The organism is Vibrio sp. D54 (assembly GCF_021728075.1).
In the GTDB taxonomy this organism is placed as follows: Bacteria; Pseudomonadota; Gammaproteobacteria; order Enterobacterales; family Vibrionaceae; genus Vibrio; species Vibrio alginolyticus.
Genome location: NZ_JAKKCS010000004.1, coordinates 1 through 115343, shown reverse-complemented (window position 1 = coordinate 115343; position 115343 = coordinate 1). Strand labels below are relative to the sequence as shown.

The window sequence follows — 115343 nt, the reverse complement described above, 5'->3', positions numbered from 1 at the left end:
TGTCGATGTCTGTCGCGTTAGCAAGCAACATGTCCTGCGTAATAAGAATGGTGGTATCTTCGGTGCCAGCAATATTCACTGGCGTTGATTGCGGCGCATCGTTAATTGGGTTCACCGTTAGGTCGACGCCCACTTCCACGCTCGCACCATCGTTATCAATCAAGTCGAAACTTAGGTCGATATCGCCATTGAAGTTCGCGTCAGGCGTAATCGTAAAGCTACCATCTTGGTTCTCAACAACGGTTGCATTGGCTACCGCGGTTAAGTTCACCGCTTCTAGATTATCGCTGTCGACGTCACCCGCTTGAGCCAGTAACTGCTCTTGACTCAATGTGATTGAACCGTCTTCATCGACGCTGTAAGCCAAATCGCCAGATACCGGAGCATCGTTGACTGGCAATACATCAATGTTCGCGTTGGTTGTCGCAGTTGCACCGTCTTCATCAGCCACTACTACGTCAAGACTTACGCCACCGTTGAAGTTTTCATTTGGCGCGAAGCTGTAAGTGCCATCGTCATTCGCCGTTAGAATACCGTCGCTACCACTGTAAGAGACGCTTTCTAGGCTCACGTCACCTTCCACATCGCTTGACTGCGCTAGCAGTTGCTCTTCCGTGAAGATAATGACTTCGTCTTCATTGACAGAGTAACTTGTTGTGCCTGCGATTGGTGGATCGTTCACCTCAAGTACTGTAATACCTGCTGTGGTTGAGTCCGTCGCACCGTCTTCATCTACCACGACAACATCTAGGCTGACTTCACCATTGAAGTTCTCGTTTGGCGAGAAGGTGTAAGTACCATCTCCATTGTCTTGGAACACGCCATCTGCGCCACTGTAGCTGACACTATCAATCGCGACTTCGCCTTCAATATCTGACGAGTTCGCTAGTAATTGCTCATCGCTGATAGTGATCGAGTTGTCTTCGTGTACGGTGTAAGACGTGCTACCTGCCACCGGTGGATCGTTCTCTGGCGTCACGCTTACATCGATATTCGCCGTCACGGTATCTGTGCCATCGGAAACATCGAAGGTAAAGTTCACGTCGCCATTGAAGTTCTCGTTTGGCGCGAAGCTGTAAGTGCCGTCACCATTGTCGGTTAGGACACCATCAGCACCTGTGTAGGTCACACCTTCTACCGATAGGTCATCGCCATCGATATCCGTTGCGCCATCAAGCAGATCTTCATCAGTGAACAACAAGACGCCATCTTCGCCAATGGTGAACGCTTGATCTTCTGGCTGTGGTAGGTCGTTAACTGGATTAACAGTTAGATCTGCCGTTGCGACCAAGGTGTCAGAACCATCACTGATATCAAACGTGATATCAATGTCACCGTTAAAGTTCGCATCTGGTGTGATGGTGAAGCTGCCATCGTCGTTAGCAGTCACTGTCGCATTACCATCCACAAGCAAGTTTTCAGCAACAAGGTCATCACCGTCCACATCGCTCGCTTGAGACAACAATTGCTCTTGGCTCAATGTAATGGTGTTATCTTCATCTATGTTGTAAGCCAAGTTACCCGATACTGGTGCGTCGTTGATTGGCAGAACATCAATGTTTGCCGTCGTCGAAGCGGTCGCACCATCTTCGTCCACGACTACAACATCAAGGTTCACTTCACCATTGAAGTTTTGGTTTGGTGCAAAGCTGAACGTACCATCACCATTGTCGGTAAAGATACCTTCGCTGCCACTGTAGCTCACGCTATCTAGTGCTACCTCACCTTCAATATCGGAAGAGTTTGCCAACAACTGTTCTGCACTGATGGTGATGACTTCATCTTCATCAATGGTGTAACTGGTTGTGCCTGCGATTGGTGGATCGTTCACCTCAAGAACGGTAATACCCGCTGTTGTTGTATCAACCGCGCCGTCCTCGTCAACCACGACAACATCTAAGCTAACATCGCCTGTAAAGTTTTCGTTTGGTGAGAAGGTGTAAGTACCATCGCCATTAATTTCTAGCACACCGTCGTTACCGCTGTAGCTCACGCTGCTGATCGCAACATCACCCTCGATATCAGACGAATTAGCCAGTAGTTGCTCGTCACTGATGGTGATCGAGTTGTCTTCATGTACTGTGTAAGACGTGCTGCCCGCCACCGGAGGATCGTTCTCTGGCGTCACGCTTACATCGATATTTGCGGTCACGGTATCCGTGCCATCAGAAACATCAAAGGTGAAGTTCACGTCGCCATTGAAGTTTTCGTTTGGCGCGAAGCTGTACGTGCCATCACCATTGTCGGTTAGGACACCATCTGCGCCAGTGTAAGACACACCTTCAACCGATAGGTCATCGCCATCGATATCCGTTGCGCCATCAAGCAGATCTTCATCAGTGAACAGCAAGACGCCATCTTCACCAATGGTGAACGCTTGATCTTCTGGCTGTGGTAGGTCGTTAACTGGATTAACCGTTAGATCTGCCGTCGCGACCAAGGTGTCAGAACCATCACTGATATCAAACGTGATATCAATGTCACCATTGAAGTTCGCATCAGGCGTAATGGTAAAGCTGCCATCATCGTTTGCAGTAACCGTTGCATCACCGTCAACCACTAGGTTGGAAGCAGTTAGTGCATCACCTTCTACATCCGTTGCTTGTGCCAACAATTGTTCTTGGCTTAGCGTGATTGAGTTGTCTTCGTCGACACTGTAAGCCAAGTCACCCGATACTGGAGCATCATTGATTGGCAGAACATCAATGTTTGCCGTCGTCGAAGCGGTCGCACCATCTTCGTCCACGACTACAACATCAAGATTCACTTCACCATTGAAGTTTTGATTTGGTGCAAAGCTGAACGTACCATCACCATTGTCGGTAAAGATACCTTCGCTGCCACTGTAGCTCACGCTATCTAGTGCTACCTCACCTTCAATATCAGAAGCATTCGCCAATAGCTGCTCAGAGCTAATGGTGATGACTTCGTCTTCGTTAACGGAGTAGCTAGTCGCGCCTGCGATTGGTGGGTCGTTCACCTCAAGAACAGTAATGCCAGCGGTAGTTGAATCCGTCGCCCCGTCTTCATCGACTACGACAACATCTAGGCTGACTTCACCATTGAAGTTCTCGTTTGGCGAGAAGGTGTACGTACCGTCACCATTGTCTTGGAACACGCCATCTGCGCCACTGTAGCTCACACTATCAACCGAAACATCGCCTTCAATATCTGACGAATTCGCTAGTAATTGCTCATCGCTGATTGTGATCGAGTTGTCTTCGTGTACGGTGTAAGACGTGCTACCTGCCACGGGTGGATCGTTCTCTGGCGTCACACTTACATCGATATTTGCGGTCACGGTATCCGTGCCATCAGAAACATCGAAGGTAAAGTTCACATCTCCATTGAAGTTCTCGTTTGGCGCGAAGCTGTAAGTGCCATCACCATTGTCGGTTAGGACACCATCTGCGCCTGTGTAGCTCACGCCTTCAACCGATAGGTCATCGCCATCGATATCTGTTGCGCCATCAAGCAGATCTTCATCAGTGAACAACAAGACGCCATCTTCACCAATGGTGAACGCTTGATCTTCTGGCTGTGGTAGGTCGTTAACTGGATTAACCGTTAGATCTGCCGTTGCGACCAAGGTGTCAGAACCATCACTGATATCAAACGTGATATCAATGTCACCATTGAAGTTCGCATCTGGCGTGATGGTGAAGCTGCCATCGTCGTTAGCAGTCACTGTCGCATTACCATCTACAAGCAAGTTTTCAGCAACAAGGTCATCGCCGTCCACATCGCTCGCTTGAGACAACAATTGCTCTTGGCTCAATGTAATCGTGTTATCTTCATCTACGTTGTAAGCCAAGTTACCCGATACTGGTGCGTCGTTGATTGGCAATACATCCACAGTGATATAGGTGTCGACTTCTGCGCCATCTTCATCACGAATAGTCACGTCCAGCGATACTTGACCATTGAAGTTCTCATTCGGTGCGAAGCTACAAGTGCCATCGCCATTTATTGAGAAGATGCCATCTGGACCGTCGTAGCTGATGCTTACAAGCTCAACATCCCCTTCGACATCCGAAGCATTCAGAAGCACTTGTGATTCACTGAACGTTAGAACTTGGTCTTCATCGATGGTGTACGCAGTTGGACCTGCGATTGGCGGATCGTTCACCTCAAGTACCGTGATACCTGCGGTAGTTGAATCCGTCGCACCATCTTCATCGACCACGACAACATCTAGGCTAACCTCGCCATTGAAGTTCTCGTTTGGCGAGAAGGTGTACGTGCCATCACCGTTGATTTCTAGCACACCATCGTTACCGCTGTAGCTCACGCTATCAATCGATACATCACCTTCAATATCCGATGAGTTAGCTAGTAACTGTTCATCACTGATGGTGATCGAATTATCTTCATGCACCGTGTAAGACGTGCTGCCTGCCACCGGTGGATCGTTCTCTGGCGTAATACTCACATCGATATTCGCGGTCACAGTATCCGTGCCATCGGAAACATCGAAAGTGAAGTTCACGTCGCCATTGAAGTTCTCATTCGGTGCGAAGCTGTACGTGCCATCGCCATTGTTGGTTAGGACACCGTCCGCGCCAGTGTAAGTCACGCCTTCAACTGTTAGGTTGTCACCTTCTACATCCGTCGCGCCTGTTAACAAGTCTGCATCTGTGAAGGTAAGAAGACCGTCCTCACCCACAGTGAACACTTGATCTTGTGGCTCTGGTGCGTCATTCACTGGTGTTACTGTTAGATCGAGACCAGCCGCAACCACTTCTTCACCATCCGTGACATCGTAACTAAACTCGATATCACCGTAGAAGTTCTCGCTTGGAGTAATGGTGAAGCTGCCATCCTCGTTCATTTCAACCGTCGCATTTTCATCATTGGTGCTTAGGTTGATTGCACTTAAATCATCGCCATCGATATCAACAGCGTGCTCCAGTAACTGTTCTTGAGTCAACGTGATGCTGTTGTCTTCGGCGGTGACTGCCGTGATATCGCCCGTGACTTCTGGTGCGTCATTGGTCGGCGAGATATGAATCGTCACATCTTGCGTCGCTGTCGCTGTGGTTCCGGTATCAACATCTGTAGAGGTTGCATTCACGGTTAACGTCACATCGCCGTTGAAGTCCGCAGAAGGGATAAACTCTAGTCCTTCTAGCTCGCCTGGTTGTAGTGACCAAGTACCATCACCATTATCAACACCCGCTGATAATGAGCTGCCTTCTGGCACATCTTCAATCAAGATAGCGAGGTTTTCTGAACCATCGGTATCGGTCAATGCTGCATCGATATCAAGCGGCACTGGTGTATCTTCGGTACCAATGATTTGGTAATCCGCGTCCGCTACCGTGATTTCGATGTTGTCGATACCAAACGATTCATCCCAAACGTCTTGATTCAAGGTTGAACCGAAGCCAAGTTGTAGTTCGCCATCCTCGACAGGAACCGTCAGATTGATTTGGTGAGCTTGGTCATTCCAGCCACTGAAGCCTTCACGTTGAGAAGCTCCGTGGATCACTTCACCCACTTCATTACCATCTGAGTCGTAAAGCGTTGTCGTACCATCTTGAGTACGGAACGCGGAGTTCTCCAAGGTGGTTAGCTGTTCGCCACCCACAAAGATTTGGAACGACTCGCCATCCCAAGAATCGATTTCGTAGAAGCTAAACGAGATATTCACTTCATTGACATCGCTTGGGATATCGTAGGTTTTGCTGACCGCTTCATCACCGCCAGTGCCACCAATACGACCCAGCATATCGCCCGTTTCGAAGCCTTGTGAACTTTCAGTATTCGCGTTCCAACCGTTCGAGCCAGACTCGAAGTTGTCTGAAGCAATCACCAAGTCCGAAGCAATCGACAGCTCTGGCATATCAACCACAGATTGAACATCAATGTTCGCTTCTGCTGGTACGGTTGCAGTGCCATCGTTGACGTCAAACGTCACGTTCACGTTGCCATCGAAGTTTTCGTTTGGCGCGAAGGTGTACGTGCCGTCACCGTTATCGACTAACGTACCACTGTCAGAAGCAACGTTTTCTACGGTTAGGTTATCACCATCGATATCACCTGCATTTTGCAGCAATTGCTCTTCGGTGAAGGTGAAGCTGGTGTCTTCTTGCGTAACAAACTGTGGCTGACCAACCGTTGGTAGGTCGTTCACTGGGTTCACAGTCAGATCGGCAGTCGCTTGAATGGTCGCATCGCCGTCCGTAATGTCGAAGCTCAGATCAATGTCGCCATTGAAGTCTGCATCCGGTGTGATTGTGAAGCTGCCGTCATCGTTTGCAACAACGGTCGCATTGCCGTCAACAGTCAGGTTGGATGCAGTTAGGTCATCACCATCCACGTCGCCTGCTTGTGCAAGAAGTTGCTCTTGGCTGAGAGTGATAGAACCATCTTCATCCACGCTGTAAGCCAAATCACCTGATACCGGAGCATCATTGACTGGCAATACATCAATGTTCGCGTTGGTTGTCGCAGTTGCGCCATCTTCATCGGTCACGACAACATCTAGGCTGACATCACCGTTGAAGTTTTCGTTTGGTGCGAAGCTGAATGTGCCATCGCCGTTGTCAGTAAAGATACCGTCGGAGCCGCTGTAGCTGACGCTATCAATCGCCACCTCACCTTCAACATCAGAAGCATTCGCCAATAGCTGCTCAGAGCTAATGGTGATGACTTCATCTTCGTTAACGGAGTAGCTGGTCGCGCCTGCGATTGGTGGGTCGTTCACCTCAAGAACAGTAATGCCAGCGGTGGTTGAGTCCGTCGCACCGTCTTCATCTACCACGACAACATCTAGGCTCACTTCACCATTGAAGTTCTCGTTTGGCGAGAAGGTGTAAGTGCCGTCACCATTGTCTTGGAACACGCCATCTGCGCCGCTGTAGCTGACACTATCAATCGCGACTTCGCCTTCGACGTCAGATGAGTTAGCCAATAACTGCTCGTTACTGATGGTGATCGAATTGTCTTCATGCACCGTGTAAGACGTGCTACCTGCTACCGGTGGATCGTTCTCTGGCGTCACGCTTACATCGATATTTGCGGTCACGGTATCCGTGCCATCGGAAACATCGAAGGTAAAGTTCACGTCGCCATTGAAGTTTTCGTTTGGCGCGAAGCTGTAAGTGCCATCACCATTGTCGGTTAGAACACCATCAGCGCCTGTGTAGCTCACGCCTTCAACCGATAGGTCATCGCCATCGATATCTGTTGCGCCATCAAGCAGATCTTCATCAGTGAACAACAAGACGCCATCTTCACCAATGGTGAACGCTTGATCTTCTGGCTGTGGTAGGTCGTTAACTGGATTAACCGTCAGGTCAGCTGTTGCAACAATAGCGTCGGTGCCGTCGTTGATGTCGAACGTGATACCAATGTCGCCATTGAAGTTCGCATCAGGCGTGATGGTGAAGCTGCCATCATCGTTTGCCGTGACCGTTGCATCACCGTCAACCACTAGGTTAGTCGCGGTTAGCGCGTCGCCTTCTACATCCGATGCTTGAGCAAGAAGCTGTTCTTGGCTTAGCGTAATTGAATTGTCTTCATCGACACTGTAAGCCAAGTTGCCCGATACTGGCGTATCGTTGATTGGCAATACATCGATGTTTGCGTTAGTTGCCGCAGTTGCACCGTCTTCATCAACAACCACAACATCTAGGCTGACATCGCCATCGAAGTTGGCGTTTGGTGCGAAGCTGAATGTACCGTCACCGTTATCGGTAAAGATACCGTCGGAGCCGCTGTAGCTGACGCTATCAATCGCAACTTCACCTTCAACATCAGAAGCGTTCGCCAATAGCTGTTCAGAGCTAATGGTGATGACTTCGTCTTCGTTCACTGAGTAGCTAGTCGCACCTGCGATTGGTGGATCGTTCACCTCAAGTACCGTGATACCTGCGGTGGTTGAATCCGTCGCACCGTCTTCATCGACAACCACAACGTCAAGGCTCACTTCACCATTGAAGTTCTCGTTTGGCGAGAAGGTGTAAGTGCCGTCACCATTGTCTTGGAACACACCATCTGTGCCGCTGTAGCTCACGCTATCAATCGCCACTTCGCCTTCTATATCAGACGAGTTAGCCAACAGCTGTTCGTTACTAATGGTGATCGAGTTGTCTTCATGCACTGTGTAAGATGTGCTACCTGCCACTGGTGGATCGTTCTCTGGTGTGACTGTCACATCGATATTCGCAGTCACGGTGTCCGTGCCATCGGAAACATCGAAGGTGAAGTTCACATCACCATTGAAGTTCTCATTCGGTGCGAAGCTATATGTACCATCGCCATTGTCAGTTAGGACACCGTCCGCGCCTGTGTAAGTGACACCTTCTACCGATAGATCATCGCCATCGATGTCCGTTGCACCATCCAACAGGTCTTGATCAGTGAAGGTCAACACACCATCTTCACCAATGGTGAACGCTTGATCTTCCGGCTGCGGCAAGTCATTAACTGGGTTAACGGTTAGGTCCGCCGTTGCAACAATAGTGTCGCTGCCGTCGTTGATATCGAACGTGATATCAATGTCGCCATTGAAGTTCGCATCTGGCGTGATAGTGAAGCTACCATCGTCGTTTGCCGTAACCGTTGCATCACCGTCAACCACTAGGTTAGACGCAGTCAGCGCATCACCTTCCACATCCGATGCTTGAGCAAGAAGCTGCTCTTGGCTCAACGTGATTGAGTTGTCTTCGTCAACGCTGTACGCCAAGTTACCAGATACAGGTGCATCATTGATTGGTAAGACATCGACTGTGATGTAAGTATCAACCTCTGCACCATCTTCATCGCGAATGGTTACATCCAACTGCACTTGACCGTTGAAGTTTTCATTCGGTGCAAAGCTACATGTGCCATCGCCATTTACTGAGAAGATGCCATCTGGACCGTCGTAGCTGATGCCTACTAGCTCGACATCCCCTTCAACATCCGAAGCATTCAGTAGCACTTGCGATTCACTGAAGGTTAGAACTTGGTCTTCATCGATAGTGTATGCGGTAGGACCTGCGATTGGTGGGTCATTTACCTCAATCACAGTAATGCCTGCAGTGGTCGAGTCCGTTGCACCATCTTCATCGACAACGACAACATCTAGGCTCACCTCGCCGCTGAAATTTTCGTTTGGTGAGAAGGTGTAAGTACCATCACCGTTGATTTCTAACACACCATCGTTACCGCTGTAGCTCACGCTCTCAATCGCCACTTCGCCTTCTATATCAGACGAGTTCGCCAACAGCTGTTCGTTACTAATGGTGATCGAATTGTCTTCATGAACGGTGTAAGCCGTGCTGCCTGCAACCGGTGGATCGTTCTCCGGCGTCACGCTTACGTCGATATTCGCCGTCACGGTATCCGTGCCATCGGAAACATCGAAAGTGAAGTTCACGTCGCCATTAAAGTTCTCGTTTGGTGCGAAGCTATATGTGCCATCACCATTGTCAGTAAGAACACCGTCCGCGCCTGTGTAAGTGACGCCCTCAACAGATAAGTCATCCCCTTCAATATCGGTAGCGCCTGTTAGGAGATCCGCATCAGTAAAGGTCAGCACACCATCTTCACCAATGGTGAACGCTTGATCTTGTGGTTCAGGCGCATCGTTAACTGGTGACACCAATAACTCAAGGTTGGTTGAGACAACATCATCGCCGTCAGACACATCGAACGTAAAGGTGATGTCACCATTAAAGTCCGCATCTGGCGTTAAGGTGTAAGTACCGTCACCATTGTCTGTGATGGTGATGTTTTCATCATCCGTTGCCAAGTTCAGTGCTGTCAGTTGGTCTCCATCCAAGTCACGCGCATTAGCGAGCAAATCTTCTTGCGTGATTAGGATTGAACCATCTTCTTCAACCACAGCAGAAACAGGCAATGCTTCAGGCGTATGTTCAATGTGAGCACCCGTTGCATTGACGTAGATGGTTTGAGAAACGGTTTCAGAATCATTATTTGATAGCTCTGTCGCCGTTGCCGTTACATTGATTTCTAGCTGTTGGTTAAAGTCTTCTGGCAATTGAATCTGTAGCTCTTGTTCAATTGCTGTGGTTGGAAGCGTTACAGAACCATCTGGACCGACTGTTACTTCACCGCTGTAGATCTGGCTGTTCACTTCACCTACATCAATGGTGAAGTTGAAGTCACTATAATCGGCATCGCCGCCACCGTAGAGATCTTCAAAGCCGTAGACCAGTTCACCGTCTTCGTTCACAGTAGTTCGAGTATGTTCAATGCCATCTTGGTTGAGCTCTGAGCTTGTGCCGCCATGGAAGACTGCATCACCAAATTGGCTTTGAATCACGGTTTCAGAACCATCAGCACCCACAAACACGAGTTGTGGGTCGACCGTATCCATGTTCGCAGGAGAGCCATCTGCCGCACGGAACTCATACTGACCATCTTGCATGGACGCAAAGTCATTGAAGTTATGACCGTTAGGAATCAAGAATAGGTTGAAGCTTTCCCCTTCCGAGATTTGGAAGCTGAACTGATCTTGTCCCGGAATGAGGTCACCGCCTCCGCCAACTTGAGAGGCGTTTTCGTACACCACTTCAACGCCCGTGATATTGCCGTCTTCATCAACTTTGTAATAGCCAGCTGCGTTTTGGTAACCCGCGGTTTCACCTTCAAAGGTAACCGTGATTTCAGTATCGTTAAAACTGGTGATACCGTTGTCTTGATCGTTAAGTACCCCTTCGTTGTCGTAGCTGATCACCGAACCTTCTGGAACGCCATCAACGGTCACAGTCAGCGTTTCTGACAAGTCTTGGTCAACCAATGCTGCGGCGATGTTCACTTCAACAATACCGCCTGGCTCAACCAAGATCGCTTGGTCATCCACGTTTCGACCGTCGCCATCAGTGATGACTAGGTCTGGCGCATCTGCCACGGCTTCGATATGGACATTAATGTCTTGCTCAACTTCATCCGTACCGTCAGAAACCGTAAAGCTGAATTGCAAGTCACCACTGAAGTGCTCTTTTGGTACGAAGCTAAACGTACCGTCACCGTTGTCCGTTACAGTACCTTCATCACCCGAGTAGTTAATGCTGGTAACGGTGAGGTCATCACCATCAATATCAATCGCACCGCTTAGAAGATCTTCTTGCGTGAACAGGATGCTGCCATCCTCTTCAATTTGGTACATGCCAGGCGCAACAATTGGAATGTCATTGACTGGATTCACCGTCAATGTCATTTCATTAGCAACACTTAGTTCACCGTCACTCACTTCATAAGTGAATGCAATGTCACCATTGAAGTTTTCCGACGGTGTCACCGTGAAGGTGCCGTCGCCGTTATCCACGATAGAGGCATTCGGATCATTGGTTTCTAGTGCCGTTGCGTATAGGTCATCACCATCTTGGTCGCTGGCGTTTTCAAGTAGCATTTCTTGTGTCACGAGGATAGATCCATCCTCGTCCACGTCTGCCACGATTGGTGCTGCTTCTGGTGCGTCGTTGACGAACTCAACTTTCAAGTCGATGTTTGCCGCCACCACATCGGTGCCATCACTTACATCAAACGTGAGGTCAACATTACCAAAGAAGCCCTGCTCTGGCGTTAACGTGTATGTGCCATCGCCATTGTCTGTCACTTGAACCGTATCGCTTAAACTCGTCACGTTCACAACAGATAAGTCATCGCCTTCGATGTCCGTCGCTTGAGCCAGCAGCTCTGCTTCAGTAATCGTGATGGCTTCGCCGTCTTCTGTGGTGAAGGACAAATCAGGCACATCTGGCAGGTCGTTCACTGGGTTAACGGTGAGGTTTAGATCCGCAGCGACGGTTTCAATCGCGTCCGTTACGTCATAAGTAAATTCGATTTCACCAAAGAAGTTTTCGCTCGGTGTAATCGTGAAGCTACCATCAGCGTTCTCAACGATGGTTGCATTAGGATCGTTGGTCGACAGGTTCACCGCTTCAAGGTTGTCACCATCCACGTCCGTCGCGTTCGCTAACAAGTCTTCTTGAGTGATGGTAATTGAGCCATCTTCATCGACGACCGCATCAACAGGACCGCTGACCTCTGGACCTTCGTTAACGATCTCAACATCGATCTTCGCTGTGCTTGGTGCACTAGCTTGACCATCGCTGATGTCGAAGGTCAGGTTCACTTCACCGTAGAAGTTCGAAGTTGGTTCGAAGGTAAAGGTGTTGTCGCCGTTATCTGTCAACGTACCTTGTGACTGGTCGACAAGCAGTAGATTCTCGATATGCAGAATGTCGCCATCCACATCGGTCGCACCTGATAACAGGTCTTTTGCTTCGATGACGATGGTGCCGTTTTCTAACATTTGAGTATGCAGCGGTGCACCAGGAACTGGCACATCGTTGACCGGAATAACGGTCAGATCTAGATGGGTATCGACTTCATCGGTGCCATCGAAGACTTTGTAATCGATGTCGACTTCACCATTGAAGTTTTCATTCGGCATAAAGGTGTAAGTGCCGTCGCCATTGTCGACAAGCTCACCGTTATCACCGCTGTAAGAGATATCAGAGATAGACAGCGCATCGCCTTCCACGTCACTTGCATTGGCAAGCAAATCATCCGCGCTAAACGTAATGCCCACATCCTCATCAGTAGACAACACAATCGGACCAGAAACGATTGGCGCATCGTTTACTGCTTCGAAGTTGATGTTGATGATGTTGTCGTCAGTGAGTTCACCATCTGTAACTTGGTAACCAAGCTCAATCTCACCGTAGAAGTTCTCATCTGGTGTGACTGTCCATGTACCATCGCCGTTGTCGGTTAACGTAGCGTGCTCCGCGTTATCCCCCACCAGCTCTAGGTTTTGAATATCAAGAACATCGCTATCGATATCACTCGCTTGTGCTAAAAGCTGTTCTTCTGTGATAACCACAGATGCAAACTGCGTAGAACCTTCGGTATCGATGGTCACATTTGGCAGGTCAGCGGTCAGTTCGATTTCACTGTCACCTTCTCGGATATTCAGTTCTACCGTTTCAGTGATTTCCGTGCCGTCCACGCCAATAGATGTGAACACCGCTTCATCATGACAAGTTTGCGAAACCGTCATGTTTTGAACCACGTAAGTACCGTTACCTTGAATCGTACCTAGCTCAAAGTAAGATACCGGCTCGTTCACCGTTAGGGTGTAATCCGTCTCATAACTACCACGATCTTCTTTGTGGTAAGTCATCGAGTCGATCAAGTCACCATCAGAGTTGAAGGCGCGAATTTCGACTTCGGTAAAGTGGCGAGACTCTTCCATAAACCAGCCGCCTAGACCATCTAGGTGGAAGCTGATTTCGTTGATGTCTTGACCTTCAACGGTCACAGTCAGTTTTTCATCACCACTCAAGCCTTGACGGTCAGTATCACCAATACCGTGACCGATGTGTGTTTTACCATTCCACGCACCGAGTGGGTCATCATTACTTTGAACAGTAACTTTCAAATCGCCATCGACAAACTCACGTGTGTAAGGGTCAACAGCTGTACCCCAATCATCAAGGCTGGCGTTGTCGTCAAAGGTACCAATTTGACTCGTGTGCGTACCGTTCGCCAATGCATCATCATTTGGAATGAAGCGCACTTCCGTGTCTGCAGGAACCTCCTGCCCGACTTCTAGCTGTACCCATTCGTCATTTAGATTTGCTTCAATGATACCGTTTTCAGGGGCTTGGTCGAGACGTAACGCAGGCTCTTCACGCAGAGAAACACCCACTGTTTGGTCTTCTTCTGCTTGAATAAAGATCTCGTCGCCCGCTTCTGGCGCATCGTTGACAGGGTTAACGGTCAGATCCAGCGTGGTCAGAACATCATTTTCGCCATCGCTGATGTTGTAAGTGAAGTCCAACTCACCGTTAAAGTTTTCGGTGTGCGTAATGGTGAAAGAACCATCGTCGTTGGCTACGATCGTCGCATCTGGGTCATTGGTTTGTAGATTGCTGGCAACAAGGTCATCACCTTCAATGTCTGTCGCATTCGCAAGCAACTGTTCTTGCGTGATGGTGATTGCATTATCTTCATCCACCTCAGCTTGAATGCCTGACGTTTCTGGTGCGTCGTTCACCGCGATAACATCGATGCCTGCAGTTGTCGTATCCGTTGCACCATCTTGGTCAATGACCGTAACGTCGAGAGAAATGTTACCGTCAAAGTTCTCATTTGGCGTAAAGGTATATGTGCCGTCGCCATTGTCCACGAAGCTACCGTCGTTACCAGAGTAGCTAACATTCGCCAAGGCTACATCGCCTTCCACATCAGAAGAGTTGGCTAACAACTGCTCGTCACTAATGGTGATTTGACCGTCTTCTTGAACCGTGTAAGACGTAGAACCTGCAACCGGTGGATCGTTCACTGGTGTCACGCTGACATCAATGAATGCTGGTGTTGAACCTGTGCCGTCAGACACATCGAATGTGAACTGGACGTCACCGTTGAAGTTCTCATTCGGCGCAAAGCTGTAAGTGCCATCGCCATTGTCGGTAAGTACACCATCCGCACCTGTGTAGAGAACGTTTTCGATAGACAGATCATCGCCATCAATATCCGATGCACCTTCCAATAGGTCTGCATCCGTGAACAGCAGGGTGCCATCTTCTTCTACCGTGAACTGTTGATCTTGCGCTTGTGGCAAGTCATTCACAGGATTAACCGTAATATCCAGACCAACTTGTACCGAGCCGCCATCGTTATCAATGATATCGAAGGTCAGATCTAGGTCACCGTTGTAGTTTTCATCCGGTGTGATGGTGTAGCTGCCATCATCGTTGTATTGAATCGTCGCGTTGTCATCTGTCGATAGATTGATGGCTTCAAGGTTCTCGCTATCAATATCGCCCGCTTTGGCAAGCAGCTGCTCTTGGCTTAGCGTGATTGAGCTGTCTTCGTTGATGGTGTAAGCCAAATCACCCGATACTGGTGGATCGTTGATTGGCAATACGTCGACATTGATGTGCGTATCAACGGTTGCCCCATTTTCATCTTGAATGGTCACATCCAACTGAACTTGACCATTGAAGTTCTCGTTTGGTGCAAAGCTGCAAGTACCATCGCCATTGACGGTAAAGATACCATCCGAGCCTTCATAACTGATGCCAACAAGCTCTACATCGCCCTCGATATCAGACGCGTTGGCAAGAATTTGTGACTCACTGAATGTCAGTACTGAATCTTCATCAATCGTGTAAGACGTTGGACCGGCAACTGGAGGGTCATTCACTTCAATGACGGTAATGCCTGCGGTCGTTTCGTCAATCGCACCTTGCTCATCCGCCACAATCACATCAAGGCTGATATCACCACTGAAGTTCTCATTCGGCATGAAGGTGTAAGTGCCGTCACCGTTGTCTTGGAATACGCCATCGGTGCCTGAATAGGTCACGCTATCGATGGACACTGCGCCTTCCACATCTGAAGAGTTAGCCAGAAGCTGCTCGTCGGAAATGGTAATCGCGTTGTCTTCATCAACCATGTAAGACGTTGCACCCGCAACCGGAGGATCGTTGACTGGAGTGACGCTCACGTCCACATTTGCTGGTACGGTCTCAGTGCCGTCAGAAACACCAAAGCTAAAGCTGACATCACCGTTGAAGTTTTCATTTGGTGCAAAGGTGTAAGTACCATCACCGTGGTCAGTCAGCACACCATCGCTGCCTGTGTAGCTAATGCCGTCAACCGTTAAGTTATCGCCATCGATGTCGGTCGCGCCAGCAAGCAAGTCTGCATCGGTAAACTGAAGCGTGCCGTCTTCTTCAACACTAAACTGCTGGTCTTGAGGAACAGGAAGATCGTTAACCGGATTAACCGTTAGATCCGCCGTTGCTTGGATAGTGTCTGTGCCGTCCGTAATGTTGAATTGGATATCAATGTCACCATTAAAGTCCGCATCTGGTGTAATCGTGAAGCTGCCATCATCGTTCGCTGTAACGGTTGCGTTTCCATCGACAGTCAAATCGCTAGCAGTCAGGTCATCGCCCTCAATATCAGACGCTTGAGAAAGAAGCTGCTCTTGGCTGAGTGTAATCGCACCGTCTTCATCAACGCTATAAGCCAAATCACCCGATACTGGCGCATCATTGATTGGCAATATATTCACATTGATGACGGTATCAACTTCAGCTCCATCTTCATCTCGAATGGTCACATCAAGTTGAACTTGTCCGTTAAAGTTCTCGTTTGGCGCGAAACTGCATGTGCCATCATCGTTAACGGTGAAAATGCCATCCGGACCATCGTAGCTAATACCAACAAGCTCTACGTCGCCTTCCACATCAGAGGCATTCAGCAGCACTTGCGACTCACTAAAGGTCAGAACAGAATCTTCATCAATGGTGTAAGAAGTTGGTCCTGCGACTGGTGGATCGTTCACTTCCAGCACCGTAATGCCAGCAGTGGTGACATCCGTTGCGCCTTCTTCATCAGCGACGACAACATCAAGCGTCACTTCACCATTAAAGTTTTCATTTGGAGAGAAGGTGTACGTACCGTCACCATTGACTTGCAACACACCATCGCTGCCAGAGTAACTCACGCTATCTATCGAGACATCCCCTTCTAAGTCTGAAGAATTTGCCAACAGTTGCGCGTCAGAAATAGTAATAGAATTGTCTTCGTGAACTGTGTAAGACGTTGAACCAGCGACCGGAGGATCATTCACCGGCGTAACGCTCACATCTACATTCGCTGAAACTGTATCTGTGCCATCAGACACGTCGAAGCTGAAGTTTACATCACCGTTGAAGTTCTCATTTGGCGCAAAGCTATACGTGCCATCGCCATTGTCAGTTAGAACGCCGTCGGTTCCTTCGTAGCTGATTCCCGTTACAGAAAGGTCATCGCCTTCAATGTCGGTCGCACCTGCAAGCAGATCCGCATCGGTAAATTGTAGCGTGCCGTCCTCTTCCACACTGAATTGTTGGTCTTGAGGAACAGGCAGATCGTTGATTGGATTAACGGTTAGGTCAGCGGTTGCTTGAACGGTATTCGTGCCATCTGAGATATCGAAGCTGATGTCGATATCACCATTAAAATCTGCGTCCGGCGTGATGGTGAAGCTACCATCGTCATTTTGAGTCACCGTCGCGTTGCCATCTACCGAAAGATTAGATGCCGTCAGTGCATCGCCTTCCACATCGGAAGCTTGCGACAACAACTGTTCTTGGCTCAAACGAATCGAGCCATCTTCATCCACTGAGTAAGCAAGATTGCCAGATACTGGCGCATCATCAACTGGCGTAACGTTAACATCAATGTTGGCAGAAACCGTATCTGTGCCATCGGACACATCAAAGCTAAAGTTCACATCGCCATTGAAGTTTTCATTTGGCGCAAAAGTGTAGGTCCCATTACCGTTGTCGGTCAGGATGCCGTCACCACCGTCGTAGCTTACGCCCTCAACCGTTAGGTTATCGCCTTCAATATCCGTTGCACCACTGAGCAGGTCTGCGTCCGTAAAGATCAGCGTGCCATCTTCTTCCACGCTGAACTGCTGGTCTTGAGGAACAGGCAAATCGTTGATTGGATTAACGGTTAGATCAGCGGTTGCTTGAACGGTATTCGTGCCATCTGAAATATCGAAGCTGATGTCGATGTCACCGTTGAAATCTGCGTCCGGTGTGATGGTGAAGCTGCCATCGTCATTTTGAGTCACCGTCGCATTGCCATCTACCGAAAGATTAGATGCCGTCAGTGCATCGCCTTCCACGTCAGAAGCTTGCGACAACAACTGCTCTTGGCTCAAACGAATCGAGCCATCTTCGTCCACCGAGTAAGCAAGATTGCCAGACACTGGCGCATCATCGACTGGTGTGACGCTTACATCAATGTTGGCAGAAACCGTATCTGTGCCATCGGATACATCAAAGCTGAAGTTCACATCACCATTGAAATTTTCATTTGGCGCAAAAGTGTAAGTCCCATTGCCGTTGTCGGTCAGGATGCCGTCGCCACCATCGTAACTTACACCTTCAACTGTGAGGTTATCGCCTTCAATATCCGTTGCGCCAGCAAGCAGGTCAGCATCGGTGAAGATCAGCGTACCATCCTCTTCAATCTCAAAGGTTTTATCTTCAGGCACTGGTGCGTCATTGATTGGACGAACAGTTAAATCAATCGAACTAGAAATGGTTTCTTGACCATCACTGATATCAAACGTTAAGTCGAGTTCACCATTAAAATCAGCTTCAGGTGTGACGGTATAAGTGCCATCACCATTATCCACAACTGATGCATTAGCACCCACTTGCACGTTAAATGCGGCAAGATCATCGCCATCAACATCACTCGCGTACCCGAGAAGTTGTTCTTGAGTGAAGGTAATAGTGCCATCTTCATCCATGATGTATGCCAGATCTTGCCCTACTTCTGGCGCGTCATTTTCACCTTCGACTTTAATTTGGAACGTCTCGCTCGTAGTTTCGGAGTCGAAATCGTCTTCTACTTGCGTCGTGGTTTCTTCGCTGGTGTCTTGTACATCCACCGCGAAGCTCTCTTCAGTGGTTTCTGAATCTAGCTCGTCACCACCTTGAGAACCTTCAGAGTCTGAAGAAGCACTTGGCGCAGATGAAGTTTGTACCGCTTGTCCTTGCGCTTCATTGCCTTCTGCGTCCGAACCACCTTCAGAGCCAGAGGCATCACCACCACCGACCGCTTGGGCACCCGCCCCAGAATCCGAACCACCGCTGCCCAGAGCCTGGTCACCTGTTTCTCCGCTAGAAGCTACACTATCAACAACATTGGATTGTGCAGCGTCAGAGTCGCTGCTACTTTCAGTATCCTCTTCTTGAACTGCGCCACCCGAGCTCACTGCTTCTTCTTCCGTACCCGCGCCACTAGGATTTTCTTCCATCGCACGATTGGCTTCATCAACAGCATCTGCACTTTCAGCACCGGTCGCTACAGTCGAAGAAACGGTCGACTGCTGTTTTTCTTCTTTTGTCCCCGTATCCTTCGTTTCTGTTTGCTCTACCGCATCGTTAAGCTTTTCATTGTCTTTTTCTTGATTAGTGTCGCCTGCCATTACAGCCTCCGTTGCTTTTAGCTAACTGATCGTATTTAGAGGCAGTAAAGGACACCATTTTTAGAAACCAACTTTTTTATACAACTTTTTTCATACCTTTCGAGTTCCATAAAAACAAAAAAATTTGAAAACCCAGTATAAAGATCCTTACTTGTTGTCATTAAAGCAATTAGTGCGGTGGGATAATGATAAATATGACAAATCTGTTGCGCTCAGTCGACAACAGCCATAAAGGGCTGCAATTGCTATTAGGCGATTTTTACCAAGATTTCAGTGACGCAGGGATTGATATTGAGATGCTGCATAAACAAAACCGTTTTGAAGCACTCAGATGTTATTCAAAAAGACTAAAGACCATTCTCGTCTTGTTATGTGATGACGACTTACCACCAAAATTGGCAAAGATTGAACACTTAAACAAACACCATTTCCCTGCTCCTAATGAATTGATCGAGGACGTTAAAACCGAGCTTAACAACGTAAACAAACAAATTAGCCAGCTGTTAAAAATCGAAAATTCAATCGATAGCCGCACAGGTAGTGAATCGTAGGGGTGGCTCATGAGTAATAAGCAAATAGAACATCACCTCAAAAAGGCGCTCGTTTCGAACAACGAAGCTTCGAAGGTAACAGCAGACGATACAATCGTGCTAGCCAGTGCAATGACCAGCGTACACAAAACCTTGCTGGTTATCTTTTTGCTTTCCATGGTGGCTATCGCCGTGGCATCTCAGGCTCGTATCGACATTGTGGTGTCGGTGCGCGGTGAGCTATTGCTCGAATCTGACATCGAAAAAGTGCAACACCTTGAAGGCGGTATTCTAGAAGAAATGCTAGTACGCAAAGGCGAAGTGGTTTATGAAGGTCAGCCTATTGCACGCCTTCGCTCTCTGGATAGAAACACTCAACTGGATACGGTAAACACAGAGATCATTCAGCTTGAGCTAGACAAGATTCGTTACGAAAGCCTGCGCGATATGGTGGAACCCGATTTTTCTGCCTACATCGAAAAGTACCCAGAATTAGTGCAAGTCAACATGAATACCTGGCAGCAAGAATTTTCCAAAAACCGTTCCAATGAAGAGTTGATCACTCACGATATCCAACATAAGAATTCGCTTATTGATTCAATGCTCAAGCGCCGTAAAAGCTCCGAGAACCAGCTCTCCTTAATACGCAAGCAGCTCAATATTAAGAACACCTTGTACAAAGAGGAAATGGCGTCTTACGTCGATGTTCTGAATATGCAGGTTCAAGAGTCAAACATGGTGCGTGAGATAGAAAACCTTGATGAGTCGGTCATGAATGAGCGCTTCCAACTCGACAAACTAGAGAAGCAGTACCGAGACTTGGTGGAGAATCGTAATGCCGAGTATCAAGCGCAAATCATTCAAGCAAACAAGGACTTAAAGTTGAAACGTATATTACGTCCTCAACACTCAGATAAAGTGGATCGCCTCGTGGTTTACGCCCCTATTGACGGTGTAGTAGATAAAGTGCATTTCAACTTCCGCTCCGCTGTGATACCGCCAGGTGAAAGCATCGCGGACATTGCACCGATCAATAACGCCCTTCATGGAGAGGCGAAGATCCCGCGTAAAGACATGGGTTTTGTAGAAATCGGACAAGCGGTCAAAGTGAAGATGGATACCTACAACTTTGCCAAATACGGATTTTTGGAAGGTCGAATTGCATCGATCAGCCGTTCTTCTTATGAAGAAGAAGACGCTGAATTCTACCTCGCGGAAATCCAAATCAGTCAAAACTATCTAGAGCGCGGAGGCACACAATACAAGCTGTCCCCTTATATGGAGTTTACCGCAGACGTGAAAACAGGTTCACGCCGGGTTATCGAATACGCAGCGAAGCCGGTTATGTCGGCTATCGAAGACGCGTTCGATGAGAGATGATGGATGAGTAGCAAACCTTCTTACAATATTTCCGTTCCTGTTATGCGCCTAAGCATTGCTTTCAGCTTGATGCTGGCTGCCCTCGCCTTTTATTTGTATATCTCTTGGGACAAAGTGGATTCAGTCGAGAAAGTGCAAAACGCGCCTCTGTTGGTTCAAGCTCAACAGCTCAACCAAACTATCGAGTTTGATATTCAAACGCTTCAACGCTGTTTAACCGAACGTTATTGCAGTACAACAGAGCTTGATTTTGAGGTTCTGAAAGACGAAATTGACCAATTTAAGTCGCTCGCGTCACTCAACAAAACCGAGTTTAGCTTGGTGGGCGCGACCGAATACACGCAGCTTGAACTGGCAATCAATCGCTTCTCAGACAGCCCAAAAACACGCGACGATGTGTTGGCACTGTACCTCTCGCTCACCAATAACTACCTACAAATGGACGACAACTACCGGACCATATTTAACAACCATGCGAGCGACCTAATGATGGAGAAAAACGAGTTCTTCATTTGGTTGTTTGTGGTCGTTGTCGTACTGGTTGGTATCGCAGTGCTATCGAACTTGGTGGCAATCCTTAAGCTGAAAAAATCCAGCTCGAATGAGCGTGACATTGACCAAGAATTCGATGAGCTTTATCAAGAGCTCAAACAACTGGATTTACAAAGGTTGGAAGAATTGCTGAATGAAGTGAGCATCAATCCGAAGCAGCGTCAGATCTACTCACACCTAAAACTGATTTTCAGCAAACTCGAAGAGCAAAAACGCAATAACGATCTCTACAAGCAGCTCTATGCTCTGATTGGTTACGAGATTCGTGGCATCACCAACACCATTAACGGCGGCGTGCAATATCTCGTTCAAGAGACCGATGAGAGCGGCGTGTTGATGGCGCAAGATATAACCTCGGCTGCCAATACCCTGTCTGAATTGGCAGAGAACTACAACCGACTCATTTCACAAGGGACCGAGAGCAAATCGAAAGAGTTTTCACTGCTGAATGTACTGTCTGAATTGATGATTCACATCAGTTCCAAAGTGCAGCGAAATGAAGGTGAGCTAGACTGCTTTATCTCGGATAACCTACCAAACCGTGTTGAAGGACAATCCACCAGCTTATTCTGGGTATTGTTCCTACAACTATCGAACGCCATCCAACTCAAAGCCGATAAGAAACTGTTTGTCACCATTGAATCTGGGGCGGCGTCAGACATTGAAAATACCCGCTTGACCATCAATCTAAACTTCTTAACCACACTGGATGTGCCGTTTGCCAAGCTCAATACCCTACACTGGAGCGACCATAAACAGCACACTGCAACCAAAGACGATCTGGCGAAAAGCGTGCTAAAAGATTATGGCTATTACGAGAGCCATTGGTATCAGTCAGGCAATCAGGAACGTTTTCAAATTCAGCTCGATTTGAAAGCCAAAAGCTTCCACACCGAGAAAACTCGCTTCGGCAATAAACGTTTGTTGCTGTGTGCCAACTCTCAGTTGCGCATTGATGTAATGAACAAAATGTTAGTCAACTTGGGCTTGGAGATCACGCCAATTCGAACGCCGAACGAGCTCTTCTCTGCTGCAAAAACCTTTGGCGAATACGATGCCATCATGCTGACCGACACGTTCGAGCCAAACAAGCTGCCCTCACTGAGCAAAACGGTGAAGTCACAACTGCGCAATCACCCGAACACCAAGTTGCTGCTTTCGGTCACTAGCACTCAGCAAGCGCAAGAGAGCCATACCTTTGTCGACAAGATTCTGAACTCCCCTGCGATTCCGTATGAGTTCATCCCTAACCTATTAGCAATCATGGAAGCGGAAGCCTCTGAAGAACAGATGGAGAACAGCTCATTCCTGATTGTGGAGGATGACCGTGTTCAACAGATTCTACTCAAACGTATTTTGAGCAAGCAAGAATACGAAGCCGACACCGTTGGCGATGGCGCAGACGCCGTTCAGCATTTCATGAATCAGCGCTCAGACATCATTTTTATGGACTGCATCATGCCGGGCATGGGCGGCATTGAAGCGACCAAACGCATTCGACAATACGAACAAGAGAGCGGACAGAACCCTTGCACCATTATAGGTGCGACAGCATTGACCAGCAGTAATGAACACCAAGCTTGTATCGAAGCTGGAATGGATTACGTGATCAGCAAACCTTATAAAAACGACGAAATCATCAAGGTGATCAACAAGTATGTGGCGGTACAGAAACTTAACTAGCTGCGTATTGGCAGCGCTTACATTGAGCAATGCTCCTTCGGCAATGGCGACCACATTGCTTGAGGCGGTCAAGCTCGGCTTGGAAAACAATTTATCTCTGCGCGCTAGTGACAAAGGCGTTGAAGAAAACGAATACAACATCGACATTAGCCGTTCTAAGTTTCTGCCCTCTTTAAACGGTGCCGCTGATACCACATGGAATGAAAATGAGACCATATTAACGGGAACACCGGATACGCGTTCAAGCTACAATTCAAACAGCTACAGCGTGTCTTTATCGCAATCGGTGTTTAACCTTGGTGACATCTTTAAATACGGCACCGCGAAGCTTGATTTCAACATTGAAGAAATCAAACACGAGAACAAAATCCAGAGCACCATTTCTGAAATCGCGACGCAATATTTCGAATACCTCAAAAACAACGCGCAAATCAAAGCCACCCAAGTAGAACTTAAATCGTCTGAAACACGTGAGCGCCAAATGCGTCGCAACGTGGAACTTGGCAACACTGCGGCGAGCGAGTTGTATGAGGTAATTGCTCAGAAAGAAGGCATTGCCAACCGCTTAAGAGCCTTAGAGAAAGATCGACGCGTGATTTTGAACGGCTTAGAGATTCAAGTTCAATATCCAGTCACCCCATCGCAGGACATCTACGAAAGCGTGCCCTTGGCGGAAATCAGCGAATCCGAACAACGCGCGATTCTTGAACAAGCTTTGAAGCTCAATAACGACTTATTAGTCGCGAAGAAGACCGTAGAACGAAGCCGAAGAGGCTTGAAAGAAAGCGGTTCAAACTTTGTGCCGACCGTATCGCTCTCTGCCAGTTACCGTTACGATGATGCGAACAACTATGACCGAACCGACCCAACCGCAACAGGGGACAGTAACTCCACCAGCGTCGGTTTGAACTTGAATGTGCCGATTTTCTCCGGCGGTTCGGATTACTACGGTTATCAAAAATCGTCGACTGCTATCGAGCGAACGGAACTACTGTACCAAGATTCGTTGTTCACAACGCGTAATAGCGTTAACACCTCGGTACTCAACATTAATGACTTCTCCCGCGCTATTAGCAGTTACGAGAACATCATCCGTGCCAACTACGCTTCCTACAAAGGCATTCAACGCGCTTACCAGCTTGGTACGCGAACCATTACCGACTTACTGGCAGCGGAAAGTAAACTGTTTAGCGCACTACGTGATTACGAGAGCGCGCGTTATGACTACATCATTGAATCGATCAATCTTGAGCAAATCAAAGGCATGCTGTCGGTGCAATCCATCGAAAGCATCATGCAGTTGATGAGCGATATCGAAGGCAGAAGCAATCAAGACTTAGTTCCAAAACACCTTCTCTCCAAACCATCGATTAAGAAAGGAGGTCGCAATGCAAACTGAGCACTTTTCCCAAAAGATTAACTTTGCTGACAAGTGTTACCTGACTTTCTCAACTGTCATCTCAACACTGTTTGGTTTAGTGCTGCCCTTTTCGATTCTGATTATCTTTGACCGAGTTTTACCTAACCAAGCCAAAGACACGCTGTTTCTTCTGTTTGCCATTATCTTGATCACCATCTTCCTCGACTATCACTTAAAGAATCAGGAAGAGAAGATTTCGTCGGTGATCATGAAGCAGTTCGAAACTAACTTAACCAACAAGGTGTTTCAATCCATCTGTTTGGCTGAGATATCGAAGTTTCGTCGCCTAGAACCCGGTGAATACCTAGAGCGTATTGCTACCATTCCCGAGATTAAATCCTTCTTTGGCGGAGAATCTGTACGGGCATTGATCAACCTTGCCGTCAGCATACTGACCATTCTGATTATCGGTCTGATCAACATCTGGGCAGGGGTGACCATCTTGCTCGCCTCCATCATTTTGGCCGTGTTCGCACTGAGCCTATCTAAGCAGAAAATCAACAGCTTAGAAAACAAATCCGACATCGAAGGCTTAACTACTTCTAAAATCATCGAGATCATCTCTAGCCCACTCGATATCAAAGCGCGCAATATGGAATATCGCGTTGAGAGCCTCATGACACAAATGGTGGAAGAGCGTGAAGTCGAGAACATCAAATACGAGCAAATCGAATCGAACTTCAGCCTTATCTTGTCGCTCATACAACAGCTCTCCATAGCTTGTGTGGTAGTGGTTTTGGCAACGGCAGTTATCAACATGCAATCTAGCCAAGGCATCATGGCTGCTATCATCATGCTTACCAACCGCTACTTCGCGCCATACCAGCAAGTGATGCGCACGGTGAGCCGCTGGGAGTTGAACAAGCTTCATATTCAACGTATCGCCGAGTTGCTTGAGCTTGCTGCGTCTGTAGAACAACTAAATGACACGACAGAAGTCGAGCGCATCTCGGTGAAGTATTCGGAAAAACAACGCATCGAGTTTGAACGTGGCCAGGCTTACTTGCTGACGGGGAAAAGCGGCGCAGGCAAAACCCATCTTGCCAATTGCATTACGCGGCAAAACACCGACAACAAACTGGACATTAAGATCAACGAAACACCACTCGATGACGTCAACTACAACGTCTGGCGTAATAGCGTGCTCATGGTCGACAAAACCAGTTCGTTCGTCGAAGGCACCATCATCGACAACTTGACTTGTTTCCGCCCGAGCTTAAATAACACGGCATTTGCGCTTTGCGAAACCATGAACATCAAAGCACAAATCGATGCCCTTCCCGCTGGTTTTTACACCGAGCTTAAAGGACATTTACGCAACCCATTCTCGCGCCAAGTCGCTTATGCCCTGTTGTTGGTGCGTGCCTTACTCGCGAACAAACGTGTGTTGATCTTCGACGACATAGACTGTGTTTATGATGACGACTTTGCTCGATTGGTTTTGACCAGTACTGCCTATCGCGCCAACGACAAAATACTCATCATCGTCAGCAATAAGATAGACAAACTCAATCATCGCCTCAAACGCGTCAAACTTACCGGAGGTGACCAATGAGTATTCTGGTTGATTTTAATAATGTCCCTCAGCGCTTGTTGGACTTTGAGGCTCGCAGTTATGACGAGCGATACAATGAGTCACCTTTGATTCGTGGTTTAGCTTACACCCTCATAGCGCTTGAATGGGAAGGCACACCTTCTATCCTCAGCGACGCTTTTATCCCTAAACCAAAAGACAGCGACAGTTTTATCGCTACGATTGAACGCCTTGGTTACCGTTGTGACGTCACCAAACTAAAAACGTTGGAGCACATCGAGGGGCATCCTCATCCTTGTTTTATCGAGATAGAAAACCTCACTGCGATTTTCTTGGGCACTAAAGACGGCAAACTGATCCTGTTTGATTACACAAATAACAACACCATTGAATACCCGCTCTGCAAGAAGCCGTGCTTGTTGGTCTCGATCAGCGAATACTCCCGCTTATTCCGAGAACCGCCACCTGAATCTCAAGACCGCAGTAACTGGATTAAATACGCGTTTTATCGCTACAACAATGAACTCAAAAGCCTGATTATTCTCAGCTTCGTGGTCAGCATTCTCGGCGCACTCCAGCCCTTTTTTATTATGAGTGTGTACAACTTCGCCTTAACCTCTAGCTCGCAAGCCACGCTTTATTGGCTCACGTTATTTGCTGTGATTGTTGGGTTCTCGGAATACTTTTTCAAGAAAATGCGGGTCAACATCATCGCCACATCAGGAAAGGATTTGGCGGTGCATATTTCTCAAAACGTAATATCCAAACTGTTGTGGCTTCCTTATTCGATGACATCTACCGCTGGTGTCTCTTCTCAGTTAGCACGATTGAAGGACATCGACACTTTCCGCCGTTTGGTAACCGCAGAGTCAACATTAAGCTACTTCGACATGCCGTTTGTTATCGTATTCATTATTGCCATTGCTCTTATGTCTGGTACCGCAGCGCTAGTCGTTATGGCGGGGTTGATTCTAATGTTGGTGTTCTGTGTTTATTCTCGTTACATCTACTCGCAAGCCACGTCCAAGAGCTCTCGCGCCAACGCCATGGTTTCTTACCAATGGAATGAGATTCTTCGTGGTATAAAAACCATCCAAGGCTTGCCATTATTGCGTGTTATCCAGTCCCGCTTTAGCGCATCACATTTACAAAGCACAAACGATGCAGAACATGTTTCAGTGACTAATAGCAGGGTTCAGGCAGCAGGCGGGAGTTTGATTCAGGTTATTGGTACCGCAAGTATCGTCGCGGCCGTTATCGGCGTGATGGACGGCACCTCCGATGCAGGTGCAATGCTTGCTACTGTAATTTTAGTCTGGAAGGCGTTGGGGCCTATTATGGGCATCTACAACTCTATTTCTAAGTTCCAATCCATTAAGGCGTCTTCTGCGCAAATCAACAACCTTATGGCGATGAATGACGATAAGCTAACGTTAGAGAAAAGCCCCCCTATTCGCCTCTTTCAAGGTAGTATCGTCGGCTCTGGTGTGAGCCATCGTTATAGTGGTGCGGCAACAGGCTTAACTAATCTTGGTTTTAAAATTCCACCGGGCGCAAAAGTCGTGATTTGTGGACCAACAGGTTGCGGTAAAACGACGCTCATCTCTATTATCGCTGGGCTAGAGGAACGCTATCAAGGCTCAGTTTCGGTGGACGGTTATAACATCAAACAGTTCAACAGTTACCGCTATCGAACCTCGATTAACTACATCCCGTTTAACCTGCATATTTTTGAAGGCTCCTTGGAGACTAACTTCATCTTGCATAATGGATTAATCCCAACAGAAAAAATGCGTGAAATGGTGAGTTTCTTTGAGCTCGATACATGGTTGCCACAAGGCCTGGACACTCAATTGAGCGTTGATATCTGTAAAAGTTTACCAAATGGTATTCAACAAAGACTACGGCTCGCATTAGGGCTAGGCAACTGCGAACAATCTTTGATTATCATTGACGAGCCATTTAATGGTGCAGAGCAAGAAAACTCGCACTACTTCAAGCGGTTATTCAGCGATAAACTACTCAATAAGACCGTTATTTTCTCAACGAATGATCCGGGCATGATCTCTACATCCAATATGAGCTTAGTCTTGGAGCCAGATGGCAACCTGAAGTATTTCGGGTTAACCGATAAGTACTTAAAAAGTCTAAGTTAAGTTCGGAATGTGGTGTGGTTCATCATTCATACTTGAGCACGGTCATTGACAAAAATGTAAACGATGAGACTATTTACTCTGTAAGCGCGTACACTAAGGAATCCGATGTATACATTTGTTGCAGACAAATTGGATGTGGTTTATTTATCAACAATACCAGAAAACTACCAGTTACAAGACTTCGACGTGCCTGAAGAAGAACTCGAAATTCGTGAAATTGTAGAGGTATGGTATGAGTGTGCGTTTCTTCCTGACTTTAACCTTCAACACATCGACATCGAAAACAAAACTGCTTTGGTCGAGACACAAGCGCAAGTCGTAAACAACTACACAAGTACGCTCGCTTTTTTACTCAAAAGTCGTACTTATCGCGCAGCACTTAACCGATTATTGAGTGTATGGAGATTGGAGGCAGCAGCTAAAGCACAGCTTGAGCTGCTGTTACTTACGGAAGAACAGAGTAGCAAGCCAGTAAATTAATCAGCTAGGATAAGGGGCTAAAAATCTTAAACCCAACCATCGAATCGGAGACGTTTCTGCACGCGTTCAACCGCCTCTATCTGCATCTGACGAACACGCTCGTTAGACACGTTTAACAACAGGCCTATTTCCGACAAGGTTTTCACTCTCTGGTCAAATAATCCGAATCGATGGATCAAGACTTTCTGCAACTTAGTTGGCAAAGTTTTAATAATATTTTCAATGGCTTGAGTAAAGCACTGGTTTTCACAGTCTTGTTGTGGATCTGGCGTGTACTCACTTTCACACAGTTCAAGAACAAATGGAACACGATGTAGGTCCGCAGTGGTCGATACATCAATAAAACCACTTAGAGCAACAAGTTCATCTATACGTTCTGCTTTCACCCCTGAGCAGCGTGAGAGTTCAGAAATAGACAACTCCTTGCTCTCACTTTTTGACGCATCTAGCTTTTTTAAAGCCAGGCTATTTATCTCTTTGCACACATGAGCAGGTAAACGTACCGTGCGGCCATTGTTCATTAATGCCGCTTCTATATTCTCGCGAATCCACCATACCGCATAAGTAGAAAAACGGTAGCCTGGCTCAGGATCGAACTTATCGACCGCTTTTATCAAACCAATGTTACCTTCTTCTATTAAATCGAGCAGAGTAAAGTTATTGCCTGGCCGTTTGAGGTAGCCTTTTGCGATTTTCACAACAAGTCGAAGATTAGACTCAATCAACATTTCGCGCGCTTCTTCATCACCAGCTCGATTAAGTTTGGCGTAATGCAACTCCTCTTCACGAGACAACAAATCAATGCCCACAATATCTTTGAGATAGTGAGCATAAGGGTCTTTCCCAACTGACAACGATTCTTTCATTGACAGTTCATCCGTGACAGCTCGGAACCTAGCAAAGCATTCGTTGTTCATTCCCCGTCCTTCTCAAGCCAACTTATTTCTTATCTTCTTTAATTGTTTTTGTACAACACTGTATGCATCATGCTTTATATGCATTACTTTACACTGAGTGTAGACAGGGGTTCTGATCTTTACCAAGAAATCGCTTATCACTTTAAAACAATTACTGCTTCTATGATAAAAACGTGAGCAGGTGGGGGGTTATATATATGAAAGTGCAAGTATTTGTACGCAAATTGGCCTCAAAGAAAACAACGCAACGTGATCGTCAACGCTTACCACCTTACTCTGACTAAAACTTTGAGGCTTGAGGATGGTTTGAAGTATCAGTTGAATTAGCGAGATCTAATTCACTTGACGAAGCGCAGGTTGAAGCTGACAGTCTGTTATAACTTGGAAAACTGCACGATTCTTTCCTTCAGACTTACCTTGATACATCAACTCGTCAGCATCTTGCAAGCTCACGATGTGGGTAAACTCAGGATAGTAAGCACAGCCCAAACTGATACTCAAATGAATTGCTTGTCCGCCCAGTATAACAGGCTGATCGTAAACGGCTTTACAAAGCATATTGGCAAAATTGAGCGCTTCTCGCTCTGACAGAGACGACGTAACGAGTGCGAACTCTTCTCCTCCAATTCTCGCCAATGTCATTCGGTCATCAGTCATCGACTTAGCGGCTTCTGCGATGGCAACTATTGCTCGGTCTCCAGCAAGGTGGCCATATCGATCATTGATTGATTTAAAATCATCAATATCAAACACCATCACCGTTAAGTTTCGCTTCAAATGATTCAGTAGCGCCAATTGCTCAATCAGGTGTCTACGGTTGTATAGCTTTGTGAGAGAATCCGTCAACGTCATCTCTAGCAATTGCTGATTGGCAATCGTTAATTGCCTTGTCCGAAGAGCAACCATACGTTTGAGGGCAAAAATATGATAAAGCGTTGCGACCGCCATAATGAAAATAGCAATAGGGAAAAGATAAAGTGGATAAACCGTTTTCACCAGACTCCAACGGGTGAGGATCCGCTCACGATCCGTATCGATGACTTTTTCAAACGCTCGTGATACCTCTAAAATGGAAGTTGCACTGTGCATTCCTGCTGCAATCCGAAGATCTTTACTATATAAGCTAATTGTCGGGACAAACATACCCGCTCCCGGCGTGGTTGCCATATAAAAATTAGCAACTTGCAGGTCTGCAACGAAGTACAGCACCTTTTTATCGACGGCTGCTTGTATCATCGAATCATTGTTAATGTACTCTGCAATAGGTGCATTTGGATAATTCGTCTGAACAAACTCAGACTCGTAACTTCCTTTAACAACGCCAATTGGCAGCGTCATTTCGCCAGTTAAAACACTCCTGATATCAACCGAAAGTACATCTTTATTTACGTACAGTTTAGTTTGGATAGGCATTATGACTGCGCCAAAGTCCATATACTTCGCTCTTTCGGGCGAGTAGACAAGTCCTCCGTGAAAGTCAGCCTTACCCTCTTTTACGGCTTGCAAAGAAGCATCCCAATCCAAAAGGAGAAACTGAACGTCGATTTGGTTGTTCGCCGCGTACTCTTTCCAAAAGTCGATTAAAATACCTTTAGGTTCACCATCTGGGCTAAGGTAAGAGAACGGCTTCCACGCTTTGGAGTTAGCAACAATTAAAGAATGAGACTCTGATTTGTGCGCATGCGCCATCGGACAAATGGACAGCCACACTAGTAATAAAGAAGCACACGCTTTTTTACATTTGCAACCATAAGTACCATAACTCATCGATGACATACCTACTTCTCACCAGTCTTTTTAAACCATAATCTCGGCTGTTTGATTAGACTAAAGATATAGTAGAGTTGCATAAGACAGGAAGTGACGCTTATTGATATGAATCTAACTTAGTAAGTTTTAGTACTTAATTGGTACTTTCAACGCCTGGTTCGCTGAAGCAGTTGAAGCAGTTGAAGCAGTTGAAGCAGTTGAAGCAGTACATGATAAATTAGGAAAACTTATCTGGTACTAAAAAATTGACTATCATCAGTTTTGCAAACACCTAGTACCAATAAAAAAGCCCTATTCAAAATCCACCTTTGGGAGAACTTTGAATAGGGCTCTTTGCCTCTATGCTTCATTTTACGGCTGAAGCTACCTTTACCTTTTTTCGCTTTAACGACTCGTGTTTGGAACAGCTGACTGGTAACAACCGCTTTTAACGCGTTGTCTTTGATTTCACCTCTGCCGAAGTCGGTCTCATGTTGTGAGCCACTCGGTTGAGGACTGATTTTACGCTTTGCCATAAATCCTCCTTAATGGTCGAACCAGATTGGACAATAATTATATAAATAAGTCAAATTTATAGATTTAGTTGAATTTTATGCTAAAAAACTTCACATCACCGTCATTTATTTGAAATTTAATCAAAAACATGCTGGTTAAATAGTGACTAAATACAAATATTTGTCCATAAAGCACTAATATATGTTGACTCTTCGTGGAATTAACCTAGACTCAAACACGGCTAGAAAGAAAGTTCTTTGTTTTCACATTTCGTTGGATTACTTGTAACCCGTCGTCCTGTGGTACGCAATAGCAATTTATTTTTCCACGCTATAAGCGCCGTTGAGGCGAAAGATTACATTATTTAGATATTTAGGAAATAGACATGTCTAACACAGCTACTGGCACAGTTAAGTGGTTCAACGAAACTAAAGGCTTCGGTTTCATTCAACAAGAAAACGGTCCTGACGTATTTGCTCACTTCTCTGCAATCACTGGTGACGGCTTCCGTACTCTAGTTGAAGGCCAGAAAGTAGAATTTGTTATCTCTCAAGGTCAAAAAGGCCCTCAAGCAGAGCAAATCAAAGTACTTTAATTCTTAAAGAATTTGATACGATAGCCAGCTTTTAAAGCTGGCTATTTTTTTGCCTAAAACTTATTTTGCCAACAAAACGATATAAATCTATGGCTCTTAAACCAACCATTTACAAATTTCGTATCGCCATTTCCGATATGAATAATGACTATTACGATTCTAAAAATCTAACTATCGCCCTTCATCCTTCTGAAAAGCCGCAACGAATGTTGGCTCGCATTCTAGCTTACTGTTTAAATGCTCAAAGCAATCTGGAGTTTACAAAAGGACTCTCTACGATTGAAGAGCCTGATTTATGGCATGTTGGCGATGATCAAAGCATTACTCACTGGATTGAAATTGGCGAACCAGAACCAGACAGGATTAAGAAAGCTTCTCGCCTAGCAAAGCATGTAAAAGTTTACACTTATAACACCAAAGCGGCTGTCTGGTGGGACAAAATGTCAGGAAAGTTCTCAATGCTTCCCGTCAACGTAGAGAGCTTTGACTATGACGCTATCGACTTGATTTGTCAGCACCTTGACCGAGGTACTAGCCTTTCTGTTATGATTACTGGCAGCTCAATTTTTGTTGATATCAATGATCAACATATCGAAGTAACGGTGAAGGAACTAAAAAACCATGACGTCTCTTAGTGAACTGAGTCAAGAGATGGGATTTGAAGAAATCCCCTTTGTTAAAGAACATAAAGCAGCAAAGCGACGTTGGTTAAAAGAACAGTCACAACTATTTACAAAAGTTTGTGAGAACAAACCCACAACAGCACCTACTCTTCACCTGCTTGGCCTTTTGACCAAATCACATATTGAAGCAAGTGCTAACTACGAGCAACATGCTCACTCTACCCAGCGTATGCAGCAAGTTCTGACTGACTCCTTGGGTAATGAGCACGCGGATAAGTTTACTAACCAATCTGCTGAAGACCTAATCTTAGTCACCCACCTTTGGTTATACACGCAAGGCTATTTAAATATGGATTTCAGCTTGGCGCACGATCATGCCGAGCAGACTCAAAATACATTGCAGCACGAGCTTGTCATGAAACGCATGGACGTTGATGCATTCAGAACCGAACTCATGCAAAGTTTTTATCAAGGTAAAGAAGCCCGTCCGGCTTCAGCAAGTGGCTTTTGGGGTTGGTTTAAACGTCTATTTTCCGCATAAAATACATGGTTTTATCCATTTCAAACAACTGATAGACTTCACGCTCAGTGCAACAAGCATCATGATTGCATTCTTAAAGGACAATTACCCAATGAACATCAAGGGATCATTATGAAGTTTATCCGTTGGATTTTAGGCAAGGTTATCTTATTGCTGAACGCGGTGTTCTCACCTCGTGGTATTAAGCGCACCGCAGAAGAACAGCAACGTATTGATGAAAAAGCGAAACAATACGCACTTTACCAATTTGAAGCCTGCCCTTTTTGCGTAAAGGTCCGCCGTGCAATGAAGCGTCAATCGGTGAACATTGAGCTACGTGATGCAAAAAATAACCCGACTCATCGAGCTGAACTAGAGCAAGGTGGTGGGCGAGTTAAAGTCCCTTGCCTTCGTATCGAAAAAGATGGCGAAACACAGTGGTTATACGAGTCATCGGACATCGTCGCTTACGTTGAAAAAGAATTTGCCTAAGTTCCCCCTATGAACATTGGCGGATGTAAAAGAGGCACCTAACGGTGCCTCTTTTCTATTTTTTCTAGCTAGATGTTGCCGTGCGAGCTTTCCTTATTCAGTCTTCTTGCTCAATTCCGAACTTAAACTCCACTAAGCAAATAACGGGTATGTGAGAACAACACAACGAAGATTACCGCCTAACGTCTGCGTTATTCATCCACGATCAATGTTAGCTCTACGCGCCGATTGCAAGCTTTACCACTTGCTGTCGCATTGCTGCACTTCGGTACATACTCTCCGAAGCCTCTAGAAAACACTCGTTGACGTGGAATACTCGTCGCCAATAGTTGTTTTTCTACTTCACGAGCTCGCTTTTCAGATAGCGTGTCGTTGAAGCTTTCAGCTCCCGTACTATCCGCATGACCATCAATCACGACATCAACATCAGTTCTTCCCGCCAGATAGTGACCAATGTTTCGAATCCAGTCTTGAGATTGAGCAGATAACCGTGCAGAACCCGTTTGAAAATGCACTTGCTCTTTCAAACGTATCATCAGGTGACCACCACTGAGCGTCTCGTGAGGAATGTTATGCCTGCTCAGGAACATTTCCAGAGAGGTCACGTTTTGCGACTTTTTTACTGACGCCCTCGCCGTTTGATATGAACGAGGGGAAGAAGCCACATTGGATGCGCTCGGGTATCCCCACTCTGGGTGTCTCAGCTCAGTGTTTGATTTAGGAGCTGTATCTAAAATGTTCCCACCAGGGACCATATCTTGATCGAGGCTGCTGCACCCGGCCAGAATGCCACAAACAATTAAAAACCAATGCTTCATACCATTACCAACGTAGAAAAACTCTTGTTCATTGTGTCGACAAAACACGCCGAATCTTTAGCGCTTTTGTCCACCGATTGGTTTGTCTATGCAGCGTTCATGCCACTGGAGTCAATGCAAAATCATCTCTCAAATAAAACGCAACACTAAAATACCCTACCCTTACAGTCCATACGTCAGGCAAAGTCTGTTACCAATGGTCTCACTTTATTGTTATTTAATGGTTTTAGTCACTATCGTTAACCGATAAACTAACGCAAATTTCTCATTTAGAGCACTACTATGTTAAAAACCATATCGAAAGGCTTTGCTGTTGTTGTTGCCGTAATGGCTTTGTCGGCATGCGATAGCGGCAAGAGTCAGCCTCAGCAAGGCAAACAATACGAAGTTTTGCCAGTATCCCTTGAAGAGTATGATTTAGCTCCCCTGACTGAAGCATTCTCTTTAACTTGTGGCCACTGCCGCTCAATGGAAGAGTTTGTCCCTCAAATTGAATCATTGACCGATCAAAGCGTTGAAAAAATGCATGTAACGTTCAATGAAAGTGCACAAGTGAGCGCCATCATCTTCTATACTGCCGTAATGCAGCTTGAATCAACACCAGATAAAGCGTTTATGGCGGATCTTTTTACTGCTGTGCAAATGGGTGCCGATGCAACGGCTGAGGAACGCCAAATCGCCGTAGAGAAAGCCTTTGAGTCTCGCAACCTTATCAGCCCTTACCATTTAGATGAAGCACAGCAAAAAGCGCTGTTTGAGTACATCACTAAGGCAGAAGCGATCACGACTCGCGGCCAAATTAACTCCGTTCCAGCCTTTATCGTAAACGGAAAATATCAAGTGATTACTGGTGGTCATGACAGCGTTGAAGCCATGGCAGAAACCATCAAATTTTTGCTAAAACAACCTAAATAGACAAGGAGATTACGTGTCTAAATTTTTGTTTCCTCTTATTATTTTTATTTTGGCGGGCTTTTTCATTTACCGTACTTGGACAAACCATAAAGTAGCAGATGAAAACTTTGCCAAAGGCCAAGCATTCTTACTAGAAAATGCGAAAAAAGAAGGCGTCATCACAACAGAAAGTGGCCTTCAATACATGGTTCTTGAAAAAGGCGAAGGTGAGGTTCACCCAACTGCAACAAGTAAAGTAAAAGTACACTACCACGGCACCTTGATTGATGGCACGATATTCGATAGCTCTGTTAATCGTGGTGAGCCTATTTCATTTGGTCTTAACCAAGTCATTAAAGGCTGGCAAGAAGGTCTACAATACATGGTAGAAGGTGAGAAAATCCGCCTTTTCGTACCAAGCACGCTTGGCTATGGTAAGAGTGGCTCTGGCCCAATTCCACCAGCAAGTGTTTTGATCTTTGATGTTGAACTGCTAGAAATTCAATAAATCTAGAAAGCTTTGTCTTAAAGCCAAAGTATCAAAACCAAAAACGCCGCGAACCACGCGGCGTTTTCTGTTTTAAGAAAGGTTAAAAACCAATATAGTGATCCGAAAGCAATGCAATGAACAACGCCAAAAGATGATAGATAGAGAATTTAAACGTCTCCATCGCGGTATTTGGCTCTGGTGCATATTTTAGCTTCCATGCATGGTACATAAAGCCAACATTGAGTAGTAGCGAGGCAAAAAGATACACCACGCCGACCATACCAACCAAAACCGGTAGGACACAAACCAAAGTCAATAGCACCGTATACAACAGAATAGAAGTTTTGGTGTACTCAATGCCGTGTGTCACTGGCAGCATGGGAATATCTACCTTGCGGTAATCCTCGACACGATGAATAGCGAGAGCCCAAAAATGTGGTGGCGTCCAGATAAAAATGATCATCACGAGCAGCCAAGCATTCGCATGTAATTGCCCTGTTACAGCAGTCCAACCGAGAAGAGGCGGCATCGCACCGGCAATCCCTGCAATGACGATATTTTGGGGCGTAGCACGTTTGAGGTACATTGTGTATACCATCGCATAGCCGAGCAAACTCATCAAAGTCAACCATGCCGTCAGCGGGTTGACCATCGCATATAGAAGTACAAACCCTAAGACACCTAAAACTGTAGCGAAGGCTATCACCGATGATGGCTTAGTCTCACCCGATGGCAATGGTCGTTTGTGTGTGCGTGCCATTCTCGCATCAATTCGGCGGTCAATTAGATGATTAAACGCTGCCGCAGACCCGGCCATCAGACCAATCCCCGTTAGGCCAACTACCGCCTGCAACCAAGGGAAATCATCAACCGGGGCTAAGCTCATCCCTACTACTGCCGTCACCAACATTAACGCCACCACTTTAGGTTTCGTTAACTTCAAATAAACGGAACTTAGTCGCTTTCGCCCATTTAACGACAGCGCGATTTCTTTACTCATAGCGAACTCCTTTCGCGGTGTAATTCCAAGCCGTTTTACCCTGCCACAAGTAAAACTGGCTAACACAAACGAGACTCAACATAACAGCGGCACCAAGGTTGTGCGCCACCGCGACATAAATAGGAAGTTGAAATACTACGTTGCTTACACCCAGCATAATTTGGCACACCAGAGTGAACAACAACCACCCTCCGATTCTCTGTGAATGATGAGAATCTTGCCTCATAAGCCCAATACTATAAGCCAATACCACGGTGGCGGTAACAATAGCGCCTATACGATGAGTGACGTGTATAGTCATTCTTGCCGGATACTCCAAAACACCAAATTCATAATTCTCGAATCCAGTTTGCCAGAAAGAAAACGCTTCTTTCCATGAGAGATGGCTCATCCAGTCTCCCTCACAAATCGGCAGTGTGGTACACATCAGCGCAGCATAATTTGACGAAGTCCATCCTCCAAGGAGCACTTGCACCAAAACAACCAGAAAAACCAACAATGAAAAGCCTCTCAGAGAGCTAGAAGATGGAGAGAAATAGAGATTGTTTTGCGCTTTTAATTGGCAGTAAAAAATCGCCTGTAACGCCAATAAAACAAAACCACCGAGCAAGTGAAGCATCACGATGACGGGCATTAATTTAAGAGTAACTGTCCACATTCCCAAAAGTGCCTGCCCAATCACCAATACGCTGAGCAACATCGGAATGGTTGAATTTACACGCTCAGACCTTATTGATATCGCTGCCATCGCAAAAATGACTAAACCTAACGTTCCTGCAAAATAGCGATGAATCATCTCAAGCCATGCTTTCTCATGCTCTACTGCCCGCTCGGGGAAGTTCAGGTTAGCACGCATGACGTCTTCTTCTTGATGCGGCACAGAAAAGTGCCCATAACAACCAGGCCAGTCCGGGCAACCTAACCCTGCATCTGAAAGGCGAGTATATGCCCCTAACATGATCACCACGAGAGTTAGCAGCAAACTGAATCTAACCAACTGAATTAATTTCATATGCACTTCCTCTAACCGACTCGTGACAGTTTTAAGAGCTTGCGTAAGTCCGCCAACATACCTTTATTCAATAGGACTAAGTCCTCATTTGGTTTCGGCGAGTAAGACATCACCAGTTGCCCAAGAGGATCAACGATCAACATTTGCCCAGGTTTCACTTTTGCGGTAACCAATTCATTCATTTGCATCGCTAACATCGATACTTCCATGGGATCTGAATGCTCAGTCTGCCAAACGACTGGCACTACTCGCTCTTGATACTTACCTAAAGCAACATGGCTTTGCTGAAGCAGGTAAAGCTGCTGTTTACACTGTTCAGTGCATTCGTTAGGCAATACATAAGCGAGTTGCCAACCATGGTCTTTGAGAGGTGACTCTTGACCAAGCTGCTCTAACGTCGTGTATGGTTCGACTAACTCGCCTCTATTGGTCACTCCGCTTTGATACCACCCTTGTGTAAGAATGACTTTTGCAATGACAGCGGGAAGCGCGAACGTACAAACCAGCGCAATCAACATTAGTCGTCCTTTGGTTACTTTAGATGTCATGCTTCACCTCCATGTGACGCAACTTTTTTTGCCAACGAACAAAAACAATTAAAGTCAGTAATAAGAAAACACCTGCCATCGAAAACCATTGAATCGAATAGCCAAAATGTTTGGCACTATTGAGTGGCAATGGATTCCAAGGAAAGTCATAGGGCCAACGAGTTAAATTGTCTGGCTGCAAGACTGCGGGCATAAGTTCAATATTCAGTAGCTGATTCAATTGCGCGATGTTTAGGTTTTGCACGCGAATAACATCGCCAACTTCCGGCATTAACTCTGAGCTCAGTGGATTAGTAGATTTTCGGTACAGGCGTCCTGTGATGAAAATCGAATTATCGAGTTTGGTGACCGTTGGTAACATTGAGCGATCTGCTCTTCCCTCGACAAAACCAAGCTCCAATAACGCATAGGTACTAGGCTCATCGCTCGTCAATACAATCTGAAATGCTAAATATCCCACACTGCCTTGATGCGTTTGGTTGTCTAACAAAATTACGGGAAACGCCTGAGGAACAACATTAACTTCCACTTTTTTCCCGAGGATACTTTCCTCTCGCCAGTCGTTGTCTTCAAGAACGACGCTTAGTGCTTGGTACGCTCTATCCGCACGCGCGAGAATGGCTTGTTCCAATGCTTGTTTTTCTTGCCCTCTCTCAAACTGCCAAAAACCCAGTTTGACCAAAAGAGAAAACACAACCACAGTTAAACCAACTGCAACCCAAAACCGTTTCGATAGCCATAATTGTCTTGATAACAACAATGATGAAACCGGAGGTGCCATGTCCACCGTATTTCTATTCAAACTGACGCTTGTCCTTTTGCTGCTTTTCATTATCTTCAACCTCGCAAAAGCGCTTATCGAAATGGTTCGTGAAGACCCAGATAATCCTGAAAAAAGAGACAAACCCATGAGTCATTACTTAGGCCGTCGAGTCATGTTCTCCGCTTTAGTGGTCGTCCTTTTGCTTATTGCGCTCAGCTCGGGTTGGCTAGCACCAAACCCTCGACCTTATTAGTCGAACGAAGAGTTCACTCTGCGCCTAAAGTACGTAAACAAACACAAACAGACATAACCAAACCACATCCACGAAATGCCAATACCAGCTGCCCGCTTGAAAGGCAAAATGGTTCTTTGGTGAAAAGTGATCTTTAGCGATTCTGAACAGCAGCACGATCAAGAAGATAGTCCCAAGACAAACGTGTAAACCGTGGAACCCCGTCAACATGAAGAACGTGTTACCGTAAATACCGGACTGCAACGTGAGCCCTATGTCTTGATAAGCATGAACATACTCAACCGCTTGGTAATATAGGAAAAAGCCAGCAAGCACGATGGTTATCTCTAACCAAACAATCAGTGCCGTTCTTTTGTCTTGTTCAAGGCTTATATGCGCCATATGTAGCGTAATAGACGACAATAGCAGCAAGATAGTATTGGTAAGGGGTATGCCCTGCCACGGCATAGCTTGTGTTGTTTCTCCTCCCGGCGTCAGTGTGAGTGGCCACATCGCTTCGAAGGTTGGCCACAGGACTTCGTTGGTCATGAAGTTATTATCTGCCCCACCTAACCAAGGCACAGAAATCATTCTGGCGTAGAACAAGGCACCAAAAAAGGCACCAAAAAACATCACTTCAGAAAAGATAAACCAGCTCATTCCTTGGCGAAAAGAACGAGTAATTTGCGAGCTGTATTTTCCACTCAGTGATTCAGTAATCACATTACTAAACCAACCAGCCAACATGTAAAGCAAGAACAAGAAGCCCACCGCTAGCACAATGCCACCAATGGTTCCCACTGCACCGTCACTTTGTGTCCCCTGGACGGTCATGCCTGCGCCAACAGCAACCAAAAACAGAGCAAATGCACCGATGATCGGCCAGCTACTTTGAGCGGGAACATAATATGTTCCTGGCTTGTTACTCATAATTTCTCTCCTTACTGACCAACCTTGGTCTGTATCTCTCTCCCTGAGTGGCTAAGAGCCTGTAGGAGGGGGAAGTTTATAGAGTGTGTAAGACAGCGTTAACGTGTGTATAGACTCCGGCAAGTCCGGTTCGATATAAAAAATCAACGGCATTTGAGCTTGCTGTTTACCATCCAGAGGCTGCTGGTTAAAGCAAAAACACTCAATCTTATTGAAGTAAGCAGCTCCAGTCCCGGGAGAAACAGAAGGAACGGCTTGCCCCACCAACTTCTGCCCGCTTTCATTAAATGCAAGGTATTCGGTTTGTACGACTTCACCTGGGTGAACATCCATCGAAATCACTTTGGGTCTAAACTCCCAAGGCATATCTGGGCTGACATGCGCCATAAACTCCACGCGAATAGTTCGGCTCATGTCCGGTTGCATACCTGTCGGTTGAATGGCGGCTACTTCACTTGTCTTTCCATTGATTCCCAGTGCGTCGCACATCACGTCATAAAGTGGGACCAGTGCATAGCCGAAGCCAAACATTAACAGGGTCGCCAAAAGTAACTTCACTGTGAGCTTCTTGTTTGATGGATTCGGTTTCATGTCACTCACCCCACTCTTTGCTAGTCAATCTTAGGCGGTGTAGTAAACGTATGATGCGGCGCAGGGCTTGGCACTGTCCACTCTAAGCCTTCCGCACGTTCCCACGGTTTTGCAGAAGCCTTCTCCCCGCCACGAATACACTTGATCACCAACCATAAGAAGATCAGTTGTGACAACCCAAATGCAAACCCACCAATTGATACTATTTGATTAACATCAGCAAACTGAATGGCGTAATCCGGTATGCGCCTTGGCATGCCTGCTAAGCCTAGGAAGTGCATTGGGAAAAACAGGACATTGACGGAAATAATTGAGCACCAGAAATGCCATAAACTCAGCTTGTGGTCGTACATATTGCCCGTCCACTTAGGTAGCCAGTAGTATGCCGCTGCCATGATCGAGAATACCGCACCAGATACCAACACATAATGGAAATGGGCAACCACGAAGTAAGTGTCATGATATTGGAAATCCGCCGGCACAATCGCCAACATCAGTCCCGAGAAGCCGCCAATAGTAAAAAGCACAATAAAGGCAATGGCAAACAACATTGGCGTTTCAAATGTCAGAGCTCCACGCCACATGGTGGCAACCCAGTTAAAGACTTTAACCCCCGTTGGTACCGCAATCAGCATAGTGCAATACATGAAGAAGAGCTCAGCAAAAACTGGCATCCCCGTGGTAAACATGTGGTGCGCCCACACAAGGAAAGATAACAATGCAATGCTGCACGTCGCGTAAACCATCGAATGATAACCAAACAGCTTCTTACCACTGAAAGCAGGCAGAATGGCGGAGATGATTCCAAACGACGGTAAAATCATGATGTACACTTCTGGGTGACCAAAGAACCAAAAGATGTGTTGGAACATTACCGGGTCACCACCACCAGCTGCGTCAAAGAAGCTAGTCCCGAAATATTTGTCAGTAAGAACCATGGTCACCGCACCCGCTAATACCGGCATAACCGCGATCAACAAGAAAGCGGTAATTAACCAAGTCCAAACAAACATTGGTAACTTGAACCAAGTCATTCCCGGAGCTCGCATATTTACGATCGTCACGATAACGTTGATCGCGCCCATAATGGAGCTGATACCCATGATATGCACAGAGAATACAAACAGCGCAGTGCTATCTGGTCCATAAGTCGTGGACAGCGGAGCATAAAACGTCCAACCAAAATCAGGACCGCCGCCAGGTAAAAACAACGAGCTCAACAAAATAAGAAATGCAAAAGGTAAGATCCAAAAGCTCAAGTTGTTCATGCGCGGCAGCGCCATATCTGGAGCGCCGATCATCATCGGGATCATCCAGTTAGCAAGGCCAGTAAATGCTGGCATCACCGCACCAAATACCATCACTAAACCGTGTACCGTGGTCATTTGATTAAAAAACTGCGGATCGACTAGCTGTAGCCCTGGCTGGAACAGTTCGGCACGAATGATCATAGCCATCGCACCACCTGTTAGAAACATTGCAAAACTAAACCAAAGGTAGAGGGTGCCTATGTCTTTATGGCTTGTGGAATACAACCAACGAGTGATGCCCTGGGGTGCATGATGCTCGTGACCATCATCAATCGCAATGGTACTGTTCGCACTGGCTTCTGCTGGCGCAGACTTCACTGCTTTATCTATTGGCTGACTCATATTTCCTCCTTAGCACTGTCTTGTGCCTTAAAGGCATTCACATCGGATGCTTGCACTGTATCGCCAGTATCGTTGCCCCATGCATTTCGTTGATATGTGATAACCGCGCCAATTTCTTTGTCACTTAACTGATTAGAAAAAGCCTGCATTGCAGTGCCCGGGCGACCGTTGACAATAATATCTATGTGCTCTGTAACGTCTCCGGTTGCAATAGGACTGCCTTTAATCGCGGGAAATGCACCCGGAATCCCCTCACCATTTGCCTGATGACACACAGCGCAACGCGCCGTGTATATCGATTCGCCTTGCGACATCAATTCGTCCATAGATAAGTCTTGAGAGAGCGCTTCTTGTGCCGCCGCTTTTTGAAGTGCGAGTTCTTCCTTCTTACTCGCTAGCCATTCATCGAACTTTTCTTCTTCCATCGCATGCACCACCACTGGCATAAATCCGTGTGCACGACCACATAGCTCCGCACATTGGCCGCGATATACGCCTGGCTCATCAATTCTTGTCCATGCTTCATTAATAAAACCTGGAATGGTGTCTTTCTTGACGGCAAAGTCCGGTACCCACCAAGAGTGAATGACATCATCAGAAGTCATCAAAAAACGCACTTTGCGATTCACAGGCAACACCAAAGGGTTGTCTACTTCCAGTAAGTAATGTGCGCCTTTAGCTTCGATTCCATCAATTTGTTTTTGGCTGGTGGCAAGCAAACTAAAAAACTCAACATCTTCGCCAAAATAGCTGTAATGCCATTTCCATTGCGAGCCTGTGATCTTGACCGTGATATCCGATTGGCTTGTGTCTTCCATTGCGACTAAAGTTTTCGTTGCGGGAATCGCCATAGCGACAAGAATGATGATGGGTATGACCGTCCAAATAATTTCCACTTTTGTACTTTCGTGGAAATGTGCGGCAACTGCTCCTTTTGACTTGCGATGACGGAAGATGGAATAGAACATCACACCAAAAACAATCAAAGCAATTACACAGCAGATATAGAAAATCAGCATATGTAATTCATACACTTGCCCACTTATCTCTGTGACCCCTTTTGTCATGTTGTAGTCATTTTCCTTTGACCAACCAAAAGAGGAAAATGTGATTAAAATCACATTCAGTGATAAGGCTAGAGTAGTCGTTAATCTTTTCAAAAGATCTCTCCTCTGCTCAGCCGCTACGCCTACGCGAGCTTCCTTGCGTCCCGATGCAAATATCGAACAACTTTACGAAAAATCACAAAAACTACGATTTCGACACGGTTTGTTATATTTATGTTAAAAGGCTAGTTATAGTTCCAAGGTTCTTCAAGAAATTAAATATGATTAAATTTTGTTCGGATAAGAAAAATTAATTCGGTTTATCGATTGCCCTCTTTGAAATGTAATTGAGAACCATTTACATTGATTTAAAAGAAAACATTGAGATACTTACCAAACGAAGTGTCCAAGAAAGTAGGCTCCCCCTACTAAGGAATGACTGATATGACAGCACTAATTACGCAATGGCTAGAACGAGACCCTGATCCTAAGACTCGTGAAGAGCTACAACACCTCGTCGATACGAACAATGAACAAGAACTTACTGATCGCTTTGGCTCACGCCTTGCCTTTGGTACTGCAGGCTTACGTGGAAAAGTGGGCGCAGGTCCAAACCGAATGAACCGCTTGGTGATTCAAGAGACCGCCACTGGTTTAGGGAACTATTTGCTTGAGCAAGTCAAAGAGGCCACGAGTCGTGGTGTCGTTATTGGCTACGATGGTCGTCCCGATTCAAAACAATTCGCGCATGATACCGCATCCGTACTGACGGCCCTTGGTATCAAGGTTTACCTAACGTATGACGTTGCAGCAACCCCAATTGTCGCGTTTGGTGTCCGTACATTGAATGCGGCGGCCGCTGTTGTTGTTACTGCCAGTCACAATCCACCAGAATACAATGGCTTTAAAGTATATTGGGAGAATGGCGCACAGATTATTCCTCCACACGACTCTGGAATCGCAGCGAAAATTGATGACGCAACAACGAAGCCATTACCTTTAATGTCTCTCGATGATGCAAAACAGCACGGTTTGTTAGTTTGGTTGGAAGACGACTACTACCAAACTTACCGTAAGACAATGAATGAAAACGCGCTGCTTACTCCTGACAACAACACCGATATTTCTATCGCTTACACTGCGATGCATGGCGTTGGCGCGAATATGGCGGAAACGCTACTTGCCGACGCAGGCTTCCAAAAAGTGGCAAGTGTTAAGGAACAGCGCGAACCTGATGGAAGCTTCCCAACCGTCAACTTCCCAAACCCTGAAGAAGCCGGTGCAATGGATATGCTGATGGCGTTAGGTAAGTCCGTAGATGCCGATATCGCTTGCGCTAACGATCCAGATGCGGACCGTTTTGCCGTGGCAGTTAAACGCCCAGATGGCGAGTATCAAATGCTAACAGGTGATCAGGTGGGCTCACTGTTTGGCGATTACTTGTTGGAACAGCAACCTAACGCTTTGGTTGGCAACACCATCGTATCCTCAAGAATGCTGAGCAGCATCGCTAAGGCGCATGGCGCACAATACTATCAAACATTAACTGGCTTTAAATGGCTTACTAACGTTGCCATGGAACAAGAGACAGAAACCAACCCATTCTTGTTTGCTTATGAGGAAGCGCTCGGTTATACCGTGGGTAACAAGGTGTGGGATAAAGATGGTTTATCTGCAATCGTCGCGTTTTCACAGCTAACAGGCAAGCTTAAAGCGCAAGGCAAAACACTGTGGGATAAACTGGAAGAGCTGTACCGCGAGCACGGTTTCTACTTCAACGCACAACGCAGCATCGCTCTCGACCCGAACTCTCCACCAATCGGCGACAAACTCCGAGCCAATCCACCAACAGAGATTGCTGGTAAAAAAGTTGCAGTAACCGAAGATCTAAAAACATCGGTTCGCATGTTTGACGACGGCTCTGAAGAATCCATTGACTTACCAGCAAGTGACGTATTGATTTATCACCTAGAAGATCAATCTCGCGTGATTGTTCGTCCTTCTGGTACTGAGCCAAAACTAAAATGTTACTACGAAGTCATCAACCTCTTCCCTGCGGATATGAGCTATGAACAAGCACAGCAAGCAGCAGAAGCGAAGATGAACGAACTTATCGACGCGCACCAGCAAAGTTTGTAAGTCAAAGAGAAACATAGATATTTGATACAACAAGAGGCGCAAATTCGCGCCTCTTTTTTTATTTTCACTAGAACAAGTCAAGCTAACCCGTGCTTTCCCTAGCCTACAATTTCCTTTTGTAGAAAGTACTTGTGGATGCCCTCTGCAGGATAGCCTGAGTACTGCCCCACTTTCTCAAAACCCAATTTGAGATAGAACTCAAGAGCTTGAAAGCTGTAGGTATCCAAATAAACATGGGTAACCCCATGAGGCTTTACTTTTTGTTCTAGCATCGACATTAATTGACTACCGAGACCAGAGGTTCGACTTTCAGCGTCTACCCACAAAAACTCAACAAACACCGTATTTTTAAACATTTCGCCAGTCAAGCCACCCATGATCTTGCCATTCTCATCTTTTGCGAAACAGCCTACAGCATGCACTTCCCCTTCAGGTAAATGCACTCGGTTATAAGATCGAATACCTTCACGAACAAAATCAAGGTCTGTTTGATCTGGATTTAAACAAAATTCAAGCTTCATATATCCTCTCCTTAGGAAACACCAATATCCTAAAACAAAAAGCCAGCAATTGCTGGCTTTCTAATGGAATATGATAACTTTACAAGGCGAAACTACTCAGCATCCACAACGCCAGAATAACAAACACTAACCCCATTAGTTTATGTTGATACGTGCGGAATTTTTCGTTCTCGAGCAGCCCTTTGCCCAATGTGCCTGCTAACCCAACAAGTAATAAATTGAATGACAAGCCAAGAACGTTCAACAATAACCCTAGCGCTAGCATCTGCTCACCGGAAGATGCAGTGATATTGCTTGAGACAAACTGCGGCAAAAACATCACAAAAAAGACCAAGGCTTTAGGGTTAAGCAAATTACTCATCAAAGCACGCTGATAATAAGTTGATGCCATTTTGTTTTGACCATCAAGCTCTGGAGCCGAAGATGCCTCAGCTCGTAAGCAGTCCCAACCCATTTTTAACAAGTAAGCGCCACCTAATAGATGAAGGACTTTAAGGGCTATTGGGCTCATGGCAATCAGGGTAGATACGCCCATCGCAGCAAGCAAAGTAAGAATAACACCAGACGTCGCATTGCCTAAGCTAGCAAACAGACCGACCTTCTTACCGTAACTCATACTTGAGCTCGCTATCAGCAACATATCAGGCCCTGGTAAGAGCAATAAGGCGACAACTGCGGTGAGATAAACAGGAAGTACAGATAAATCAATCATGATGGAACCGCTTTTCTACAACAAGGCGGCGAATGTTATACCAACAAAATGACATCATCCAGCCCAAAATAGCCAAGATAAATCAAAAAATAAAAATCATAGTTTGCCCAGCCGAAAAAGAGCAATCAATTCGCCTGTTTATCAAAATCGAATAGCAATTTTGTACAAAAATAAGCACGATGGATCCGTTACACTTCTAAAATGATTTTCTTGAGCAGACCGGATAAAGATGAAAGAAAAGAATAAGGAAATCGCTACCTTCAAGATAGCTCAAGAGCTCGGAGGTTTAGAGCTTCTCGATGCAAAGTATGAGAAGCAGAATTTTTCACGCCATAGCCACGAAGGTTACACTATTGGTGTCATCGAAAAAGGGGCACAACAATTTTTTAGGACTGGCGGGAATCATATCGCGCCACAGGACAGCATCATCCTTGTTAATGCAGATGAAGTACATAACGGGCATTCAGCCTCGGAAGGCGGCTGGGAATACAAAGCAATGTACCCCGTACCTCAGCAGTTTCAAACTTTAGGACAAGAGCTTGGTTCACCAAATGTAGCTCTGCCCTATTTCCCTCAACCTGTGGTTTACGATCCTGAGCTGGCTAGTCAGTTACGATTGGTATTTGAAACACTAGAAAAATCAGACAACCGTTTATTGAGAGAAACTTTGGTTTACGGCACGTTGGTCAAGCTAGCCAGTAAACACAGTACTCATCGGGCACCACTGAAAGAATCAACCAGAGCTCAACGACAAGTGCAGCTAGTCAGAGAATTTTTAGAAGACTTTCCACAAACGGACGTCTCACTAGAAGAACTCGCCAAACTGTCTGGATTAAGCCCTTTTCATCTGCTGAGAGAGTTTCAAAAGCAATTTGGCTTTCCGCCTCATGCCTATCAAATTCAGCAACGTTTACGTATGGCGAAGAAGCTACTAAAAATGGGACAAAAAATTTCAGACGTGGCACAAGAATGCGGCTTCCATGATCAAAGCCATCTGCATCGACACTTTAAAAAAGCCATGGGCGTCACTCCCGGCCAATACGTCCGTCACAGCTAAAGCAGCAATATTGTACAAGGCGTTATGCGACTACCGAGCTATCTTGGTAATCTGATTTAGGAATAAATAAGAAGAAACTATGGACCACACTTTGCCGTTACAAAAAGAATCAAAAGCCACGCTATTTTGGCAAGGTACACTTGCGATGATGCCTCTGAGTATCGCAGTGCTCCCTTGGGGCTTACTCGCAGGCTCATTCGCAATTGATACTGGGCTTCACCCTTTGGAAGGACAAGCACTATCCGCCATTTTGTTCGCAGGTTCTGCACAGCTCGTCGCGATGGGAATGATTAAAACGGGAGCAGGTCTAGTGACCATGTTACTGACAACGTTTTTTATCACCTCTCGACACTTCCTCTACAGTGTATCGATGCGCAGTAAAATTGCACCGCTTCCTCTAAAATGGCGATTATCACTCGGCTTCTTACTTACTGACGAGCTGTTTGCGATTGTAGGCCACCATTCCGATAAACAATTTAATCGCTGGTATGCACTTGGGGCTGGTCTGAGTTTTTACCTGTTTTGGAATGTCGCGACATTGACGGGCATTATTGCGGGAAGTCTAATCCCTGAACTGAACGAAATGGGTTTGGAATTTGCTGTAGCCGCAACTTTTATCGCGATAGTAGTACCCACCATTAAAAATGCAGCGGTGCTCGCGAGTGTTATTGTGGCTTTGGTGAGCTCAGTTGCCCTAACCTATTATCAAATTGAGGGAAGTTTGATGATTTCAAGCATTTTAGCCATGCTTACTGGTTACTTTGTGGAACAAGTAAAGGAGAAACGCTAATGATCATGTTGGCTATTTTGCTGATGACGGTACTTGTTTTCACCAGCCGCTACTTGTTTTTAGAACCCAAGCTACCATTGCGATTAGGGACGCGCACTCAAAAAGTACTCAATTACGCTAGCCCCGCAGTACTGACTGCGATCTGGGCACCTATCGTTTTCATTCCCGATGGGGAGCTCAGCGTCAATGTGCAAAACCCATTTTTACTGGCTGCCGTACTAGCTGCTTTAATCGCGTATTTTACTAAAAATGTTCTTTTAACGACGGTTATCAGTATGGTGGTATTTCTCGTTCTGCGAATTTGGCTTTAATCCGCCAACCATTCAATCTCCAACAAGGTGACATCGCCACACTTTAATCGACCAAGGAAGATGTCACCTTCATGTACCTCACCAACGCCCTTTGGTGTACCAGTCATCACTACATCGCCATCTTGAAGTGTTGTGTAACTGGTTAATTCATCCAGGATAGTTAGCGGCGGATAGAGCATTTGGTTAACGTGACCTTTTTGTACACGAACACAGTTAATTAAGAGCTCAAGGTTAAGATCATTGATATCAATGTTATCCAAAGAGACAAACCGACTAAACACAGCAGAGCCATCAAATGCCTTAGCACGCTCCCACGGCAACCCCTGATTTTTAAGCGAGGATTGCAAACCACGCTTGGTCAGATCCAATCCCAAACCAACCGCTGAATAACGTCCATCCTTGATCAAAAAGCAGATTTCAGCCTCATAATGAAGGGGTTCTTGATGGAATGAACGCAGAGTTGTTGATACGGAAGTTGCGGGTTTATTAAATACCACCATTTGCTCAGGCATTGCATTATTAAGCTCATGAATGTGTTCAACGTAATTTCGTCCAACACAAAGCACTTTACCCACTTCTACTTTCTTTTCTTCAACTTGAATAACACTCATCATTCTTCCCTGCAAAACAAAAATCCCATCATAATCTAACCTATTGACTTAACGACACTAAATAGCAACCTCTAGTGTAAAAAATAAGACATTCACCCCGTTTTGAGTTTTGTATCATCTAATTGAAACAGCAAAGTATTTGTAAAACAAATAGACAAAAAAGCCAGCACGAGGCTGGCTTTAGATCAATGAGCTGAATAATAGTTCTCGCTAAATCCTATTATAGGTAGTAACGAGCACCTAACGCCCATTTGTCATCAGTTTCACGACCATTGTCGTCATTTAGGTCAAACTGGTAACCCGCGTAACCAACAAATTTAGGCGTGAAGTTGTATTCTGCTTGTAGTGCCATTTCTTCACGAGCAGTTTCTGTTTTAGAGCTCTTAAACTCTTTACCTTCCACCATCTCATAGTTAACACTCAAGTTTAGGCTGTTTGCTAGAGCGTATGCGATGATCGCTTCGTACGCATCACTTTCTTCTAAACGGTCGCCTTTTGCACTGAAGTTCATGTTTTCGTTTGAACCATAAACCGCAGCAAGGAATAGGCCTTGGCCGTACGCACCGTAAGATGCTGATACAACGTGTGATTCCGCCGTGTGCTTACCTGCATATGCAGGGTGCTGGAAATCGCCGCCATTGTAAGAGTAACCGATTTTAGCGCCCATGACTGAGTAAGAAAGCGCAGCTTGCACACGGTCATCGTATTTAGCACCGCCAGTTATAACTCCAGCATCGTTGCGCGTGTAATCATCGTTTGCACCCTGCCAACCAAGACCAAAGTTGATCACACCCGCTTCACCCAGCTCGATGGCATTACGGTAAGAAAGCATTTTATCCGCACGGCCAGTGCCAAGGTTTCCATGATCGTCATAGATGAAGTCGTTGGCAAACGCGATTGGCATATCTGCAATACCTGCGACATCGTAGTAAGGTGACCATTGCGTACCACCTACTGCACGACCATAAACCTCATGCGTTATACCTAAGTAACCTAGACGAGTTTTAAACGACTCTTCACCACCGTCTAAGTAGTTTAGCGCCCATTCACCACGTGCGTCTGCGGTGAAGCCATTACCCAAATCCTGTGTCGCAGAGATATTGATACGAGGAGAGTTAGTACCCACATCCGTGTCACCTTGCTCTGATCCATTTAAATTAACAGAAACGTGGCCGCCCATCGAAAATGTTGTGCCATCGTTATTATATAGTTCCACTGCAACTGCTTGAGTACCGAAGGTTGCTGCCGCGATTGCCGCTGCTAATAATTTTTTATTCATTTCTAAATCCATTACTTATTAGTTGGTTAGTCAGTTTTAGACCCGGCTTTGGTTCACTTTCGTAAAAACGAAATGATGAACAAAGAGAGGAATACAAAGGCTATCCGAGGCATCGTTTCCACCAGATTAGTTTTACCTTTGTGTAACAACTGCCGACACTTTATTTGATTAGTTCCTGACAACCGAGTGAAAAGATCTCAGACAAAACCTAAAAAGCAATCGTTTACTTAGCCTTCAAGAAATCGAGAAATAAAAACCTTACAATAAGAAATGCTTTAGAGAGAGTTAGCTCACAAATAGCTGATGATTCGCTATTTTTAGGCCAAACTTCCCTGCCAAATTGAAATGTTTACTTACATTTAGGGTCAAGAAACAATTCAGGAACTTTTTGAAAAAAACACAGTCTTCAACGGAGAGGAAAAAACCTCAAAAAAGATAAACCTTTCTTTTTATAAGTGGTATGAGAAGGAGCACTTATTCTCGCCAGCAATAAAAGTGCAATCAAATCATAACTTAACAGAAATCTATCTTTCATTTTCAGCCTTTACCTTAGCGTCATCAACACATCGGGCAAGAAAGCCCATCGATTACAACTAGGGTAATAAGAAAATGAAAAAGGCAGCACTAACTACTGCAATTCTTACAGCATTGGTATCAGCACCATCATTCGCAGCAACTGTATACAAAAACGACGGTACTGAATTAAAAGTTGGCGGCCGCGTTGAGTTTCGTGGTGACTTCATCGGTTCAGACGGTGCTGAAGTTGAAGGTTCTATGGAAGATAAAAGCCGTGCTCGTCTTAACCTAAAAGGTAAAACAGACATCGGCAACGGCCTTTCTGCTTTCGGTGTTTACGAAGCCGAACAAAAAACGGGCAAGAGTGAATTCAAAAACCGCTACATGTATGCAGGCGTCGACTCTGATATCGGTGCTTTCTCTGTAGGTCGTCAAGACATGGCTGCAGTCATCATCTCTGACATGACGGATATCACTGAATTCTCTGGTGTTCAGCAAGTTATTGATTCGTCTTCTGATAAGCAAGACAGCGTTTTCGCATACCGTGGTGCGTTTGATGCACTACAACTTCAAGCAACCTACCAAGCAAACTCTAGCGATAACGAAGATAAATACGGCATCTCTGGAATGTACTCACTACCAATGGGCCTCGACTTTGGTCTTGCATACTCTGGTGGCGATGTAGATAAAGATAACTCTGAAGATCAAATTCTAGGTGGTATCGCTTACTCGATGGATAACCTATACCTAGCAGGTACTTATTCTCAAGGTTCCCTGACTGACTCTGAAGACTTTACGGCTTACGAACTAGTCGCAAGCTACAAAGTAGCAAGTAAAGTGACACTTGCAGCTCTATACACAGCTCAAGAGAATGATCCAGACAACGGTTCAAAGTACGACACAGTTGAAGGTATCGAGCTTGTTGGTTACTACAAACTAAACAGCAACTTCCGTACTTACCTGTCTTACTACATCAACCAACTTGATGAAGCAAAAGATGCAACAACAGGTCTAGTAACAGAAGGCGAAGATACACTGCGCCTAGGCGTACGTTACGATTTCTAATTCACTCTTGTCCTAAGAGCGAGTCCACTTGGCCAGCACCTTTGCTGGCCATTTTTTATGTAACCCAACACAACTCGATAAGTTTTCACACTATCCAAGCATCGCTCAGCAATGAAAAACGACCGTAACGACGCCTACTTCTGCCCTCTTTTAATGCGATTGATCACTAAGTTAGTGCATTTCATCTAATCGACAACATAGAAAAACCAAAAAAACCATTTAAAATCAAATATATAAAAGTTGGCACGTGTTCTGCAATGTTATTTATGCAAATGCATGGCAGCGTTTGTGCTTCTCGTTCTTTGTACCTGTTATAACAGGCACGTCCTTTGAATTGGTAATGTCGCCTCCCTCTGGGAGGCATTTTTTTATTGGCGCGAAAAACAATAGGACGTATGATCCCGCCACCTCTATCAAACTGGAATTTTTCAATTGAATCATCATCCTGTTCAAGGTGCGTCCTGGATGCTAACAGCTGGCTTGGCATTCGCCATAGTGAACAGCTTCGCCCAAATTGCTAGCATCAACTTTGGTGTCTCCTCCACCACATTTGCGTTATTCCAATATGCAATCGCCTTATTTGTTATTCTGCCCTACCTACGTACACTTGGGATTAGACGTTCTTTAAGAACCCAACACTTTGGCTGGCATGCATTCCGCATTTTTCTCTCTGTTATCGGGATTCAACTTTGGTTATGGGCTCTCGCTTACCCAGTTCCAATTTGGCAAGGTATTGCACTTCTCATGACCTCCCCGTTATTTGCCACAGTTGGTTCTGGCTTGTTACTCAAAGAGAAAGTAGGTACTGCACGCTGGCTCGCTACATTGACGGGGTTTGTTGGTGCCATGATCATTCTTGAGCCTTGGGCAGACTCATTTACATGGGCGACCCTGCTCCCTGTTGGCGCCGCATTTTTCTGGGCAGCGTATTCATTAATGGTTAAAAAAATGTCGGTAAACGATCCGCCTTCAACCATGGTTGTCTATTTATTACTGCTGATAACGCCATTTAATATCTTGTTAGCGATACCGACGTTTACTATGCCAGATACGTGGACGATATGGGGTGTGCTTTTAGCCGCAGGTGCACTTACAGCACTCGCTCAATGGGCTATCGTTAAAGCATATGCAGTAGCAGACGCCTCATTTGTGCAACCATTTGATCACGCCAAACTGCCTTTGAATGTTGTTGCTGGTTGGTTGGTGTTTGGTTGGGTGCCACCTGGTCGTTTATGGTTAGGTGCTGCGATTATTATTGCATCTATTGCGTTTATTACGCATTGGGAAGCGAAAAAGACAAAGTTAGTTGAAAGAAAAATCTAATTTAAAAGTTCTATATTTTCAGGAAAGGAAATGAGGAACCCATATGAGTCAACCAATCAAAATTACACTGTATCGCTGGGCTGGTCGTTGGGGCCCATTCAAAGTCAATATTCCTTGTGGTGAATGTACATTAACCAAAGATATTTTAAAGGATACTTTTGAAAACGAACTAGCCGATGTGCCCGTTGAACTCGAAGTAAAAGATTGGTTATCGCACTGGTGGGAACCATTAAAAGCGGGGGCTTGGCATGCACCCATTCTTCTTGTCGAAGGGAAAGTTATCAGCCAAGGAGAAGCATTGAATCGGGGTGTGCTTGTACAGTCTGTTATTGCTGAGTGGGTAAAACGCGATGAGCTAAAAGGCAACATTGTTTATGGTAAAGCAACTTGCCCTTACTGTGTCAAAGCCAAACAATTACTTGACGAGGCTGGCGTTCAGTATGAGTACCATGATGTAGTTAAAGACAGCGCCGCCTTATACCGCATGATTCCTGAAGTAAAAGCCATCATTGGCGAAAAAACACCGGTAACAGTGCCGCAAATCTGGTTAGATGGAAAATATATTGGAGGCGCTGACGATTTAGAAAAGTGGTTATCAGCAAAGGGGCTAGATAAAGTGCCTAACAATGTTGTGGAGATACCAAGCCAATCCGCGTAATTCTAGATTTAAATGTCATCAATCTTTGAGTAGCGTTTTGCCAATGTTGTGCAATATGTTGGCTACTTACTAACAACAAAACAGAGAAAAGCAAAAAGCCCTGATTTTTCAATCAGGGCTTTTTAAATTATTTCGCCAGTTTTTTAATAACACGAGCAAAAACAGAAGCTTTTTTCTTCTTCGCTTTACCGTAAAGCGCTTTGTGCATCGCGTCTTTTGCAATCATCTGGCCAATATAAGCACCACCAAGTTCGTTACCCATGACCTTCTCCTGAATGTATTGACTTAACTATGTTGTAATTTTACACCACAATTAGATAAAAACAAGACTACGGTCACATTTATTTTGTAATTAACTTTCAGTTTAGTTTTCGTAGATTTCTTGAAATGAGCGTCTATCGCTTAGGTTGTTGGTATGTTTTACCCGCTGCGACGTACGTATCTTTCTGTTTGATTTCAAAGAATGTTTCAAAGAACCACGCAGCAAACTTGATCAAGTGATCGCCTTCATTCATGACGTGCTCTACGTATTCTTGCTCTTCTCCGGACTCATCTTCTTGAGTGGTAATATGGTAAATACGTTTCTCACCATCAACTTCTGCAAGGCCAAACTGACCCGTTAGGGATTGCGCCGCTTGTGCAACTTCTTCTTCCTCACACGCCTTCAAGATTTCAAGTGCCTTTGGCATGCTTTCTTGCTGAGTAATTTCTTTTACCAGTGTTTCAAATTCGTTTTGTTGCATTCTTTCACCTAACGATTAGAGATCGGATAGCCATTGGGCAGAAATGTATTCCAAGCTTGAGAGAAGTATCAAGGTTCGCCCTCTTCCTTTCAAACCAAGTCATTCAGCATACACAACAGACCAAGCTTAATTTAGCTGCGCATTTTAGAAAGCCGACCTTCTGGTTGCAAGTATATTCAGACGGAAGTTTCTGCTTGAACCGTCCCTTCTGGCACGTTACGAAATTGGCTTAGTACAAGAACAAAGCAAGAAAGTAACGCAATAAACAAATAAAACACCCCAAGCTGCTGCTGATTCGTAACCCATGAGTCTACTAAGTACCCACCAAACAAACCTGCTAAACACATTTGAATAGAGCCAGATAACGCAGAAACCGCGCCTGCCTGTTGCTTATGTGGCGAAAGTAGCAAACTGATCGATACTGGGAATGACATGCCTTGGGCAAAACTTAAACACGTGAATGCCGTCAGCAATGAAAATACACTGAAGGGGGTAACCAACAACATGAAGCCAGCAACAGCAACAATCGCGAAACTCATCAGCAAGATTTGCTGAGCTTTGTAACGAGCATTGATCAAATTCAGCACTAAGCTACCCGTCAGCAAACCAACTGATGGTATGATCATCAAAGAGCCGTAATCTGCCGCCGTTAATCCTAACTCTTGTTGCATTAAAAATGGATACAAGGAAAGCGTAACCAGAGCCGATAAATAACTAAGCCAGTTGTAGCTCGCACTACCAATCACTTGTGTATTCGTTAACAGACGCAAATAGTTCGCGCTTACTTCGCCTACTTTAAATTTTCTCTTCGGATAAGGCAGCGTTTCTGGCAGCACCAATAAACCAAGTGTAAAAATTGCCATTAAGTAAATCAGCACAAACACGAAGACAGCATGCCAACTCAGGTGAAAAGCAATCCAGCCACCAAACAACGGAGCAATAATTGGCATCACAGATGCCGTGACTGAAATATAAGATAGCGCTTTGGTTAATTGCATACCGTCATAACTATCACGCAGTACTGACCGACCAAGTACCGAAGCGCTGCCCGCTCCTAGGCCTTGCAGTAACCGTCCCGCTTCAAGGGCAACAATGTTGTCCGAAAACGCGATGCAAATAACCGTACCAACTAGATATACACTTTGCCCCAGAATAAACACTGGCCGACGACCAATCGCATCAGACAATGGGCCGTAAAAAAGCTGAGAGATACCGAAGCCAACGAGAAATAGCGTGACGAGATTCTGAATCGAATGTTGCGGCAAATTCAAGTCATGACCAATCAATGGCAAAGAAGGAAGATAAATACTAACGCCAACTTGGCCTGTGGCAATGATCATCATCGCTAATAACAATGGTGTTTTACGCAAACGTTCCTCCTACTTTGTGACAGATTGATGGCAAACAGTGTATATTTGATACTCAAAGATGATAATCAGCTAAGTTGGAAAGGAATTAATTCCCAAGGAGATACAATGGACTGGATTCAAAGCGTGAAGAGTTATATTCGTGTGGTCGAAGAAGGTAGCTTTAATGCAGCAGCGCGGAAACTCAATACCACCAGCTCAGCTATCAGTAAGCGAGTTCAATGGCTAGAAGATAAAATTGGCGTTCAACTACTCAAACGTACGACCCGCTCAATTAGCCAAACTGAAGCTGGTGCTCTGTTTTATCAACGAGCAAAAAGTCAGCTTGATTCATGGCAATCGGTATTAGATGAGACTCGCTCAGTCAACCAATCACCAGCAGGGCTATTAAAAATTGGGGCAACGCTGGCCGTTGGCTCCAAGTTTCTAGTTCATTATCTTGATGATTTTCTTGAGAAATATCCAGACATCACACTTCAATTAACAACAACGCTACCAGGCCAATTGCCAGAGCTAAGCTTAGACCTGTTTATTAGCCGGGAATTAGAGCAACTGAACTCTCTGAGTTTCAAAGCCACTGCGCTTTTCGAACATAAAGCACAGTTTTACGCCGCGCCTAGTTACCTAAAAAAATATGGAACACCGCAATGCGTTGAGGATCTGACAGAGCATAATGTCCTGATTTGGGGTGAAAAGCCCTCACGAGAAATCAAAACAAATCGAGGTAAGCGTATCAGCTTGTCCGGTAACTTTGCCACGACTAACCCAGAAGCGCTGTTTCATGGTGCCAAAAGAGGCATGGGTATTCTGATGACGAATAACGTCATGATCAAAGATGATCTAAAATCCGGCGCGTTAGTCCCTATCCTGCCCGATATCACAGCGGATAAAGCCACTGTATATGCCTACTATCCAAAGCTGGATTATCAGCATACCCGAACTAAGCTATTCCTCGATTATCTCAAATCACGATTAGAAGAGGAGAAGCGCGCCTAGCTTAGCGTTTTTATCGCTATACCTTTAAAAGGTTCAAGCATAAAAACATGAAAATAATGATTTGTTCGTTCACAAAATTTGAAAAATCTGCCTTAGTAACCGATAGTTTATTTGATGCATATCAAATAATAATTCGTCGTGTCTTACACGATATGTTAATAACAACGCTAGGTGAAATGCTCAATGGGTCAGGTACAAATCAGTTTCCACAAAATTGATGAGATATTGAAGCTAAACGGCACGGCTCAGCTAAACCGAGTCACGCTAGATATTCATCAACACTTGCAGAGCCATTGCACTTGCGTTGTAGAAGTTGCGCATCTTCAGCATTCGGCTCATACCATTTCCTTCGCCAGCAATGGAAAAATTACAGACAACCTAAGCTACCACCTTTCAGGCACCCCCTGTGAAAAAGTGGCGAAAGACATTGGCGAACATATTTTCTATCAAGACCAGGTATACAAGCGTTTTCCTGAAGATCAGATGTTTCAAGAAGATGGCATTCAAGCTTACATTGGCCTGCCATTGAAGACACAAAATGGCGAAGTTCTGGGAATTTTACTGTCTACCTTTACCCGAAGCATCCACGCGAAAGAAGCGCAAGATATCCTCGACTTCCACCGATTTTATGCCAATGTCATTATTCATAGCTTACGTGAAAAGTGGGTCAGTGAACGTTCAGATAAGCTTCTTAATCAGCTTAGCTATGAGGTATCGCATGATAACCTAACTGGACTGCTCAACCGTAGCTGTTTAGCTGATACCTTGGAGACATTAACGCAGCAGGCGACTCGCCCATTCAGTTTGGCGTATCTTGATATCGATAATTTCAAATCGATCAATGATATCAACGGAAACTATATCGGCGACCAAATCATTAAGTTCACAGCTAACGCCATTCAACAGAGCTTGTCGTCGCCAAACAATGCGTTCCGTGTTGCAGGAGATGAATTCGCCTTCATCACGTACGACGAAGATCCTGTCGCCGTGTGTCAGGAAGTACTCGACAAAATTGAAAGCGGCTACAGCGACAAATCTAACCGGATTTCTTTCACCGTTAGTATTGGTATTGCACGTGCCCCAGTACATATGTTGAACAGCGATGAGCTGATTTTGAATGCCAGTCTCGCTCTCAAAGATTGTAAAAAACACCGCGATACACGGATTCAGCATTACGACACACACCTTAGTGCGTTATACCACCGTAGGACGCAGCTTATTGAGGCAATGCGAATCCAGCTAAGTACTGATATACAAGACAGCGATGAGTTGTATGTAGTGGTTCAACCGATCGTCGATATCACGAGCGACCGCTGGAATTACTTTGAAATTTTGACTCGTTGGAATAGCAATATCTATGGAAATATCTCTCCAGCGGAGTTCATTGAAGCTGCCGAACAATCAGGCCTGATTATCGAGTTAGGTGAACGGATTATTGAACTCGCGTGTATCGCAAAGCAAGAACTCGAAGCGAACCTAGGCTATAAAGTCAAACTCTCCATCAATTGCTCAGCGTATGAGCTGGTTGATTCCAACCGTTATATTAATCACTTAACCAACATGGTTGAAAAGTATCAGCACGAAGCAAAAGACTTTGTTATAGAGCTCACCGAGACCGTCTTACTCTCACAAAGTGGCCGTGAACAGATGGTACTTAACTCGTTGCGATACTTGGGTTTTAAAGTCGCACTGGATGATTTTGGTACGGGATACTCAAGCTTGAACTATATACACAATTATCCGATTGATAGCATCAAAATCGATGCTACCTTTGTGCAGAACATGCTCTCAAATACAACCTCTGAACAAGTAGTGTTTTTGATAGCGCAATTGGCAGAGCTGCTTGATGTGGATTTGATTGCCGAAGGCGTAGAAGACGATAGAGCACTACAAAAGTTAATTGAAATGGGCTGCCACTACATCCAAGGTTACTTTTACTCTCGTCCACACAGTGTTGAAGAAATCGTACACCTGATAAATGAACGTGAAGTGCGGAGTGCCTAACGTACTGAACAGACTGCTGTCATAGAATTCAAATCTAGTTAATGCACAAAGTAAAAGAGACCAAGCTATGCTTAGTCTCTTTTTGTTTTTTAAGCGAAGTACTTTATTACAGCACTGCTTTCTCTTTATCGCGTAATAGTCTATCCATTTCATCTCTGTTCGCGACAAAAGTAGCCATCTCTTTCTTAGGAACAGAACTCGCCATTGGGATATTTGCTCGCATAGCGTTAACTGGACGGCCGTATTCAATCAACTCATAGTGAAGGTGTGGCCCAGTCACTCGACCTGTTTTACCAGAAAGACCGATACGCTGGCCTCGAGAAACCTTTTGCCCTTTCTTCACCAAAATCTTACTTAGGTGTAAGTAACGGGTTTTGTATTTGCTGCCGTGCTCAACAACCACGTAGTTACCCGCATATGGGTGTTTACGAGTCATGATCACTGTACCATCACCAGTAGAAACGACTGGTGTACCGGTTGGTACAGCAAAGTCAGTGCCGTTGTGCGGCGCAACACGCCCCGTTACTGGATGTAAACGATTAGGGTTGAAGCCAGAACTGATACGCCAACGACTACTTACAGGGTAACGCTGGAATGCGCGCTGTAAGCTTTCACCTTTGGCATTGTAGAATTGACCATCAGTATGAAGGTAAGCGGTGATCTCGCGGCCGCGATTATAAATCTTAATCGCCTCAATTTCGTTCTTACCTGTTGGTACACCATTGATGCTTTGTGAGCGGCGAACAACTTCAAATCGATCACCTGCACGAAGATCACGTCCAAAGTTAAGTTGTTCTTTGAGTAAGCTTACGACTTGACTCACTTCCGCCGACGTTAAACCTAAACGACTCGCAGAAGAAGAAAAACTGCCTTGAATAACGCCAACTAAAGGTTCTTGGCTCCACACGCCAGGAATGGAAATATCAGTAAAGTCATAGCTACCATCACTATTCAGCTTGTAGACCACTTTATCTGCAATAGAAAATTGCAGTTCCATTTTCGCTAACTCGCCTGTCGCATCATCACGCCAGAAACGGAGCGTATTGCCCGGCTTAAGTGTATCAAGTGCCAAGTAGTTCAAATCCGTTTCCATTACTTTCATTAACGAGCTGTAACCGAAACCGAGCTGACTAAAAATAGTGCTTAGGTTGTCACCTGCTTGGATTTGATATTCGAAGTTCGGGGGAGTGACAACTTCGGCAGTTGTCGCATCAAGAATTTTTTCAACGACCTGAGATTCAGGTAGGTTCAATGCGATGGTTTTGGTTAAAGATGACTCTTTGAGAGAGTGAGAAACACCAATCGCAACTAAAACTGGCAAGGAGTATAACAGCAGCGCTCTACGACTTGTCAGATTCGGCAACCGTCTTGTAATTTCATTTGTAGACACGGGAATTACTATCTCCTTTCAAACAAGGCTCATAGCTTATGCATTCCCGAATAAGAAATCACTAGGAAATTTCGAGATCTAGCGCAGAAAATACTGAATTTTTACAGAACTCAAAAAAAATTCATCACTGTTGCATATGTAAGTTGTTCCCTACACGCTGTAATGTGGATGAATTGAATTGATTTGGCTTGTCTGCCATTGCTTGATCGTCACCGTGCGCTAAATATGAAAGCGTGATAGTTGTATCACTTTTCCATTCGAGCTGAGTAAATTTCACGCGGTCACCAACAAAAATACTGTCTAAAAGTACAACTCGGCTCGGCACGGGGTCAAACTTGAACAAGCCAACATAGTTAAACGAACCGCTACCTTGTGTCGTTACAATCATCGGTGCAACAACCCATGAAACACCTTCAATCTCACGCTGACTAATCGACGCAGTTGGAACAAGTACCTGACCTTTTGTCGCACCTGCATCATAGTCACCGATCAAATAGCCGTTTTCTTTATCCCACTCATCAAGAAAAGTGACCGCACCCTGCTCGGGTACTTGGATCGTCCAAGGGTTACGTGCAGTGATGCCAAGCGTCTCTTGCACAATAACGTTCGTTTCTACTTCTGTTTGAGGAAACTTAGCCATGATCTCGTCATCAGACAAACTAAAACGATAAACACCTGCGATCACAACCACAACTAATAAAACGATTGGAATAAGTAGAATAAGTGGTATCGGCAGGATTTTTTTGTGAGTCATGAAGACTTCCTTGTTTAAAGGTATAAACGAAAAGCGAGTATACCATTGTCTACCCAAATGATTTCACCTCTTCAAGTGTTTCAAAATTAAACTAAACTGATTGTATCCAAATAGTTTCAAGTCCAGAGCTCATAACGAGCCAGTGACATAAGCTCTGTGCTCTAGGTCTATTGGTGTGTTGGGACAAATAGGTAATCACGATGACAAAAACCATTCATACATGCGAGTGCGCCTGCGGTTTAGTTGAGATCCGTTGTAAGGGAGAGCCCACCCACACGTCTGTCCGTCATTGCTTCGAATGCCAAAAACGAACTGGCAGTGTTTTTGGGGTACAAGCTCGCTTTGAAAAAGAGCACGTCACTTTAAACGGTGAAGTCACTAGCTATACCCGAATTGGCGATGATAGCAGTGAGGTTCAGTATGACTTTTGTCCATCCTGCGGCACGACAATGAGGTTGTTTGTTTCTGCATACCCAGAAATCATAATCATTCCCGTCGGTCTATTTACCGATAAAGAGTTCCACCAACCTACCGTTTCAGTCTATGAACAAATGAAACACGGGTGGGTGAGTTTCGAATGCACAACGGAACACATCTGCTAGCGAGCAATCCGCGTTCACGTATTTACTTTGGCTCGGACAACCGCCCTATAAGTGAGATTTTTTTGAGAATGATCAATCGAGTTTTACTGTAAAGGGTTTCGTAACTCGGTGTGAGCGTTATAATCGGCTCCTAATATTTGGTTGGGGTTTATTGTGATTTCCAGACTTCCTCGTTGGGTGGAATATGGCGCGTTTCTACTAGCTCTTCTCGCGGGCTGCGTCAACGCCGTTGGTCTTCTCGGCTTTCAACACCAAGCGATAACTCATCTTTCGGGAACCGTAACTCAGCTAGGGAACAGCTTGCTAACAGGTGTGGATAGCTCCATTCACCTGCTCTTCATCGTATTTAGCTTTTTGATTGGCGCTGCCTTTAGCGGCTTTTTTATTGAAAGCAGTGCGTTAAAGCTAGGACGAAGATATGGTGTTGCACTGTGCATAGAAGGAAGCTTGCTCTTACTCAGCTTGGGCTTTTTGGTGCAAGGGGATTTGTACGGCCAATATCTAGCATCAGCAGCATGTGGATTACAAAACGCAATGATCACCACGTTTAGCGGCGCAGTAGTCAGAACCACACATATGACCGGAATCATCACCGATCTAGGGATTATGATTGGAGAGAGCTTGAGAGGTCGTCAATTTGACCGACGTAAAGCAAAATTATTCCTATTCATTTTCTTTGGCTTTTTGTTTGGCGGCGTCGCGGGAGCGGCTCTATTTACGGTATATGGTTTATATACGCTGGTTTTCCCAGCAATATTGGCTTTTTCGACAGCTCTGATTTACTGGAGTTACCTATACATACTTAGCCGTCAACAAAAAGCATAAAATTTCGATCCGATTGAAGCGACATGCTTCAATCGGATTTGGCTCAATAGGTTCACACTGCAACGGTACAAGAAACGCTGAACGGTATTTTGACACCACTAAAAACCTTAGAATAGATAAGGCTAACTGAATTTCTGGCAAAGAAGTTAGTTAGATCAAAATCACATTTGTTTACCATTTTATTATTCCAGTCACAATGCGCCCCATAATTCACTGCGCAATTCGCCTCTCGTGCTACAATTTTCTAACACAAGCAACATATTCGCATACACTTAGACGTTATTTGACCAATTACCCGACAAATCGGCTGAATAACTAGATGTATTTAATGAATAGTATTGCAATGGATGCAGTTTGCGGGTACCCTCCGCAAAACTGTGATTAAATACGGATGTTTAGTGAATATTTATGTCATGGAAATGGCAAGTATTGACTAGTAGTAACACGAGACAACTATGCATAACACCACTAATGCTACTGAAGCTCCTAAGGGCAACTTTTGGATGTTTTTCATCCCTTCCCTAATTGGTCTTCTACTCTTTATGGCTCCGATCTCTTACGATGGCGGCCTAACCATTCCCGTTGCCGTGATGGCAAAAGTCATCCCAGCGGTGTTAGGCGATACCTTGATTGCTATCGTCACCAGTATCATCGCTTTCATGGCCGTTGCTTCTGTTCTTTGCAAAATTTTTAAGCCAGCTGCAATTTTACGTAATGGTTTTTTAAACGGTCTCTTCAACCCATCTCCACTTTGGCTCGTTGTTCGTTTAATCGGCGGCGCTGCCGTGTTAATGACGTTCTTCCAAGTGGGTCCAAAAGCAATTTGGGAAGAGAACACTGGCGGGCTTGTTCTTACTGGTCTTCTACCTACTCTGTTTGCCGTTTTCATTTTCGCGGGTTTACTGCTTCCGCTTCTTTTGAACTTCGGTCTTCTGGAGCTATTTGGTGCGTTACTCAGTAAAATAATGCGTCCGGTATTCAACCTACCTGGCCGCAGTGCAATTGACTGTATGGCATCTTGGTTAGGCGACGGAAGTGTTGGTATCTTGCTAACCAGCAAGCAATACGAAAATAAGTTTTATACTCAGCGTGAAGCGGCTGTTGTCGGGACCACTTTCTCAGCAGTATCGATCACGTTTAGCTTAGTTGTTATCGCTCAGGTAAAACTAGAGCACTTATTTTTGCCTTTCTACGGCGCTATCTGTCTAGCTGGTATCGTAGCTGCGATTATCATTCCTCGCCTGCCTCCGCTTAGTCTGAAGAAAGATCGCTACATTGACGGCAGCAACCCAGATAAAGACGCAGATGCAGTGCCAGAAGGCCACACCACATTCTCTTGGGGTATGGATCTAGCTCTTAAGCGTGCTGGTCAAGTCACATCGGTTCAGTCTGTATTTAAAGAAGGCGTACACAACGCAGTCGACATGGTATTTGGCGTACTACCTGTAGTTATGGGTCTTGGTACCGTCGCATTGGTGATTGCAGAATACACGCCTGTATTTGCAATTCTGGGTCAACCGTTTATCCCATACCTAGAGCTACTGCAAGTCCCTGAAGCTGTTGCAGCATCACAGACAATCGTTGTTGGCTTTGCAGATATGTTTATTCCAGCAATTTTAGCGGCCTCAATCGATAACGAAATGACACGTTTTGTTATTGCAGCAATGTCAGTAACTCAGCTTATCTACATGTCGGAAGTAGGTGCCCTACTGTTAGGCAGCAAAATTCCAGTAAACATTGTAGAGCTCTTCGTAATTTTCATTTTACGTACGTTAATCACGTTACCTGTGATTGCTGGCGTTGCTCATCTTATTTTCTAAAATCGAGACGTCAATTAACAAAGGCTCCGCATCGTCGGGGCCTTTTTTATACCTAAAATTCCGTCCACATTATGCTTTTAGTAAAAAGCTCATAATTTACAAAGACAAAACTTCAACAAAACACCTGTCAGCACCAACAAAATTTTCATCACCTCACCTGTAAAGCCAGTTAATGCCACTATTTGTTAAGCAATTCTTTTCATTATGACGATTTCATTAATTGAGCTCGCAAACATGATCACACTCACAAGTTTTAACGTAAATTGTCGGTTTGTTTAAATTTAGTTAAAAAAGACGACAAATGAGTTCATGTTTTTGACAAAGATGTCGATAAAAATATAACCAAACACAATAGGTTTCTCTTTATGCCCAATTCGCTCGGTTTAAAAGAGGCGAAAGCAAAGTGGAACCAACCGGGAGAATCAGAGGAAAGCTCATGAAATTCAGACATAAGGTTGTCACAGCCTCTTCATTTTTGCTGCTAATTACCGTGTCGTTATTGTCGACACAACAAGTTATGACCATCCGCTCCCAAACTCAGGAGCAAATCGACTCAAGTGTAAACGAGATATTGACCAGTGTTGGTAACACTGTGCAATCAGAAATGAATGCAAAGAAGGATCTCGCTCGCTCCATTACTGAAGTGATTGAGCTTGATCCCAGTTCACATAGCTATGTTCAAAACATACTTGAAAGACCCACGCCAAAAAGCAGCTTCCTTGCCATCGGTTTTGGTTATGAAAGTAATGGCTTTGTGATTGAAAATGACGACGGCTGGGATGCGGGTCCAGACTACGACCCACGTCAGCGTCCTTGGTTTATTGCAGCTAAGAGCAAAGGCGATTTGGTCGTAACCGATCCGTACGTCGATGCGTCTTCGAAAAACGTTATCATCTCTGTTGGTACGCCAGTAAAAGAAAATGGTCAGTTTTTAGCCGGTATGTTTTATGACCTCGAATTAACTACTCTTTCTGATCTCGTCAACCAAGTGAATCTGTTTGATGCTGGTTACTTATTTTTGGTCACCGCTGATGGCACAACCATTGCTCACCCTCAAAGTAAGTACAACGGCGAGAAAGTCGGTAGCTACCTCCCGCAAATCGAACTTACGCAATCAGCACAACATGTTGAGATTGATGGCAACCGCTACATGGTTAACCTGACTCACATTCCTGGCGAGAACTGGTACGTAGGTTCGGTGATCGATGAAGCTGTTGCCTATTCTGCCGTAGGAGAGCTTCGTAACAACGCTATTATTTATTCAATCATTGCCGTGATTGCATCTATTATCGCCCTAACTCTGTTGATTCGCACTCTCATGCGTCCTTTGGACACGCTAAACAATGCGATTAAAGATGTAGCATCAGGGAAAGGCGACCTTACACAACGCCTCGAAACAGATACTGACCAAGAGTTTTCTGAGCTTGCCACAAACTTCAATACGTTCATGGAGAACTTACAACAGCAAATCATTGAGTCGAAACGTATTTCTGATCAAATTTTAAACGGAACTCAAATCACCGCTGAGGGCGCAAAAGACTCGGCAGGCGCAATTCACACTCAGCTGCAAGAGCTAGAACAACTTGCTACCGCGATGCATGAGATGTCTGTCACCGCGACAGAGGTTGCTAATAATGCGCAAGGTGCGGCAAGTGCAGCCAAAGAAGCCGACCAAGCAACGGTTGAGGGGTCTTCTATCGTTGGTGAATCTACACAAACGATAAACATGCTTTCCGATAGCATTGACCTTGCAGTCGAAGAAGTACAAGTGTTGGAATCTGCTACCGCCAATATCGAAACGATTCTAAAAGTCATCAACGATATTGCGGACCAAACGAACTTACTCGCGTTGAATGCCGCAATCGAGGCTGCGCGTGCGGGAGAATCTGGCCGAGGCTTCGCCGTTGTTGCAGATGAAGTACGTACACTGGCACAACGTACTCAAGAGTCGACAACAGAGATTCGTACTATGATTGAGCAACTACAATCTGGCGCTTCATCTGTGGCAAATGCCATGCATCAAAGCAAAGGTAGTGCTATAGAGGCCGTTGAAAAAGCGGGTTTAGCAAATAGTGCGTTACAACGCATTCGTGACGCGATTCAGCGTATTTCCGATATGAACTTGCAAATTGCCTCAGCAGCGGAAGAGCAAAGCCTTGTCGCTGAAGAGATCAACAACAATACGGTGAATATTAAAGACCTATCGACTCAAGTCGCCGAATCGGCAAATCGAACCAACGACGCGATGCAGGCGCAACAAGAAGATGTACATAAACAAGATCAAATCTTAAATAGATTTACTGTCTAACACTCATCTCAGCAAAAACAGCGAGCACCGGCTCGCTGTTTTTGTTTTTAACCCTCTACCCTAGTATTGGTCGATGTTACATGTGCCATGTTGTTGCTATTAAGCTCAACATTACAAGAACGCCGACTATGTGCCCTTTCAAGTTTAATTGAACTCGACATGGATATAGCGATCATTAGAACGGCGATAATAACGGTCGTCCACTTTTAGATAAGTGAAATCTCCAATCTTTATGTAGGTACTATTCCGAGGAATTCGGTCATGGTAATAGTAACTGCGCCTTGGTCGTCTGGTCTCCACATAAATAACGTCACGATGTTTGTGTTTATGTTTATGCTTGTGCTTGCGCTTGTGTTTATGATGGTGGTGATGCGCATGATGGTGATCGTACCGATGTCCATGCTTATGCTTCGGGTCAGCCACCGCTTCTGTACTCAACACACCTAAAGACAACATAACGCCAACCATGGCAAAAGATAATTGCTTTGACACAACAGAGCCTCTTATTCATATCAACATCGATATAATAGAAGGGTGAATCACTGTACATGTCAGCCTTTCGCTAAGGAGTTTTACTAAAAAGTCAGCGCTAACCGTGATTATCAGAGAAACGTCAAACATCACAAATGCTGATGACTTCGAGTGGCCTGGGTTCGGCTATGAATACAAAAAAGCCGCCCGTTTGACTACGAGCGGCTCAGTTTTTAAATAAGCTAGCGTGATTTTATACTGCTTGGGCAAACAGCAAGAAACAGCCGAATAGGAAGATCATGCTCATTCCCATTGCGCCGCCACCAGCTTCATAAATATTGTCATCTTCTACCGGCACTCGGCGCACTTTCATGGTCATTGATAATGGAACAAAGACCGCGAGAAACACGAGAATAATCCCCGCGTAGCTGAGAATAGCTAGGAAGTGTTCTGGCGCAAATACAGCACCTAATAGTGGTAGCACAAAAGTAGTAACAAAAATCACTGGCTTACTTGCTTTCAGTAGGTCTGCATTTTGATCGTATAGCGCCATTGCAACACCTAAGAACGACGTTAGTAGTGCCAAACCAGTAAACATGGATAGGATGAACTCTAAGCCCTCGTATTGCTGACCTAGTACCGAGATCAACTCTGTTACGTTGGAGTATTGAACAAGCTCATGAGGTGGTAGGTTGCCGACAACCGCTAACAACCATAATAGGTAACAAACAAGCGGAATAGTTGAGCCCACGATAATCATATTACGCAGCTGTGTTTTACTCGCTTCTTTGTTGTAAGTTACAAGCGATGGGATCACGACCATAAAACCGAAACTGGTGAAAAGCACCGAACTGGTTTTGATAAGTGCCATTTTATCGTCGCTCACAACCTCATTAAGTCCTTCAAACGAGACGCTTGGTGCAAGCGCAAAAAGTGTCAGGATCAGCGCTACGATCATGCCTAGGAACAAACCGCGATTCAGCTTATCTACTACCCCTGTACCTGCCGAAACAATGATACCAACTAAAAGAGTAAAACCGACTTGGCTTGAGATCGTAGATGTTGGAAGCCCAATTGAGGCTGTTACTTTTTGTACGAGATCACCCGCACCAATGATGTAAGCCATTAATAGACAAACTAACAGGGCGTAAAGCAAGCTGTTGGTTACCAACTGGCCTCCTTTACCAAGCGTTTCGCGAGCAATTGCATTCATGCTCACACCACCACCTACTTTGCAACTGGCTTCAAGAAGGAGCAGCGCAGCATAAGTCGTTCCAGCCCAGATGAACAACATAAGAAGAGTGCCCCAAAGGAGGCCAAATTGAGCAAGCACCATTGGTATAGCAAGCATACCAGCGCCAAGAGCAGTACCTGCAACGATCAGGGAGCTGCCAACAAGTTTTAGGTTCACGGTTAATACCTCTAAATTCAATCCGTTAATTTCTCGCCAGTTGTGCTTTATCTAAAGCACACAACAAAACGCTCCGACTTAGTCAAAATTTGGTTACAAGAGCACTATGTTACAAGAGCCCTGTATGGCTAAGAAAACATGCAACAAAAGGTGGTTAATCATTTGCACATGAACACTTGAGAGTCGTTTTTGGCGATGTCATCGTTGATGAAATGTGCGCAACTTTGGGTTCGAAGCAAAATTGTTCATCTTAATTCATCAACCCCATTCGTTATGAATGGATTTGGTTCGAAAAGATTGTAAGACATAAGCAGGACGATTGAAAAGCAAAAGGTCAATCTTATAGCGATATATTTTAACAACTCTTATCTTTTACCTAAGATGTGTTGTTTTTTTCGTCACTAATTAGTCTTTTATCGCTTAAAGAGAAGGAAGAACGTGCTCAATGGCTCAATTTGGCTGGGTGTACAGATTAATTTACAGTTTAAGTGAAGGTGTTAGATTCCAAGGGCGTAGCCTGGATCGGACAATATCGCTATTATTCGCTGCGTACCGACACTGTTCGGTTCACATACCTCTAAACACTGATTTACGGTTCGAAAATATAGGTAAATGAGTGTCCGAATGCTGGGTGTGGTTCCCCAGCATTTGCATCCTTTCTTTTAGATGTCATCAATTGATCGAAATTGCGTAAATCTTGTATCGCCCGACGTTACGACTGTGTTAATACGCTTTATCTAGCGCGCCAATGATATAAGTTAACTCTGGAATACCCATATCGGCGACCTGCTTCTCAGTCTCACTCATATTTTCATGCGCCATCCGCAGCTCTACTTCACTTATCGATTCTTTGTGAAGGTAAAGCTCTTTGTAGTTCATCAATCGCTGTTGTGACTGTTGAATCAGTGTCACAACATTCTCTTTAGTCTCACGATGTTGCTGATCAATTTCACTAAATAAATGATCTAAAATGCGTTGCATTTTGCGAACAGAAGCTTTCGTTTCTATTGATTTGTATGATTGATACTTTTCCATTGAGTTAATAACTGACTAAAATATTTACGTTTTTATAAGACAGTTATTTTTATACTGATTGCAAAGCAGGTAAATATGTGGTGGTTAAACTGGTCCACTTCTTGCTCCGTTTAGGTCAAAACTGTCCTTTCAGGAGAGCACATGCAGGTAGACCCTATAATTCAAGCACTGATCGCAAGACGAAAATCGAATGGCCTCTCCCGTGAGCAAATGGCAAACATCGCTGGAATGAGCGTAAAAACATATCAAAGGATCGAGCGCGGAGAGTCCGATCTTAAACTCTCACAATATCGTGCCATATTGCGTTCGCTTCATTTGACTGACCTAGATATTGCTTTAGATGTACGTGATGTTCAGCATGTCACAGCAAATGACTTAACGGCCGTGGCGCGATTGCTCTCACCGGAAGCTCAGTCCCTGCTAGTTCGCCTGTTATCGTTAATCCTTGAACAAAAGAACAAGAAAGGTGATTAACGACATTACTCATACCCAAACGATGAATGCCCTGTTGAGCGTTGAAACATGAATCGTTTAGACAAAAATAAAACTCGTCAAATGACGAGTTTTATTCTTTATATCAGTCCGTTACTCTAGGCTTTTCAGTTCCGATGTATCAACGCCTTTTATTGCATCTTTCGCAACTTTATCAGGATCAAAGACATCACGTTCTTCATATGAATTATCAATCATGCCTTGTCCTATCGCGGTCGCCTGCTTTTGTAACTTGTTACCCTCTACCTCACCAGCATCCCAGCCTTGCCGATAATCTGAGTCGGTTTGATACCTTGTTTCGTCCTTAATATAGTGTTCAAAATCATTCCCTGCCTCTTGCATACCACTATGCCGACCGTCATGAAAGCCTTGGATATAAGCTTCATCATAACCGCTCTCTTTTAACGCGCTGTCACTCGTACCACAGCCTGAGAGGAGAACAAAAAATAGCGAAACGAATACCTTATGAAACATATTTAGGCCTCAAAGCTTTCAAATAAATTAATCATAGTTCGCGATTTCAACTTCTGCTTACTTCAGGCTATTAGATAGCATTGTGACTCGACGAAGCCTGTGAACTTGAGTCCCTACAGTGAGTACAAAGCTGGACAAAGCATCACACCTACTGATAAACATTATACTCAACGCGCGTTTAATACTTCCATCGCAAGTGCTTCATCATCTTGCTCAGCCAAACCACTGATACCAATTGCACCGACGATTTTCCCCTCTTGTTCTATGGGCACACCACCCATAAAGCCTGTGATCTTCGGGTCAGTCCAATAACTCAACTGCTTACCCGTCTCACGAGCCCAAGCACCCAGATTGCCGCTAGGCTGACGGTCTCTAGCCGAGGTGTAAGCTTTGTTCTGTGCCAACAAACCTGCTTGCACACTCACATCATCCATTCGGGCAAAACCGAGCAATTCTCCATGTGTATCAACCACGGCAACCGCAATGTTTTGCTTGCGAGCAGTCGCAATTTCCAATGCCGTTTGAATTAGAGTTTGAACTTGTACGTATTTCATTTTTCTCTCCTAAGGGATCTCATGACCAAGGGTTTTCTCGAACAATCCATACCAATGGCTGCGTGATAGCGTGACGTTCTCTACTTGAGCACAAGCGCGAATACGCTGTGGGTTTGCAGTCCCAATAACAGGCTGAATTTGGTTTGGATGACGCGTCAAGAAGGCTAAAACAATCGCCTCTGACGGCACGCCATATTCAGCTGCCAGCGCCATCACCATCTCCGACGTCTGTCTGGTGTTGTGATCATCAGAATGTAAGCCACGCTCTGAGAATCTTCCTTGCGCCATACTGCCCCACGCTTGCAGTTGGATATTATGCTTACGGGCATGTTCCAATGTTCCCGCAACGTAGTCAGATGCCGACGAAGGAAGCCCCATGCCTTGCTTGATAAAGTCAGACTTAGCCAGACTCATTTCCAACTGGTTCGCCACAACAACTTCGCCCGTTGCTTGTTGAAGAAGATCAATTTGAGCACTGTTCATGTTAGAAACACCGAAGTGGTTAACTTTGCCAGCTTGTTTCAGAGCTTTTAGCGCTGTGCCCAGTTCTTCAAATTCAACCAAAGGATCAGGACGATGCAGCATCAAAACATCAAGGTTTTCCACGCCAAGGCGTTCAAGAATGCCCTCAACAGAAGCCGTCACCCATTTGGCAGAGAAGTCATACTGCTTAACACCTTGCTCATCTCCTAGACGGATGCCGCACTTGGATTGCAGATAAATTCGCTCTCGTAACGTTGATTCATTGGCTAAGATGCGCCCAAACACTTCTTCAGCCTTACCGAATTTGTAGATATCCGCATGATCAAAGAGGTTGATGCCAACCTCTAATGCTGCCTCTACAGCGGCATAAGCTTGGTTTTCATCTTGGGCGGTTAATGGGTTGCGATTCCACTCCCCTCCAAGTCCCATACAGCCGAAGACCAAGCGGCTAACGTTAGGTAAGGTTTTGGCGAGCGGTAGTGTTGGATTGTTCATCGTTATTCTCACTTTTCCGATTTCTGCATCTTCAATTTCTTAAGTTAACTCTAACCATCTTACCGTTCGTAAAAATTAGTTTAATACCGTAAAATCGAATTCATTATCTTCGCTACCGAACAATTAAAGCGAACAATAAAGACGAGCAATCAAGATGGCAGATTATAAGAGAATCGAAAAACTGATGCTGTTTGCTGAAGTGGCTCAAACACTCAATTTTTCTAGAGCAGCGGAGCAACTTGGCATTTCTAAAAGTTACCTGTCAGAACAAATCAAGCGATTGGAATCGGAACTCGCAACGCCTTTGATTGTTCGAACTACACGCAGCGTGAGACTAACAGCAGAAGGTGAATCGATCTTTGCACAAGCGGAAGATCTCAAACGCCGCGTAATGGAAATGGAAAAGAGTTTAAGTCAGCAATCTGAGCAAGTAGACGGTCTGATTCGGCTTACTGCTCCCAAGATGTTTGCCGAAGCGGTGCTGCATGATTTGTGTGTGGCGTTTCGCGCTTTACATCCAAACGTAGAGTTCGAGATTCTTTCTAGCTATCAAGCGTTTAATCTGACGGAAACCAGCGTCGACTTTGCGTTTCGAGCGACAAGAACGCCTCCCGAGAATATGATTGCTCATCACCTGCTGGACTACCACCACTGGCTGGTTGCCTCACCTCTATATCTGCAAGAAGAAGGTACGCCAGAGACGTTAGCGGATTTAAAACAGCATCAATGCTTAACCACGTTGCATCAAAAAGAGTGGCCGTTAAAAACGGGAACAGTTCAAACCCAAGGTTGGCTTTCAAGCAATGAAAACCGCTTACTCAAAGAATCAGCCCTGACTGGCAATGGCATTGCTCGGTTAGCAAGTTACTTTGTCGAACAAGACATTGAACATGGTCGTCTAATGCAGGTTTTATCGGAAGAAACCGACCACCAGCACAACGCGGTTTACTTGGTGTACCCACAACTTATCTATCAATCAGCGAAAACCAGAGCCTTCATTGAATTCGTGAAGCAGCACTTTGCTAAATAACTAAGGTAGTTAATCCGCCGACCACACCGAGCGGATATCTGGCCAACCCCAGTTAGTAAGAGCGACGTCTTCTAACACACCTTGGAAGCGCAAAGTTTGTGTATGGTGGAACATGGGTGCAATCCAGTATTCGCTGATCAACGTCGATGCAATTGGCTCCAATGCATTAAGGTAGTCCTCAAGTGGAACGAAAGATCTGACTCTCTGTAGTTGTTCATCTAACCATTGTGCGTTCTTCTCTCCCAAAGTGTGGAATAGCACAGCGTTGCTGAAGAAGTTCGTGAACGCTGAGGCATGACGATTATCATCTAGGTTTATGTTCGTTACGACCATTGTCTCATTTAGCTCACCGTTCTTAGCCTTCTCGTTCAGCTCACGGTAGGAATACATAACAATTTCTACTTTACTGCCAACACTCGCCAAACGATTAGAAATAGCCCGCGCACAGCGACGCAATGCGGTATAGTTATATCCTGCTATCGTAATGTGTTTAGGTAACTTAAGCGGCTCACTGAACGGACGGAGCACTGGCTTCCAACCTGGTAGCAGGTTATAAGCGGGTATACTCCCAAACACAATATTCTCACGACGCATCACTTCGGCCAAGTGCTCAGGTTGAATTAGCTCACTAATATAACGGCGCTGCGCTAAAGAGAGTTTGTGCTTAGCGTGCTGATTAAATAAGGCGAATAAACAACCATCTTCTATTCGGCTACGCTTGCTCGCCGATGAGTTTTCTCGGTTTTGCGTCGACATATAGTGTCCACACAAATCCTCCGCGGGCGACGCATCCCTTTGCAACGTATTTGCTGCCAATGACGGGTTCTCCATCTGCTCGTCATTAACAATCCAGATAGTCACCAAATCCGTTAGAACTCTACATGCATAGTAACCATTAAATGCTTGCAGTTTTAAACGACTTTCATTGTGCTCGACAACAGAGAATGGGCCACTTCCGACCACCAGCTTGTTATTCGCTACGTTAACTTGGCTTACTGGTTGAATGCCGTATTTCACTCCAGAAATAAGTCCAGCAAAGCCTAAGTCAGCTCGATTAAGCTTAAAAACAACTTTCAATGGCGTTGGCGCAGTAATGTTAGCAACATGTGCCAACTCTTTTTCGTAGTACTGTAGTGAACTCAACTTTGCAAACAAGCTAACCACTGTTTCTGCATCAATGGAATTACCATTATGAAAAGTCAGACCTGGACGAAGGTAGAAAGTCCATTCGTAGGTGTCTTCGTCATAACGCCAGTGATGTGCGAGTTCTGGTTGCACTTTCCCATTGTGATCACTCGAAACTAAGCAACAATAGATTTGCCTTAATAAGAAACGTTCGCTGCTACGCTGAAGTTGATGTGGAACGACGCGCTCAAACATTCGCTTATAGGTTAATTGAATATTGAGCTGTCCTTCTTGCACAGAAGCACCAGACGTTGTTTTTAACAAACGGCCAAATGCCACTTCGTCTTCATCTAATATCGCCAGCGCTTTTTCATACTTGCCTAACTTGATACGTTCAAGAGCCAAGCTCTCTTTTAAAACGTCTAACTCCATATTCAGAATGAGAGTCGATCGTTGGTTCCGCCCAGCTTTCGGATGCCAGCTCAACCACGCCTTCTGCTGCATTTGCGTTAGCAGGCTACGAGCATGCCGAGAAGAAGTGAACATGATGTCGGCAATGTCCTGTAACGTGGTTTTTGTTTCATCACCAACGCTAAACGAGAGTAATCGTTGGTAATAGCGAAACAAATTGAGATCAGACACTGAATCAACCTTAGAGCTGTGAAGTTTGTGGATAGGAATAGTTTACTTAAGTTGGCGGTAATAAAATAAGAAAACTTCCTAATTATCTGTTCCCCTTTTCCACAATTAACCTCTAAATTCGGCTTTAAAGCCCCATATATTTACGTTATTAGGAAAAAAGCCAACAAAAGCACTCTCTTTTTTATATCCCCTTTTATACACATAATTTACTCGTCAGCTAAAGGAGGAAAAAATGAAGAAGCCAATGATGGCGTACTTTTTTCAGCAACGCCTAGCTCAATCGAGTAATAAAATAGAAGTGATGACTCTGGTTTATCTTAACGATATGTTCCAGTGGTCATAGCCTAACCTCAAGCAGAACTTAGCTCCTGATACTACACCCCCACTTCGTTGTATCTTAAGTTCTGCTTTTTCATCTTTTGCACTCTACTACCTTATTGCAGGTTACTAAAAGTTAACTAGTTGAAACACAGCAAAACAGAGTCTACATTGAAGTCTCATCCCCCAATCGCTTTGTTGAGAAAGGGGCATCCATGGATATACACCACCAATTCGGGAGTCAATATGGCAACTTCAGTGAAACTTAAAGCGGGCGACAGCTTCCCTGATCTTCAAGCCACTTTGCTAGATGGTTCAAGCGTAACGTTGGGTCAGCCGCAAGGTGATGCGACTTGGCAAGCAGTATTCGTTTATCGTGGTAAACACTGCCCTCTTTGTACTAAGCACCTCAACGAGCTTGAGAGTTACAAACAGGCTTTCGCTGATGCTGGCGTCGATATTCTTGCCGTTTCTGGCGACTCAAAAGCACAGCTAGAGGGGCATCTAGAGAAACTCGAAATCAGCTTCTCTATCGCTTACGGCCTGACCGAAGAACAAATGAAAACGCTAGGCTTGTATGTATCTATTCCTCGATCTGAACAGGAAACCGATCATAATTTCGCAGAACCAGGTCTGTTTGTGGTGAATGAACACGGCGACTTACACGTGGTGGATATTTCAAACAACCCGTTTGTTCGCCCTGAGCTTGGCGCACTATCACGCGGATTGGCATGGATTCGCGATCCAAACAATAACTACCCTATCCGTGGCACATTGGATTACTAATATCTTCTACACCCAAGTAAACTTTCTATCCTTAAATAAGCTAGGATTCTTGCCTTAGTGAGAATAACTTGGAATACATATCAGATCCGTGAGATCTGATATGTATCAACAAGTTGGAAATAGAGTCCTTGTTCATTATACAACGCCTTGATGAAAAACAAGATCAGTGAAGCCCAGGCTCCCCTCAAACAACGTTAGTTATTTACTTCTAAGTCACTTTCACGATAAATACATGAAATTAAGACTAAAAACTTAGACTTAACGGATATATAAATCATAACGGTACCTACACAAGTAGTTGGCTAGCGATTATAATCCTATTGCAACTCACAATTGTGCAAATCTAATAATTCATACCATAAATGAAAACATAGATACCGTAAGAGACAAAATAAAAGCAAACGATTAAATTATCAATAAAACACCGTTCAATTAAAATAAAAAACACTTCACTTTATAAAAATGTAATTAATCGTTATTTGCAATCACACATCTTAATTGAGAAATACAGTATGAATAAAATCTCTTTGCTTTATATGGCCGTTTGTATCGGATTAGTTGGATGCGGTTCAGGAGGAAGCGACAACGATCCAGCAAAAGATATACATCCCACCATTTCAAATCCGGAACAAGTCAACGCAATGACGGTGGACAAAGGTCATTTCTATTGTTCTGTAAACCAACAAAAACTGGAACACGGAGGGACATCTGCAACTATGTCCTACCTGATTGAAAAGAAAAGAAATTCTACGGTTGTCGACGATTATGAATGTACCGAATACGGTTTAAAGAAAGGTGAGTCAATTATCGTCACTAAAAGTGCAATTGAAAACTTTTCATACTCAAAACATTATAAAAGCACGAAGAAGAATGACATTAATAGGTTTAAAATCATCTACCCTACAGGGCTTACGACTCCGATTAATAAAGATTATGAAAAAATTACGATCACGTATAATACGGAGAGACCTGACGTTAACATTAAGATAATTCAATATTTTGACGAAAAGTCTAAATTATATACCATCAAAAAATATGAAAGCCACGTTAACGACAACTCACCAATAGGTTTAGTTGAGAAAGAGGAATTCGATAAATATTCCGATTTTGAAAAGAAACTGGAATTAAATAGTGCTTTTTTAAATTCAACTGAAGTGAGTGATTTATTCTACAACTTATTAAGTATGATAAAATAATAACTAAAAATCAAAAACTTAAAAAGTACGATTATGCTCAAGTAGCTTCGATATGCCTGACTCGAAAGAGTACGTTGTTTTACGAAACAAATTACGATTTGAATGAAGCACATCTAAGTTACTTGGGTATAAACGGCGATGTATTGTTAATCAGCTTTCAAAAGAGAGTGACGTTTGCGATTAACTACTTTGGTCTTAACGAAGCTCAATTTGATGCTTTTCAGACCAAATTCGCAAATCATCAAGAATCTTAAGTGCGGTACGGCCGAACTCTGTTAGTTCATAGCTGACTGCAATTGGGCGGTCGCTGATCACTTTACGCACCACCATACCTTCCGCTTCTAGCTCTTTAAGACGTTGGTCGATCATCTTTTTACTTGCACCGCCTAGCATGCGTGCTAAGTCATTGAAACGAACTGGGCCGTCTTTCAAATGATAAATCAGAGAACCTTTCCATTTACCACCAATTAAACGCATCCCTTTCTCGATAGCACATGGCTCCGCACATACGTTCGCCACTGACTTACGACCTTTGCTATCTACACTGATTCTGCTTTCCACAATACACCTCAAGATACGCACCTAATCTAGGTAACGAAAAGTAAGCTAGATACATTTAGTGCTTTAGAGTAATAAAAACGTCACCTCGCCGCAAACAAATAAAAATGGACCGCATGTAGCAGTCCATCTCAATTCATCATTCAGTTCGCACTATCTTTCTAAAAGGATTAGAAGTTTTCGTTAATGTGAGCTTCGAAACGAACAAAATCGTTTTCGATATCTGCGTTCTTCATCACATCATAACAAGCGAATGTAGGTAATGCTGACATACCAAAGAAGCGGAAGTTAGCGTGCATGTGGAACATCAAATCATCCACGCCTTTACCTTGGAATAGGTATTCGCTCTCATCATCAAACGATTCTTCTGGCGCGTTGAATGTCAGTGAAAGCATGTATTTGCTGTTGGTTTGAGTACCGCCTGTACCATAGTTTTTCTTTGGTTCTTCTGCGCTACGGCCATCAAATGCACACAGTGCGCCGCCCATACCCGCAGTAAACACGTCGTCCATGTATTTTTTGAATGACCAAGGCACAGACATCCAGTTGATTGGGCTTTGGATGATCACGCGATCAGCCCATTCAAAGTGTGCGAGTTGCTCATCTACGTTGATCTCATCTTGCATTGTCACAACGCGAACTTCATGGCCTTTTGCTTGCAGAAGCGTCTGTGCTTTGTCGACAAGAGAAGCATTTAGACGACCTTCTGAATATGGTGATGGTTCGTGTGCATTGATGATCAGTACGTTGCTCATGGGATTACCTTTAAATAAGTTCACAAGATGACGCAGTAACCATTGTGCGTCGGATGTGGTTTATTATGGTAACCTAGAAATATAGTGCAATTAGTTAACTTTTAGTAACCTACTTAATTTTTAATTATATCACTGTTTTTAAAAGATATATTTTTTCAACTTTTTATCCATCGTTATTTCACGATTGATTTTTTCATCGATTTGTTGCATCTTCCACAGAGCAGGCGTACACTTTATCGCAATTCGACGATTAACTATTAAGGCCAGCGAATGAGTGATAAGTGCAAGGACACGTGCGAAGTTGTTTTTCAGACAACGCAACAACAGCTCGAGAAAGAACAAACTCTAGCAGCGCAAGCAAAAGCTTTGTCGCATCCGGCACGTTTGCGCATTCTGCATATCCTGCACACGCTCGATACCATGGGCGGTTGTTTGAACAGTGATCTGGTTTCTGAGCTAGGTCTTGCGCAATCTACTGTTTCCGAGCACTTACGTATTCTCAAGCAAGCTGGCTTTATCAGCGCCGAGCCTAACCCACCTAAGGTGTGTTACCGCATTCAACGCGACGCGTTTGATCAGTTCAATCTAGGATTTTCCAAGTTATTTGATTAATTCCCTTTGCACGCTGGTCAGGCGTGCAGAGATAAACTATACCTTCAAGCATCGCCTTTCGACGATAAACGAATAAGAGAACACTATGACTACTCAAGTTTTAAATAGTGCCAGCGACAAAATGAGCTTCTTGGACCGTTACCTAACGGTGTGGATTTTTGTCGCAATGGCAATCGGTGTAAGTATTGGCGCAGCGTTCCCTCAAGTTGCTGAGTGGAACGAATCAATGTCAGTCGGCAGCACGAACGTACCGCTCGCGATTGGTTTGATTTTGATGATGTACCCGCCACTCGCAAAGGTGAACTACAACCTGCTAGGCACAGTGACGAAAGACAAAAAAGCGATCACGCTGTCTTTGGTCATGAACTGGATTGTCGGCCCTATTTTGATGTTCATCCTTGCATTGACTTTCCTAGGTGATCATCCGGGTTATATGGTTGGTATCATTCTGATCGGTCTTGCTCGTTGTATTGCGATGGTATTGGTATGGAACGATATCGGTGGCGGTAACAAAGAATACGGCGCAGCCCTAGTTGCACTAAACAGCGCTTTCCAAATCGTGACTTACAGTGTGATGGCATGGTTATTCATCACTGTGTTGCCACCAGTCTTTGGTTACGAAGGTTTCGTGGTTGATATCTCGATGATGGACATCGCGGAAAGCGTTCTGATTTACCTTGGTATCCCATTCCTAGCGGGCTTCCTAAGCCGTAAATGGCTGGTCGCTGCGAAAGGTGAACAATGGTACAACGACGTGTTCATCCCACGCATTTCACCAATTACGCTTATCGCCCTACTTGCGACCATCGTACTGATGTTCAGCTTAAAAGGTGAGATGATTCTTGAACTGCCAATGGATGTATTCCGTGTAGCAATTCCACTGGCTATCTACTTTGTGTTGATGTTCTTTGTCAGCTTCTTCGTTGGTAAGAAAATGGGCATCGACTACGACAAAAATGCGTCGATTGCCTTCACAGCAACAGGCAACAACTTTGAATTGGCTATTGCGGTTTCTATCGCGGTGTTTGGACTAAACTCAGACCAAGCTTTTGCTGGTGTCATTGGCCCGCTGATCGAAGTGCCTGTGTTGATTGCTTTGGTGAATGTAGCATTGCGAATGAAAGCCAAATATTATGGCTAACCTAAAAAGCACAAAAAAATACGAAAGCGGTAAAACATTAACTCACTACCGTTTTAATATACTCGCTGGGCGTTAGGCCGAACTTACTTTTAAAGCGTTGGCTAAAACGCCCCTCTGACTGATAACCACACAACTGTGCGAGCATAGCAACGTTATACGAGCCATTTTGCATCAAGTAAAGTGCGTGATTTAAGCGCACTTCTGCCAATACTTCACGATACTGGGTACCTTCTTGTTTCAATTTGCGTATCAATGTTGCTCGGCTCATAGCAAAATGCCCCGCGACCATGTCTAATGGATGCTCCTCCCCTGGAGAGCGCGATAAGTAACGACTAAGTTTCTGACTAAAAGAGATATGTGAACTCGAGAACAATCGATGTAATAACCCTCTCTCAGCTAGCTGCTGATATAGGCCCATAATCCAATAGCGTTGTGTCGCTTCACTTAAGCTTTCCCGCTCAAACGAAAACAAAGCATTTAACGTCGCTTGCAATGCTTTATCTGTCTCAACAACGGGTAAATAGTTTCCTAATGCGTTGCTCATGCTTAGCTCCAACATTTCATCGCTAGGCACACAGTGAAAACTGAACATTCGAGAAAGAAATCGCCCTTGTAGAGGAAGATTTTCAAAATTTAGGGATGCATTTGCTTCACAAAGCATGATATTTGGATGATGGATGTCGAGTACTCCATCTTTCCAGAAAAGATGTTTACTCCCCTTAACAATCTGAATAAGGCTTGGGGAGTGAATCCTGACATTACGAAGCTTCTGCTGCTGCTCCGCACGAAACAGCGTAACCTGATATTGGTGACCCATTCTCTCCCCTTATATTCAATTATCGCGTGTAAGTCGTGGTTAATGTCGCTTTACCCAAAGCAACACTATTCAAAGTAAACCCTACAATGGCTGGTGGCGTGTTTTCATCCAAATTCAGTTCTTCACTTGGCAATGCCCACACCGTAAACTGGTAACGATGCATCCCATCATTCTTTGGAGGACACGCGCCGCCGAACCCCGTTGTGCCGTAGTCAATACGAGATTCTTTGCCTCCTAACTTGTTCATATCAATGCCTCGAGGCAGCTCGCTAACGGTGGATGGAATATTAAACGCTATCCAATGCCAAAAACCACTGCCTGTTGGTGCATCGGGGTCATACACGGTGATCGCAAAACTTTTTGTGCCCTTTGGAGCTTCTTTCCACATCAATTGTGGTGATTGATTCCCGCCATCACATCCCCAACCAGAGTATTCAAATGTCTTCTCCATCGGGTGGCCTTCTTGAATATCTCTACTCACGAGTTCAAATGCATGGGTAGAACCGACCGCAAAAACACTCAATACCAAAACTGATTTGTAGATCGCTTTCATGTTTTTCTTCCTTTCAATGAATTCAACACTAGTCTAAGTACCCAGCAGTCCGAATCCTTGTCAGTAAGTATCAAAAAACACAAAATAATCTATAATTTTGACACTTTAAGATTCTAACACAAATTTCTTACTCTCTTAATTGCACTTGGTTTATGCTAATTAATCGCTCACGGAACAAGGAAGGAAAATGGAATTGGATATCTACGTGGTGGACGCCTTCACCGATACGCAATTCAAAGGCAACTCTGCAGCGGTCGTACCGTTAGAGGAATGGCTAGCCCCAGAGCTTATGCAAAATATCGCGGCAGAAAACAACTTGTCGGAAACGGCCTTTCTAAAATCCATTGGCGCAAACCGATATGAGATTCGTTGGTTCTCTCCGATTACTGAAATCGATTTCTGTGGACACGCAACACTGGCCTCTTCGTTAGTGCTGTTTGATGAGTTTGGCATTAATGGCACGATTGAATTTCATACTCTGGAAGTAGGAACCCTCACCGTAGAGAAGAATGCGCAAGGTAAGATTGAAATGACGTTCCCTGCTCGTCCTCCAAAAGCCGTTTCTGATATTCCCTCGGCATTGATTGAAGGCCTAAGTTGCGATGTGGAACGCGTACTGCTTAGCCCTCAAGCGTATTTCGTGGTGGTCGGCAACCAGCAGGAGGTACTTGAGGTTCAATACCGTTCAGAGCACCTCAAGACACTCGCTCCTTACGATGTGGTCGTTACCGCAAAAGGCGATCAACAAGACTTTGTATCTCGTTACTTTTGGCCTGCAAATGGTGGTGACGAAGACCCCGTAACTGGCTCGATTCACGCTGGGTTAGCACCGTTCTGGGCAGAAGCGTTAGGCAAAACATCACTGGTCGCTTACCAAGCTTCTCAGCGCGGAGGCATTTTGCACTGTGAAGTTACTGGCGAACAAGTAAGAGTATCTGGCGACGGCGTGCTCTACATGAAAGGCAAGATCTTTGTGTAGACCTTTAGCCTGTTTTTAGCATTAGCCCAGTAGAACAAAGCCCGGCGTTATTGAACTATATAACGCTGGGCTTGAGGATAACGCTGGGCTTGATGGTTTGACTGGAGTGATGTCGAACTACTGGAACTTCTCACCCGCAGCAGCAACGAATGCCATTTCTACCAACAGTTCAGGATTCGCCAATTCAACTTTGACACAAGCACGGCTTGGTGCGCAACCCTCAGGGAACCACGCATCCCACACTTCGTTAAGCGCATCGAAGTTAGCAAAATCCGTCACGTAAATCGTCACAGATAAGATGCGCGATTTATCGCTATCAACACTGGCTAGCATTTGCTCGGCTTGGTCGAAAATCTGTTCTACTTGTCCTTTCATATCCGCAGTGGTGTCAGCTTCCGCCACTTCAACAAAGTTGGCGATGCCATTGAATACCGTTACATCTGACCAACGTTTGCATGGATTAATACGATGAATTGTCATGTTATTTCTCTTAATTACGGCTTCTCAACCAAACACACAGGCGCACCGATGTCGCACGAATATCCGGTTGGAGTGATAGCGCCAGTCTCCGGATTCCTATGGAAGCTAGCGACATTATGTGAATGTTGATTAGCAACGAGCATCCACTGCCCGTCACGGGATAACACAAAATCTCTTGGGAACGCGCCACCACAATCGGACGCCGCAATTTGAACCGGAGTATTGCTCGTTACATCAAATGTACTGATCAGATTTTGCGCGCGGCATGAGACATAGACAAAGCGCTCATCCGCAGAGAGGCGAATCGCAGACGCCGCTTCTTTGCTCTCTTCATCGGCTAGCAGTTTAACTTGCTGAGTCAGGTTCCATTGTCCGTTTTGCTTGCGAAGTACCACCAGCGTTTCAGACAATTCGCAAACAACGTACGCGACAGATTCATCACGATTGAAGACCAAATGACGAGGCCCAGAGCCAGCAGACATAGCGATGCTTTGAGAAAGTGAAAACTTAACTGTCTCACCATTATTGTCGTAGTCATAGAAGTGAACGCTGTCTGTACCTAAATCGACCACAGCCAATTGAGCGGAATACTCTAGAAAAGTGACTTGATGGGCATGAGGGGAAGTTTGACGGTCAATATTCGGTCCATTACCTTCTACATACAATTCTGCAATGGATTTCAATGGCTTACCATGCTCATCAAGTTGGTAAACACTTACATTGCCGGAACCGTAGTTTGCAACAGCAATTAGCGGCTCTTTAATGTCGATATGGCAAGGGTAGTCACCTTCAATTGGCAATCCATAGCTGTCTGTTTTTTCGCCAAATATCAGATCTGCACCTGCCAAGCGATCGACTTCATTAAAGGTATATAAACCCTCTCCTTTGAGCGCAAGGTAAGAAGGGTTATGAATCGTTTTTACTGCGTCTGGAACAAGTTCATTGATGAGCGTTAATGCGCCAGTAGCAGTATCGAGAGAAACACACGCAATGCCCTGACTTTGGCTTGGTGAATCGGTATAGGTGCCTACATAAAAATGTAAGTGACCATTTACTATCATGAGAAACCTTTAGGAGATAAAAGAGTGCTTAACCGATAAGATGCCGCCTGCGTTACCAGGCGGCAATCCCTTTTAGTTATCAATCGGTTAAAGTGTGAAGCAACTGCTCGGTTGGTACTACGATGGCGACAATCGTTTCATCAAAAATAATCGCATTTTCATTGATGATGCGTTGATACGCTTCAGCGTCAGATTGGCTAATGTCACTGCCCTGCTTGGCGAGCTCAATCAAGGTTAAACCTAAATCGGCAACTTTGATTGCGGCTTCTGCAACTGGCACCGTTTCTACCGACGCCACGTTGGCCGCGAAAATAGGTTTGGCTTGCTGCGCCGCTAACTTAACGCTTTGATAATGCATCGCTAACGCATCCAACGCGGTTTTATCACCTAGAGCATAAGCTGCGACCAAATCTTTCATCTCGTACACTGCTAGGCTTTCTACTGGCAATGCATCCGCAAAGCGGTTTAGTCGCTCATACTGATTGTACAAATCGCCTTCGTTTGGCGTAGAGATCCACTTCTCCCAATGACGAGCGTAGTATTGAGCTGGTTCGATGTACTTAGCTAACGTTTGTAGCGGCGTTTCGTCCGCACCATTGGCAAGACGTTTTAGCATCATATTGGCATCGGCGTGATGGCGCAGACCAAGCGAGATCTCAGACCATGTATCCATCACCTTCATGCGCTTGTACATGCTGCGCTCATCGGTCAGGTCTTGGCTCGACCATAGACGCTCAGCAATCGCGTAACTTCGTGGCCATAAGCGTTGCTCGATGGTCATTGAATCGAGGTTCTCACCCCAGATAGTGATTTCTCCGCCTAAAATTAACTGCTGTTCTTTTTCGGTCAGTTCAGCTGGATAGCCACCGTTCGGCTCAGGAATGACACTCCCCTGCATGTCACTGCTCGCGACCAATTCTCCAGTCGCAGGCCAACGAACATTGCCAATCAATTGGTAACTGGTGTCTTTCAACTTGCCATCCGCAAAGTCATAGTTGAATTCGGTGTAAGACATAAAGTTATCGAAATGCCCTTTAAACTTCACACCCGGCACGTACTCGATGATGAACACCTCTTCACGAGACTTACCGTTGTAATCGGTAAACGCACGGTAGCTGCCGTCTGTCGCTTCAATAATGGTTAGATTACCTGTACGTGGACCACCTTTGTTGCGTGGTTTCACCCAATCATAAGTCGCGAATTTCTCACCTTGATGAAGTTGGTCATCAACCGTGATTCCTTTCGGCATTGGATCATTGCGGTAGTGGTAACTGGTTGGTTGTGGCTGGTCTAGGTAATAGCCTGTTGAGAGAATGCCTTGATAGCCCTCTTTTGCTGCTCGACCTATACTGTCGTGCCCTTGCCAACTTTGAATCACAATCGAGGTTGGAAGGTCTTTGTGCCAGATTTCATCCCAGCCAGTCATCTTCTTGCCGCGCTGTTCCAGCATCTGTTCAACCTTGGTGTTCAGATACGATTGCAGACCGCGCTCACCATCCAGATTGTTGTCTTTGATGAATTGCTGAATCTTCGGGTTGTCTTTCCACTGTTGGTAATTTGGTTCATCCCCGCCGATATGGAAGTACTCATCTGGGAAGAGCTCAACCACTTCGTCAAACACACTCGCCAGCATCTTATAGAGTTCGGGATTGGTCGGGTCCATTAACGGCTCAAACACACCCCAGCCACGTTGATGCGGATAAGATTGCTCACCCATACCAGACATTAATTCAGGGTAAGCGTGCGCTACTGCCGAAGCATGCCCCGGCAAAGAGATTTCAGGGATAACTCGAATGCCAAGGTTACGCGCGTAATTCACCACATAGCGGATTTCATCTTTGGTGTAGTAATCACCATCTGCGGTGTCTTGCCACAGTTTTTGGTAATTATCGAGCTGGATACGAATCGCTTGGTCATCCCAAATATGCCAATGGAAGACGTTCATTTTTGCTGATGCCATCGCATCGAGTTGACGAAGAATCACATCAAGTTCGATAAAGTGACGGGAAGTATCGTAAGAAACGCCACGCCAAGGAAAACGTGGCTCATCTTGAATCGACACCGCAGGCACAAAGTAGCCAGTCGCGTCCGTAGTCACTAACTGCAAGAAGGTTTCTAAACCATGGAAAGCACCGTAAGGGCGTTCGGAGCGAATGATGATCTGACCATTACGCGATTCAAGTTGGTACGATTCATCGCTGTTAATGTCTTGCACCTCTGACTTGGGCGCATTACGAATATCAATCACCAGAGTCGCATCTTTTTCCGACTCGGCATGCCAGTTCAACATTGGTAAGCCGGTTTGACGATATAGACGATCCATGGTGCGCTTAGCGTTGAACTGCACGCGCGGGGAATCGTAGCCTTTGATGTAAATGCTGAAGGATTTATCCAGTGTGATTTTACCCTGCCCCAACTCTACATTTTGTGGGTAAGGCATTAGGTTAAGATCGGTGTTGGGAGTCATCGCCATCGCTGCCGTTGGAATTGAAATTAAGCCTGAAATGAGTAGTGCTAATGTACCTTTGTTCATCCGCGCCATCCTATTGTTACTAGGGTCTGTTGATCTTTCGCGGTTAAATTTTGTTCGAGATAAAATCGTTTTAGGCGCGGCAAGGAGTGTGCCGCCTAGTCATTCTAAGCAAATACTCCTTAACAAAGCATAAAACGATTTTAGCCGAACCCTTTGGGCAGCGTTTGTTGGTCATTTCTACTGCGTTATCGACTTCTCATGTAGGCTAGCTACATAGTAAAGTCTCTGCCTTGTATAAATATCCAACAATTCGCTGCAAAAATCAGCTCGGAAGTTCAACAGACCCTATAATTATTCAACCCAAGTCACGCTATTTAATGGGGTCTGGTGACTTGGGTAAAAGAGCTCTGTTTGAGTTACGCAACCAGCTCTACTGCTTCACGAACCAGCTTGCCAATTTCTTCCCACTGCTCGTTTTCAATTAAGCTCGGTGCCACCATCCAAGTACCACCGCAACAAACCACACGGTCGATAGCCAGATAATCATTGACGTTGCTTTTACCGATACCGCCTGTCGGCATCAGACTCACATCAACGTATGGAGCCAACAGCGACTTCACCATCGCGATACCACCGCTCGCTTCTGCCGGGAAGAATTTGAGGAAGTTCAAACCCAGCTCAAGTGCTTGTTCAACCTGACTTGGGTTATTAACGCCCGGTACGATTGGCATATTGATCTCTTGGCAGCGACGCACGGTATTTGGGTTCAACCCTGGCGCGACAATAAACTCTGCACCCGCGTCTTTCGCTTGGGTAATTTGCTCTGGCGTCAGTACCGTGCCAGCACCGATACACATTTTCGGGTAAGCATCGCGCATGGCTTTAATCGCATCGGCAGCGGCTTCTGTTCGAAACGTCACTTCTGCGACTGGTAAACCGTTTTCTACTAACACTTTTGCCAGTGGAATCGCGTGCTCAACCTTATTGATTTGAATAACAGGAATAACTTTGAATTGCTGAAGTTGCTGAATCATTGCTTGGGACATAATACGTTCTCGGAAATTATCGAATTAGATGAGTCATGGCGTCGTTTGGAATGATCGCGCCAGGATATTGAATAACGGTTGCTGCTAGTGCGTGACCGAGTTGGGCAGACTGCTCACAGCTTTGCCCGGTCAATCGACCTGCAAGGTAACCAGCAGCAAATGAATCGCCGGCGGCACAAGTGTCGATCACTTTGATGACCTTCTCGGCGGCTACGTAAGCGGTTTGCTTGTCATCACCATGCGACCAAACCAATTTGCAAGGCTCACAGCCACGTTTAATCACAATTTCTTGGCAACCAAAGCGAAGGCAGCGCTGCTCGGCACTTTCCTCTTCACCCCATACCAAGACATCATCGTCTTCCGTGATAAGCGCAATGTCGACCAATGGCAGAATTTGGCTGTACCAATGTTTCGCCTCTTGTGCAGACCAAAGTTGAGGACGGAAGTTGTTATCAAAGATAACCTTGCCTCCACCTTGTGAGAACTGGCTTAACGCCTTTTTAAGCCTAACTTTGCTATCGTCATTGAGAATCGCGATGCTGATGCCACTTAGGTAGAGGTAATCCAGCTCTCGGTTCGCAATCGCAGCTTCTAATTTGTTGAGCGAAGAGGTAGAGAAGTAGCTTTTGACGGCTGCGCTATCACGCCAGTAAAGAAAGCTGCGTTCGCCTTCTTGGTCGGTCTGCACCATGTACAAACCCGGTAGTTGAGCTGGGAAGATCTCGGCAAGGTCAGTCGCAATGCCTTCTTGTTGCCAGTTTTCCAGAAGCTCTTGAGAAAGTACGTCTTCTCCAAGACCGGTCGCGTATGACACTTGGACAGGCTGCTGAGCTGTCAAGCGAGAGAGGTAAAGTGCGGTATTGAGCGTGTCGCCACCAAAGCCTTTGCGAATTGGGTCGCCGCTCAGTTCAATCATGCATTCGCCAAAGAAAGCAATTTTAGTCTGGGATGAATCGGTCATCGTTCACCTACTTTGGATAAATTTAGAATGGTGGCTCGGGGGAGCCACCAGTTTGTCAGGAGCTTATGAGCGAGTTTCTGTTCGAGCCGGAAACTCTCTGCTGTTAAGCGTTTTGATTTGCCGCCGTTGCGCGGTTTTGTAGAGAAGCGTCTTCTTCTAGAACGCCTTTGTCAGACAGTTCCATTTCCATCAGAGCACGCTCATCATCTAGGATTGCTCGTGCCATTTCTGGTGACACTTGGTTAGCTGGAGTCACTAGGCTCACTGCCACGCCCGCTGTTAGGGCAAACAAACAAGATGGAATGACTGGGTTGCCCCAGAAAGCGGTTAGGTCTGGGCTCATCATTACAGCAAATGAAGCGATAGACGCACCTGCCAATGTTGCCAATGCACCTTGCCAGTTGTAACGCTTCCAGAAGCGACCCAACATACCGCACACGAACATGCCAGACATAACTGTCGAGATCATCTTAGTGATGTAGCCGATGATGTCGTTCGAAGTTAGCGCGAACAGCAATGCACAACCGATCACTACAACCAAAGCCAAGCGAGAGTAATTCAACATCGATTCTTTGTTTGGCACGCGACCGGTGAACATGACGTAAACATCACGCAGTAGGATAGAAACGCCCGCAATCGCATCCGAACTCGCACTCGACATGGTTGCTGATAGACCAGCAATCAGAACGATAAGACCAACACCTACTGGCAATACCGTTGCCGCGATGTATGGGAAAGCAAAGTTCGCGTTGTTCAGTTCAGGGTCAATCGCATGCGCCGCCATACCGATGACTGCTGGGATGATGGAGAAGAACAAGTACAGCACACCAGAAGCCACGAACGAACGGCGGATGGTTGATACATCTTTGCCTGAGTAGATGCGTTGGCGGAATGAAGGCGTTGCAAGTACACCCACACCAATCACAACAGCAAGAGAAACCGCTGGGATTAAACCAAGCTTATCAATCGCAAGGAAGCTAACCGCTTCTGGGTCCATGGCAGAGTAGAGGTTATCCAAGCCGCCAATGTGCTGCACTGACAGTACCGCCATTAGAATGAAGCCAACGAATAAGATGATAGCTTGAATGGTGTCCGTCCAAACCACCGCAGTGTAGCCGCCAATAACCACATAAATGGTAAACGCTGCTGCGATGATCATCTTCGCGGTGCTCAGCTCAATATCGGCAATCCACGCTAGGTACATACCACCACCAAGGATGTGGGCACCCAACCAGCCGATAGAAGCGATAAAGATAAGCAGACCAACCACGTTCTTCACGATGCGGTTTGCACCTACGTAGTATGCGAGCTCTTCACTCATGGTCATAAAGTTGAGTTTACGAACTGGCGCAAACCACAGCGCCAATAACAAGATACCAATTGCGCCGCCAATGCCATAAAGCGTACCAGCCCAACCGTTTGAGTAACCAAAGCCCACCGCGCCCATACTAGAACCCGTGCCAACCATGGTTGCTACCGTGGTACCTAATACGAGGAACAGAGGTAAGCCTCGACCACCGAGTAGAAAGTCTTCACCTGATTTTTGATTGCGAGAAACAAACCATCCCAACCAAATTAAAAATAAGACATACGCACCGAAGCCGGTAAGAAAAAGTGTACTGTTCATTGAACACCTCTCATATCAAAATCCATCTTTCAGATTGATATAATTCCAGCAGCAAGTATTAGATTTTATTCCAGAAATTATCTAATTTTATTTTTATAGCTTTAGCTAAATATATTAGGCACTACTGCTTTATGAAATTATATTTATGTAGGGAGTGAGAGTGCCAAAAAGATAATAACAGGAAAGTAATTATATTTGGCACTCAATACCCAAGTGACTTCAAGATGCTAGATTCAGAGCGTCGTCACTGATTCAAGTTCAAGGAAAACAACGAAGCGGAATAGCAAGCTATTTCCAAGTTGTTTGACGATGAAATTGCTTCAGTGACACGCTCCCGAAGGGCGAGTTGCCTTGGTTCGCATGCTTCGTTAACAATTTTCGATTTAGAACCACTAGATCTTCAAATTGTTGCCTCGCCTTCAAACCAAGTCATTCTCGCTGAACCAAGCATCTCGAGGTTACTTGGGTATCATTTAATTAGGTAAAGTGTGATTTCTATCGGCGATCTTCGCGGTAGCAAGTCACATCGACTTCAACTTTCACGTCCACCACGAGGTCACACACCATGCAAATACGTGCAGGTGGGTGATCACCAAAGAACTCTCTGAACACTTTATTGAACGATTGGAAGTAACGCGAATCCGTTAGTACCACTTTTACGTGTACCACGTCAGCTAGCGTGTAGCCTGCTTCTTCCATGATGTCGACACAGTTTTGAATCGCTAGGCGAGACTGGTCAACGATACCGCCTTCTACCACTTCGCCGTCAGTCATTGGTGTTTGACCCGATACGTATAAGAAGCCGCCCGCTTCTGTTGCTCGTGCAAATGGTAAATGTTGGCCGCCTGTACCTACGCCGCCTTCTACACCATAACGTTTAATTGACATAATATTCTCCAGTGATAATGCTTAATCTATAAAATTAATTTATTTAATAAGTTATTGATGGGTATTATTTCGATAAATAAATACGCCATTTCTATTTTCGGTGACTTTATCTTTTAAATAAGATAGTTCTCCATTTACAAATACAGATTCAATACCTTTCGCGACGGAAATTGGATTTTCGAACGTTGCAGTATCTTTAATTGTATTTGGGTTAAATAAAACCAAGTCTGCGTAAGCGCCTGTTTTTATTTCCCCACGATCTTTCAATTGGTAGCGTGTTGCTGACATCCCAGTCATCTTGTGAATCGCTTCTGCCAATGGGAAAAGCTGCTCTTCACGACAGTAATGCCCCAAGACTTTCGGGAATGTGCCCCACAAACGTGGATGTGGATGCGGGTCATTTGGTAATCCATCCGAGCCCACCATGGTCAACTTATACTTAAGGACACGTTTGACGTCGTTTTCATCCATGCAGTGATAAACCGCGCCCGCAGGTTGCAACGCTTTTGCTGTTTCCATAAGAGGCAGTTGCATCTGGTCAGCAATGTCTTTCAGCATCTTGCCAGCGTGTTCGGGCTTGCTTTCAGACCAGGTGATGAAGATGTCGATTTCATCCGTCACCTGTTTTAAATCCAGCGTTGAAGAACTGGCGGAATATGGGTAGCAATCGCAAGACACATCTTGATGCTCAGAAACCTTATCCATCAAATCCAGCACTTCTACCGTGCGTCCCCAGTTGCCTGCACCTGCACATTTCAGATGAGAAATCACCACTGGCACTTTGGCGTACTGCCCAGTTTCAAAGGCTTCTTCCATTGCACTGATGATTTCTTCAAACTCGGTGCGCATGTGTGTGGTGTAGATACCACCGTGATGACCGAGAATTTCCGTTAGGCGCATGACTTCATCCGCGTTTGCTTGCTTGGCACTCGCATAAGCAAGACCCGAGCTCAAACCCAATGCGCCCTCTTCCATCGCTTGTGCCAGTGTTTGGCGCATTTGCTCGATTTCTTCATCGGTTGCCGTGCGTAGTAAGTCGTCCATCACGTTGTTACGTAAAGTTGTGTGACCGACCAACGCTGCAACGTTGACCGCAGGGTTCGCCGCTTGCACTGCCTTCGCATACTCCGCAAAAGTTGGGTATTTGAAGTCTTCCTGCTTGCCCAATAGATTCATTGGGTCTGGCGGAGTATCACTGAGTACCGCAGGGCTCGCGCTAATTCCGCAATTGCCTACGATTACCGTCGTCACGCCTTGGCTAATCTTTGGCAAGCAGTCAGGGTAACGAATCACATTGGTGTCATCGTGCGTGTGCACATCAATAAATCCCGGAGCCAACGCAAGACCCTGACCGTTGATAACCTTCTTTGCAGAAAGCTCGTCTAGCTGCCCTACTTGCTCAATACGATCTTGACGAATCGCAACATCAGCAATGAATGGTGCTGCACCCGTACCGTCAAATACCTCTACGCTTTTGATAATGGTATCGAACAACATACTTCACTCTCTTCGTCCGTCGTTAACATGATTCCATCTTAATAATTCTTGAAATTTAAACAGTGAAGAAACACACAAAAAATTCAGATTTGTTTGATACTTTCTAACATATTATTTATGGTGGTTAGCAACAAACAATTAATATCAATCACTTAGACCATGTTAGAAGTAGGTACGCCATGAAAGACAATCGCCAAAAGTGTGATAAAAACTATCATAATGAGTGTGTTACCACGCCAGGTTACGGAGAGAAAGCTCAACCTGTTGCGTGTAATTCCGATGGGTTACACAGTTTGATCCATGAAGAGATCACCTTGCCCGCTGCGGTGATCAAATCTTCTTCATTGAAGAACAACCTCGATTGGATGCAGCGTTTTGCCAATCAGCACAAAGTGAAGTTGTCACCGCACGGTAAAACCACTATGACTCCCGCTTTCTTTCAGCAGCAATTAGAAAACGGCGCTTGGGGCATTACCGTCGCTACGCCGGCTCAAGCAGAGATTGCGGTGCTAGGCGGAGCGAAAAACATCATCATGGCGAACCAACTAGTCGGGCGCGCGAACATGACCATCATCGCCAACTTGATTGAAAACCACGGGGTCAACTTCTATTGCTGCGTGGACTCAAGCCGAAACGTCAAAGCCCTAGAGCGTGCCTTCGCTGAACATCAACTGCCGCTTAATGTACTGATTGAGTTTGGTGTCGAAGGCGGTCGCTGTGGATGCCGAAATCAACAAGATGTGGTTGAGCTCGCCACTCTCATCCACCAGCAACCTCACCTTACACTCAAAGGTATCGAGGTTTACGAAGGTGTGATTCATGGTGACAATGCTGAGCAGGACATCCGTGACTTCCTCAACACCACATTAGAAATCGCAGCCCAACTACAAAACGACAAGTTGATTGAGTCTAAACCTCTTGTTACTGGCGCAGGCTCTGCTTGGTATGACGTGGTTTCTGAATGCTTCGCCAACCTAGAAGATTTTGACGCCATCATTCGCCCAGGTTGCTACGCGATTCATGACACAGGCATTTACCTAGACGCACAAAACAAAGTCATGCAGCGCGCTGAAAACAACCAAGGTGCGGCGTGTGATTTAGGTGGTGACTTGGAATCAGCACTAGAGCTTTGGGCTTATGTGATTTCTCGCCCCGAGCTAACCAAGCTAGTTGCCGGCTTTGGCAAACGTGACGTGGCGTTTGATGCTGGATTACCAATCCCCGAGCGTGCTTACCGCGATGGGGAGCCAATCTCTATTGAAAGTGCGGTAACGACCGCGGTGATGGATCAGCATGCGTTCATCGAAGTAGACGCAAACAGCGACCTCCAAGTGGGTGATATGATTGCCTTCTCAACCTCTCATCCATGTTTAACGTTTGATAAGTGGCGTGCCGTGGCGGTTTGTGATGATGAGTATCAAGTCACTCATTGGGTGAAAACCCGTTTCTGATGATGAGCTTAGTGAGGCTTTTCGTTATACTTCATGCCAAACCAGTGGAGGCGGCACAATCGCCTCCATGCAAAAGATAGGAACACAGCTTGAGTTTAGAAGTCGATATTATCTCTCAAATCACTGAACGTTTCAGTGCGCTGCGCGATGCCGAAAAGAAGGTCGCAAAGTTGATCATGGACGACATTCAAACTGCCGCCAACGCCAGCATTACTGAACTGGCAGAAAGTGCAGAAGTGAGTGAAGCCACCATTACCCGTTTTGCTAAAGCAGTTGGCTGCAAAAACGTGCGTGATATGAAGATCAAACTGGCACAAACCTTAACTGTTGGACAACGATTCATCCTTGAGCCACCTGATCAAAGTGGCTACCAAGGCATTTATGAGTCGATCAAGCAATCCCTTGATGTAAACCGCAGTTTGATTGTTGAAGAAGATATCGACACTGCTGTGAACTGGCTGCACAACGCAAGACAAGTGATCTGTATTGGTATGGGTGGTGGCTCAACCATTGCAGCACAGGAGATGCAGCACCGTTTGTTCCGTCTAGGCTACCCTGTTGTGGCGTACAACGATGGCTTGTTATCGCGCATGATTGCGGCGACGGCAGACGCGAACGATGTGTTGGTGATGATCTCAGCCACTGGCTATACCCCTGCCATCATAGAAACCGCGCAATTAGCCAAGCAGTACGGCGTAAAAGTCATTGTGATTACTCCAAAAGACACACCTTTGACTGAGCAAGCCGATTTGGTTCTTCCTATTGAGCACAAAGAGACGGACTTCATCTACAAGCCATCGGCTTCTCGTTACGCGATGTTGGCTTTGGTTGATGTACTTTCGATGGCATTAGCCGTTAATCATAAGCGACGTTCGCGCGATAAACTTCGCCGACTCAAAGTTGCCCTCGATTCTTATCGTGGCGGTTTGGAAAGACAGCCTCTTGGTGATTAAACCAACGTGGTCTAGATACCCAAAATCTCGCTCATAAAACTCAAACAATAAAGCCCGATGTTCAGCCTCGGGCTTTGCTTTATCTCGCCGTTTCTTTACGCGTGCACGGTAAACCTGATCCTTGTCTCGATTCTTCAATTTATCTTTTCTAATCCCACCGACATCACGGTAACCCACTATATTTGAATGAGAATATTCTTAGAGACCCATTCAAAAGTGAGGCCAGTTTCAATAATTAATCAATTGATGAATATTGAAGGAATTAACTTCCTAGCCGGACAAAACTGACTCACGTTACACTGAATGCAGTCCCATACTCTTCTATAGCTTGATACGAGTTCGAGCTCACCTTCTTAGAGGAAGCGTCGCATGATGAAGCGAATCATTCTTGGCACCCTAGCCCTGACTCTTTTAACTGCCTGTTCCAAACATGACGGACAGCAAGCCCTTGGCACATTAGAACGTGACCGCGTAACTTTCACTGCCACCTCTAGCGAGATAATTCGTGCCCTACCCATTAAGGAAGGCAGCCAAGTCACCGAAGGAGAAGTGCTGGTTCAGCTCGATACAAAGAACCAAGAAGCCGTTTTAGCTCACGCCGTAGCCGAACAAGCCAAGGCTGACGCCTATCTTTTGAAATTGACCAATGGTGAGCGACCAGAAGACATTGCCGCAGCGCAAGCACGCGTTGCCAGAGCGGAAGCTCAATTGGTTGAAGCGCAAAAGAACTACCAACGTAAGGCGGAGTTAGTTCGTAAAAAACTCATCAGCCAATCAGAAAAAGACACCGCTTTAGCAGCCAGAGATTCTGCCCGTGCAGAGCTAGACTCCTCACAAGAAGAGTTCAGCAAACTGACCGCTGGCTCTCGTCCTGAAGATATTGAACAAGCAAAAGCCGCACTCATGGCAGCAAAAGCCGATGTGGCACTACAAGAACAGAAACTAGCAGAACTCACCATCACCGCCACGCGAGATGGCTTGTTAGATAACCTACCGTTTAACCTTGGCGAACGCGTCCCTGTGAATGGTGTAGTTGCTGTAATACAAGCCAGCCGCGTCCCATACGCTCGCGTTTACGTTCCTGCCAACTACCGAGTCGATTTTGTGCCGGGTAAAACGGTTAACGTGCATGTAGATGGCGTTGAGCAACCATATAGCGGCACCGTTCGTTGGGTTGCGACTGAGCCTTCATTTACGCCTTATTTCGCGCTTACCGAGGAAGAACGCTCGCGTTTGATGTACCTTGCAGAAGTCGACCTACAAGACTCAGCACAATCCTTGCCTTCGGGCATTCCAGCGCAAGTGGATTTGGTGGAGTAAGCCAATGACCGAATACGCGATTCAAGCTGAAAATGTAGTGAAGAAGTTTGGTGACTTCACCGCCATCAACAACATCACGCTCAATGTACCCAAAGGCAGTATTTATGGTTTTCTTGGTCCCAACGGCTGCGGTAAATCAACAACCATTCGTGTGCTGACTGGCTTGCTTAGCCCAAGTGAGGGCAACGTGGATGTGCTTGGGCTAGAGATCCCAAAACAATCTGAGCTTCTGCGCCTCAAGATTGGCTACATGACACAAAAGTTCTCCCTCTATGATGACCTGACAGTTCAAGAGAATCTTGAGTTTATTGGACAAATCTTTGGTATGGAAACCAAGGCTCTGAAAGCTCGCATCGAAGAACAACTATCCACCTACGGTCTCGACCAGCTGCGTAAACAGCGCGTCGGCGGAATGAGTGGCGGCCAGAAACAACGCTTGTCTCTCGCCGCAGCCACTATGCACAAACCAGAACTGTTGTTTCTCGATGAGCCCACATCTGCGGTTGACCCAGAGAACCGACGCGATTTCTGGGAGCAGTTGTTTGATCTCTCTGACCAAGGCACGACGATTTTGGTCACAACGCACTACATGGACGAAGCAGAGCGCTGTCATCGTCTGGCGATTATGGAAGCTGGGGAAATCCGCGCCGATGGTGAGCCAGAAGAACTCATGGCCCAAATGGGCGTTAACATCGTTGAAGTCAAAGCGGATAACTTACGCGAGCTAAAAGAGAAAGTCATTCGACGCGAAGAAGTCCGTTCTGCCGCACAGCTCGGCATTCGCTTACGCATTTTGATCCACCAGCACATCGAACAACCGATCGAATGGTTAACCCAAACCTTTCCTGAGCTTGATGGCTGCGAGATGAACATTGCTCGTCCTAGCTTGGAAGATGTGTTTGTCAGCGTGACGGGAGAAGGTCGCCAATGATGAAATCTATTGCCCGCATGAAAGCGGTGATGATCAAAGAGATCCGTCAGCTTTCACGTGACCGCATTACCTTTGGCATGGTCGTAATGATCCCCCTGATTCAACTTCTGCTATTTGGCTTTGCCATTAATACGGATATTCGCAACATTCCCGTTGGCGTCGTCGATCAAAGTGGCAGCACTGCCGGGCGCGTGATCACTGAGTCCGTCAAAGTCACACAAGTGGTCGATGTGGTCGAAACCTTCGCTACCGCTTCTGAAGCCGAGCAAGCCATTCAAGACGGTTTGGTGCGAGCGGCTTTAATTCTACCTAGCGACCTAACCCAACGCATGGTGCAAGGTAGAGAGCTTGGCCAGTGGATTGTGGATGGTTCAGACACCATGATCAGCTCAGCGATTCTCTCACTGCAAACCATGCCGTTAACGGATTTTGATTTTGAGATACGCCCTGCCCCAACCAAAACCTTTGAAGTTGCGCTGTATTACAACCCGAGTCGGCGCTCGGCGGTGAACATTGTCCCCGGTTTATTGGGCGTGATTCTAACCATGACGATGATCTTGTTCACCAGCGCAGCCATTGTTCGAGAACGGGAACGTGGCAATTTAGAGTTACTGATTACTACGCCAATCCACTCCATCGAACTCATGGTAGCGAAGATCATTCCCTACATCTTTGTTGGTCTGATACAGGTGTTTATCATTTTAGGCTTGGGTCATTGGATATTTGGTGTACCGATAAACGGCGCCATTAGTCAGATACTGTTTGGCACGCTGTTGTTTATCGCCGCGAGTTTAACCTTAGGTTTGGTGATATCCACCATTGCGACGACGCAGCTTCAAGCAATGCAGATGACGGTGTTTATTCTTTTGCCATCGATTCTTCTGTCCGGATTTATGTTCCCTTATGAAGGAATGCCCATCGCGGCACAATGGATATCCGAAGCGCTGCCTGCCACCCACTTTATGCGAATTATTCGTGGTATGGTGCTGCGTGGTGCAGACCTAATGGAGCTATGGCGAGATACAGTTTGGTTACTTGGATTCACCGTTATCGGCCTTATTGTCGCTTCATTTCGCTTCAAAAAATCACTCGACTAATTCCACGATATTGCGTTCATTCCTTAAAAACAAAAATAGCCCCAACGAAGGGCTATTTTTTGTTTCTGTATTCATACACTGCGCTATCGAGCTCAACTCTCAGACAATATTAATAGTACTCACCGTAGGAACAATCTCGTAAATCGGAAATATTGTAGTTTTTCAAAGAGTTTATTTTAAAGTTGAACACTACCTGTTTACAGACAACGCCTTCGCGATCCGTGTACGTGATAATACCTTCACTGTACGCACGCTGACCATCAGAGGATGTCACGTCAGCAACAAGTTCCAAATGGCCCTTGTGCGCGTCTACGCGATTCATCATCTCAAACACATCGACCCACTCTTCGCGATTTGCCATTTGTATTAGCATGGACTTCGCCTGTGTTTCCAACTGCTGGGGGTATACATAATAACGGTTGTAACCAAAGTATGCGCACATAAGTAATAAAACGAGTGCAAATGAGGTTGTTCTTGTCATACAAGCTTCCTCTTGTTGTTATAAAAATCTTGCTTCGTTAATTCAGTATAGGAAGCGAGCAAAGTTTAGGTTATAGAACTTGCCCAAATAACAGGGGACAGTCAGAGACAGTCAATTCTATGACAAGCTCAACAACAAACTTTATTGCACTCTCATCATGGGCTTGAACAAAAATACGCCACAGAGACAGTAAGAAGTAAGAAGTAAGAAGTAAGAAGTAAGAAGTAAGAAGTAAGAAAGGAAAACTAACCGGAGCGCGGTGATAACAGAAAAGTAAAAGGAGTTGGAAGAAAAAGACAATCCGAGTGAATGTAGTGAGAGCGGAAATCAAGATTAGATTATCCGCCCATCAACTAGGCTCAAATTGTCAGTGACCACAACAATGTGACTCACCGAATTTAAACGTGTTGGTAACTATCTTCGAGAGACTCTGTCTGCGTTGTTTTTTCGCTCACTTCCACTTTAACCGCAGCGACCTTGAACTCAGGGATCTTCGCATGCGGATCCGTCGCCGTTGTCGTTAAACGGTTGACTGGCGATTCAACAAAGTGGAATGGAATGAACACCACTCCTTTTTGAATACGCTTAGTCACAAAAGCATCAATCTCAATGCTGCCGCGACGTGTAGACACCGTCAGACGCTGACCATTACTGATGCCAAGTGCTTCTGCGTCTTCCACGCTCACCATCGCGCGAGGGCCAGCAAGGTTATCCAACCCTTTGGTTTTGCGCGTCATGGTGCCAGTGTGGAACTGCTCAAGTACGCGACCCGTCGTTAACACAAGTGGGTACTCTTCATCTGGCAACTCAGCCGCATAACGGAACGGTACACCCACCATCTGCCCTTTACCACGTGTAAACTGGGTTTGGTGCATGATGCGAGTACCTGCCGGGTTGTTCTTGTTGCTCGGCCATTGCACACCGTTTGGCGTAATGGCATCCCAACGAAGACCCGCGTATTGAGGTGTCACACGTGCGATTTCGTTAGTGATATCAGACACGCAGTGGTAATCCCAATCACTGCCCATGGCATTGGCAATTTCTTGAATAATCCACCAATCTTCTTTCGCTTCACCCGGCGCCGTTACGACAGGATTCACACGCTGAACACGACGCTCCGTATTGGTGAAGTGACCCGCTTTCTCTGCAAACGAGCAAGAAGGCAGAACCACATCCGCGTATTGCGCGGTTTCCGTTAAGAAGATGTCTTGAACCACCAAGAAATCGAGCGCTTCTAAACCTTCAATCACATGCGCTTGGTTCGGATCACTCAACACTGGGTTCTCACCCATGATGTACATACCACGAACGTCACGATGGCAAGCCGCATCAATGATTTCTGTCAGGGTTAGACCTTGCTCAGAAGGCAGATTTGGCGCACTCCATTCAATCGCAAACTTCTGACGCACAATTGGGTTGTATACCTTTTGGTAGCCTGGGAAACTGTTTGGCAAAGCCCCCATATCACACGCGCCTTGCACGTTTGATTGACCACGCAGCGGATTGATACCGCCACCTTCAATGCCGATGTTGCCACACAGTAATTGCAGGTTAGCGATAGAACGCACGTTGTCATGACCTGTCGTATGCTGAGTGATACCCATCGAGTAGTAAACAGCCGTACGATCTGCCGTACCGATCATGCGTGCCATTGCTTGAATGTCTTCAGCTTTAACGCCTGTAACCAACTCCACTTTATCGAGGTTGTAAGCTGGCGACATTACTTCTTGCAGTAAGGTATCAAAGCCGTCGACACGTTCTTCGATGTACTCTTGATCGTACCAACCGTTCTTGATGATCTGCTGCATGACACCGTTTAGGAGCATCACATCCGTACCCGGACGGTGCGCCATATACAGTTCAGCATGCTCTGCCATATCGACACGTTTCGGGTCAGCCACAATCAAGCGAGCGCCGTGATGACGAATTGCTTGTTTGATGTGTGAAGCGATGATCGGGTGCGCCGATGTGGTATCCGAACCAATAATAAAGATCACATCCGAGTGCTTAATACTTGGGATGTCATTGGTCATTGCACCACTACCCAGTGACGCTTCAAGTCCGGTTACACTCGATGCGTGACACAAACGCGCACAGTGGTCGACGTTATTGGTGCCCAGTTCACGGCGGACAAATTTTTGGAATGCGTAGTTGTCTTCGTTGGTGGTTTTCGCTGAAGAGAAACCCGCCAATGCGTTACTGCCAAAATCTTGCTTGATGCCAGAGAACTTGTTCGCAACCAGCTGAATCGCCTCTTCCCAACTTGCAGGCTGCAACCAACCGTCTTTACGAATCAATGGCGTGGTAAGACGCTCTTCACTGCCAATGAAGTCAAAACCAAAGCGCCCTTTCACACACAGCATGCCTTGGTTCACCGGCGAGTCACCGCCTTTCACGTAACGAATCGTATTGGCTGCTTCGTCCACGAACATGGTCAACTTACAACCCACACCACAGTATGTACAAATGGTGTCGACCGCTTTCAGATCTTCAGTACGACCTTGCGAACGGTCACGACTATCGACCATCGCCCCCGTTGGACACACTTGAACACACGCGCCACATTGCACGCAGTTCGAATCGCCCATTAGGGTTAAGCCATTCTTGTTACTTCCAAAGTGTGGACGATCATCAGGACGTAATGCTGGACGACCTTGCTTATCGCACACAAAGTTCAGTACGCCGTGCACGGCTTTGTCGCGACACGCTTGGATGCACTGACCACAACTAATACAGCGGTTAGCATCAAACTCAATAAACTCAGAACTGCGGTCAACTTCGTACTTATGACGCAAGTCTTTCGCACGAAGATCTAACCAATCTTGATGCGATTTAATCTGCAAGGAGAAGCCAAAGCTTTGCTCAGCTTCATATTCGGTGGAGTAATCACGCAGCGCACAATCGGTATTTGCCTGACAGCCACATTCAAGGCAGCGTGCAGCTTCCTTCATCGCTTCTTCGTTATCAAAGCCCAACTCCACTTCAGCGAAGCTTTGCTCGCGTTGTGCTGGAGTCAGTTCAGGCATGATAGAGCGAGCGACTTTCTGGATGTTCTCGAAGTGAAGCGGGTCGACTTGAGAGAGCTTCTTCTCTTTACGCGAGTTAAACGCCGCCTTTGGCATATCTGCCATATCGCCATTCAAAAACAGATCAATGGCTTTTGCCGCAACGCGGCCATCTCCCACGGCTTCAACTGCCGTTGCAGGACCATGGCGGAAATCACCAATACTGAAGATGTTGCCCGTGCCGGTGTGCATGGTCTTTTCATCTGCATCAGAGGTGTTCCAGCGCGTTAGCGGAATAGATAAGTCTTCACCTTCGAGGAAACTCAGATCTGGCTTTTGCGATACTGCCGCAATCACGGTGTCGAACTCTTCGGTAAAGAACTCGCCGGTTGGTTTTGGGCTTCGACGACCAGATGCATCCGGCTCACCCAACGCCATGCGCTCTAGACGAATCGCATTCACGCGTCCGGTTTCATCGGCAAGGTTTTCTGCAGGGTTGGTCAAGAAGTGGAATTTCACCCCTTCGTGTTCCGCTTCGACAATCTCGTAGTCTTCTGCCGGCATTTCGTCACGTGTACGACGGTAAATCAACGTGGTGTCTGCACCAGCACGACGCGCAGTACGAGCACAGTCAATTGCCGTGTTACCACCACCGATCACCGCGACTTTCTGACCCGTTACATAGTTTTGCTCGGTAACGTAATCTTTAAGGTAATCAACGCCTAAGTAGCAACCTTCAAGGTCACTGCCTGTGTAATGCATTTCAACTGCTTGAGACGCACCGACAGCTAAACACACCGCATCGTATTCTTCGCTCAATTGAGAAAGCGTGAAATCCACACCCAGCTTTTGATTAGTGTGAACTTGCATGCCATTACGGCACATCAGTTCGATTTCTTTATCGAGAATGTCTTTTGGCAAACGGTATTCAGGAATACCGTAACGCAACCAACCGCCCGCTTTTGGCATGGATTCAAAGACCGTAACGTCATAGCCTTCGTTCGATAGGTAATAGCCAGCCGTTAGACCACCAGGACCACTGCCGACGACGGCAATGTTCAAACCTTTGCTTGGTTTCTTTTCTGGTACATAGGCTTCATGCGCAGACAAATCCGCATCCGCGGCATGACGTTTTAGCTGACGAATTGCAATAGGCTCATCGACTAACGAGCGGCGACATTCGCTCTCACAAAATGCTGGGCATACACGGCCAATCGATAGTGGCATAGGAAGCGTACGCTTAATCACTTCAATCGCTTTTTGATGATCGTTCTGTGCAATGTGATAAAGGTACGATTGGATATCCACGCCCGCAGGACACGCGGTTTTACATGGCGCTTCACAGTCGGCGTAATGGTCCGTCATGATGCGGTTAAGTGCTTTTCTGCGGTGCTCGCTTAATTGTTCTGATTGCGTGACCACATTAAGGCCGCGGTAAACTTCGAGTTCACACGCACGCTTAGTACCGCCGCTTTCGACTTCAACCACACACAAGTCACACGGTACTTTTTCATTACTTTTGTTCATTCCGCACAGCGATGGGATCTCGACCCCACACACTTTTGCTGCTTCTAAAAGGGTTAGACCCTCTTCTACAATTCTATATTTTCCATCGATGACAATTTCTATCATGCAACCCCCGCAGCAAAGCAAATCCAAATCTGCACAAGTAAAACCATGCATTCTATAAGGATAATCATTTGTAAGACAAGTTAGTGTGATGTAAAACTTATAAACCACATTTTTCACGTGTCATAAAAAGCGAGGGCTTCTTTCGCTAACTTTCAACACTCGGTGTTTAACAAACGTTTTACTCCCTCGAAAGTGCGAAAACTGAAGGGTTGGACTATTTTGATAATAAGAGTAATAAATGATTGACCTTACCCTTAGGTTAACCTTTAGAATCGAAGGGTTTTCATCATTTTCATCAAACACATGGGAAAGGGTATGCACTTAAAATCGCTGCATACAATCTGGTTAACTCTCTTCACGACGCTAGTACTATTGGTATCTAGTGTGGCGAACAGTGAGCCGTTGATGAATATTCAAATGATGTCTACTGGCATGGCTCACCATCCTTCTATGATGAGTGACAGCGAACACTGCGGTATGCCTGGCATGATGGACGTCTCCATGACTGACGGTTCTATGTCCGAAGATGGCGATGCAAGAGAAACCAGCATGAACTGTGGTGGAGGCTCTGGCATGATTCATACCTGCTGCACTGCCGCGTGTACGATAGTTTTCGTCCCCCTACCGAATCCTATCAATAGCCCAATGCCCGTTGTCTATCGCGCAACTATTACTCCTGAAGTTGCTTCCCCTGTCGTACACGTAAGCCGCGACCTATACCGACCTCCTATAGCCTAAATCCGTCCTAGCATTCGACCCTGCGCGTGTATCGCAGGTTGTTTTAATGCGCCTGAACGATGAGGTAACAAGGCTTTACTGTTCCCGCAATAAAATCCGCACCTCCATCGATCCGGCGAACACTGGATTTAGATTATGGATATCAAACCATACCGCTTAGCTGCACCTATTTTTATGGTGGCTCTGGTCGCTGCGCCAACCTTGGTTAACGCCGCAGGTAAAGAGACGCACGCAGCGCAAAATTCCGCATCAAGTGAGCGAGCTTCAACGACCAAGCTTGCCCAACTGATCAACGTCGCTTTGAGTAACGATGGCAATCGTAAGCAATACTCAGCGCAATCTGCTGCCATGCGTGAAACGGGCGTCGCGAGTGCGACCTTGATGGACCCAAAACTAAAAGTAGGTTTTGGTGGCTTGCCTGTCGACAGCTTCAAATTCGATGAAGACCCAATGACCAACATCTCCGTTGGTTTAATGCAACAGTTTGAGCGTGGCTCTACGCTTGATTTACAGCAGAAGAAAGCCAATCAACAAGCCGACGGCCTTGGGCTTCAAGTGCATGCTCGTGAGCTTGAGGTAGCCAACAGCATGACTCAACTTTGGTTAGAGCTTGGTTACCAGCAACGCGCTGAGCAAATCATGCTTGAGAATCGCAAGTTGATGAAGGAGATGGAAAGCTTTATTCAAACCAACTATTCGATTGGTAAGAGTGAAGCGCAAGACCTACTCAACGCTCAATTACAAGTCAGCAAGTTGGATGAGAAACTGCAAGCCAACGCACAAATGCAAAGTCGTCTTATCTCTCAACTCTCCGAATGGTTGGGGTCAGATTGGTTGGCAAACGAACGGGCTCTGCACGCGAGCAATCAATTGAACTGGGACACACTGAACAGCAAACTTGCTGCCAGTCAGGGTTCCACCAAGCATTATCAGCAACTCAGCCAACACCCGATGGTTAAGATGGCCGACGTCAGCATCTCTGCCAATAAAACTCAGGTGGAAATTGCTGAGCAAGCCTACAACCCGCAATTTGGCGTCGAAGTAATGTACGCCTACCGCCAAGCCGACAACATGATGGGCGAACCCGCTTCTGACTTGGTCAGCGCTTACTTAACCATGGACATTCCACTGTTCACTGGTGACCGCCAAGATCGCAATCTTGCTGCCGCTCAATACCAAGTTGGTGCGGCACAATCGCAAAAAGACACCTTATTAACGCAGATGAATGCCAAGGTAAACACTTTGCTGGTTGATCGCGGCAACTTAACCCAACGTTTAGAACGTTACCAATCCACCTTATTGCCCCAAGCGAAAGCGCGCATTCAAGCCGTTGAGCGGGGTTATCAAAACAACACAGCGCAGTTTAACGATGTGATTTCTGCCACGACTGACGAGTTGGCTCTGCAATTAGAGCAACAACGTCTGCTGACCGATCTCAACATCGCCAACAGCAATTTAGCCACCCTACTCGGTGGTTTCGACTACCAAGTGGCTTCACCGGAAGCTCGCTCTATTTCGACATATTAATTTGTGATTCCCCAAGACAGTTGGGGCTACAGCTAGGCGGCAAACGAGAGAATCCCATGAGCATAGATCCTCTATATGATTTGGGTGAACGAGAGCGGGTAACAACGCTGTAGCGTCAAATGTGAAGGGGAAAATAAGGTAAAACAATGAAAACATTTAAGATTGCAACCATCGCGCTGATTGTTGGTGGTGCTTTAGGGTTTGGTGCTAATCATTTTCTTACGGGCTCGGCTCACGACATGAGTGCGATGGGTGGCGATTCTGCTGCAAGCTCTAATGATCCGCTTTACTGGGTTGCCCCAATGGATCCGAACTACAAACGCGACAAGCCGGGTAAATCCCCAATGGGCATGGATTTGATTCCGGTTTACGCAGAAGACCTATCCGGTGAACAAGACGCACCGGGTACAGTGACTATTGACCCTTCAGTAGAGAACAACCTGGGGGTTAAAACCGCAAACGCGACACTACAACAGCTCTCACCACGCATCGAAACGGTTGGCTATATTGCCTTTGATGAAAGTCTGTTATGGCAAACCAACGTTCGTGTGGCGGGTTGGGTAGAAAAACTCTACATCAATGCCGTGGGTGAGAAAGTGAAGAAAGGCGATGTGCTTTTCACGCTCTACTCTCCTGAACTGGTTAAAGCACAAGAAGAATTGCTGAATGCGTACCGCACTGACCGCAAAGGTCTTGTAAAAGGCGCGACCGAACGCTTGGTAACGCTTGGGGTTGACCGTGCTCAAATCAAATCCATTACTCGTAGTGGTAAAGCATCACAAACCATTGAAATCAAAGCACCTGCTGATGGCGTTATCGCGAGCTTAAACGTGCGTGAAGGTGGCTATTTGTCCCCTGCTCAAGCGGTGATCAGTGCAGGTCCTTTGGACAATGTTTGGGTTGATGCAGAAGTCTTTGAGCGTCAAGCACACTGGATGAAAGCGGGCTCTCAAGCCACGATGACCCTTGACGCGATTCCGGGCAATGAATGGCAAGGTGTCGTGGATTACGTGTACCCAATCCTTGATCCAAAAACACGTACATTACGTGTACGCCTTAAATTCCCTAACCCAGATGGCGCATTGAAGCCAAATATGTTTGCCAATATTGCTTTGCAGCCTGTCACTGACGACGCAGTATTAACGATTCCTAAATCATCTGTTATCCGCTCTGGCGGTATGACTCGCGTTGTTCTGGCGGAAGGTGATGGCAAATACCGTTCTGCTCGAATTGAAGTTGGCCGCGAAGCTGGCGAACAAATCGAAGTATTACAAGGACTTAAACAGGACGATAAGATCGTTACTTCATCTCACTTCATGCTCGACTCTGAATCAAGCCAGTCGGCGGATCTGTCTCGCATCAATGGTGTAGAAGCAGCGGCGGAAACAGCATGGGCCAAAGGTGAGATCACAGACGTAATGAAAGATCACCGTATGCTGACCATCAACCACCAGCCTGTACCAGAATGGGATTGGCCGGGCATGGTAATGAACTTCACTTTTGCAGATGGCGTTGAGATGGGTGACTTGAAAAAAGGTCAGGCTATCGAATTTGAAATGCAAAAGACGGAGTCCGGTCAGTACCAAATCGTTGACTATAGGGCAGACAACAGCGTCATTGCAGCAGAAGTTTGGCTAACTGGTGACATTAGCATGCTGATGGCCGACTTTGGCATGATCACCTTAAACCACCTACCGGTTGCAGAATGGAACTGGGATGCTGGCGAGATGAACTTCTCTGTGGGTGAAGACGTTGATCTATCGGGTTTTGAAGAAGGACAGAAAGTTCGGTTTCTAGTTGAAAAACAAGGTTCTGACTACGTTCTTAAACAGCTAGTTCCTGCAACATCAACCGTCGAGGGTTAATTATGATCAATGCTATTATTCGTTGGTCACTGAGCAACCGATTCCTAGTGTTGGTCGCGACCTTAGCCCTTGTATTAGGCGGACTTTACAGTGTAAAGAATACGCCTGTTGATGCGATTCCGGATCTTTCTGATGTGCAAGTGATCATCAAGACAAGCTATCCGGGTCAAGCTCCTCAAGTCGTCGAGGATCAAGTTACTTACCCACTCACCACCGCCATGCTTGCCGTGCCGGGAGCTGAGACGGTTCGTGGCTACTCTTTCTTTGGTGACTCTTACGTTTATATCATTTTCAACGATGATACCGACATGTACTGGGCACGTTCACGCGTGTTGGAGTACTTAAGCCAAGTAGCACCAAAGCTGCCACCGAACGCAAAACCAACCCTAGGTCCTGATGCAACGGGCGTGGGCTGGGTTTACAGCTACGTATTACAAGACAAAACCGGCAAGCATGATTTGGCGGATCTCCGCAGCCTGCAAGACTGGTTCTTGAAGTACGAATTGCAAACCGTTGACGGCGTTTCTGAAGTCGCTACCGTGGGCGGTATGGTGAAGCAGTATCAAGTGCAGATTGATCCTGCCAAGCTGCGTGCGTACAACCTCACTTTGCAACAAGTGAACATGGCAATCCAAAACGGCAACCAAGAAACCGGCGCGTCCGTTATCGAAGTTGCGGAAGCCGAACACATGGTTCGTACCACGGGTTACCTAACCAGCATTGAAGACATCAAGTCACTGCCGCTAAAAGTCACCGAGAAAGGCACGCCGTTGCTATTAGGTGATATCGCAGACATTAACCTTGGCCCACAAATGCGCCGTGGTATCTCAGAGTTGAATGGCGAAGGTGAAGCGGTCGGTGGCGTTATCGTGATGCGCTTTGGTGAAAACGCCAGTGAAGTGATTGCGAAAGTCAAAGACAAACTTGCAGACCTACAACGCAGCCTGCCAGAAGGCGTGGAAATTGTTGCAACCTATGACCGCTCTACCCTTATCGATTCAGCGGTAGAAAACCTATGGAAGAAGCTTGCAGAAGAGTTCATCGTCGTTGCGATTGTGTGTGCGCTGTTCTTGTTCCACATTCGTTCTTCATTGGTCATCGCTCTGAGTCTACCGGTCGGTATTCTCACTGCGTTTATCGTAATGCATTGGCAAGGCATCAACGCCAACATCATGTCCTTGGGTGGTATTGCGATAGCCATCGGAGCCATGGTAGATGGTGCGATCGTGATGATTGAAAACGTTCACAAGCACATTGAACGAACGCCACTGACCGATAAAAACCGCTGGCAAGTGATTGGCAAAGCCGCAGAAGAGGTTGGCGCACCGCTGTTCTTCTCGTTGCTGATCATTACTCTTAGCTTCGTACCGGTGTTCGCCTTGGAAGGCCAAGAAGGCAAGATGTTCTCGCCGCTTGCGTTCACTAAGACGTACGCCATGGCAGCGGCAGCAGGTTTGGCAATCACGCTCGTGCCTGTACTTATGGGCTACTTCATTCGCGGTAAGGTGTTACCGGAACACAAAAACCCAGTTAACCGTGGCTTGGTCGCGTTGTATCGTCCGCTGTTGAACACCAGCTTAAAATACCCTAAGACCATGATTGTTATTGCATTAGGTCTAATGGCGTCGGCTTACTACCCAACCAGTAAACTGGGTAGCGAGTTCATCCCGCCGCTGGATGAAGGCGACTTGATGTACATGCCAACGACCTATCCGGGTATCTCAATTGGTAAGGCGCGTGAGCTTCTACAACAAACCAACAAGCTGATCAAAACCGTTCCAGAGGTGAAAACCGTATGGGGCAAGATTGGCCGAGCTGAGACCGCAACAGATCCAGCGCCACTCACCATGATTGAAACCGTGATTCAGTTGAAGCCACGCGATCAATGGCGTAAAGGGGTAACAACCGAGTCACTACGCAAGGAGTTCGACAATCTGGTTCAGTTCCCTGGTCTTACTAACGCTTGGGTAATGCCGATCAAAACGCGTATCGACATGCTGGCAACGGGTATCAAAACCCCTATCGGCATTAAGATCGCCGGACCCGATCTGAAAGTGATTGAGAAGATCGGTTCTCAGCTAGAGCCAATTCTTAATGGCGTACAAGGTACAGCATCGGTTTATGCAGAGCGTGTAGCAGGTGGTCGTTATGTCGCAATCGACATTAAACGTCGCGCCGCAGCGCGTTACGGCTTGAGCATCAAAGACGTTCAGCAGGTGATCTCCACTGCGGTGGGCGGCATGAATGTAGGTGAAACCATCGAAGGCTTGGAGCGTTACCCAATCAACGTTCGTTACCCACAAGACTACCGCGACTCAGTGGTTAAACTGCAAAACCTACCATTGGTGACACCAAATGGCGCTCGTATTGCGCTGGCTGATGTAGCGGACATTCGTTACGAAGACGGTCCTCCAATGATCAAGACAGAAAACGCGCGTCCTAACGGCTGGGTGTTTGTCGATATCGATGGTCGTGACCTTGGATCTTACGTTGTGGAAGCACAGCAAGTCGTGGCTGATCAACTAGAACTTCCTGCGGGTTACTCGCTGGCTTGGTCTGGTCAATACGAATACATGGAGCGTGCGAAAGACCGCTTGAGTGTCGTGGTACCAATCACCATCGCCATCATTATGCTACTGCTTTACTTCAGCTTCCGTCGTGTCGGCGAAGTGATGATCATCATGCTTACCCTACCGCTCGCTATGGTTGGTGGTTTGTGGCTCATGCATCTCCTCAACTACAACTTCTCGATTGCTGTTGGGGTCGGCTTTATTGCCCTAGCAGGTGTCGCGGTGGAAATTGGGGTCATCATGCTCGTCTACCTCAACCAAGCGTGGCACTACAAAAAGCTGGATGCAGAAGAGAGCCAACAGAAGCTTGAGGCGAAAGACCTAACCGATGCCATTCGCGAAGGTGCAGGCCTGCGTGTTCGCCCAGTAATGATGACGGTACTGACGGTCATTATTGGTCTGATTCCAATCATGTACGGCGAAGGTACAGGATCAGAAGTAATGCAACGTATCGCCGCGCCAATGATTGGTGGTATGGCATCGGCACTGCTACTGACGCTGTTGGTGCTTCCAGCCATCTTCAAGCTGTGGAAACAAAGCGAGTTGCGCCAAAGCAATGCGACTAATCACCAAGCTAGTGATGTAAACAACAACGCTTAATCCCTACCTTCCTCTCAAACATGCCGTTTTGAGAGGAAGCAACCAAGTTATTAATGAATTAAAACAAGGATATAAAAATGAAAAAGACACTAATCACTCTTGCTCTAGCCCTAACAACAACGACTGCGTTTGCCCAAATGGATCATTCAAACATGGACCACGCGAACATGGATCATAGCAACATGAAGCATGAAAACATGGACCACGGCAGCATGAAGATGGACCACAGTAAAATGGACCATTCAAACATGATGGATATGCCGGGCATGTCGGCAGTAGGTATGCCAGCAAAAGGCGCAAAACCAGACAAGGTGGTACACGTTATCTTGGGTGATGACATGACTATTAAGTTCAAAAAAGACGTTAAAATTGAGCCAAACGATGTGGTGCAATTTGTGGTCATGAACACCGGTAAGATCAACCACGAGTTTACGATTGGTTCGGCTAAAGAGCAGCTAGAACATCGTGAAATGATGAAGACAATGAGCGGTGATCACATGCATGACTCAGGCAACGCAGTTACGGTAGAACCAGGTAAAGCGAAGCAATTACTGTGGCACTTCCACGGTGACAACAAGGTTGAGTTCGCGTGCAACATTCCAGGCCATGCAGAATCGGGCATGGTTAAAAAGATTGAACTGTAAGTAATTATCCAACTAGACAAAGGAGCTGATGATTCAGCTCCTTTTATTTCTCTGGATCAAACTATTCGTTAGCTCATGATAAGAAATTCTGAGTCAGTGTCTCACGCTAAGATATTTTTGTGACCGAATCACTGACGTAATATATAAGCCAAACTACAGGCCTTGATAGCAACACTCTTCTCCCCATATTGAGACCGTTTAAGCGTATTGCAAAGAATCCTACATAAAATAGACATAGATTTAACAGTGTTTAGAGTATTGGCTCGTTATAGTTTACGTGACATCGCTACCATGCGAACTAAAACTAAAATTGAAGAACACGATCCATGAAAAAGTTATTTTTGTTGGCTGGGCTAATGGTTTGCTCAACCCTAAGTTACGCGTCCCAACTGAATGAGGACATTTCTCTCCTCGAGCAACAAACCTCAAGCAGAATTGGGGTGTCAGTTTGGGATACCCAAGCAGACGAGCGTTGGGATTACCGCGGCGATGAACGCTTCCCACTCATGAGCACATTCAAAACCCTAGCTTGTGCCAAAATGCTAAGTGATATGGACAGCGGTAAGCTAAGTAAAAATGCGACCGCAAAAGTCGATGAGCGCAGTATCGTTGTATGGTCTCCGGTGATGGATAAGCTCGCAGGCCAAAGCACACGCATAGAGCACGCGTGTGAAGCCGCTATGTTAATGAGTGATAATACCGCAGCCAACTTAGTATTAAATGAAATTGGCGGCCCTAAGGCCGTAACAATGTTTCTGCGAACAATTGGAGATAAAGCAACGCGCCTAGACAGAATAGAACCTCGCTTGAACGAAGCCACACCAGGCGACAGCCGCGACACAACCACACCTAACGCTATACTAAACACTCTACGAACCTTGGTCGAAGGCGAAACGTTGTCTTATGAGTCTCGTGTACAATTAAAAATCTGGATGCAGGACAACAAAGTGTCAGACTCGTTAATGCGTTCTGTATTACCAACAGGTTGGTCTATTGCAGACCGTTCTGGTGCGGGTGGTCATGGTTCGCGTGGCATTAACGCGATTATATGGAAGGAAAATCATCGACCTGTTTACATTAGTATTTATGTCACAGAAACCGAGCTCTCACTTCAAGCTAGGGACCAGCTCGTTGCGCAGATAAGTCAGTTGATTTTACAAAAGTACAAAGACAATTAAGTCTCTACTCACCTGACCCCATTTGTATCCTTTTCTAGCCCTTCTCTTCCAGAAGGGCTCATTCTGTACTTCCATCTTAAAAACACCACTTATTGAGTAATGACTTACTTATAAATAGGTATAAGATTTACTTATTTAGGGTGAGTTAACGCCCACATTAAGCAACCAAATTCACACAAATGGCGATAATTAAACCATACTCTTACCAAGAAGCACATTTTCTACAAAATAGCTTCACGTAATTTATTGTTGGTATTTGCAACATTGCCAAGGAGATGTCTATTGAGACTTGAAAGAACTTTTAACCCTGATGATTTATCGATGCAAAACATGGAAAGTCCGATATGTATGCCGATAGGGTTTGTTCACTTTTTAGCTCAATCGGAAACACTACAGCAAGTACTTGATACGGTGGCAGAATGGATAAATCGTATATTTAATTCTGACCGTGCGAGTATCACACTTTATGAAAACAATGATCATTTAAAGGTCTACTCTTTCTCTGGTAGTAAAGCGATTCCCGCTGAATTTTTAGTGCCCATTCATCAAGCGTTTGTTGGCCGAGTGTTCAAAAAACAACAACTGATGATCTGCGATGATGTTACACAATCTGATGAGATTGATTGTGTGATGCTCGCATCCAATGGTATGGGTACGTGTATGGACGCGCCTTTAATGCACGGTAAAGTCTGCCTAGGAACGCTTAATGTTGCGCATCATCAAACGCACATTTACACAAACGAACAAGCGGCACAGCTTCAGTGCATCGCTAATTGGATTGCTTTAAACATTGCCCTTCATATACAGATTATGAAAATGGAACACCTCGCCACGACGGATGATCTAACAGGTATTCCAAACCGCAGAGAGTTCATGCGACAAATCGAAAGCCGCCTAAATGAATACCGAACCCAGGGCATTGACTTCCATGTTGCTATTTTAGATCTCGACAATTTTAAAAGCCTCAATGACCGATTTGGTCATGACGCAGGCGATAAATCACTGATCCATGCAGTTAATACTATTAAAAGTCATCTACTTGATTGTGACTTACTTGCCAGAGTTGGCGGTGAAGAGTTTGCCATCGTATTAAGAAGTCGCTCATCACAGCAAGCTCTAGACACATTAGAAACGATTCGTAATGCACTAGAAACGACGACCGTTCAACATTCAGGTTGTGATATGAGCTTCACCGCGAGTATTGGGGTAACTCAAGTCTGTCGTCTCGACGACTCATTTGAACCACTCGTTAAACGCGCCGACTTAGCACTTTACAAGGCAAAAGAAACCGGAAGAAATCGCGTTGAGTTTCATATTGGTGAAGAAAGGTAGAAAAAATAAAAAAAGGTAGCGACTCATTGCGCTACCTTTTATCGACTCTTGTGCCGTCCTAAATAAGGTTGACACTTTCCACCCCCAAAATTGGAGAGTGTTATGAAATCAACAACTAAAAGAACTCAGCGCGATTACTCCCTCGCTTTTAAACTCACTGTAGTTGATGAGGTTG

The 115343-nt window shown here is 45.6% G+C and carries 89 protein-coding genes (1 of these 89 running past the window's edge); 46 read left to right on the top strand and 43 right to left on the bottom strand.

Features of this window, described 5'->3' with window-relative positions; genetic code table 11:
- A protein-coding gene (locus L3V37_RS07010) for a tandem-95 repeat protein (RefSeq protein ID WP_237306057.1) crosses the window boundary here: on the bottom strand, window positions 1-18970 show its 5' portion. Its footprint begins 2579 nt before the window's first position; 18970 of the gene's 21549 nt are visible here — the first part of the coding sequence; its start codon is at window positions 18968-18970; the stop codon falls past the left edge of the window.
- Between the two features lie 194 nt (window positions 18971-19164).
- On the opposite strand from L3V37_RS07010, the gene L3V37_RS07005 reads away from it, so the two are divergent.
- The 7 genes from L3V37_RS07005 to L3V37_RS06975 all read left to right on the top strand — a co-directional run bounded on the left by L3V37_RS07005 (window position 19165) and on the right by L3V37_RS06975 (window position 28705).
- A complete protein-coding gene (locus L3V37_RS07005) occupies window positions 19165-19521 on the top strand; it encodes a hypothetical protein (protein WP_017635878.1) in 357 nt (118 codons plus the stop codon).
- Between the two features lie 9 nt (window positions 19522-19530).
- The gene (locus tag L3V37_RS07000) at window positions 19531-20880 is read left to right on the top strand and encodes an HlyD family type I secretion periplasmic adaptor subunit (RefSeq protein ID WP_033906830.1); all 1350 of its coding nucleotides are present in this window, start codon (window positions 19531-19533) and stop codon (window positions 20878-20880) included.
- 3 nt (window positions 20881-20883) lie between these two features.
- Complete coding sequence (locus tag L3V37_RS06995; protein WP_237306056.1) at window positions 20884-23115, top strand: response regulator; 2232 nt, start codon at window positions 20884-20886, stop codon at window positions 23113-23115.
- The gene (locus L3V37_RS06990) at window positions 23090-24514 is read left to right on the top strand and encodes a TolC family protein (RefSeq protein ID WP_237306055.1); all 1425 of its coding nucleotides are present in this window, start codon (window positions 23090-23092) and stop codon (window positions 24512-24514) included. Before L3V37_RS06995 ends, L3V37_RS06990 begins: the two co-directional genes overlap by 26 nt.
- On the top strand, window positions 24504-26090 hold the full coding sequence (locus tag L3V37_RS06985) for an ATP-binding cassette domain-containing protein (RefSeq protein WP_237306054.1): 1587 nt from the start codon (window positions 24504-24506) through the stop codon (window positions 26088-26090). Before L3V37_RS06990 ends, L3V37_RS06985 begins: the two co-directional genes overlap by 11 nt.
- Window positions 26087-28225 carry an ATP-binding cassette domain-containing protein gene (locus tag L3V37_RS06980; RefSeq protein WP_053350479.1) on the top strand — a complete coding sequence of 713 codons (2139 nt, stop codon included), beginning with the start codon at window positions 26087-26089 and terminating at the stop codon, window positions 28223-28225. The genes L3V37_RS06985 and L3V37_RS06980 overlap by 4 nt, the downstream gene beginning before the upstream one ends.
- Before the next feature lie 105 nt (window positions 28226-28330).
- Window positions 28331-28705: a hypothetical protein gene (locus L3V37_RS06975; RefSeq protein WP_005375619.1), complete on the top strand. Its 375-nt coding sequence runs from the start codon at window positions 28331-28333 to the stop codon at window positions 28703-28705.
- A gap of 26 nt (window positions 28706-28731) precedes the next feature.
- Here L3V37_RS06975 and L3V37_RS06970 read toward each other — a convergent pair whose 3' ends face one another.
- From L3V37_RS06970 to L3V37_RS06960, 3 genes are all read right to left on the bottom strand, one after another.
- Window positions 28732-29622: an RNA polymerase sigma factor RpoD/SigA gene (locus L3V37_RS06970; protein ID WP_017635872.1), complete on the bottom strand. Its 891-nt coding sequence runs from the start codon at window positions 29620-29622 to the stop codon at window positions 28732-28734.
- 333 nt (window positions 29623-29955) lie between these two features.
- A complete protein-coding gene (locus L3V37_RS06965; RefSeq protein WP_237306053.1) occupies window positions 29956-31398 on the bottom strand; it encodes a diguanylate cyclase in 1443 nt (480 codons plus the stop codon).
- Window positions 31399-31619: 221 nt separating this feature from the next.
- Window positions 31620-31907, bottom strand: a complete 288-nt coding sequence (locus L3V37_RS06960; protein WP_237306052.1) for an alternative ribosome-rescue factor A — start codon at window positions 31905-31907, stop codon at window positions 31620-31622.
- Between the two features lie 365 nt (window positions 31908-32272).
- Between L3V37_RS06960 and L3V37_RS06955 the strand changes: the two genes are divergently transcribed.
- The 4 genes from L3V37_RS06955 to L3V37_RS06940 all read left to right on the top strand — a co-directional run bounded on the left by L3V37_RS06955 (window position 32273) and on the right by L3V37_RS06940 (window position 34117).
- Window positions 32273-32482, top strand: coding sequence for a cold-shock protein (locus L3V37_RS06955; RefSeq protein ID WP_005375625.1), 210 nt, complete (start codon window positions 32273-32275; stop codon window positions 32480-32482).
- An 89-nt stretch (window positions 32483-32571) separates the two neighbouring features.
- Complete coding sequence (locus L3V37_RS06950) at window positions 32572-33117, top strand: YaeQ family protein (RefSeq protein ID WP_005375627.1); 546 nt, start codon at window positions 32572-32574, stop codon at window positions 33115-33117.
- A complete protein-coding gene (locus tag L3V37_RS06945; RefSeq protein ID WP_017635869.1) occupies window positions 33104-33646 on the top strand; it encodes a hypothetical protein in 543 nt (180 codons plus the stop codon). Before L3V37_RS06950 ends, L3V37_RS06945 begins: the two co-directional genes overlap by 14 nt.
- A 111-nt stretch (window positions 33647-33757) precedes the next feature.
- Window positions 33758-34117, top strand: coding sequence for a glutaredoxin (locus tag L3V37_RS06940; protein ID WP_005375631.1), 360 nt, complete (start codon window positions 33758-33760; stop codon window positions 34115-34117).
- 191 nt (window positions 34118-34308) lie between these two features.
- Here the strand turns inward: L3V37_RS06940 and L3V37_RS06935 are convergent, their stop codons facing one another.
- Window positions 34309-34935: an OmpA family protein gene (locus tag L3V37_RS06935; RefSeq protein ID WP_025768460.1), complete on the bottom strand. Its 627-nt coding sequence runs from the start codon at window positions 34933-34935 to the stop codon at window positions 34309-34311.
- 282 nt (window positions 34936-35217) lie between these two features.
- Here L3V37_RS06935 and L3V37_RS06930 point away from each other — a divergent pair, with 282 nt between their 5' ends.
- Together L3V37_RS06930 and L3V37_RS06925 are read left to right on the top strand one after the other, a co-directional pair.
- Window positions 35218-35850 carry a thiol:disulfide interchange protein DsbA/DsbL gene (locus tag L3V37_RS06930; protein ID WP_054578696.1) on the top strand — a complete coding sequence of 211 codons (633 nt, stop codon included), beginning with the start codon at window positions 35218-35220 and terminating at the stop codon, window positions 35848-35850.
- Between the two features lie 13 nt (window positions 35851-35863).
- Window positions 35864-36337, top strand: a complete 474-nt coding sequence (locus tag L3V37_RS06925) for an FKBP-type peptidyl-prolyl cis-trans isomerase (protein ID WP_054578695.1) — start codon at window positions 35864-35866, stop codon at window positions 36335-36337.
- 82 nt (window positions 36338-36419) lie between these two features.
- Here L3V37_RS06925 and cyoE read toward each other — a convergent pair whose 3' ends face one another.
- Genes cyoE through L3V37_RS06905 form a run of 4 tightly spaced genes read right to left on the bottom strand, consistent with a single transcriptional unit; the run spans window position 36420 to window position 39660 of the window.
- The gene (gene cyoE / locus L3V37_RS06920; protein ID WP_005375639.1) at window positions 36420-37319 is read right to left on the bottom strand and encodes a heme o synthase; all 900 of its coding nucleotides are present in this window, start codon (window positions 37317-37319) and stop codon (window positions 36420-36422) included.
- Window positions 37312-38331, bottom strand: coding sequence for a heme A synthase (locus L3V37_RS06915; RefSeq protein WP_237306051.1), 1020 nt, complete (start codon window positions 38329-38331; stop codon window positions 37312-37314). Before L3V37_RS06915 ends, cyoE begins: the two co-directional genes overlap by 8 nt.
- A gap of 11 nt (window positions 38332-38342) precedes the next feature.
- Window positions 38343-38879: a hypothetical protein gene (locus tag L3V37_RS06910; RefSeq protein ID WP_017635864.1), complete on the bottom strand. Its 537-nt coding sequence runs from the start codon at window positions 38877-38879 to the stop codon at window positions 38343-38345.
- Window positions 38869-39660 carry an SURF1 family protein gene (locus tag L3V37_RS06905; protein ID WP_237306161.1) on the bottom strand — a complete coding sequence of 264 codons (792 nt, stop codon included), beginning with the start codon at window positions 39658-39660 and terminating at the stop codon, window positions 38869-38871. Before L3V37_RS06905 ends, L3V37_RS06910 begins: the two co-directional genes overlap by 11 nt.
- On the opposite strand from L3V37_RS06905, the gene L3V37_RS06900 reads away from it, so the two are divergent.
- Window positions 39659-39895, top strand: coding sequence for a DUF2909 domain-containing protein (locus L3V37_RS06900; protein ID WP_005375504.1), 237 nt, complete (start codon window positions 39659-39661; stop codon window positions 39893-39895). The two genes, L3V37_RS06905 and L3V37_RS06900, sit on opposite strands and share 2 nt — an antisense overlap.
- 24 nt (window positions 39896-39919) lie before the next feature.
- On the opposite strand, the gene L3V37_RS06895 is transcribed toward L3V37_RS06900, so the two are convergent.
- Genes L3V37_RS06895 through coxB form a run of 4 tightly spaced genes read right to left on the bottom strand, consistent with a single transcriptional unit; the run spans window position 39920 to window position 44207 of the window.
- Window positions 39920-40804, bottom strand: coding sequence for a cytochrome c oxidase subunit 3 (locus L3V37_RS06895; RefSeq protein ID WP_005385214.1), 885 nt, complete (start codon window positions 40802-40804; stop codon window positions 39920-39922).
- Window positions 40805-40855: 51 nt separating this feature from the next.
- Window positions 40856-41395: a cytochrome c oxidase assembly protein gene (locus tag L3V37_RS06890; protein ID WP_017821600.1), complete on the bottom strand. Its 540-nt coding sequence runs from the start codon at window positions 41393-41395 to the stop codon at window positions 40856-40858.
- Between the two features lie 20 nt (window positions 41396-41415).
- Window positions 41416-43047 (bottom strand): cytochrome c oxidase subunit I, encoded by a 1632-nt coding sequence (ctaD, locus tag L3V37_RS06885; protein WP_237306050.1) that lies wholly within the window; start codon window positions 43045-43047, stop codon window positions 41416-41418.
- A complete protein-coding gene (gene coxB, locus L3V37_RS06880; protein ID WP_053350487.1) occupies window positions 43044-44207 on the bottom strand; it encodes a cytochrome c oxidase subunit II in 1164 nt (387 codons plus the stop codon). The genes ctaD and coxB overlap by 4 nt, the downstream gene beginning before the upstream one ends.
- Before the next feature lie 330 nt (window positions 44208-44537).
- Here coxB and L3V37_RS06875 point away from each other — a divergent pair, with 330 nt between their 5' ends.
- Window positions 44538-46232 (top strand): phospho-sugar mutase, encoded by a 1695-nt coding sequence (locus L3V37_RS06875; protein ID WP_237306049.1) that lies wholly within the window; start codon window positions 44538-44540, stop codon window positions 46230-46232.
- A 98-nt stretch (window positions 46233-46330) separates the two neighbouring features.
- Here L3V37_RS06875 and L3V37_RS06870 read toward each other — a convergent pair whose 3' ends face one another.
- Together L3V37_RS06870 and L3V37_RS06865 are read right to left on the bottom strand one after the other, a co-directional pair.
- The gene (locus tag L3V37_RS06870) at window positions 46331-46753 is read right to left on the bottom strand and encodes a GNAT family N-acetyltransferase (RefSeq protein ID WP_213879503.1); all 423 of its coding nucleotides are present in this window, start codon (window positions 46751-46753) and stop codon (window positions 46331-46333) included.
- Between the two features lie 79 nt (window positions 46754-46832).
- The gene (locus L3V37_RS06865; RefSeq protein ID WP_005375522.1) at window positions 46833-47465 is read right to left on the bottom strand and encodes a LysE family translocator; all 633 of its coding nucleotides are present in this window, start codon (window positions 47463-47465) and stop codon (window positions 46833-46835) included.
- A gap of 229 nt (window positions 47466-47694) precedes the next feature.
- On the opposite strand from L3V37_RS06865, the gene L3V37_RS06860 reads away from it, so the two are divergent.
- From L3V37_RS06860 to L3V37_RS06850, 3 genes are all read left to right on the top strand, one after another.
- A complete protein-coding gene (locus L3V37_RS06860) occupies window positions 47695-48522 on the top strand; it encodes an AraC family transcriptional regulator (RefSeq protein ID WP_213893319.1) in 828 nt (275 codons plus the stop codon).
- 79 nt (window positions 48523-48601) lie between these two features.
- Window positions 48602-49312, top strand: a complete 711-nt coding sequence (locus L3V37_RS06855) for an AzlC family ABC transporter permease (protein WP_005375526.1) — start codon at window positions 48602-48604, stop codon at window positions 49310-49312.
- Window positions 49312-49623, top strand: coding sequence for an AzlD domain-containing protein (locus tag L3V37_RS06850; protein WP_005385193.1), 312 nt, complete (start codon window positions 49312-49314; stop codon window positions 49621-49623). The genes L3V37_RS06855 and L3V37_RS06850 overlap by 1 nt, the downstream gene beginning before the upstream one ends.
- Here the strand turns inward: L3V37_RS06850 and L3V37_RS06845 are convergent.
- Both L3V37_RS06845 and L3V37_RS06840 read right to left on the bottom strand, forming a co-directional pair.
- Window positions 49620-50234, bottom strand: a complete 615-nt coding sequence (locus tag L3V37_RS06845) for a fumarylacetoacetate hydrolase family protein (RefSeq protein ID WP_017635857.1) — start codon at window positions 50232-50234, stop codon at window positions 49620-49622. The genes L3V37_RS06850 and L3V37_RS06845 overlap by 4 nt on opposite strands.
- Before the next feature lie 220 nt (window positions 50235-50454).
- Window positions 50455-51513 carry a porin gene (locus L3V37_RS06840; protein WP_086047288.1) on the bottom strand — a complete coding sequence of 353 codons (1059 nt, stop codon included), beginning with the start codon at window positions 51511-51513 and terminating at the stop codon, window positions 50455-50457.
- A 609-nt stretch (window positions 51514-52122) separates the two neighbouring features.
- On the opposite strand from L3V37_RS06840, the gene L3V37_RS06835 reads away from it, so the two are divergent.
- From L3V37_RS06835 to L3V37_RS06825, 3 genes are all read left to right on the top strand, one after another.
- A complete protein-coding gene (locus L3V37_RS06835) occupies window positions 52123-53094 on the top strand; it encodes a porin (RefSeq protein WP_005375535.1) in 972 nt (323 codons plus the stop codon).
- A 465-nt stretch (window positions 53095-53559) separates the two neighbouring features.
- Entirely contained in the window at window positions 53560-54417 is an 858-nt protein-coding gene (locus L3V37_RS06830) for a DMT family transporter (RefSeq protein ID WP_005375542.1), read from the top strand.
- Between the two features lie 43 nt (window positions 54418-54460).
- Window positions 54461-55075 carry a glutaredoxin gene (locus tag L3V37_RS06825; protein WP_237306048.1) on the top strand — a complete coding sequence of 205 codons (615 nt, stop codon included), beginning with the start codon at window positions 54461-54463 and terminating at the stop codon, window positions 55073-55075.
- Between the two features lie 127 nt (window positions 55076-55202).
- On the opposite strand, the gene L3V37_RS24175 is transcribed toward L3V37_RS06825, so the two are convergent.
- The 3 genes from L3V37_RS24175 to L3V37_RS06815 all read right to left on the bottom strand — a co-directional run bounded on the left by L3V37_RS24175 (window position 55203) and on the right by L3V37_RS06815 (window position 57188).
- The gene (locus tag L3V37_RS24175) at window positions 55203-55337 is read right to left on the bottom strand and encodes a hypothetical protein (RefSeq protein WP_017635854.1); all 135 of its coding nucleotides are present in this window, start codon (window positions 55335-55337) and stop codon (window positions 55203-55205) included.
- Between the two features lie 133 nt (window positions 55338-55470).
- Window positions 55471-55818: a hypothetical protein gene (locus L3V37_RS06820; protein ID WP_005375501.1), complete on the bottom strand. Its 348-nt coding sequence runs from the start codon at window positions 55816-55818 to the stop codon at window positions 55471-55473.
- A gap of 176 nt (window positions 55819-55994) precedes the next feature.
- On the bottom strand, window positions 55995-57188 hold the full coding sequence (locus L3V37_RS06815; RefSeq protein WP_237306047.1) for a multidrug effflux MFS transporter: 1194 nt from the start codon (window positions 57186-57188) through the stop codon (window positions 55995-55997).
- A gap of 105 nt (window positions 57189-57293) precedes the next feature.
- Here L3V37_RS06815 and L3V37_RS06810 point away from each other — a divergent pair, with 105 nt between their 5' ends.
- Window positions 57294-58181, top strand: coding sequence for a LysR family transcriptional regulator (locus tag L3V37_RS06810; RefSeq protein ID WP_017635852.1), 888 nt, complete (start codon window positions 57294-57296; stop codon window positions 58179-58181).
- A 183-nt stretch (window positions 58182-58364) separates the two neighbouring features.
- Complete coding sequence (locus L3V37_RS06805; RefSeq protein WP_005375494.1) at window positions 58365-60185, top strand: bifunctional diguanylate cyclase/phosphodiesterase; 1821 nt, start codon at window positions 58365-58367, stop codon at window positions 60183-60185.
- 106 nt (window positions 60186-60291) lie between these two features.
- Here the strand turns inward: L3V37_RS06805 and L3V37_RS06800 are convergent, their stop codons facing one another.
- Window positions 60292-61575, bottom strand: a complete 1284-nt coding sequence (locus L3V37_RS06800; protein WP_025768471.1) for a peptidoglycan DD-metalloendopeptidase family protein — start codon at window positions 61573-61575, stop codon at window positions 60292-60294.
- A gap of 124 nt (window positions 61576-61699) precedes the next feature.
- A complete protein-coding gene (locus tag L3V37_RS06795; protein WP_130545860.1) occupies window positions 61700-62329 on the bottom strand; it encodes a hypothetical protein in 630 nt (209 codons plus the stop codon).
- Between the two features lie 200 nt (window positions 62330-62529).
- Between L3V37_RS06795 and L3V37_RS06790 the strand changes: the two genes are divergently transcribed.
- The 4 genes from L3V37_RS06790 to L3V37_RS06775 all read left to right on the top strand — a co-directional run bounded on the left by L3V37_RS06790 (window position 62530) and on the right by L3V37_RS06775 (window position 67884).
- Window positions 62530-62931, top strand: coding sequence for a GFA family protein (locus L3V37_RS06790; protein ID WP_237306046.1), 402 nt, complete (start codon window positions 62530-62532; stop codon window positions 62929-62931).
- 153 nt (window positions 62932-63084) lie between these two features.
- A complete protein-coding gene (locus tag L3V37_RS06785) occupies window positions 63085-63756 on the top strand; it encodes a YoaK family protein (protein ID WP_005375484.1) in 672 nt (223 codons plus the stop codon).
- Between the two features lie 455 nt (window positions 63757-64211).
- A complete protein-coding gene (locus L3V37_RS06780; RefSeq protein ID WP_017635848.1) occupies window positions 64212-65576 on the top strand; it encodes a YjiH family protein in 1365 nt (454 codons plus the stop codon).
- A gap of 436 nt (window positions 65577-66012) precedes the next feature.
- Window positions 66013-67884 carry a methyl-accepting chemotaxis protein gene (locus tag L3V37_RS06775; RefSeq protein WP_017821611.1) on the top strand — a complete coding sequence of 624 codons (1872 nt, stop codon included), beginning with the start codon at window positions 66013-66015 and terminating at the stop codon, window positions 67882-67884.
- Window positions 67885-68028: 144 nt separating this feature from the next.
- On the opposite strand, the gene L3V37_RS06770 is transcribed toward L3V37_RS06775, so the two are convergent.
- The 3 genes from L3V37_RS06770 to L3V37_RS06760 form a co-directional block, all read right to left on the bottom strand.
- Window positions 68029-68376 carry a hypothetical protein gene (locus L3V37_RS06770; protein WP_017821612.1) on the bottom strand — a complete coding sequence of 116 codons (348 nt, stop codon included), beginning with the start codon at window positions 68374-68376 and terminating at the stop codon, window positions 68029-68031.
- A 232-nt stretch (window positions 68377-68608) separates the two neighbouring features.
- On the bottom strand, window positions 68609-69766 hold the full coding sequence (locus L3V37_RS06765) for an aromatic amino acid transport family protein (protein WP_237306045.1): 1158 nt from the start codon (window positions 69764-69766) through the stop codon (window positions 68609-68611).
- Between the two features lie 723 nt (window positions 69767-70489).
- Window positions 70490-70801, bottom strand: a complete 312-nt coding sequence (locus L3V37_RS06760) for a hypothetical protein (protein WP_237306044.1) — start codon at window positions 70799-70801, stop codon at window positions 70490-70492.
- 141 nt (window positions 70802-70942) lie between these two features.
- Here L3V37_RS06760 and L3V37_RS06755 point away from each other — a divergent pair, with 141 nt between their 5' ends.
- The gene (locus L3V37_RS06755) at window positions 70943-71275 is read left to right on the top strand and encodes a helix-turn-helix transcriptional regulator (protein WP_005375470.1); all 333 of its coding nucleotides are present in this window, start codon (window positions 70943-70945) and stop codon (window positions 71273-71275) included.
- Window positions 71276-71386: 111 nt separating this feature from the next.
- On the opposite strand, the gene L3V37_RS06750 is transcribed toward L3V37_RS06755, so the two are convergent.
- From L3V37_RS06750 to L3V37_RS06740, 3 genes are all read right to left on the bottom strand, one after another.
- Complete coding sequence (locus L3V37_RS06750; protein ID WP_005375467.1) at window positions 71387-71767, bottom strand: hypothetical protein; 381 nt, start codon at window positions 71765-71767, stop codon at window positions 71387-71389.
- 167 nt (window positions 71768-71934) lie between these two features.
- Window positions 71935-72321, bottom strand: a complete 387-nt coding sequence (locus tag L3V37_RS06745) for a heme-binding protein (RefSeq protein WP_042521512.1) — start codon at window positions 72319-72321, stop codon at window positions 71935-71937.
- A gap of 9 nt (window positions 72322-72330) precedes the next feature.
- Window positions 72331-73299, bottom strand: a complete 969-nt coding sequence (locus L3V37_RS06740; RefSeq protein ID WP_237306043.1) for an aldo/keto reductase family oxidoreductase — start codon at window positions 73297-73299, stop codon at window positions 72331-72333.
- A 154-nt stretch (window positions 73300-73453) separates the two neighbouring features.
- Here L3V37_RS06740 and L3V37_RS06735 point away from each other — a divergent pair, with 154 nt between their 5' ends.
- On the top strand, window positions 73454-74329 hold the full coding sequence (locus L3V37_RS06735; RefSeq protein WP_237306042.1) for a LysR family transcriptional regulator: 876 nt from the start codon (window positions 73454-73456) through the stop codon (window positions 74327-74329).
- Window positions 74330-74338: 9 nt separating this feature from the next.
- Here L3V37_RS06735 and L3V37_RS06730 read toward each other — a convergent pair whose 3' ends face one another.
- Window positions 74339-76096: an SgrR family transcriptional regulator gene (locus tag L3V37_RS06730; RefSeq protein ID WP_237306041.1), complete on the bottom strand. Its 1758-nt coding sequence runs from the start codon at window positions 76094-76096 to the stop codon at window positions 74339-74341.
- Between the two features lie 564 nt (window positions 76097-76660).
- Between L3V37_RS06730 and L3V37_RS06725 the strand changes: the two genes are divergently transcribed.
- Both L3V37_RS06725 and L3V37_RS06720 read left to right on the top strand, forming a co-directional pair.
- The gene (locus L3V37_RS06725) at window positions 76661-77200 is read left to right on the top strand and encodes a redoxin domain-containing protein (RefSeq protein WP_237306040.1); all 540 of its coding nucleotides are present in this window, start codon (window positions 76661-76663) and stop codon (window positions 77198-77200) included.
- Window positions 77201-77712: 512 nt separating this feature from the next.
- Window positions 77713-78396, top strand: a complete 684-nt coding sequence (locus L3V37_RS06720) for a hypothetical protein (protein ID WP_017821619.1) — start codon at window positions 77713-77715, stop codon at window positions 78394-78396.
- Between the two features lie 195 nt (window positions 78397-78591).
- Here L3V37_RS06720 and L3V37_RS06715 read toward each other — a convergent pair whose 3' ends face one another.
- Together L3V37_RS06715 and L3V37_RS06710 are read right to left on the bottom strand one after the other, a co-directional pair.
- Window positions 78592-78957, bottom strand: a complete 366-nt coding sequence (locus tag L3V37_RS06715) for a helix-turn-helix domain-containing protein (RefSeq protein WP_005375456.1) — start codon at window positions 78955-78957, stop codon at window positions 78592-78594.
- Between the two features lie 167 nt (window positions 78958-79124).
- Window positions 79125-79709, bottom strand: a complete 585-nt coding sequence (locus L3V37_RS06710) for an NAD(P)H-dependent oxidoreductase (RefSeq protein ID WP_017635228.1) — start codon at window positions 79707-79709, stop codon at window positions 79125-79127.
- Window positions 79710-79979: 270 nt separating this feature from the next.
- Here L3V37_RS06710 and L3V37_RS06705 point away from each other — a divergent pair, with 270 nt between their 5' ends.
- Complete coding sequence (locus tag L3V37_RS06705) at window positions 79980-80321, top strand: helix-turn-helix transcriptional regulator (protein ID WP_005375451.1); 342 nt, start codon at window positions 79980-79982, stop codon at window positions 80319-80321.
- An 85-nt stretch (window positions 80322-80406) separates the two neighbouring features.
- A complete protein-coding gene (arsB, locus tag L3V37_RS06700; RefSeq protein ID WP_237306039.1) occupies window positions 80407-81462 on the top strand; it encodes an ACR3 family arsenite efflux transporter in 1056 nt (351 codons plus the stop codon).
- 37 nt (window positions 81463-81499) lie between these two features.
- Here arsB and L3V37_RS06695 read toward each other — a convergent pair whose 3' ends face one another.
- A complete protein-coding gene (locus L3V37_RS06695; protein ID WP_237306038.1) occupies window positions 81500-82279 on the bottom strand; it encodes a helix-turn-helix domain-containing protein in 780 nt (259 codons plus the stop codon).
- A 19-nt stretch (window positions 82280-82298) separates the two neighbouring features.
- The gene (locus L3V37_RS06690; RefSeq protein WP_237306037.1) at window positions 82299-82832 is read right to left on the bottom strand and encodes a YbhB/YbcL family Raf kinase inhibitor-like protein; all 534 of its coding nucleotides are present in this window, start codon (window positions 82830-82832) and stop codon (window positions 82299-82301) included.
- 187 nt (window positions 82833-83019) lie between these two features.
- Here L3V37_RS06690 and L3V37_RS06685 point away from each other — a divergent pair, with 187 nt between their 5' ends.
- Complete coding sequence (locus L3V37_RS06685) at window positions 83020-83811, top strand: PhzF family phenazine biosynthesis protein (protein WP_237306036.1); 792 nt, start codon at window positions 83020-83022, stop codon at window positions 83809-83811.
- A gap of 117 nt (window positions 83812-83928) precedes the next feature.
- Here the strand turns inward: L3V37_RS06685 and L3V37_RS06680 are convergent, their stop codons facing one another.
- The 8 genes from L3V37_RS06680 to L3V37_RS06645 all read right to left on the bottom strand — a co-directional run bounded on the left by L3V37_RS06680 (window position 83929) and on the right by L3V37_RS06645 (window position 93844).
- A complete protein-coding gene (locus tag L3V37_RS06680) occupies window positions 83929-84291 on the bottom strand; it encodes a RidA family protein (protein WP_158159397.1) in 363 nt (120 codons plus the stop codon).
- A 14-nt stretch (window positions 84292-84305) separates the two neighbouring features.
- Window positions 84306-85352 carry a lactonase family protein gene (locus L3V37_RS06675; protein ID WP_237306035.1) on the bottom strand — a complete coding sequence of 349 codons (1047 nt, stop codon included), beginning with the start codon at window positions 85350-85352 and terminating at the stop codon, window positions 84306-84308.
- Window positions 85353-85431: 79 nt separating this feature from the next.
- Window positions 85432-87885: a beta-N-acetylhexosaminidase gene (locus tag L3V37_RS06670; RefSeq protein ID WP_237306034.1), complete on the bottom strand. Its 2454-nt coding sequence runs from the start codon at window positions 87883-87885 to the stop codon at window positions 85432-85434.
- A gap of 356 nt (window positions 87886-88241) precedes the next feature.
- On the bottom strand, window positions 88242-88871 hold the full coding sequence (locus L3V37_RS06665) for a bifunctional 4-hydroxy-2-oxoglutarate aldolase/2-dehydro-3-deoxy-phosphogluconate aldolase (RefSeq protein ID WP_237306033.1): 630 nt from the start codon (window positions 88869-88871) through the stop codon (window positions 88242-88244).
- A gap of 16 nt (window positions 88872-88887) precedes the next feature.
- Complete coding sequence (locus L3V37_RS06660) at window positions 88888-89832, bottom strand: sugar kinase (RefSeq protein ID WP_237306032.1); 945 nt, start codon at window positions 89830-89832, stop codon at window positions 88888-88890.
- A gap of 103 nt (window positions 89833-89935) precedes the next feature.
- Entirely contained in the window at window positions 89936-91459 is a 1524-nt protein-coding gene (locus L3V37_RS06655; protein WP_237306031.1) for a sodium:solute symporter family protein, read from the bottom strand.
- A 495-nt stretch (window positions 91460-91954) separates the two neighbouring features.
- Window positions 91955-92347, bottom strand: a complete 393-nt coding sequence (locus tag L3V37_RS06650; RefSeq protein WP_005425100.1) for a RidA family protein — start codon at window positions 92345-92347, stop codon at window positions 91955-91957.
- A 51-nt stretch (window positions 92348-92398) separates the two neighbouring features.
- A complete protein-coding gene (locus L3V37_RS06645) occupies window positions 92399-93844 on the bottom strand; it encodes an amidohydrolase family protein (RefSeq protein WP_237306030.1) in 1446 nt (481 codons plus the stop codon).
- Window positions 93845-94023: 179 nt separating this feature from the next.
- Between L3V37_RS06645 and L3V37_RS06640 the strand changes: the two genes are divergently transcribed.
- From L3V37_RS06640 to L3V37_RS06620, 5 genes are all read left to right on the top strand, one after another.
- On the top strand, window positions 94024-95295 hold the full coding sequence (locus L3V37_RS06640; protein ID WP_237306029.1) for an amino acid deaminase: 1272 nt from the start codon (window positions 94024-94026) through the stop codon (window positions 95293-95295).
- 89 nt (window positions 95296-95384) lie between these two features.
- Entirely contained in the window at window positions 95385-96248 is an 864-nt protein-coding gene (locus tag L3V37_RS06635) for a MurR/RpiR family transcriptional regulator (RefSeq protein ID WP_237306028.1), read from the top strand.
- Window positions 96249-96620: 372 nt separating this feature from the next.
- Entirely contained in the window at window positions 96621-97568 is a 948-nt protein-coding gene (locus L3V37_RS06630; RefSeq protein WP_237306160.1) for an HlyD family secretion protein, read from the top strand.
- 4 nt (window positions 97569-97572) lie between these two features.
- Window positions 97573-98499, top strand: coding sequence for an ABC transporter ATP-binding protein (locus L3V37_RS06625; RefSeq protein WP_054822160.1), 927 nt, complete (start codon window positions 97573-97575; stop codon window positions 98497-98499).
- Window positions 98499-99596 (top strand): ABC transporter permease, encoded by a 1098-nt coding sequence (locus tag L3V37_RS06620; protein WP_237306159.1) that lies wholly within the window; start codon window positions 98499-98501, stop codon window positions 99594-99596. Before L3V37_RS06625 ends, L3V37_RS06620 begins: the two co-directional genes overlap by 1 nt.
- A 109-nt stretch (window positions 99597-99705) precedes the next feature.
- Here the strand turns inward: L3V37_RS06620 and L3V37_RS06615 are convergent, their stop codons facing one another.
- Together L3V37_RS06615 and fdhF are read right to left on the bottom strand one after the other, a co-directional pair.
- Window positions 99706-100077 carry a hypothetical protein gene (locus L3V37_RS06615; protein ID WP_005375433.1) on the bottom strand — a complete coding sequence of 124 codons (372 nt, stop codon included), beginning with the start codon at window positions 100075-100077 and terminating at the stop codon, window positions 99706-99708.
- A gap of 398 nt (window positions 100078-100475) precedes the next feature.
- On the bottom strand, window positions 100476-104714 hold the full coding sequence (gene fdhF, locus L3V37_RS06610; RefSeq protein WP_237306027.1) for a formate dehydrogenase subunit alpha: 4239 nt from the start codon (window positions 104712-104714) through the stop codon (window positions 100476-100478).
- A gap of 315 nt (window positions 104715-105029) precedes the next feature.
- On the opposite strand from fdhF, the gene L3V37_RS06605 reads away from it, so the two are divergent.
- From L3V37_RS06605 to L3V37_RS06575, 7 genes are all read left to right on the top strand, one after another.
- The gene (locus L3V37_RS06605) at window positions 105030-105452 is read left to right on the top strand and encodes a hypothetical protein (RefSeq protein ID WP_138939632.1); all 423 of its coding nucleotides are present in this window, start codon (window positions 105030-105032) and stop codon (window positions 105450-105452) included.
- Between the two features lie 135 nt (window positions 105453-105587).
- Window positions 105588-106979 (top strand): TolC family protein, encoded by a 1392-nt coding sequence (locus L3V37_RS06600; protein ID WP_237306026.1) that lies wholly within the window; start codon window positions 105588-105590, stop codon window positions 106977-106979.
- Window positions 106980-107125: 146 nt separating this feature from the next.
- Window positions 107126-108844 (top strand): efflux RND transporter periplasmic adaptor subunit, encoded by a 1719-nt coding sequence (locus L3V37_RS06595; protein ID WP_237306025.1) that lies wholly within the window; start codon window positions 107126-107128, stop codon window positions 108842-108844.
- A gap of 2 nt (window positions 108845-108846) precedes the next feature.
- Window positions 108847-112014, top strand: coding sequence for an efflux RND transporter permease subunit (locus tag L3V37_RS06590; protein ID WP_237306024.1), 3168 nt, complete (start codon window positions 108847-108849; stop codon window positions 112012-112014).
- A 77-nt stretch (window positions 112015-112091) separates the two neighbouring features.
- Entirely contained in the window at window positions 112092-112658 is a 567-nt protein-coding gene (locus L3V37_RS06585; protein ID WP_017821519.1) for a copper-binding protein, read from the top strand.
- 326 nt (window positions 112659-112984) lie between these two features.
- Window positions 112985-113836 (top strand): CARB family carbenicillin-hydrolyzing class A beta-lactamase, encoded by an 852-nt coding sequence (blaCARB, locus tag L3V37_RS06580; RefSeq protein ID WP_130545833.1) that lies wholly within the window; start codon window positions 112985-112987, stop codon window positions 113834-113836.
- A 282-nt stretch (window positions 113837-114118) separates the two neighbouring features.
- On the top strand, window positions 114119-115168 hold the full coding sequence (locus tag L3V37_RS06575) for a sensor domain-containing diguanylate cyclase (RefSeq protein ID WP_053303796.1): 1050 nt from the start codon (window positions 114119-114121) through the stop codon (window positions 115166-115168).
- Window positions 115169-115343: the final 175 nt, after the last annotated feature.

Coding starts and splice junctions, on each gene's coding strand:
- L3V37_RS07005 (WP_017635878.1), top strand. CDS start 19,165: ATGACAAATCTGTTGCGCTCAGTCGACAACAGCCATAAAGGGCTGCAA.
- L3V37_RS07000 (WP_033906830.1), top strand. CDS start 19,531: ATGAGTAATAAGCAAATAGAACATCACCTCAAAAAGGCGCTCGTTTCG.
- L3V37_RS06995 (WP_237306056.1), top strand. CDS start 20,884: ATGAGTAGCAAACCTTCTTACAATATTTCCGTTCCTGTTATGCGCCTA.
- L3V37_RS06990 (WP_237306055.1), top strand. CDS start 23,090: ATGTGGCGGTACAGAAACTTAACTAGCTGCGTATTGGCAGCGCTTACA.
- L3V37_RS06985 (WP_237306054.1), top strand. CDS start 24,504: ATGCAAACTGAGCACTTTTCCCAAAAGATTAACTTTGCTGACAAGTGT.
- L3V37_RS06980 (WP_053350479.1), top strand. CDS start 26,087: ATGAGTATTCTGGTTGATTTTAATAATGTCCCTCAGCGCTTGTTGGAC.
- L3V37_RS06975 (WP_005375619.1), top strand. CDS start 28,331: ATGTATACATTTGTTGCAGACAAATTGGATGTGGTTTATTTATCAACA.
- L3V37_RS06970 (WP_017635872.1), bottom strand. CDS start 29,622: ATGAACAACGAATGCTTTGCTAGGTTCCGAGCTGTCACGGATGAACTG.
- L3V37_RS06965 (WP_237306053.1), bottom strand. CDS start 31,398: ATGTCATCGATGAGTTATGGTACTTATGGTTGCAAATGTAAAAAAGCG.
- L3V37_RS06960 (WP_237306052.1), bottom strand. CDS start 31,907: ATGGCAAAGCGTAAAATCAGTCCTCAACCGAGTGGCTCACAACATGAG.
- L3V37_RS06955 (WP_005375625.1), top strand. CDS start 32,273: ATGTCTAACACAGCTACTGGCACAGTTAAGTGGTTCAACGAAACTAAA.
- L3V37_RS06950 (WP_005375627.1), top strand. CDS start 32,572: ATGGCTCTTAAACCAACCATTTACAAATTTCGTATCGCCATTTCCGAT.
- L3V37_RS06945 (WP_017635869.1), top strand. CDS start 33,104: ATGACGTCTCTTAGTGAACTGAGTCAAGAGATGGGATTTGAAGAAATC.
- L3V37_RS06940 (WP_005375631.1), top strand. CDS start 33,758: ATGAAGTTTATCCGTTGGATTTTAGGCAAGGTTATCTTATTGCTGAAC.
- L3V37_RS06935 (WP_025768460.1), bottom strand. CDS start 34,935: ATGAAGCATTGGTTTTTAATTGTTTGTGGCATTCTGGCCGGGTGCAGC.
- L3V37_RS06930 (WP_054578696.1), top strand. CDS start 35,218: ATGTTAAAAACCATATCGAAAGGCTTTGCTGTTGTTGTTGCCGTAATG.
- cyoE (WP_005375639.1), bottom strand. CDS start 37,319: ATGAGTAAAGAAATCGCGCTGTCGTTAAATGGGCGAAAGCGACTAAGT.
- L3V37_RS06915 (WP_237306051.1), bottom strand. CDS start 38,331: ATGAAATTAATTCAGTTGGTTAGATTCAGTTTGCTGCTAACTCTCGTG.
- L3V37_RS06910 (WP_017635864.1), bottom strand. CDS start 38,879: ATGACATCTAAAGTAACCAAAGGACGACTAATGTTGATTGCGCTGGTT.
- L3V37_RS06900 (WP_005375504.1), top strand. CDS start 39,659: ATGTCCACCGTATTTCTATTCAAACTGACGCTTGTCCTTTTGCTGCTT.
- L3V37_RS06905 (WP_237306161.1), bottom strand. CDS start 39,660: ATGGCACCTCCGGTTTCATCATTGTTGTTATCAAGACAATTATGGCTA.
- L3V37_RS06895 (WP_005385214.1), bottom strand. CDS start 40,804: ATGAGTAACAAGCCAGGAACATATTATGTTCCCGCTCAAAGTAGCTGG.
- L3V37_RS06890 (WP_017821600.1), bottom strand. CDS start 41,395: ATGAAACCGAATCCATCAAACAAGAAGCTCACAGTGAAGTTACTTTTG.
- ctaD (WP_237306050.1), bottom strand. CDS start 43,047: ATGAGTCAGCCAATAGATAAAGCAGTGAAGTCTGCGCCAGCAGAAGCC.
- L3V37_RS06875 (WP_237306049.1), top strand. CDS start 44,538: ATGACAGCACTAATTACGCAATGGCTAGAACGAGACCCTGATCCTAAG.
- L3V37_RS06870 (WP_213879503.1), bottom strand. CDS start 46,753: ATGAAGCTTGAATTTTGTTTAAATCCAGATCAAACAGACCTTGATTTT.
- L3V37_RS06865 (WP_005375522.1), bottom strand. CDS start 47,465: ATGATTGATTTATCTGTACTTCCTGTTTATCTCACCGCAGTTGTCGCC.
- L3V37_RS06860 (WP_213893319.1), top strand. CDS start 47,695: ATGAAAGAAAAGAATAAGGAAATCGCTACCTTCAAGATAGCTCAAGAG.
- L3V37_RS06855 (WP_005375526.1), top strand. CDS start 48,602: ATGGACCACACTTTGCCGTTACAAAAAGAATCAAAAGCCACGCTATTT.
- L3V37_RS06850 (WP_005385193.1), top strand. CDS start 49,312: ATGATCATGTTGGCTATTTTGCTGATGACGGTACTTGTTTTCACCAGC.
- L3V37_RS06845 (WP_017635857.1), bottom strand. CDS start 50,234: ATGAGTGTTATTCAAGTTGAAGAAAAGAAAGTAGAAGTGGGTAAAGTG.
- L3V37_RS06840 (WP_086047288.1), bottom strand. CDS start 51,513: ATGAATAAAAAATTATTAGCAGCGGCAATCGCGGCAGCAACCTTCGGT.
- L3V37_RS06835 (WP_005375535.1), top strand. CDS start 52,123: ATGAAAAAGGCAGCACTAACTACTGCAATTCTTACAGCATTGGTATCA.
- L3V37_RS06830 (WP_005375542.1), top strand. CDS start 53,560: ATGCTAACAGCTGGCTTGGCATTCGCCATAGTGAACAGCTTCGCCCAA.
- L3V37_RS06825 (WP_237306048.1), top strand. CDS start 54,461: ATGAGTCAACCAATCAAAATTACACTGTATCGCTGGGCTGGTCGTTGG.
- L3V37_RS24175 (WP_017635854.1), bottom strand. CDS start 55,337: ATGGGTAACGAACTTGGTGGTGCTTATATTGGCCAGATGATTGCAAAA.
- L3V37_RS06820 (WP_005375501.1), bottom strand. CDS start 55,818: ATGCAACAAAACGAATTTGAAACACTGGTAAAAGAAATTACTCAGCAA.
- L3V37_RS06810 (WP_017635852.1), top strand. CDS start 57,294: ATGGACTGGATTCAAAGCGTGAAGAGTTATATTCGTGTGGTCGAAGAA.
- L3V37_RS06805 (WP_005375494.1), top strand. CDS start 58,365: ATGGGTCAGGTACAAATCAGTTTCCACAAAATTGATGAGATATTGAAG.
- L3V37_RS06795 (WP_130545860.1), bottom strand. CDS start 62,329: ATGACTCACAAAAAAATCCTGCCGATACCACTTATTCTACTTATTCCA.
- L3V37_RS06790 (WP_237306046.1), top strand. CDS start 62,530: ATGACAAAAACCATTCATACATGCGAGTGCGCCTGCGGTTTAGTTGAG.
- L3V37_RS06780 (WP_017635848.1), top strand. CDS start 64,212: ATGCATAACACCACTAATGCTACTGAAGCTCCTAAGGGCAACTTTTGG.
- L3V37_RS06775 (WP_017821611.1), top strand. CDS start 66,013: ATGAAATTCAGACATAAGGTTGTCACAGCCTCTTCATTTTTGCTGCTA.
- L3V37_RS06760 (WP_237306044.1), bottom strand. CDS start 70,801: ATGGAAAAGTATCAATCATACAAATCAATAGAAACGAAAGCTTCTGTT.
- L3V37_RS06755 (WP_005375470.1), top strand. CDS start 70,943: ATGCAGGTAGACCCTATAATTCAAGCACTGATCGCAAGACGAAAATCG.
- L3V37_RS06750 (WP_005375467.1), bottom strand. CDS start 71,767: ATGTTTCATAAGGTATTCGTTTCGCTATTTTTTGTTCTCCTCTCAGGC.
- L3V37_RS06745 (WP_042521512.1), bottom strand. CDS start 72,321: ATGAAATACGTACAAGTTCAAACTCTAATTCAAACGGCATTGGAAATT.
- L3V37_RS06740 (WP_237306043.1), bottom strand. CDS start 73,299: ATGAACAATCCAACACTACCGCTCGCCAAAACCTTACCTAACGTTAGC.
- L3V37_RS06735 (WP_237306042.1), top strand. CDS start 73,454: ATGGCAGATTATAAGAGAATCGAAAAACTGATGCTGTTTGCTGAAGTG.
- L3V37_RS06725 (WP_237306040.1), top strand. CDS start 76,661: ATGGCAACTTCAGTGAAACTTAAAGCGGGCGACAGCTTCCCTGATCTT.
- L3V37_RS06720 (WP_017821619.1), top strand. CDS start 77,713: ATGAATAAAATCTCTTTGCTTTATATGGCCGTTTGTATCGGATTAGTT.
- L3V37_RS06710 (WP_017635228.1), bottom strand. CDS start 79,709: ATGAGCAACGTACTGATCATCAATGCACACGAACCATCACCATATTCA.
- L3V37_RS06705 (WP_005375451.1), top strand. CDS start 79,980: ATGAGTGATAAGTGCAAGGACACGTGCGAAGTTGTTTTTCAGACAACG.
- arsB (WP_237306039.1), top strand. CDS start 80,407: ATGACTACTCAAGTTTTAAATAGTGCCAGCGACAAAATGAGCTTCTTG.
- L3V37_RS06695 (WP_237306038.1), bottom strand. CDS start 82,279: ATGGGTCACCAATATCAGGTTACGCTGTTTCGTGCGGAGCAGCAGCAG.
- L3V37_RS06690 (WP_237306037.1), bottom strand. CDS start 82,832: ATGAAAGCGATCTACAAATCAGTTTTGGTATTGAGTGTTTTTGCGGTC.
- L3V37_RS06685 (WP_237306036.1), top strand. CDS start 83,020: ATGGAATTGGATATCTACGTGGTGGACGCCTTCACCGATACGCAATTC.
- L3V37_RS06680 (WP_158159397.1), bottom strand. CDS start 84,291: ATGACAATTCATCGTATTAATCCATGCAAACGTTGGTCAGATGTAACG.
- L3V37_RS06675 (WP_237306035.1), bottom strand. CDS start 85,352: ATGATAGTAAATGGTCACTTACATTTTTATGTAGGCACCTATACCGAT.
- L3V37_RS06670 (WP_237306034.1), bottom strand. CDS start 87,885: ATGAACAAAGGTACATTAGCACTACTCATTTCAGGCTTAATTTCAATT.
- L3V37_RS06665 (WP_237306033.1), bottom strand. CDS start 88,871: ATGTCCCAAGCAATGATTCAGCAACTTCAGCAATTCAAAGTTATTCCT.
- L3V37_RS06660 (WP_237306032.1), bottom strand. CDS start 89,832: ATGACCGATTCATCCCAGACTAAAATTGCTTTCTTTGGCGAATGCATG.
- L3V37_RS06655 (WP_237306031.1), bottom strand. CDS start 91,459: ATGAACAGTACACTTTTTCTTACCGGCTTCGGTGCGTATGTCTTATTT.
- L3V37_RS06650 (WP_005425100.1), bottom strand. CDS start 92,347: ATGTCAATTAAACGTTATGGTGTAGAAGGCGGCGTAGGTACAGGCGGC.
- L3V37_RS06645 (WP_237306030.1), bottom strand. CDS start 93,844: ATGTTGTTCGATACCATTATCAAAAGCGTAGAGGTATTTGACGGTACG.
- L3V37_RS06640 (WP_237306029.1), top strand. CDS start 94,024: ATGAAAGACAATCGCCAAAAGTGTGATAAAAACTATCATAATGAGTGT.
- L3V37_RS06630 (WP_237306160.1), top strand. CDS start 96,621: ATGAAGCGAATCATTCTTGGCACCCTAGCCCTGACTCTTTTAACTGCC.
- L3V37_RS06625 (WP_054822160.1), top strand. CDS start 97,573: ATGACCGAATACGCGATTCAAGCTGAAAATGTAGTGAAGAAGTTTGGT.
- L3V37_RS06620 (WP_237306159.1), top strand. CDS start 98,499: ATGAAATCTATTGCCCGCATGAAAGCGGTGATGATCAAAGAGATCCGT.
- L3V37_RS06615 (WP_005375433.1), bottom strand. CDS start 100,077: ATGACAAGAACAACCTCATTTGCACTCGTTTTATTACTTATGTGCGCA.
- fdhF (WP_237306027.1), bottom strand. CDS start 104,714: ATGATAGAAATTGTCATCGATGGAAAATATAGAATTGTAGAAGAGGGT.
- L3V37_RS06605 (WP_138939632.1), top strand. CDS start 105,030: ATGCACTTAAAATCGCTGCATACAATCTGGTTAACTCTCTTCACGACG.
- L3V37_RS06600 (WP_237306026.1), top strand. CDS start 105,588: ATGGATATCAAACCATACCGCTTAGCTGCACCTATTTTTATGGTGGCT.
- L3V37_RS06595 (WP_237306025.1), top strand. CDS start 107,126: ATGAAAACATTTAAGATTGCAACCATCGCGCTGATTGTTGGTGGTGCT.
- L3V37_RS06590 (WP_237306024.1), top strand. CDS start 108,847: ATGATCAATGCTATTATTCGTTGGTCACTGAGCAACCGATTCCTAGTG.
- L3V37_RS06585 (WP_017821519.1), top strand. CDS start 112,092: ATGAAAAAGACACTAATCACTCTTGCTCTAGCCCTAACAACAACGACT.
- blaCARB (WP_130545833.1), top strand. CDS start 112,985: ATGAAAAAGTTATTTTTGTTGGCTGGGCTAATGGTTTGCTCAACCCTA.